The organism is Empedobacter sp. ULE_I140 (genome assembly GCF_053482575.1).
The window spans coordinates 3,114,257-3,229,599 of sequence record NZ_JBQMTX010000001.1 but is presented as its reverse complement, the minus strand read 5'-3'; the positions used below and the strand labels follow the sequence as shown (position 1 = coordinate 3,229,599).

Sequence of the window (115,343 nt, the reverse complement as noted above, 5' to 3'; positions counted from 1 at the left end):
TATAACTTTGTTTGAATTCTTCTGTTTCGTACTTCGATATGTCAGATTCTGCAATCTGAATGTGATAATTTTTGTCATTAAAAGGTAAAGTTCCATTTACATATCCAACTGATTTTATGGTGTCAAAAAGATTTTCAACATTGTAAAAGGCTACAGTTGCACTTGAATATTTGCTTTGAGCTTTAACGTTTAACGTTAAGAATAAATTAAAAATTATTAATAAAGTTAAAGATTTATTAATTTTAAACATATGTTATTAATTATGAATTTACTAAATTTGTTGTCCTATTTTTTTCGATGAAGGAAATAGAGAGCTAATTTATAAATAAAAATTCGTTTGAATGAACAAATTATTGTTAAGTCTTTCAGTCTTTGCTGCAACTGTCGCTATGGCGCAGGCGCAAACAAAGGTTACTGGGGTAGCAAAAAATGCTGCTACAGGTGAAGAGGTTTATAACCTCACTGTACGTTTGGACGGAGGAGCAGTAAGCGATGCTGCTATCACCGATCGTATAGGATATTTTCAGTTTGTAGATATTCCGGATGGAACGTACAAATTACAAGTTTATGGCGTGGGCTATGACCCATATGAAAAAGAAATCACTGTAGCAGGGCAAAAAGAGCTTGACTTAGGTGATATTAAATTAACATTTAATCCAAATACAGCAGAAGTTGGAATTATTACATTAACAGATGATGAATTATCTGATGATGAAAGTTCGACAGCTTCAAATTCAGGACTTTTACAATCTTCACGCGATGTTTTTGCTCGCGTTTCTGCGTACGAATTAGGTTCGTATTGGTTTAAACCAAGAGGTTTAGACAACAAATATAATGACGTATTATTTAATGGGGTTCGTATGAACAAAATGGATAATGGTCGTGCAACTTTTAATAACTGGGGAGGTTTGAATGATGTAACTCGTCGTCCAGATGAGTTAACATACGGAATCGAACCTTCTAATTATGCTTTTGGAGATTTAGGAGGAGTTACAAATTTTGATACTCGACCTTCAACAATGCGTAAAGGAGTAAGTTTGGCTTATTCTAATACAAATCGTTCATACAGAAATCGTGTAATGGCAACATACAATACAGGATTAATGGATAACGGTTGGGCATTTATGGTTTCAGGAAGTAGACGTTGGGCAGATGAAGGTATTATAGAAGGTACTTTTTATGATGCGTATGCTTACTACTTAGGTGTTGAGAAAAAGTTTAATGAAAAACATACTTTAAACTTAACTAGTTTCGGTGCTCCAACTCGTCGTTCTACTGGTTCACCTAATACACAAGAAGTTGTGGATTTGAAAGGTATTTACTATAATTCTTATTGGGGATGGCAAGATGGTGAAAAACGTAATGAACGTGTAAAGAAAACTTTTGAGCCTATTAATATGTTGACGCATCATTGGAATATTAATAATAAATCAAAATTAACGACAACTATTTCGTATCAATTTGGAAAAGAAAGTGGATCTCGTTTAGATTGGTTTAAAGCAAATAATCCTTCACCAACATATTACCGTAATATGCCGAGTTACTTAGCTTTTAATGGAGCGTCTGCTGATGCAATCGCAGAAAGAGAGCAATTATGGAGAAGTGGTCAAATCTCTCAGTTAGATTGGGCAAGTATGTATCGTGCGAATGAAAATAGTACGACAGGAAGAGCGGCTTATTGGTTAACTGCAGATGTTAATGAAGATAAAACAGCTACGGCTTATACTAATTTTCAAACAGAATTAACTTCAAATATAGATTTAACAATTGCAGCATCTTATCAAAATACAAAATCTAAATTGTATCGTGAGATTCAAGATTTATTAGGTGCACAATATGTATTAAATGTAGATGATTTTAATGTGACGACAAATTTACCTGTTAATCATTTTTATAATTTCAACTTATTGGATCCTGATTATGTTGCTAAGAAAGGAGATAAACAAGAGTATTACTACGAAATTAATCGTGATTATGCAGATTTATTCGCGCAGTCTAAAATTAAATCTAAATACTTAGATGTTACTATTGGGATGAAAGCTGCTTTAACGAAGTTTTACCGTGATGGAAAGTTCCAAAATGAAATGTATAAAGACAATTCTTATGGAAAGAGTAAAACATATGATTTTGTAGACTTTGGTGTAAAATCTAACTTTTTAGTAAAATTAGATGGACGTAACTTTATTCAAGCAAATGTAATGTATCAGACAGAAGCACCAACTTCTGATGAGATTTTTCCAAATGCACGTCTTAATGATGTAACTGTTAATGGAATTGAAAGTGCTAAAATATTTTCAAGTGATTTATCTTATATTTTAAGAGCTCCACGTATCAAAGCTCGTGCGACGGCTTTTTATACTAGAACAAAAGATGAGATAGAGAAGGCTTTTGGATATATTGATGGTGTTTCGGATCAAATTTTTGTTTCTGAGGTGATGACAGGTGTTGGAAAAGAATATTTAGGAACTGAGTTGGCTGTAGAAGCGCAAGTTTTACCAGTTCTTACAGTTTCTGCTGTAGCTGCTATTGGACAATATGTATACAAAGACAATTCTGATTATAACCTATATTCTGATGAATTCGGGATTAATGGAATTCCTTACAAAAATTATGGAACTGCTTATTTAGAAAACTATAAACTTGCTTCTGGACCTCAATCAGGATTTACTTTAGGTGCTGAGTATCGTGATCCTAAATTTTGGTGGGTTGGTGTTTCTGGAAACTATTTAATGAACAATTATGCAGACCCTGCTCCTTTTAGAAGAACAATTAATTTTATTACCCAAAACGGGGTTCCAGTTAACGGAGTAACAGAAGAAGGGTTGAAAGAAGTTTTGAAACAAGAGAAGTTTAGTGATGAGTTTATGTTGAATATCAATTTAGGGAAAACGTTCCGTATTGGTAAATATTCAGCAGGGATTTCAGGAACAGTAAATAATGTACTGAATAATAAAAACTATGTTACAGGAGGTTTTGAACAAATGCGTACAGGTAATTATAATAATGCAATTGATAAAAACTACCAACGTATGTTTGGTTCAAAAATGTTCTACGGAATGGGAACAACTTATTTCGCTAACATTTATTTCAGATTTTAATTTTATTAACAACGAACACAATTTAAAATGAATACAATATCAAAATTAACAATAGCTGGTGTTTTAAGCTTAGGTTTATTTACAGCGCAATCTTGTGTGCAAGATGATGATTATGCAACACCTCCAATTGAATGTAATTTACCAAGTCCTAATATTTCTTTGGCTGATTTAGTTTCTAAAGTAACTGCTGGATCTATAAAATTAGATGCTAATAAAGCAATAGCAGAAGATTTAATCGTACAAGCATATGTTATATCTAGTGACGAAACGGGGAATTTTTTCAAAACGATTTCTTTACAAGATAAAGTTGAGAACCCTACAACAGGTATCCAAATAGAAATTGACGGAAGTAATTTATATAATTCTTATCCATTGGGAGCGCAAGTACAAATTAATTTGAAAGGGTTAATAGTTGCGAATGATCGTGGAGTAATGAAAATAGGTTCTGTAGATCCGAAATATACAATTGGGCGTATCCCAAGTACAGTTATGACAAAGTATATGGTTAAAACATGTGAAGCAATCCAAACGATTAAACCAAAAGTTGTTTCTTCATTAACAGATGCTTTAAAACCTGAAAATCTAAATACATTAGTAACGATAGATGGAGTTCAATTCATTGATCCTGATGGAGATAAAACGTATGGGGTTTCAGGTGCAACAGTGAATAGAGTGATTGTGGATAAAAAAGGAAAAGAAACAGATTTACGTAACTCTGGCAACGCAACATGGTATGCAGATGTTTTACCTAAAAAAAGCGGGTCTATTACAGTAGTAGTTTCTCGATACAATTCAACTTATCAAGTATTTATTCGCGATACAAAAGATGTGAAATTTGATCAAGATAGATTTACTATTTTACCAGAAGGTGTAGAAGAAGTTAAAGGAACAAAAGAGGATTTTGAATCTGCTAAGAAGAATAATTATAATGTAGCAGATCTAACTTTAGCTTCAGGTACATGGACTTTTTCAGACGGAGGAGTTTTTGATCCATCAGATAGTGATTTAAAATCGTCAGGAACAAGTTCTGTTCGATTAAGAGGAACTTCTACTACAGTTGCTTTCTTACAATCTAAATTTTTTGTAACGGGACTTAAGACTTTGAAAGTTAAATTCGGAGGGGCTACTTTTAGCGAAGGTGCTGATGCTGATAAAGAAATTAAATTAGAAGTATTAATTTCTACAGATTTTGGAGTGACTTGGAAATCGGTTGGTGAGAAAACTAGCGAAAGAGGAAAGTTAAATTTATTAGAATTTCCAATTAATGCAGCAGCTACTGATCGTGTATCTGTCAAATTGGTAAATAAATCTTTCTTGAGATCTACTGGTAATCAATTAAGAGTAAATGTTGATGATATTGAATTTGTGAAATAATCATAATCATTTTATAATATCTAAGGCAACCAATTGGTTGCCTTTTTTGTTTTTATTAGGTTAATATATTCTTAAATATTCTTCATTTTTTAACGTGATTTCACTTTCTGAAATGTCTAAAATTGTGCTTAAATAATACCATCCCCAACCAATAATTTTAAAATAAGTAAAATCGGTTTGCCACATCTGATGAACAAAATTCGTTTTATCTTTAAATTCATTCGCTGCAGCAATTAAAATATGATTGGGAGCAGAAATTAAATCTCGTTGCTTCAATATCCGATAAACACTCGATTCTGAAATATAAATTCCTAATTCATCAGTCATCTTAAAAGCCAGTTCTCTAGCAGATAATTCAGGATAATCCAACGCTAGTTCAACAATCAAATCCTTCTGAGATTCAGGAATACTATTCCATTTACGATAGGTTGAATGACGTTTTGATTCTAAACCTTCAAATCCATTTTCTAGATAATTTGAATACCATTTATAAAAGGTGCTTCGTGCAATCCCAAACTCCTTTAAAGTTCGTTTAACTCCAATTTCAGAGCGAGTTACAATCTGAATAATTTCGTGTTTTTCACTTGCTGATAATCGCATATATTTCTTGAATTTTGTTTTTAATCCAATGAGTTCAAGGTTTTTTTACGATATCATAGCGAACAACTAAATCGGCTACAATCTCTTTTAAACGCTGGTTTTCTTTACGTAAATCACTGACATTATCACTTGTTGCTTCTCGTGTAATATCTGCGGATAATCGCTTTTTACCTGCTTCTAAAAATTCGTTATTCCACTTATAAAATTGAGATTGTGAAATAGCATATTTGCGACAAAGTTCAGCTACTGAAATCTCAGCACGTAAGGCTTCCATCACAATTATAATCTTTTGTTCCGCTGTAAATATTCGTCTTGTGTTTTGACGAATATCTTTAACAAATTTTTCAGGAGTTTTCTTTTTTGAATTTGCCATAATTAAAATTAATGCTTTTAAAAACACTATCTTAAATTTTAGGTCTAGATGTCTACTTTTTGCTGACGATTTACAATTAACCAAAAACAAATTGTAAAACATTTGATTTACGATATTTTTAAAGCTTTTTAAAGGTCTTCTTGATTTTAATAAGTAAAATAACAATAACAAAGTATAAAGTCTTTTAAAACTCAAAAAAATGACTTCAAAAAGAAGTCGTTTGTCATAGTTTCGCTTTCAAATCAAACGTTAAACATTTAATTGACTGACAAAATTACATTTAAAAATCTAACAATCAACTATTTAATAGATAAAATCTATTGTGTTTTTAAAAAAACGCCCGTCCCCCTGGTGCGCATAAAAAAGTCACGTCAAGTTGTTTTTGTTTTTCACTCCAACGAAAACATTGCATTTTACGCAAGCTCCCAAAAGTGATTTTTCAAAGAAAATCACACCCTTAAAAACTAAAATTTACCATGTTTTTGTATTTAATAAACATAGCTTATATAACATTACTTATCGACGTTCGACAAAAAACGTATATATGTTTGATTATACCCGTTGTGCATTTTGATTACTAAATAATAAAGTTGTTCATTTCATTGAAAATAAGTAAATTAATTTAACTTTAAAATATTTACAATGAACAACTTAGTTGCTAATTATGAAAGAATATTGGTAGTTCTACGAAAATATCCACAGATACACTTTTAATTTATCAACGTAGAAGACCTAAACTTTTTGATTTAGAACTCATAAGTCTTGTTTTAACAGCTGAATTTATAGGTATTGATAGTGAAAATCATTTATTTCGAAATCTTCCTTAAGTGCTAAGTTGTAAAATTGAGCGTAGTATTTACAATCGTAGAAAACGTAGATTATCAGAGTAAATTAATAGTATTCGCCTCAAATTAGCGAAAGAATTTAATGAATTTGAAAATTGTTTTATCGTTGATAGTATGCCCTTGGAGGTGTGTAAAATAGCAAGAATTAATCGCTCTAAAATTTGCAAAGAACATCAGTATAGTGCGCCAAATAGAGGTTTTTGTGCTTGCAAATGTCTTTTTATGGCTATAAACTTCATGCTATTTGTTCTTTAAATGGTGTTTTCCAGAGTATTGATATCAGTCCCGCATCTGTTCATGACATTCATTTTTTGAAAGATGTTAAAACTCAAATGTGTGATTGTTTGCTACTTGGAGATAAAGGGTATTTATCACAAACAATTCAAATTGACTTATTTAATGAAGTTCATATACAATTAGAAACACCGAAAAGATCCAATCAAAAAGAGTATAAACCTCAGTTTTATCCATTTAAAAAGTATCGAAAAAGAATTGAAACCTTATTTTCTCAACTATGCGATCAATTTATGATTAGACGTAATTATGCAAAGACTTTTGAGGGGTTTAAAACCAGAATTCTAGCTAAAATTACTGCACTTACTGTGGTTCAGTACATTAATAAAACATATTTTAATCGAAATATTAACAAGCTAAAAACTCAAATTATTTAAAGTGAAAAACGGTTAAAAAAACCTATGTTTATATTGTGGTTAGAGAAACAGTGTGTTAAAAAGTGTTAAATTCCTGTATCGGTGTATATCGAAAATGACACTTTTCTGTATCGGTTGTGTATCCGCGCTGTATCCATTCTGTATCCATTGTATATCCGTTCCGTATGGTTTGTTCGGTGTTCGTGTATCGAAATGTAAACATTATGTTTCTAGATATGAGTATTGAGAGGGTTGGATATCTCCCTGAATTTTCCAGTATAAATAAAGCTACATATTTTAAAAATTGTAAATTATTATTAAACTCAAAGATCGTATTATAACTGTTATGCATTTGATTGAAAATAATAAAGTTGTTCATTAAATTGAAAATAAGTAAATTAATTTAACTTGATAGTATACCATTGGAGGTGTGTAAAATAGCAAGAATTAAACGCTCGAAAATTTGCAAAGAAAATTAGTTTAGTGCACCAAATAGAGGTTTTTGTGCTTCTCAGTAAATGTCTTCTTAAGGCTATAAACTTTAGGCTGATTGTTCTTTAAGATGTGTTTTCTAGAGTATTGATATTAGTCCTGCATCTGTTCATGATATTTATTTTTTGAAAGATATAATATCTCAACTATCAGATTGAGTGCTACTTGGTGATAGAGATTATTAGTTGCAAACAATTCAAATTTATTTATTTAATGAAGTTTATATATGATTAGAATCACCAAAAAGATCGAATCAAAAAGATTACAAACCTCAGTTTTATTCATTCAAAAAGTATCGAAAAAGAATTGAAACTTTTTTTTCTCAACTATGTGATCAATTTATGATTATACGCAATTATGCAAAGACTTTTGAGAGGTTTAAAACCAGAATTCTAGCTAAAATTACTGCACAAACATTGAATCAGTACATTAATTAATAAAATATACTTAAATCGAAATATTAATAATCTAAAAACTCAAATTATTTAAAATGCACAACGGGTACTGAATATAATAATGTAAAGTTATTTCTTTAAAGATGTTGATAAATAAAAAAATATAGATCACTTTTTGGAAATCTTAAAAAAAAGTTAGAGTTTTGTCTAAAATGTTATAAAATATAAAACTATGAGGAGAAGATTAACATCTTTGGGCTTATTAGCTTTCCTAGGATTAGGGACAATAGCTTTTGCTCAAGTTACGGGTGTAGTTAACGATGGTAACAATTTTCCAGAGTCAGACGTAGAAGTAACTGTAAAAGGTACAGATAAAGTTGCGTATACTGACGAGAACGGAAATTTTAATATTGATGCTAAAGTAGGTGATACATTAGTAATTAATGGAAAAGAATTTAAAGTAACTTCTACTAATTTAGGAGCTTTGAAGTATGCTGAAGATACTAATTTACAAGAAGTTGTTGTAACAAGTATTTTTGAGGCTCCACAAAAAGCAGGGCAAACAATTGTAAAATCTGATCAAATTAAGGATTTTAATCCAAGTTTGTCAGTTGATCAAATGTTAGGAGGTAAGGTTTCGGGATTAGTTTCTCAAGCTCAAAATGGAGCACCAGGAAGTACAGCGAATGTTACAATTCGTGGTGCTTTAGGATTGAATGGAGGGGTGAAATCACCATTATATGTGGTTGATGGAACTTATATGACTGCAGCAGATGTAAACAGTATAAATCCAGGAGACATTGAAGATATTAAGGTATTAAAAGAGGCTTCTCAATTAGCAATTTATGGGGCTCGTGGGGCAAATGGCGTAATCATTGTTAAAACAAAATCTGCTAAGAAAGGAGGTGTGACTATTTCATATGCTGGTAGAATTGGTGCAACTTCTATGATGAAAATGCCAAACATCAAATTGATGGGATCTAATCAGTTATTGAATTATCAAAACGATTTGTATAAATTCAATAATAATATGGGGCTTAAGTGGTCTCCTGATCAAATTTCAGAGTTATCTAAAATCAATACAAATTGGGAAGATGCAATTTATCGTGATGGTATAGTGACATCTAACTATTTTTCAATTGCAAATAATCAAGGTGATTTGAGCCAGAATTTTAGTATTGGATATGACAAAGACAATGGAGCAGTAGAATTTTATAAAGGATTTGAGCGTATAACTTCTGCATATAGTTTCAATGGAAAAGCTGGTGAAAAATTTAGATATGGTGGAAATGTTAATGGAGCATATCAAACATTAGATTCTCCTCGTGATCGTTTTAATGGACAATCTCCATTCAACGTAGCTTTAATGGGAGCTCCGTATACAACAGTTTATGATTTAGACAAAAATGGAAATATTCAGTATGATGTAGACGGTTATCCAATTTATAATCCAGATAATGGGGCTGGTTATCCAGTATTGGATGAAATGCATAAAGCATATAATATTACAAGACAGTTTAAATTATACGGTTCTGGATTCTTAGAGTTAGATATTGTTAAAAATGTTACAGCTCGTACAACTTTTGGAGCAACATATGTACGTTTACAACAAGAAATTTTTAATCGTTCTAATACATATTTAGGACAATTATTAGGTTCTAAGGCTTCAAAAACTGATAATTCAAGAGATAATCTAAATTACAACTGGCGTAATGAGGTAAATTATGTAAACAAATGGGATAGACATAATATACGTGTAACAGCGGCTTCTGAGTACCAAAAAGATAATCGTTATAGAATATTAATGTTTGGTAGCAATTTCCCAAATAACGATTTAATAACGCAAAACTTAGCACAACAAATTGTAGGAGAAGGAAGTTCTTTCACTAATAGACAACAAATTGCGCGTTATGGATATATTGGAGCGTTATCATATGATTACGATCGTCGTTATATGGTAGACGTTTATGTACGCCGTGACGGAACTTCATTAGCAGGTCTAGATAACATGTTTGGAACATTCTGGGGTGCATCTCTTGGTTGGGATATTGCGAGAGAAAATTTCTTGAAAGGAAACAAAATTATTAATAGTTTAGTTTTTAAAGGATCTTACGGAGAAGTAGGAGATGATTCAGCTTTAGATATTTATTCTAATCTTAATTTGATAAGACTAGGTTTCTATAATGGAAACTTTGCAGGGGTACCAAGTAGAACTTATGCAACACCAGTTACAGGTTGGGAAGTAAATAAGAAATTAAATTTAGGAGTTGATTTCGCTTTACTGAAAAATTCATTAACAGGTTCTGCTGCATATTTCCAAGATAAGCGTTCTGACTTTTTATTTGATTTATACTATTCACCAACTGCAGGAGGTTATTCAACAACAATTAATGCAGGAGAATTAACAACAAATGGATTTGAATTTGACTTAAATTATGATGTGATTAAATCGAAAGATTTTGATTTATCTGTATATGGAAACATGACAAATGTTAAATATAAAGTAAATAGCATTAATGAAGGTGATGAATTGTTTCCTAAAGGTAACGGATCAAATACACTAATACATAGAGTAGGAGAAACTCCATACCAGTATTATATGGTACGATATGCAGGTATTGATAAAAAAACTGGAGATTATTTGTATTACGATAAGGATGGTAAAGTGACTAATGTATATAATGCAAGTGATGCAGTGGCTACAGGAAAAACACCATTACCAAAGTTATTTGGAGGTTTTGGATTGAATGCTAAAGTTTACGGATTTGATATCAATGCAGACTTTACATATTCAACTGGAGCGTATTCATATAACAACGTATACCAATGGTTAGTAGATCCTACTTTTAATACACAAAATAGAGATGTTACTGCTGCTGATTACTGGAAAAATCCTGGAGATAATACAAGATTTGGTAAACCAACAGAAGATGGAACAATGGAGTCAACATTATTCTTAGAGAAAAATGATTACATTCTATTTAGAAGTTTATCAGTAGGATATACTTTTGGTGAGAACTTATTAAAGTCAACACCAGTGAAGTCATTCCGTATTTATGGACAAATCCAAAATTTAGCAATGTTTACGAATTATCATGGTAGCCCAGTTCAAGGAACAGGTTCTTCAGAAACATCAGCAGTAACAAGTGCAGGTTTTGTATCAAACTCATTCTCAGGATTTGGATATCCAATGACAAGAACATTCTCTTTAGGTGTCAACGTAACATTTTAATATTTAGAATAATGAAAAAGAAAATATATTTATTATCATTAATTGCAATGTCTATTGCATTTACTGGTACGATAACAAGTTGTAGTGAAGATGATATTCAATTAGATTCACCAAATGATATTAATCAAGATAATTTTTATAAAACTGAGGCAGACTTTCAAACAGCTATTTTAGGTGCTTATAATGACTTTAGAACAAATGGTTTGTTTAGTAATACTGGATACTCTAATGATATTGTAATCTTAGGTGATTTAATGTCAGATAATATTATCAATAATCCATTTGGACGTAGAGGAAACTACAATGCATCTAACTGGGTGTATACAGGTAATTCTGATGTGACATCTTTATATGAAAATGGTTATAAAGCTGTTTCTGATGCAAATAAAGTGTTGTCTAAGATTAATAATTTACCAGATAATAGTACAGTAAAAAATAGAATTAAATCTGAAGCATTAGCTTTAAGAGCAATTGCTCATTTTGAAATTGCAAAAATGTTTGCCCAAATTCCTACTCAAGGATCATCTGCTGTTGATTCTCAAGGAATTGCTTATATAACTGAGCTTAATTTTAAAGATGAACCTAAACGTGAAGCAAATATCGGAATCGTTTATGATAAAATGATCAAAGATTTAGAAGATGCTTTACCTGGATTACCAACAGGATATTCACCAACAGGAAATGGAATATATCGTTTAACTCAAAATTCTGTAAGAGGTATTTTAGCAAAAGTATATCTGTTCAAAGGGAATTATCCTAAAGTTATCGAATATGCAACACCAGTAGTAGCAGCTGTTTCTCCAACAAAAAAAGGAGACCTAGATAATTTTTGGAAAACAATGACAAATGAAGGAGCATTATTTGTATTACCTTTTTCAAAAACTAATGATATAGCAATTGGTGGAAATTATAGTCAAGGTACTGCTAATTCTAACTTTAGAATGGAATATACTGTAGACAAGTCATTTGCAGAATCTTTTAATAAAAATACAGAGCCAGAGCGTTATAATGCAAGTATTATGACTGTGACTCAATTAGCATATGATAAAGCTGGACCTATTTATGCTGTTAAAAAGTATTATGGAAAAAGAGCGGATAATTTTAATTCAGGTGTGAATGATGGTCGCTATTTACGTGTAGAAGATGTGATTTTAATGTTAGCAGAAGCGCAGTATTTATCAGGAGATCAATCTTCAGCATTGACTACTTTAAATAAGTTAAGAGATGCTCGTTATACAACTTATACAGGAGGAGAAACTGGTGATACATTATTTGAAGCTATTATTACAGAACGTCGTAAAGAATTAGCATTCGAAATTGGAGACCGTTTCTTTACTTTGAAACGTTTATTAGGAGTTCCTGGAATTCCTGCTAAATATGCACAAGGTATTCAACGTTCAGGTAATGGACATAGAGCTGATGGTTCTGGAAACCCTTCTGCTGTACAAAAATTAGATCCTACATCTGTTAAATGGCAATTGCCAATTAAACAAACAACTTTAAATATTGATAAAAATATTGGTCAAACTAAAGGATACTAATAAAACATTTTAACTATAAGCCACTCATAAAATGAGTGGCTTTTTTAGATTTTTTCAATTAATCAAAATTAAATAAACTATGAAAAAAGTATTATCATTTATTTTATGTACTATGTCTTTTTTATTTTTTAATCAAGTGAAGGCTCAAGAAAATATTTACTACAATAAAAATTATTATGGGACATTATCAAAAACTGAAAAAGAGGTAAAAGGAAATCCTTATTTAGAAGATGGCTTTGGTTTGTTTAAAATTGAAGGAGCAAAAATTAGTAATGATATTGATATGTTAAGATATAATCATTATACTGATCAAATGGAGTATATGATTAATAATGTAACATATGATTTAGATAAATTACCTAATATGATTATTACCTTTAAAAAAGGTAATAAAAAATATATTTATTTGGAGAATAATGAGAATAAAGGAGGATATTATCAATTATTAAATCAAGGAAAAAATACATTATTATATAAAAGACAAATAGTTGTTATAAATGAATATAGAGATAAAGTAGATTTATTAGATGGAGGTTCAGAAATTATGAAATATGAGATTAAAAAGCCTGAATATTATTTTACGATTGACAATTTAATAATTCCAATACCTAAAAAGAAATCAGATTTTTTAAATATATTTAAAGACCAGAAAGTTAAAGATTATATTAAAAAAGATAAGATAGATCCTTTAAATGAGATAGATTTAGTGAAACTTTCGCAATATATTAACCAATTATAATAATTTAATAAGCAAGGATAATCTTTTTGAATTATCCTTTTATTTTTTTCTATAAACAAACTCCCAAGCTCTAATTTCTGCCCAAGAGTGTTTATTGTTTTCTAACGGAAAGCCACAATGTCCGCCATATTTTGGCATTTCAAATGTGCAGAATTTATGGTTTTTGAAACGTTCTGTAGGATAACAATCTTTCCCTAAAAAAGGATCATTTGCAGCATTAACAATCAAACAAGGTGTTTTGATATGATCTAAAACAGTTGCAGGCGAAGCTTTGTGATAATAATCTTCTTTGCTGCTATAACCATGTAAAGCTGCTGTAAAATATTCGTCTACTTCATCAAAAGTTTTGATTTTATCAATCATTTCTTCATTCAAAATACCTGGAAATTGTTTAGCTTTTACTTTAAATTTTGGAACTAAAGTGCGTTTGAAATTTTTAAAATAAATTGTATTCGGAAATATTTTCAATGTGTCAGCACATGATTTTAGAGAAATTGGTGCAGAAAAAACAACAGCAGATTTTATCTTGTTCGAAACTTCATAACCTCCAAGATAATTCAAAACCAAAGCACCACCCATCGAATAGCCAATCAAATAAACTTCTTGATAATTTTCTTTCAACGCTTTTTCTACAACTCTGTGTACATCATCAATTGATCCATGATGATACAAACGACAAGTGTCATTCATTTCACCTCCACAAGAGCGATGATTCCAAGCCAGAATATTAAATCCTTTATCATAAAAATAATCTGAACACGAATTAAGATACGTTCGTTTCGAATCGCCTTCTAATCCGTGAAAAAGTATAACTAATTTGTCTTTATTTTCTTGAAATCGCCAATCCAAATTCAGAAAATCACCATCATCGGTTTCCATTTTTTCTCTTGTGTAATCTGGAACAGGATATTTCTTGAATTTCGCTGGAATAATGGTAGAAAGATGCGCATTTCGATTGATGAAATTAGGTGTAGGGTAAGTAGAATGTTCGATGTAAGGCATTTAAAATATTTTTACGTCAACTAAAAAATCCTTTTTAATTTCTTCATTTATATTAGCTAGAATCTTTGATTTTCCCATCAATAATTCTTGTCTCATTGCAGGAGAATTAATTTTTACATACAAAACTCTTTGTCTTACTTCAACTCGGTCCGTATATTTCTCGAAAAACTTTCCCATCACCGTTTGCCAGGCCTCTTCTGCTTTCACTTCCCAAATCAATTCTTCTTTTCCACTTTGTTTAATGAAATGCTCCAAAGCTTGACCAAGCGTTTGCTGATTACTTCTTTTTTCGTACTTTTTCATAAACGGAAAACTTTACTTTCAGAATTAATTTGTTTAATGATTTGCTCTGTTCTTTCGGGATGTGTATCGGTAATAAAGATTTGTCCAAAACGTTCTTCGTTCACTAATTTTATCAATTGTGTCACACGATGTTCATCCAATTTGTCAAAAATATCGTCCAATAATAATAATGGAGTGATGTTTAATGAAGATTTGATAACTTCTAATTGGGCTAATTTCAATGCAATCAAATACGATTTTTGTTGACCTTGCGAACCAAATTTCTTGATTGGATAATTGGTAATCGTAAACAATAAATCATCTTTATGTATTCCGGCTGTCGAATATTGCGTCGAACGATCTTTGTACAAAGCTTTTTTCAGAACCGTTTCAAAAGGTGCATCATTTAATTGCGAAACATATTCGATGTTCACTTTTTCTCGACCTTCTGAAATTTCATTGTAATATTTTAGGAAAGCTTCCAAAAAAGTTTGAATAAATTCTTTTCTAACTTCATGAATTTTTTTTCCTAAATGAATCAATTCTTCATCATAAATTTCCAAAGAAGTTGAATCAAATGTATTATTTGCAGCAAAGTATTTTAGTAATGCATTTCGTTGGACTAAAACTTTATTGTATCTCATCAAATCAGCTAAATATTGCTTATTCGATTGCGAAATAATATTGTCCAAAAATTTACGTCTTACTTCGCTTCCTTCTTTGATTAAGTCGTTATCATAAGGCGAAATCATCACTAGAGGATATTGTCCAATATGATCAGAAATACGATCATAAGATTTCGAATTTCGCTTTAATTGTTTAGGCTGACCAGAACGAACCAAGCAAAAAATCACATCATCAGATTCATTTCGATCAAAAGTTCCTTCTAAGGTAAAAAAATCACAATCAAACTGAATATTCATAGCATCCGAATGATTCAGGTACGATTTACTTAAAGCCAAATAGTGAATAGCATCCAAAACATTGGTTTTGCCTTTCCCATTTTGTCCTACAAATGCATTAATTTTTGGTGAAAATTCGAAATTATTTTCATCAAAATTCTTGAATTGTCGCGCTTTAAGTTCTTTCAAATACATAAAAGCAAAATTACGATATTAATTAAGATTTATAAGATTGATTTGTGTAGTGATTGTCAAGCTGAATTTATTTCAGCTTCTCATCCTCTTTTTAATTTTGTATAGAATTATCATTCAGAGCTTGTTTTAGAATCTTTCTGTAGCATAATTTATTTTTTAATTACGTGATGTGAACCTGAAACGAGTTCAGGTTGACTTTATGAATTTTAATTAAATTCTTTCTAAAACAATGATTTTGAAACAAAATGTCGAGTTAAAAATCAAAATGATGTATTTTTGCATCTTTAAAAGAAAGATTTAGAAAAATGGCAATTCAAAAACCATCGATTCCAAAAGGTACAAGAGATTTCTCGCCTTTAGAAGTGAATCGTCGTCAATATATTATCAACACGATTAAAAAACAATTCGTGTTATTCGGATTTTCTCCAATCGAAACTCCATCATTCGAGAATTTATCAACTTTAACAGGTAAATATGGAGAAGAAGGAGATCGATTAATTTTCAAGATTTTGAATTCTGGAGATTATTTAGCAAAAGTTGATGAGCAATTGTTAACAGATAAAAATAGTCAAAAAGTAATTTCGCAAATTTCTGAAAAAGCGTTGCGCTATGATTTAACCGTGCCTTTTGCACGTTATGTGGTACAACATCAGAATGAAATTACATTTCCTTTCAAACGTTACCAAATTCAACCAGTTTGGCGTGCTGATCGTCCTCAAAAAGGTCGTTTCCGTGAGTTTTTTCAATGTGATGCAGATGTTGTAGGTTCGGATTCGTTGTTACAAGAAGTTGATTTTGTACAATTGTATGATTCGGTTTTTACAGAATTAAAAACGCCAGTTGAAATTCATATCAACAACCGTAAAATTTTATCAGGTTTAGCAGAAGTAGCTGATATTTCGGTTCAATTGATTGATTTTACTGTGGCTTTAGATAAGTTGGATAAAATTGGTGAAGAAGCGGTGAAAGAAGAAATGCGTGGAAAAGGAATTTCTGATTCTGCGATTGAAATTTTATCACCTTTATTCTCAATGAATGGAGATTATAAAACACAATTTGCTCAATTAAAAGAAATTTTAAAATCTTCGGAAACTGGATTAAAAGGAATTGAAGAATTAGAATTTGTTTTTGAAAATACAACAAATATTGGTTTACAATCGGCTGAATTAGTTTTGAACTTGACATTAGCACGTGGTTTAGATTATTATACTGGAGCTATTTTCGAAGTGAAAGCGAAAATCGGAGAATTCTCTTCATCTATTGGTGGAGGAGGTCGCTACGATGATTTGACAGGAATTTTTGGATTGAAAGATATTTCTGGAGTAGGAATTTCTTTTGGATTAGATCGTACATATTTAGTTTTAGAAGAAAATAATTTATTCCCAGCTTTAGAAGATTCAACAAATATCCAAGCATTGTTCATTAATTTCGGAACGAAAGAAGCTGCTGAGGCAATGAAATTGGTAAAACAATTACGTCAAAGTGGAATTAATACAGAGGTTTATCCTGATGATGCAAAAATGAAAAAGCAAATGGGATATGCTGATAAAAAAAGAATTAAGAAAGTAATTCTTTTGGGTGAAAAAGAAATTGCTGAGCAAAAAGCGACAGTAAAAGATATGATTTCGGGAGAACAAACCGAAGTTGCTTTTGCTGATTTGGCTAACGCATTGTCTTAATATGTCTTAATTCAAATCTATTCAATATATTTGCAAACTATTTAATCAAGAATATAAAATGAGTTTATTAACAGTTGGTACAGTTGCCTTTGATAAATTAGAATCTCCTTTCGGGAAAACAGATAAAATCTTAGGTGGTGCCGCTACATATATCGGTATGGCGTCTTCTTTATTGGGCGTGGATACTGCAATCGTTTCAGTTGTTGGTGGAGATTTTCCACAAGAATACATCGATTTATTAATTTCAAAAGGAATTAATTTAGATGGAATGGAAATCGTAAAAGAAGGAAAAACATTCTTTTGGGAAGGTAAATACCATAATGATTTGAACACACGTGATACGTTAGCAACAGAATTGAATGTTTTAGAAACGTTTAATCCAATTGTTCCTCAAGATCGCAAATCTCCAGACGTTTTGATGTTAGGAAACTTACATCCATTGGTACAAAAAGGAGTGTTGACACAATTAGATAATCGTCCAGGTTTGGTTGTTTTAGATACAATGAACTTTTGGATGGATTGTGCTTGGAATGAGTTGATGGATGTGATCAAAGATGTTGATGTAATTTCTATTAATGACGAAGAAGCGCGTCAAATGTCAGGTGAATATAGTTTAGTGAAAGCTGCTAAAAAAATCATGACATTCGGACCAAAAACAGTTATCATCAAAAAAGGTGAACATGGAGCTTTATTATTCCAAGAAGAACAAGTTTTCTTTGCACCAGCTTTACCATTAGAAGATGTTTTCGATCCAACAGGAGCAGGAGATACATTTGCAGGAGGTTTCTCCGGATACTTAGCAAAAACAAACGATTTTTCTTTCGATAACATGAAACGTGCAATTGTTTACGGATCTGCATTAGCATCTGTAACATGTGAAAAATTCGGTACTGAATCATTAGGAGATTTAACACGTGATGGTTTAGCTGAACGTTTGAAAGAATTCAAAAAATTAATGGATTTCTCAATTAATTTATAAGAGAATTATTCATCAAAATATTTAAAGCCTTGCATTTGCAAGGCTTTTTTGTTTTATATTAGATTGTAAATTATTTATATGCAGATTATTCTTGAAATAATTTTTATTGCGATTAGTGAACTTATAATAGAAATTTTTGGAATACGAGTTCGATATATTATTTTAAAACTATTTAATCCAAAGTTAAATTTTGAGGAATTTTCTCAAAATGAATCAGGTTGGCATAAATTTTATAATGCAGTAGTAGGTTTGTTAATTCTAATTGGATTAATATTTGGTGTTGCTTTCTTATATTTTAATTAAAATGAAAAACAAAATTATACATCTTCTCATATTGGCATTTTCCTCTTTACTTTCTGGAATAATGATTTCGAAAATGTCATTCATCGGTAAAATAGGAATCACAATTATTTACAACGAATATACGATCCTGAAATCGTGGTGGAAAACAGCCTTGTTATTATTCGCTATACAAGCTGTTATTTTTATCGTATTATCCATTTGGAATGAGAAAACAACGAAACGTTTTAAACGTTTGTTATTGCCTCTCATTTTCCTTTTTATGGGAATTATTGGATTAATTTATTGCTATTACGATTTTACTGAAACCTCACATCGTTTATTGAAAAAGACTTTCCATTTCGGATTTTATATTTTTTGGTTTACGTGGTTTGGGAATTGTATATTTTTTATGACAAAAAAATCTCAAAAAGTAGAAGAAATTCCGCAAGAAACAGAAGTGTATTAAAATAAAAAGCTCATCAAATTTTGATGAGCTTTTGCTTTTGTGACCGAGACAGGATTCAAACCTGTAACCTCTTGAGCCGTAATCAAGTGCGCTATTCAGTTGCGCCACTCGGCCATTCCGGATAAGAAACTATTGTTCTTATTTTGGACTGCAAATATAAAGACTATTTTTGAATCTGCAAATATTTTTTTAAATAAAATTATCCTCGATCTCTATCGCTTATGAGCATCATCATAAAACTCAAAACAAAAAGTGTATCATTTTCGGATGATTGATATTGATTTAATTTAAATTTTCGTCCAAAGAATGAAGGTTCTTTTGATACTTCCATCATTTCTCTTCCTTGTAAATCAGTTAAAACATATTTTGGATTGAAAATATAACCTGAGAAAAATCCTACAACGGGAATTTCTCCAACCATTCCGTCCATCATACGCGTAAAACCACTACGTTCGTTGATTGTAAATAAATGATTATCATTTGCGTCGTAAATATGAAAAGTCGCTTTCCAAAAGGATTTGAAAGTTTTTCGTTTTGCTTTACCAACAACATTTCCGTTCGCATCTGTAATGGTAAAAGTTTGTTGAAAATCGATGATTTTATTCGAACGAAGTTGAAAAAGTTCTTCTTTTTTCGATGAATCACGGTAGATTTTAATCACATCTCGCCACGAAAGAATTTTTTCGCGTACATAAAACACAGGTTGATTATTAGCATCTGTTACAGAAAAATCATTGGAAAAAGTTGCAATATGAAACTTTATATCAAGCGGAAATTTTAGGTTGTTTAAATTCATAAGTATTGAGTAATTTTTATCAAAAATAGATTTTTTTCTGACATAAAAAAAGGTTCAGAATTTCTGAACCTTAAGTTTATAAATAATTTCTTACTTCATCTAAATGTGTAATTGTAGGAACATCATCCATCGAAAAATTATCATCTAATCGATCAAAGAAAATCGCTGACATTCCGAAAGCTTTTGCGCCAACAGCATCCGCAATCCAATCGTCACCAATGTAAATTGATTCATCTTTTTTAGCACCAGATTTTTCCATTGCCAAAGAAAAAATACGAGGATCAGGTTTCAAGATTTTGATTTCGTCTGCATAAGTCACCGTATCAAAAAAACCATTTAATTCTGATGTTTCAATTTTACGTTTCGAAACTTCGATAAATCCATTTGTGATAATGTGTAATTGATATTTTGGTTTCAAATAATCCAACAATTCCATTGCTCCATCCACCACTTCATTGTAATTGGTAATCGTTTCCATGTATTCATCTTCAAAAATCTTTGCTAGAGCATCATTATCAATCCCAAGATTATCAAAAGCTTCTTTGAAACGACGAGCACGTAATTCTTCTTTTGTAATTTTTTTGTCACGAATCAAAGCCCAAAGACCTTCGTTGCTATCGTGATAAAATGGATGAAATTCCTCGAATGTAAAACCATATCTATTTTCTACATCATACTTTTTGTAAAGCTCATCTAGCGCGAATTTTGCATTTTTTCTGAAATCCCAAAGTGTGTTATCAAGATCGAAAAAAACGTGTTTTATTGTGTTCATAAATGCAAAGCTAAGGATTTTATGTAGATTTGCTGATGAAGAAAATATCAATTGAAAGCGAAGTTAGAAAAATTTAAAACGAAGAATGCCAAAGGTGTTTTGTCTTTGTTGGCAGGTAACACAATTGCGCAAGTGATTATGTTTATTGGCGGAATTATTTTGGCTCGAATTTATGGTCCAGAAGCATCGGGAACTTACAATGCTTTTTTGAGTTTTGTGGCCATTCTTTCTATTTTGACAACATTTCGTTTAGAGAATATTTTCGTGATTTCGAAATCATCGAAAGCGATTAGAAATTTGTTTACAACCTTATTATTAGTGAGTAGTATTGTAACGATTTTATTCTTTTTGGGTTATGCTATTTTAGAAAAAATTTTCACATTCAAAACCTCCTTATTTATTGTTTTCTTAAGTTGTGTTGCAGGGGTATTTACAGCTTGGAACAATGTACAAAATACGTTGTTTACAAAGTATAAATTATTCAAAAGTATTTCGACTGGATTTGTGATTAATGCGTTGTTTTCGGTTTTTTTTCAGTTCATTTTTTATTGGATAGGCTACAAAGAAACAGGATTGATTTATGGAACAATTTTCGGAACTATTTTGTCTTGTGCATATTATTTTTCAATTACAAAAGGACGATTTTCTTCCATTGACTTTGGGTTGGCTAAACGAACAATTTCTAAGAACAAAGAAATCATAAAATATACATTACCCTCAGAATCGTTGAATGCAATTGCTAACAATTTATTGCCAATTATGATCGCGATTTATTTCTTGAAAGAAGATGTAGCTTTTGTGGGAAATTCAGCTAAAGTTTTGGTTGTTCCTTTGACGTTGCTTTCCAATTCGATGTCTAAAGTTTTCTTTCAGAAATCTGCTGCAATGATTGATCATCGTTCACATCAATTATATGATTTATCGAAAAAAGTGGTGCTGTACAATGTTGGAGCAATTGCTGTTTTTCTTTTGTTGATGAATTGTATCGGAATTTTTATTCTCGAGTGGATGCTTGGACCAGAATGGCGAGGTCTGCATATTATGACGTGGATACTTTCATTTTGGATTTTGTGTCGTTCTGCAATGAATCCTATTCAGCAAATAGTTGTGGTTATCAAGAAAAATCATTACGCACTATACTTCAATATTTATTTGGTTTTCGTCACATTGATTACTTGTGTGATTGGCGGACTAAATAAAAACATACTTTTGACGTTATCTCTATATTCTTTCTTTGCAGGAATGGGCTATTTGGTTCAACTTTACTTTGTAATGAAAGAACTGAAACGTTATAAAAAGTTAGGTGAATAATTCGAGAAAAAATATTTTAGCTTTAGCATCTTGGTATCCGAGTAGAATTTTTTTAGATAATGGAGATTTTATTCAGCGCCATTTACGTTCTATCTCTACTTTAAATAATGTGACGCTTGTTCATGCAGTAAAAGATGAAAATTTAAAATCTAATTTTGAAATAGATGATTCTATCAACCAAAATGTAAGGGAAATAATTGTTTATTTTAAACCATCTTTTTTTCGTCCGTTTAATTTAATCAAACAATTTATAGCTTTTCTGAAAGGAGTTTCTTTGGTTAATAATTTTGATATAATTCATCTCAATGTTGTTTATCCAGCTGGTTTAGTTGCTTTGTTTTTGAAAAATAAATACAAAAAACCAATAGTTTTAACAGAGCATTGGACAGGATTTTCTCCAGAACGTTTTATTTCATTTCCATTTTACAAGAAGTTTTTAATTAAAAAAATACTTAGAAAGGTAGATGTTTTAACGCCTGTTTCAAATGATTTAGCACAGAAAATACTTAAAATTTATCCTATAACAATTGTAAAAATTATTCCAAATGTTGTGGATGTAGAATTGTTTTCGGTAAAAGAAGATTGTAAAATAAAAAGAATAACTTTTTTACATCTTTCGCATTTAGAAAATGAACATAAAAATATTTTAGGAATGTTGAATGTTGTTAAAAAGTTAGTTGATAATGGCTATGATTTTGAATTTCAGATTGGAGGAAATGGAGATTTAACTTTGATTAATAATTTTGTTGAAGAAAATAATTTGTCTGCTTTTGTAAAATCTTTTGGGCGATTACAACATTTTGAAGTGAATCAAAAGATGAAAAATGTGAATTGTTTTGTACTTTTTAGTAATTATGAAAATCAACCTTGTGTACAAATAGAAGCTTTTGCTTCGGGAATTCCTGTTATCGCAAGTGATGTTGGTGGAATTAAAGAATTTATGCCAAATAATTTTGGATTTATTGTGAATAAAAATGATGAATCAGCACTTTATAAAGCAATGGTTGAGGTGATAGAAGGTTATGAATTTGCAACACCAAAGGAATTAAATAATTATGTTTTGAATAATTTTTCTAAGGAAGAAATTGCTCAACAATTTGATGATGTCTACACGAAAGTTTTAGAATGAAAGATTTAATCAAATTCATACAATCCTTTTTACAAAACAATGGTTTTTACGTTTTTTTATCTTTTGTGGTAGAAAAATTAGTGATGTTGATTAATACCATTTTCATTGTAAAAATGATTCCTCAAGATGAATTTGGTCGTATAACACTTATCGCATCTATCATTGGGTTTGTTACGCCATGGAATGGATTAGGTTCATTACAGGTTTTGATGAAATTTGGTGCTGGTGAAGAAAATGAACAAACACGTAAAGACCTAAGTCGAAAATTATTTAGAAATGGTGTTATTAATCAGCTTATTTTATGTAGTCTTTTTATTGTAATTGCTAATTTTTATGCCATAAAATTTGATCATTTATTGTGGATTATTCTCTTGTTTTCTGTTCGTCTTTTGGGCTTATTTTTCCAATCACATCTTACAATTGATTATCGTATAAATGGTTTTAATAAAAAGTTTGCTTCATTAAATATATTGATTAACTGTTTGGGACTGATTTTTACATTTTTCTTAACCATCAACTTTGGAGCAATTGGTTATATGATTTCGCTGGCGATTACACCTTTTATTAGTTTATTTTTCTATTCTAAAACAATTTTACAACAATCAATAAGTGGTTTAAGTGAAATGAATTGGAAAATGATGTGGAAATATGGAAGAATGGAATCTTTGGCTTATTTCGCTTCAGAGTTATTGTTTTCGATTGATATTGGAATGATTGCGATTTTTATGACAGATAAAGATATTGCTTTGTATAAAGTTGCGATTCTTTTGCCTATGAATTTATTATTTATTCCGACTATATTATTTCAAACCGATTTTCCTCGAATTATTAAAAATAGTCAGAACAAGGATTTTCTGAAATTTTATATAAAAAATTATTATAAGCTATTCATTCCTATAGGAATTAGTATTCTTTTAGGAAGTTATTTTCTTAGAGATTTTATAATCGAGTTATTTTTCAATAAAAGTTATTTAACTGGTGGTACAGTTTTTTTTATTGCAACAATAGCAGTTGTTTTAGCAATGTTGTTTAGAGTATTATACATTAACTTGAATAGTACAATAGGAAGATCAGATTGGAATGTAAGAGTATCAATCCTCTCAATTGTTTGTTTAGTTATTTTTGATGCGCTATTAATTCCTTTTTATGGAATAGAAGGAGCAGCTTTAGGTATGTTAATAACTTTCTTAATTTCTGGATTATACGCATATTATTTGTTTAATAAGTATTTAAAAAATATTTAAAAATGTCATTATCAAAAAAAATATCAAAATTTATAAATGGATTTTTTCAAATTTGTAAGAATCCTTGGTTATTAAATATTATCATTGACCAAAATGAAAATTGGGAAAAGAAAACGCCAAATCATTATAAGAAAGGACTAAATCAAGTTTCTTTAGATCAATTATTTCCAAATTTTGACGGAAAATTAGATACAGTTGCTTTTTTAGATGGCGGTTCTTTGATTACAGATTTATTACTGCTGAAAAATGCGTGTAAAGAATTTGAACAATGTAAATATTTCGAAATTGGAACTTGGAGAGGAGAAAGTATTGTTAATTTGATTGATGTTGCTGATGATTTGAATACGTTAGATTTAGATACAAAGGATTATAAAACGTATAACTTTTCACAAGATTATGAAAATGCACATGGTTTTTTTATAAAAGATAAATCTAAAATAAAACAACATTTAGGAGACTCGACTAAATTTGATTTTTCAGGATTGAATAAAAAATTTGATGTAATTTTTATCGATGGAAATCATCGTTTTGATTTTGTAGTTTCGGATACAAAAAATGTTTTTGAACATCTGATTCATGAAAACTCTATCGTTATTTGGCATGATTATGCATTCTCGCCAGAAAAGATACGTTTTGAAATATTGAATGCAATTATAAAAGGAGTTCCTAAACAATTTCATAAAAATCTATATCATGTAGAAAATACAATGTGTGCTATTTATACACCAAAGAATTATGAAGGAAATATTCTTAAACTTTACGATAATCCAAAGAGAATTTTTTCTATAGATTTAAAAATTAATTAATGAGAAACAACATGCTTCTGTAGTAGTTTCTGAATATAAAATTTATAACGATTCTTTTTTATAAAAATTGCTGGGTTAGAAATACAATTATCCATCGGAAGTCGCTGAATATTTGTTGAAATCTCATTGTTTTTTATTCCTGCCGTACCAAATGTAAAATCGGATTTTATAGTATTAAAAAAGTTTATAGAAACTCCATCATCTGTAAAAGGAAAAGAAAAAACTCGATAATCCAAATTAAACTTTTGTTGGATAAAATCTAAACTTTCATTTGTCTCTATAAGTTGTTGTTCAAAAGAAATATCGCGATAATAAGGATGATTCATTGAATGTGCGCCAATTGTAAAGCCTTGATGAATTAATGCTTTAATTTCATTTTCATTCAAATAAATTTCAACATCATTTAGTTTTATTTCTTGTTTTAAAATTAATGAATTAATTTTTTTAAGATCATGAATAGAATAATTTAAAAGTTCTTTTTTAAGGTTATTGTCTGTAATGTTTTCTAAAATGAAAGCAACTTTATACCGATAAAAAACTTCTTGATTGTCAATAAAATTTGGATTGATAAAAAAAGTTGCATCTAAATTTCGTTCTTTTAATATTGGAGCAATTATAGAGTAACATTGTTTCAAACCATCATCAAAACTAAGATGAAAGTAATTTTCTTGAGGAATAGAACCATTTTTTTCGTATAAATCAATTAATTCAATCATAGAAATATTGACATAATTTTTCTGAAAAAAATCTAATTCACGTTGAAATTGATCAATAGATTTTAATGGATATAATTGATCGATATGAATTAATCTTTTATCTGAAACTGTATGGTAAAAAGGAAATATATTTTTTTTGAATAAATTTAATATCATAAAATAGCAGTCTTAACGTTTGTAAGTAATGAATGCAATTAAAACATTTTATAAAAAAATATTTTCCGAAAAGATAAGAATTAATAATAGAAAAAATTTAAAGAAATTGAATGGATTATTTCTGAAAGGAAATAATTTTTATTGTAATTGTTGCGAACAATCTTTTTCTAAGTTTTTGGATAAATCAAACGGTATAGATAACCGAGAAAATGCTGAATGTCCAAATTGTGGTTCATTAGAAAGGACAAGAGTTTTGTTAGAGTTTATAAAAAATGAAACAGATTTATTGGTTAAACCGAATAAATTATTGCATATTGCTCCAGAAGACGCATTGAAAAATATTTTTAAACAGACCGATAATTTACGTTATATCAATGCTGATATTAACATTAATCTTGCTGATGAAGAAATGGATATTACTTCAATAAATTATCCTGATAACACATTTGATTATATAATTTGTTGTCATGTTTTAGGGCATATTCCAAACGAAAAAAAGGCAATTGATGAATTGTTTCGCGTTCTAAAAAAAGGAGGAAAAGCTTTGATTCAAACTCCTATTCATCCAATAAATAATACGTTTGAAAATGCTGAATTTAAGACAGAAGAAGAACGATTAAAAAATTATGGCGAAAAAGATTTATTGAGATTGCATGGACAGGACTTTCAAGAAAGATTAAAACGTGAAAATATAATTGTCGAAAAAATAGATTATCGAAATAAAATTGATCATAATTTAGCAAAGAAACTTTCTGTTGGAAATGGCTATCGTGAATTAATTTTTCTTTGTCAAAAAGTCTAAATTAGAATAGTTTGTATAATGATTTTTTATAGCACCAAAACCTTGCATAAATTTAGCTATAGAAGGAATCATAGAACCTTCGAAATCAAGTGTTAATTCTGAATTAGAAAAGTTTTTGATAATGTAATCTATTATGTAAGCTGATCCAAAATTACTTTTTGAATTCTTATTTCTTGCAAAAGCAAAATTATAAACTCGATTTTTAGAAATCATGATTAGTTGACAACCAATTAAATTTTCTTCTTGATCAAAAATTTCATAAATATTAATAATTTTTTGATTAAATAAACTTTGAATTTTTTCTTGCGAATAGTTTATTAAATTATTTGCGATCAAATATTCATAAGATGAATTTATTTTGAAAAATCGATTTAATTGAGTAACTTTTTCAATGTTATAATTGGATTTTTCTACTTTACGAATTTCATTTTTTCTATTTCTACTGTAATTTGAAAATAAAATTTCATAATCTTGATTCAAATCTAAAATATAATTAACCTTTTTCTGTCCCTTCGGTTCAAACATCTCTGTATTTTCCTCATTAAAAGCATAAGCTCTCACTAAATTTCGATGTAGTTTTTTCTCAAAAAGTTGAAAAGTTTCTTTTGAGAAATTTTCTTGATGAAAAACTCCTAATTGTTGACAATAAATTGGTTGTGTAATAAATTTTATACCAATTTTTTTTGTATATGGCAAAGGCATTATGGCTTCATAATCGTTCAAAACATAACAATCCCAATTGTTTTCAACTAAAGCATCCAAATAAAAAACTTCGGCATAAATGCGGTAATTCACCGATTTGTTGAGACATTCGGTATATTTATTAACATCTAATTTTTTTCGAGAAACTCTTTTTATCATTTAAAAATACTTTCGTAAACTTTTCGCCATTCAGTCCAATCTTCGTTCAAGTTTGATTGGTGGAATAATGTTATAAACGTTCCGTTTGTGGCTTTAATTGTTTGTTTCAATCGTTTTATTTCCTCTAAAGCTTGTTGCGGTGTTAATTTTAAATAATTTTTCAATGTAACATCCATTGCGACAAAAGGATATATTTTTAACAATGTTTGTTGATTTCTTGATAAGTCAAACCATTTGAATGGAGTAGATGTTCCAGCTCTAAAGCCTAATTGATGTGGGAATCCCATGGTGTAATCTTCCAAAATTTCATTTATTAACAATTGTTGATAAGTGTAAGGGAAATTCAATTTAATGAAATGTTGACGTGATTTTTTTATCGGTTGATTGCTAATTTTTTCTAATCGATTAATTTCAATTGTTAATTTATTTTCATCAAAATTAGATTGATAAGAAGGGTGAATTCCAATTTTTGCCCAAGTTGAAATGTTATTTATTAAATTTTTTTGAGCATTATTTTTCCAATGATGATTTTTATCGAAAGTAGAATAATCGCCCAATAACCAAAAGAAAACTGTTTCGATTTGATGTTTTTCAGCTAAAACTTTCAAATAATCAAATGTATCGTAAGGATCTTTTTTTTGCTGATTTAAAATTTTGATTTGATTCTGAAATTCTTTGAAATCACCTTTTAAAATTTTCTTTGAAAGTGAACCAAATTTTATTTTAGGAGAATGATGAAGATATTTCCATGCATAATCTACGTCATGAGTATTAATCTGTTTGAAAACTCTCTGTTTAAAATAAATTTCAGGAAATTTAGACTTTATCTTTTTTTGAATTTCAATACAAATTTCATCTACAATTGGTTTCGAATAATCTAAATCCGAACCTAAAAAACGATTGTGTTTATCAAATTTTTCTGGTTTTGCAATGTATTCTTCATAACGAGAAAGCCAATAAAAACATTTCCCAAATTCGTTTAAAATTGAATAATCAACATTTTCTTGAATGGTAGTTTCCAATAAAATATCATCAACTTTATAATTGATTTCATTTTCTAAAAATTGATTTGAAAAGTTGATTTTTGGTAAAATTGATTGTGAAAACTCATCAAAATCTGTAGTCGTTTTGTAGTCAATTCCAGAAAAATTATGAAAAATAAAATCGAAAATATATTCAATTCGATTCGTTATTTTTTCTGTAAATATGATGATTTTTTGACTCAAAATAGTTTTCAATAAAGCTTAAAGATATCAAATTAGACCATCATCCGCAAATGAATAAAAATCTTTTTGAGAAACAATAATGTGATCTAAAACTTGAATATCTAAAAGAGTGGCACCTTCTTTTATTTTTCGAGTAATGTGTATATCAGACTGACTTGGAGTAAGATTTCCAGAAGGATGATTGTGAGAAAGTATCATTCCAGTTGCCATTAACTCTAAGGCACGTTTAAAAATTACTCGAATATCGACAGCGGTTTGATTAATTCCACCTCGTGAAATTTGCTCAGTTTTAATGATTCGATTTCCTTGATTGAGAAACATTACCCAAAATTCTTCGTTTGGTAAATCACCAATTTGTTGTTGTAAAATTATGGCTGCGTCTTTGCTTGAAGTAATTTTGTCGCGTTCTAAAATCTCTTGCGAATTTCGTCTTCTTCCAATTTCCATTGCTGTGATTATCGAAATTGCTTTTGCTTCTCCAACTCCTTTGAATTTGCATAAATCTACAATTGAATATTTTGCTAATTCATTCCAATTATTGTTTGCAGAATTTAAGATTCGTTTTGCTAACTCTACAGCGGATTCATCACGATTTCCACTTCCCATGATAATCGCTAACAATTCGGTATCAGAAAGTGACGAACGCCCTTTTAAAGCTAATTTTTCGCGAGGACGATCATCTTCATTCCAGTTTTTTATCGAATTTTTATTCTCTAAGTAATCCATTTATATAAGGGATTGATTTTGTATTTTACAATATAATAAAAAAAGCTCGAACAAATTAGTTCGAGCTTGATATTTAATGAAATAGTTTTTTTTATTTATTGACTTTTGCCCAAGTATCTTTAAGGGTAACTGTTCTATTGAAAATTAACTTTTCTGTAGAAGAATCACGATCTAAAGCAAAATATCCAATACGTTGAAACTGGAATTTATCCTCCACTTTGGCTTCTTTCAAAGCAGGCTCAGCAAAACCTTCTTTTACAGTTAAAGAATTTGGATTGACAAATTGTAAAAAGTCAACATCTTTCTCTGCATCTGGAGATTCAACTGTAAATAAACGATCATATTCTCGAACTTCGATCGGAATATTCTCTGTTGCAGAAACCCAATGCAACGTACCTTTTACTTTACGTTTAGAAGCTTCAGTTCCACTTCCAGACTTCGTTTCAGGATCGTAAGTTGCATAGATTGTTGTGATATTTCCTTCAGCATCTTTTTCTACTCTTTCAGCTTTAATGAAATATGCACCTTTCAAACGAACTTCGTTTCCTAATGATAAACGGAAGAATTTTTTAGGCGCTTCTTCCATAAAATCTTCACGTTCGATGTAGATTTCTCTTGTGAAAGGAACGATACGAGTTCCAGCTGTTTCATCTTCCGGATTATTCTCAATTTCTAATTCCTCCACTTGTCCTTCTGGATAATTTTCGATTACCACTTTCACTGGATCAATAACAGCAAAAACACGAGGAGCAATTTTATTTAAATGATCACGAACAGAGAATTCTAATAACGAAATATCCAATACATTATCACGTTTTGCAACACCGGCTGTATTCCAAAAATTCTTAATCGATTCTGGCGTATAACCGCGACGACGCAAACCTGAAATAGTAGGCATACGTGGATCGTCCCAACCTGTTACAACTTCTTCTTGAACCAATTTCATCAACTTACGTTTACTTGTAATCATGTACGAAACATTACCACGAGCAAATTCGCGTTGTTTTGGTTTTTGAGGTTGATTTGGTAGTTCCACATTGTTCGCGTACCATTCGTATAAATCGCGATGATTTTTGAATTCTAATGAACATAATGAGTGTGAAATTCCTTCGATATAATCAGATTCTCCATGCGTCCAATCGTACATTGGGTACATTTTCCAAGTGTCTCCAGTACGGTGATGAGGACGTTTCAAAATACGATACATAACAGGGTCGCGCATGTTCATATTAGGAGAAGTCATGTCTATTTTTGCACGTAAAACATGTGTTCCTTCTTCAAATTCTCCCGCTTTCATTCGTTCGAAAAGATCTAAATTTTCTTCAACAGAACGATTTCTATAAGGAGATTCAATTCCTGGTTCAAAAGGTGTTTTACGTTGTTCATTAATCACTTCTGAAGACTGGTCGTCGATGTACGCTTTTCCTTCTTTAATTAATTGAACAGCCCAATCGTAAAGCTGCTGGAAATAATCAGAAGCATAGCGTTCTTCAGCCCACTCGAAACCTAACCATTTCACATCTTCGCGGATAGAATCTACGAATTCTTGCTCTTCTTTGTCAGGATTAGTGTCATCAAAACGTAAGTTTACAGGCGCATTGTAACGCTGTCCTAAACCGAAGTTTAAGCAGATTGCTTTTGCATGCCCGATATGCAAATAACCATTTGGTTCTGGTGGGAAACGAAAACGTAAATTTTCTTTCGGCATCCCGTTGGCTAAATCATCTTCGATGATTTGCTCAATAAAATTCAATGATTTTTTTTCTTCTTCCATTTTTTAATTACGATTGAGTTTGCAAAGGTACGAAATTGACAATAAATATAATGTCGAAAATTCCGGATTTTACAATTAGAAAAATTCAATCAAAAAATAGAAGTAAATAAATGATTTATAATGGATAAGTTACCCCAAATAAATTTCCAATAATCCGTTTGGAATTTGGATAAGCATTGCTTTTTCGTTACGATTAACTTCTAAGATCCACTCATCAATCATCGGGATTAAGATTTCTTTTCTGTTTGCATCTACTTCAAAATAAGCTTGTGCAGCAGAATCGTTAACAGATTTTATCGTTCCAACTTCTGTATTTGTTTGATCATAAATCGTGAAACCAACAATTTCGTGGTAATAAAAATCTGTTCCAGAAAGTTCTGGTAATGATTTTAGAGGTAAATAAAGTTCGCGATTGATTAATTTGTCGACATCTTCGTCTTCAACATCTTCAAATTTTACTAATAATTTTGTGCCTTGATAAGGCTGAGAAGTTTCGAAAAAAAATGGAACCAGTGTACCATCTTGCTCGATGAACACTGCTTCCAAAGTATCGTATAATTCTGGTTCGTCTGTATCCAAGTGAATGATTAAATTACCTTTGAAACCATGTCTCTTTGTAACTTTACCTAAATAGTAGCAATCATTTTTTGTCATTTGGAACGTCTCTGAACTTAAAAATTATTCTTCTGTAGCAACTTCTTCAGTTGTACCTTCTGCTTCTTCAGCAGGAGTTTCTTCAACTTGTGCAGCAGCTTCAGCTTCCTGAGCAGCTTTTACACGAGCTTCATTAACAGCTTTTTCAGCTTCTAATGCAGCAGCTTTAGCAGCAGCAGCACCTGAAGTTAAACCGTCTTTTTTAGCTTGAACTTTTTCACCTTTAGCTTCTAACCAAGCGTCGAAACGTTTGTCAGCTTCTTCTTGAGAAAACGCACCTTTAGCAACACCACCTAATAAGTGTTTTTTCATAAAAGCACCTTTGTAAGATAATAAAGCTTTAGCAGTATTAGTTGGCTCAGCACCAGTTTGTAACCATTTTACAGCAGAATCAACATTTAATTCTACAGTTGCAGGGTTAGTAATTGGGTTGTAAGTACCTAATTTTTCGATGAAACGACCATCACGTTTTGCTCTTGAGTCAGCAACTACGATGTGAAAGAATGGTTTTCCTTTACGACCATGTCTTTGTAATCTAATTCTTGTAGCCATAGTATAACTAATTATTTTGGGAACTCGTCCCGTTTTACAAATTTGAGGTGCAAATATACAAAAAAATAATAATATGAATTAGAATTAGTATTCAGATATTAATTCTAATTTTATATAAATCAATTTCATGAAATATTTAACATTAATGATACTTACATTATTATTGTCATGTAAGACCAATTCTACTGAGCTTAATAAGAAAAATGATATAGACTCGGTGATTATTAATGATGACCATATTAAAATTAATGATACACTAATTATAAGAGATTCAACAATAACTCCTTCAATAATTAGTGAATAAAATTACATAAATAAACATAGTATGAAGAAAACATTTATTTTATTATTTACATTATTTGGATTGTCAGCTTCTTTTGCGCAGGATAATAATGCGATTTTTTATAAAAAACTGGAAGAGCAGCAATTAAAGAATGAACAGAAGTTTAATAGTCTACAGAATAAGAATGCTAAATCTGTAATTGTAGATCAATCAAAAGGAATTTCTAATCTCGCAGGTTTTATAGAAGATTCACCTTTTTTTTACCAAACTGATGATATTAGAGCAAATACAGGAGCGGGTATTACTGAGTTACAAAATGAAGGTATTAATGGTTTTGTTTTGAATGGGAAAGATGTTAGTGTACTAGTAATGGACGGAGGGGCAGCGCTAGGAACACATATTGAGTTTAGAGATCTTGATTATGGAAATTCAAGCAGATTATTTGATACCGAAAATGGAGCAACTGCAATATCTGATCATGCAACTTCTGTATCAGGTTTTATTGCAGCCGAAGGTAGAGCTTCATTTAATGGATACCCACAATATGCAGCTAAAGGAGTATTAACAAAAGCTAAAATAAAAAATAGCAGTTTTAATACAACAACAAATGGAAACAATATACAGAAGCTTTTAAATGCAAAAGAAAATTTATCTAATCATTCTTATGGTGTAAATTTAGGATGGGATAATTATTATTCTAAGACAGATAAATTAGGTCCTGGATGGTATTTTAATATGACAAATTATCAAGATTTAGTTAAGGACGCCAGTGCTACTTTGAGTGGATCTTATTATAGTTCTGATGCTGATTTTGACAAGACGGTTTATAATAATCCAAATTATATTGTTGTTAAATCAGCAGGTAATTATTATGGTTCGGGACCAGATGCCTCTGATACTAATCCAAAATTCCAATACAAAGATGGGATTTGGACACCTTTTACTGCATCGGAAGTAATACCTTCAAAAAATTGTATTAATGATGCATATTGTATTGGTTGGGGGTCATTGGCTAAAAATATCATTGTTGTAGGAGCGGTTAAATTACCGAATACTACTGATTATAAATTTACGACATTAACAAAAGATAATAGAGCAACATTTTCAAGTGTTGGACCTCGTAAAGATGGAGCAATTAAACCAGATATTTCTACTTATGGAGATTCTTTGATTGCTCCTTCATATGACTCATCAAATCCTACACAAAATAATGTATTTATTATAGGAAGTGGTACATCTTTTTCTGCACCAATTGTGACGGGGGCAATGGGAATGTTGACTCAGTTACAAAGATTAGTAAATAATAATTCTACATTTACTTTTTTTGGAGATGAAGCTAAAACACTACTTTTACATACTGCTGATGAGGCTGGAGATAATGATGGACCAGATATTTATTTTGGTTGGGGATTATTAAATACTAAAAAAGCAGCAGAGGTTTTATTAGATGATACAAAATTGTTTGAAAGAAAATCAAAAGTTTCAGGTACAGATATAGTGTATGAAATAACTTCCGATGGAACACCTTTGAAAGCAAGTATTTCCTGGATAGACCCAGAAGCAGCTTATTTTAAAAATATAAATGATTTATTTTATAATCAGTCTTCAAGATTGATTAATGATTTTGATTTAAGAGTAGTAGAAAGTTCTACAAATGTTACTTATTTTCCATGGAAATTAGATTTAAATAATGTTACTGGTCCTGCAATCAAAGGAGATAATACAGTAGATAATTATGAACAAGTTCTTATAAAGACTCCAACAAAAGGAGCAAAATATAAAGTTATTATTTCAAATAAAGGAAATTTAATAGATAACGCAGGAGTTAAAAAGAATCAGGATGTTACTGTATTGATAACAGGTAGAACAACTGGAGCTCTTAATACAGATGAGTTAGCTGTTGATAAATCGATTTCTGTTTATCCAACATTAGCAAAAGATATTGTAAATGTACAGACAACTGAAAAAATAACAGTTGTAGATATTTTTGATATGACCGGAAAAAAAGTTTCGTCTTCGGATAAGAAACAAATTAATATTTCAAATTTACCGACAGGTGTTTATATTATTAATATCAAAACAGATAAACAATCGGTTTCTAAGAAAATTGTAAAACAATAGAACAGTATTTTTTCTATTAATTTAAAACTTCAATAACATTGTTATTGAAGTTTTTTATTTTAGCGTGAAATAGATTATTAAAAAATGAACAAACAAGAAATACTTATTCAGACACAAGCTTATATCAAAAAAACTTTTTTAGATGAAGGAACAGGACACGATTATTTTCACATAGAACGTGTGGTGACAAATGCGAAGAAGATTTTAGAAACTGAAAATGCAGATTCTTTTTTGGTTGAATTAGCAGCTTGGACACATGATATCGGTGATTATAAATTGCATAATGGAGTTGATAAATCGGAGGAATTAATTAGAAAATTTTTAGAATCAATTCATGTAGAGGAAGAATCAATTCAGAAAGTATTGGAAATAGTCTCGCAAGTTTCATTTAGTAAAGGAAATAAACCAACAACTATCGAGGCTGAAATTGTGCAAGATGCTGATCGTTTAGATGCAATTGGAGCGGTTGGTATTGCGCGTTGTTTTGCATATGGCGGAAGTGTAGGTAGTATTTTATATAATCCGTACGATAATTCGAAAGACGCTTCTAGCGTGCAACATTTTTATGATAAATTATTTAAATTAAAAGAGTTGATGAATACCAAAACAGCAAAAGAAATTGCTTTAAAACGTCATCAGTATATGGAAAATTTTATCGAAGAATTTTATCAAGAAGTGAAATAATATTGTAACTTATTATTCATTTAATTATCCTTAATGCAACTAAAATTTACTCTAATTTATTTGTCACTTTTATTGATATGCAGTTGTGCTTCTGTCGAGAAATATAATGCAGATATTGATAAAGAGATTCCTGCGAATAAATTGAAAAAAGATGTAGATTTTGTTTATAAAAAACTAAAAAGATATCATCCAAAATTAGATTTATATACTTCTCAAGAACAAATTGATTATAAATTTGATAGTCTTAAAAAGTCAATTGATAAACCATTGAAACCAAATGATTTTTATGTCAAGTTTTTTCCGATTTTCGAAAGTTTAGAACATGGTCATACAGATATTTATCCGATATATAAACGATTAGAAAAGAGCAAGGAAAAAAAATACAAAGAATCTAAATCTGCTTTTAGTGATTATAGTTTTTTTTGGCAAAATGATTCAGTTTTTTTAGTGACAGATTACAGTAAAATCAATCCGATTAATCAAGGTTCAGTTTTGCTTTATATAGATAGTGTTTCTACAAAGTATTTATACGATAAATATAAAAAAAGTATTTATGGAGATGGTGAAAATCAAACTTTTTCGGATAATGTCTTTAACCGAACTTTTCTCAATTATTTTACTTTAGAAAATGGAATTAAAGATTCGGTTGAATTAACTTTTAAAATGGGGAATTCAATCATCCGAAAAAAAACATTTCGTACCTATCCAAAACCTAAAAATGATAAGATTTCAGAACTACCAAAAATTACAAAAGAGCAGAAAGAAGTTGAGCGAAAAGTTAGGATAAAACAAAAGAAATACGGCTATTCTAAAAGTTCCAAAACCTATTCCAAAGATTTGACTTTTCCTACGAACGACAGTACGATTGCGGTGTTAAAAGTAACTGATTTCAGGAAAGGAAAAATACGCGAACTATATAAAGAGGTTTTTACGGATATCAAGAATCATAAAGTTCAAAATTTAGTTCTTGATCTTCGCAACAATGGTGGTGGTTACCTAAAAGATTCGCACTATTTATACGCTTATTTGGTCGATGATTCCAAGGCATTTTTAGGTGAAAAAATCGTCGCGAACAAAACCTCTTTTGGCAAGTCGTTGTACAATCTTTTTCCCGTTTATTCCTATCCGTTGCTTTGGTTGGGATCGGGTTATACTTATTTTTCGACGTCAAAAAATGCTAAAAATGAATACGAATTGCACATGCCTTTTTCGCATGTCAAAATAGATAAAGAGCTCGTGTATCACCACAATTTGTATGTCATTATAAATGGTGGTTCTTACTCTGCTTCGGCGTTGATTTCGGCTAATCTTCAACTAAAAAATCGAGCATTTTTTGTAGGTGAAGAAACGGGAGGAGATTTTAATGGAACGGTTGCTGGGTTGATGCCAAAATTTACGTTGCCCAATTCCAAACTCAAAATTTCGGTTGGTACAGTTTATCTTTCTCCTATTGAAAAGCGAGATGAACAGGCGCATGGTGTTTATCCAAACCAAGTTATTCAACCTAATTTGCAAGATAAAATTAAGCGTACGGATGCTGAACTGAAATGGATTTTAAATGATATTAAAAAAGGAAATATCGAATACAATAAAGCTTTAAAAATATAAAATCATCTCCTGAATTAAGGAGATGATTTTTATATTTTTAGCGTTTGAGCGGGCTATTCGTTACAATCTTTTTTGTAGACACCGCGTCTACAAAAAAGGATTTCCACTACTATCCCTAACGCATTTTATTTTTTGTTGAAACTACAAAAAATAAAGTTCTGAATCGTATCAAATGGCGTTTTATGATCAATTGTAAAACATTCTATTTTCTCAAAATTAGCTTCAAAAGTTGAGGTTAACGACGTTTCATCATTTTGTTTTATTTCCAAACCACTACATTTTAATGGTCCATTTGTCGAAAAAGTTCCAATAACCATTTTTCCTTTTACAGCTTTCGAGACCAAATTTTGGTACTTTTTGATGTCATTTTCTTCTATTAAAAAATGAAAAACTGCTTTATCGTGCCAAATATCGTATTGTTCTGTAGGTTCAAATTCGGTGATATCAGCAACAATCCAAGTTACTTTTTCTGCATTATTTCCTAAACGCTTTTTTGCTCTTTCCAACGCATTTGCAGAAATATCCAAAACAGAAATATTTTCATATCCTTCTTCCAATAAAAAATCGACCAACTTACTATCTCCACCACCAATATCAATAATTTTAGCTGTTTTATCAGCTCCAAAAGAATGAATAAAATTTAAAGAAGTTTCTGGTTTTTCTTGTGTTCAACTCACTTCTTCTGGAGTTTTTACTTCATATATATGTTCCCAATGAGATTTTTTATTGTCGTTCATAGCTTTTGTATTTTGTTTAGGTGCAATTTCGACTTTTTATTTAAAATGAAGCATAACAAAAATTACAGAACTGAGTCTATTTTTTCTATAAAAAACACCTTTTACTAAATATAATGGTTATTATACACCTAAATAATTTAGGCTAAATTATTGATATTTTGAGAGTGTTGTTTTGTATAAATGTTTTTGTAGTTAGGAATGCTTAGTAAGGCGCATTTTTACGTTGAAACTGCATATCCAAATACCATTTTTAAGTGTTATTACCCAAGTTTTCGTTTAATTTTTTTGTAGTTTTTTGAACGAATAATCTTCCCTTTATCTGTAATAAAAAGAGCAGCGTAATCTTTTTGTTGATTGATTAAATTCAATCCTTTTTCTTTTCCTAAAACCATGATAGAAGTGCTAAAACCATTACACATTTCAGCATCCGGACCAATAACTGTAACCCCTGTTAATCCTGTTGAAGGAATTCCAGTTTTGGGATTAATAATGTGTGAATAGCGAACTTCATCAATCAAAATAAATTTTTCGTAATCACCAGAAGTCGTAACAGCAGCATTTTTCATTGAGAGAATATCCAACATTTTATGTCGATTAAATGGATTTGTAATTCCAATTTTCCAAGGTTCTCCATTTGATTGATTTCCCCAAGTTGTCATATCTCCAGAAGCATCAATTATACCCGCTTGTATTCCTAAGTCTTGCATGAAAGTTCGTGCTTTTTGTGCTGCATAACCTTTTCCTGTTGAACCAAAACCGATTTTCATTCCAATTTTTTTTAAGAATATTGTTGAATTTTCTTCATCTAAAATAATGTTTTGATAACCGATTTTTTCGATGGCTTTTGAAATTTCTTCCTGCGTTGGAATCTTTTCCATTGAACCATCAAATTTCCATATTTTGTCCATTGCCGCAAAGCTAATGTCAAAAGCACCATCGGTTAGTTGCGAAAAATAAATCGCACGCTTTGTTAAGTCAAAAACTTCTCGATCTACTTTTATCGCTTTTATTCCCGCATTTTGATTGACAAGAGAAACTTGCGAAGTTGGTTTCCAATCAGAAATCAAATTCTCAATTCTAATCATTTCATCAATTGCTTTATTGATGTTTTTTTCAACGGAAATAGAATCGGAATCAACCAATGTAATTTTGAATTTACTTCCCATTAAAATTGTATCTCTAACTCCAACCGTTTGAGCATTCATCGGAGTTAGAACATACAATAGTATAAAAGTGAATATATTTTTTAGAATGAATTGCATGATGTTTTATTCATTTGTTATTGTGAGTAAATTTTCGTCTAAGTTCTCGATACAATTTTCTTATTCTGTTGAAACGAAAATCATTCGAACTGACGAAAAATTTAGTTTAATCCGTCATTTCGAGTGTTTGAGAAATTTCGTTCAATTTTTCACTATTTATTTATAATTTCAGATTATTTTCATCAAAGTTCTCGATTCGATTTTCTTATTCTATCGAAATGAAAATCATTCGAACTGACGAAAATAATGTAATCCGTCACTTCGAGTGTTTGAAAATTTATTGAAATTTTCAAATGTATCGAGAAATTAGACGGAATAAATTTTAATAACAATCCGTCAAAAATTGTCCATTTGTTTTGAATTCTTCGAATGATTTCTTCAAATGTTGTTGACAGATTTGTTCCAAGACTTTTTCCACATCATGTTGCATTGTGAGAGCGCCACAAATCATAAAAATTCCACCATTTTGAAATGTTTCAGCAAAGAATTTAGCATCACGATTGACTAAATCCATCACATATTGTTTATTTTCTTCACGAGAAAATGCAATGTGAAATTGACTCAAATGATTGGTAGAAATTTGTTTCGTAGCAAATTCTTGATAAGATTTTGTTGTTTCATTATCATGTCTGAAACCACAGTATAAATGCGTTTCAATATTTTTTGAATTCTCATCAATCATCCCAAGAAAAGGCGCAATTCCTGTTCCGTTTGCAATCATCACAACTTTTGAAGCTTTTGGAAATCTAAAGGCTTTATTTTTTACAATTCGAGCTTTAATCGTAGAATTTTGAACTAAATTATATAAATATTGAGAACCTAATCCAAACTCATGCAATTTAACAATTAACTGTAATTTATTATCAACTTTTCCAACTGAATATAAGCGTTCTTTGTGATCACTTTCGGGGTAAATTGCTAATAAATCTCCAGATTTGAATTTTTCTTTTACATCTAAAATAACTTTAAATGTTGCATCTTCTTGTGTGATTTTAGTGGTAGAAATAACCTTAACATTTTTCAGTTTTGGTGCTTTTCCAACATACATCGCAGGCGTTGTTGCTAACGGAATATCTGTCGTTTCCTTGTATGCAATGACCCAATTTGTGAATTCTTCTGGCGATTTATCATTTACAGTTTTCAAATCCAATAATTGAGTAGCCCATTTTTGGTCATTCAACCATTTGTCAACTTTAACTGCATAGCCACAATAATCTGAATAGGCTCTTGATCCAAATCCTACAACAGAAAATTCGATGGATTGGTTTTGTGGAAATTGTGTGATTAATTGTTCAAATTTCTTAGCATTCGCAGGCGCATCACCAATTCCATAAGTTGAGGTAAAAATGATGAGTTGTTTTGCTTTTGGATAAATTCCATATTGATTCATCTGAGCGATAAATGATTTTTTTCCGTTTGCTATAAATTGCTCTTGAATTTTTGAAGCAAATCCAACAGTTGCACCATTTTCTGAACCAACTAAAAGGATAATTTCAGCTTCGTTGGCTTTATATTTATTTTTGCCAATTTTCGTTTTTGTACGTTTGAACGTAATTACAAATCCTGACCAAATAAAGAATAAAATGTTAAGCGAAGCAATTCCTAAAATCGCAGCCCAAATAACATTAGTGCGACCTGTATGTAAATCGATATTGAATTTTTCTACAATTGCTGAATAAGGATTCAACGATTCTGAAATAATCGCTCCATTTACTTGATTCACCGAAACCGATTTTTTTCTTAAATGAACGATAAATGGTTCTGCTTCATCATCTGGAATAAAAGGAAATTCAATCTTTTCAACACTACTTAATTTCGTGTTTTTGAAGAATTCAATGTCTTTTAAATCTTTTGGTTGTAAATTTTCTTTAGCTTGATGCTCAATTTCTTTTGGTTGACCAACTAAAGGTTCTAATCGCGCTAAGAAAATCAATGTTCCTGTTAATGCAATGATTAAAACGGGAATTAATAACCAACGTCCAGTTACAACATGAAAATATTGTGAAAAGGAGTCTTTGTTAACTTTGGTAAAGAAATTTAGAATTCCTTGTTGACGTTTTACGATTAAGATTAATCCACTTATTGAAATTAACATTAATAAAAAAGATACGACACCAACAATTGCTCGTCCTGTTTCTTTTAGAAATAATGAACGGTGCAAGGCTGTGACCCAATTGATGAAATCACTTTTTGGAACAATCTCACCAATCTTTTTTCCTGTTGTAGGATCAATGTAAGATTTGATCGAATTTCCATCTTCGTCCATCGCATCAATTGTCACAAAATCATTGTGATCAACTTTTACTTCTATTATTTCAAAATAATGCTCGCGCAAAGTTGGTAAAACTTGCGCGAGTGTTATGTTATCGAAATTTTCTACTTTGTATGCGGGCGATTTTTCGTTTATTGCATCAACAGCCAAAATTACTCCTGTGATAGATAGAATAACTAAAAATGCTGAAGATAAAATTGCAAGACTCAAATGCGCATATCTCCAAATAGATAATGTCATTTTATTGAACTTTTATAAAACGTACGGCTTTAATATAAACTGAACCTTTGATACCTGCTTTGTTGTCTAAATCCGAAGAATTTAATGCAACTTCAGCATCTTTTGCGACGTATTTTTGAGTTTCTACAGCAGATTCAAAACGTAATTTGTATCCTTTATTCAATTTTGCAGTATCAAACTCGATGACACGTGTCGCTCTCGCTCCTCCAGCAACTGAAGCACCTGTGATTCCGTTTAATTTTTCTTTCTTTTTACTATTGAATTTGTGCCATTCTTTTAACGTGTTATACCACTCGTTATCTGTTCCCAAAACACCTAAAGTTTTTTCGTATTGTCCTTTTGGATTGATTAATGAAATCACTACATAGGCTTCTTTTCCCGTGTAATTATTCATCTGAATCATTGTTTTGTATTTTGTTGTTTGTGCAAAAGTGGCAGTTGCCATTAAGATTACAACTAATCCAACTAATTTTTTGATTAAGTTAAATTTCATCTCCTTCATTATTTTAAAAAGTCAATAGACACATTATTTTTCTTTAAGAATTCGTTTTCTCCAGCCAAATCATAAGCTGTTTCGTCAAATTCTGTTTTAATATCTTTTTTCGCTCCAGCAGCAACCAAAGTTTTTAAGGTTGCATCATCTTTTGCAATCAAAGCTGCTTTGTGTAAAGCTGTATTTCCGTCTTCATCTTGTGTATTAAGATTCACACCTAATTCAATCGCTTTTTTCACCAAATTTACATTTCCTTTATCAACAGCAATGTGTAACAAAGTTGCACCTTTACTTTGAGTAGCTTTAAAATCAACTTTTGCATTTGTTAATAAAGCTTGTTTTTCTGCGAATGATTCATCATTTGGTTTGAAAGAATTGAACCAATAATAAGCCAAATTATTTCCATCTTTATCTACAATATCAGCTTTAGCGCCTTTTTCTAACAATAAAGAAACGATTTGAGATGTTCCAGAAGCAACAGCTTTTGTTAAAGCTGACTCACCATTTTTATTAACCGCATTTACATTGTTTGCTTTTGATAAAAATGTATTGATTAAATCTGTATTTTTTCCTCCAGCAGCAACCATTAATGCAGTGTTTCCTTCTTTATCAGCAATTTTAGCATCAACACCTTTTGATAAGATAAAGTTGATTGTTTCTGAGTTTCCTTTGCGAGATAAAGCGTGTAATAATGTTTGTCCGTCTGGATTTAACGCTTTCGGATTTAATTTATATTTTGTAATTAATTCTTGGAAAACTTCTACGCCATTTTCTTTTGTTCTCGAACCTTGTGTGGCAAAAAATAAAGCTTGATCAGTAGGTTTAATTCCTTTCGCGATTAATTTATCTATGATTGATAAGTTTCCTAATTTTGCAGCATAATCTGCTACAGTACGTCCATTAGCGTCTTTATCACTTAATGATAAACCTTTTGAAATAAAATATTCTGTAACTTTTAAATCATCATCATTCGCAATCGCTTGCATGATTAAGTTTGAACCATCTTCTCCTTTAACTTTTGGATTGGCACCAGCTTTAATCAACGCATCGTAAACTGCGATATTCTGATTTCCAGCACTTGCTGCATATGTAATCACATCGTAACCATGGCTATCTTTGTAATGAACATCAGAACCTTTGGCTAATAAATAATTTACTAATTCTAAATTCCCCGCAGCAGCAGCCCATTGAAGATAAATTCTTGAGTGATGCGTTTTTTTATCAACAGAATTTCCTTCTTGTTCAATTAAAAATTTAGTCACATTAAAATCTGCTTTGTTATTAATCGCTATCACAACAGGATCAAAGAAGCCTCCATTTTGAAAAGAAGGACTATTTCCTTTCGAAATTTCAGTTTTTACAGTTTCTATTGTTGGATTATTTTTCCAAAAACCAGCGTCCATCAACGTGTTCGTCTGAGCTTGAATAAATGAAGCGACAAGGATAGCAGCAGAAATGAATAATTTTTTCATATGAATAGAATATATTGTAATAATTATTTAGACTAATTTTAATTTGATTTCAAAAGTATTATTTTTATTTATATTAATTCTAATTAAATCAAATAAATTTGGCTAATTCTGCTAAACATCAGTTTTTTGAAAACAAAAAAGATTGCTAATCTGCAATCTTTTATATTTCTAAACTACTTTATTCAGCTCGTCTTGGACCATTTTCTCTCGATTTCAAAATGTTTTCAACATCTTCCAATTTGAAACCTTTGGCTTTCAATAAAATTAAATAGTGATACAACAAATCCGCCGCTTCATTAATAAATAAATCATCGTTGTTGTCTTTGGATTCAATCACCAATTCAACTGCTTCTTCACCTACTTTTTGTGCAACTTTATTGATTCCTCTTTTGAATAATTTATTGGTATACGAATCTGGATCATTGTCTAAATCAATTCTATCGTTAATGGTTTGTTCCAATTCATATACAAATCCATGATTTGTTTCTTCTTTAAAACAAGTCGTAGAACCCGTATGACAAGTTGGTCCAAAAGGTTTTGCTTTGATTAAAACTGTATCGTTGTCGCAATCAACTGCGATAGATTTTACTTCCAAAAAGTTGCCTGATTCTTCACCTTTTGTCCATAATCTATTTTTTGAACGAGAATAAAAGGTCACTTTTCCAATTTCTTGGGTTTTGTTAAAAGCTTCTTCGTTCATATAACCTAACATCAAAACCTTGTTGTTAAGATAATTTTGAATAATAACGGGAACTAATCCGTCGTTACTTTTATTGAAATCGATGTTCATCGTATCGGAATATTTTGTTCTTTTAAATAACTTTTAAGTGTTGGAATTGGAATTTCACCAAAGTGAAAAATACTTGCAGCCAATCCACCACTTGCTTTGGTTTGGGTAAAAATTTCTGTAAAATGCTCCATTTTTCCTGCTCCACCAGAAGCAATTACTGGAAGATTTACAGCATCAGCAACCGCTTTTGTAATATCAATTTTGAAACCAGCTTTTGTTCCATCGCCATCCATAGACGTTAACAGAATCTCGCCAGCGCCTAATTCTTCTACTTTTTTGACCCAATCTAACGTTTCCCATTCGGTTTCAATTTTTCCACCGCTTACGAAAACTTTTTGTGTTCCATTTACATCGCGAGTATCTACTGCAACGACTACACATTGCGATCCAAATCGAGCTGCTAAATCTGCAATTAATTGAGGATTTTTGACAGCCGAAGAATTAACGGAAACTTTATCTGCACCAGCTTTGATGACCGCCGAAGCATCTTCCACAGAATTAATTCCGCCACCAACTGTAAACGGAATATTAATAGCTGAAGCAATTTTTTCAACCATTTCAGCTAAGGTTTTACGTTTTTCTAAAGTCGCTGTGATATCCAAAAAGACTAATTCATCAGCACCTTCTTCTACATATTTTTTTGCTAATTCCACTGGATCTCCCGCATCGCGTAAGCCCACGAAATTAACACCTTTTACCGTTCGTCCATCTTTGATGTCGAGACATGGTATGATTCTTTTCTTCAGCATATTAGTATAATTGTTTTAAGTCTTTCAATTGAATTCTCCCTTCGTAAATCGCTTTTCCAAGAATTACTCCTTCGCAGCCTAATTCTTTTATTTTGATTAGATCATCGATTGAAGAAACGCCACCAGAAGCAATTAATTTGACCTCCGAAGTAGCTAAAATTTCTGCATATAATTCGTTTGAAGCTCCTTCTAACATTCCGTCTTTCGCGATGTCTGTACAAATCACATAATCAATACCTTTGGTTTTATATTCTTGAATAAAATCTATCACATCTAATTCTGACGTTTCTAACCAACCATGTGTTGCTATTTTTCGATCTTTAGCATCTGCACCTAAAATGATTTTATCGCTTCCATACTGTGAAATCCATTCTTGAAATAATGTTGGATTTTGAACCGCAATACTTCCTCCAGTAATTTGGTTTGCGCCACATTCAAAAGCAATTCTAATATCATCATTAGCCTTAATTCCACCTCCAAAATCCACTTTTAAATTGGTTTTAGAAGCAATAAATTCTAACGTTTTATAATTAATGATTTGTTTTGATTTAGCTCCATCTAAATCTACTAAGTGCAAATATTCGATACCATAATCCTCGAACTCTTTTGCTACTTCCAAAGGGTTTTCGTTGTATATTTTTTTTGTATCGTAATTGCCTTGTGACAATCGAACGCATTTTCCGTCGATAATATCTATAGCTGGTATGATTCTCATAATTGTTATGTTAAATTTACGATTTTGGAATTACGAATTACGATTAAGAAAGAATCGTAATTCGTAAATTAACCTTCGTAAATTATTTTAATTCTTTCATGACCTCTTGGATTGCACGTTCCAATTGTGGATCTTTATTTTCTAATCGATCTAAGAACGTATTTTTAATATAAATGTCAGGTTTAACTCCAGTTTTTTCTAAATTTTGTCCGTCCAAAGTATAAGTTCCCCAACTTGGTAAACGATAAAATGAGCCATCAACTAATCCTTTTCCAGAAGTAAAAATGATCCAACGATAGGTTTCTTGACCAATGATTTTTCCTAATTTCAAGGCTTTGAATCCTGCAGCTGTCATTTCTGCATCGCTCAATGAGTATTCGTTAATTAATAAAACAATTGGTTTTCCTGAAGGTGCAAAATTCGGTTGAACAGTTATTTGTCCTTCACGATATTTCCATTTCAAATAAGGTCTTTGCGATAAAAAGTTCAAAACTTTATCATGTACATTTCCACCTGTATTGAAACGCAAATCTAAAATGACACCATCTTTTCTATTCTCTTGCTCTACCATGTCCAATAAAAACACATCCAATTCAGAAGTAGACATATTTTTCATGTACGAATAAGCAATTCTATCGTTGCTTAATTTTTTTACACGCTGACGATTTTCATAAATCCATTCATCATATAAAAGTGATTTCAATTCGTTATTTGAAATTGGATGAATCTTCGTAGAAATTGTTTTTCCTTTTCGGTCAAATTCAAGAGTTAATTCTTCTAATTTTTTAGGCGTTGTAAAATAAGTTTCACGATTTTGGTTTGGATCGATTTTTTGTCCATTCACACTTACTAAAATATCACCTTCTTGAACATCAACATTTTTAAGGAAAGCAGGAGATTTTCGTAAGATTTTTTCAACTGCAAAAGGTTGATCTTTTTTGAAAATAATTCCTGTTTCGTTGGTGAAATAATTCAATCTTCTACTTTCTTCTTTTCCGAAAGATGAAAAACCTAAATGCGAAGAATTTAATTCACCTAGCATATCATTTAGCAAAATTCTTAAATCATTTCGATTGTTTACATAAGGTAAAAACGTTGCGTATTGTTCTTTTTTTGCTTTCCAATCAATTCCGTGAAAATTCTCATCATAGAAATTTTCTTCTACTCCAGCCCAAGCTTCTTCGTACATTTGATTGAATTCTGAAGCCAAGTTTTTATTGAAATTATATTTAATACTAACTTTTTCAGGATTTGTAGAATTAATACCAAATTTGTAAACAGAATTATCGATTAAAGCGTAAAGATTTTTCTCATTTTTCAAGATAAAATCAGCGCCTTTGTTGAATATTTTGTCTGTTTTATCTTCTTCAAAATCAGCGGTCGTTTTTCTGTATAACTGAAATTTACCATTTTCTTGGTTAGTATTATAGAATAAAAATTGCTTTTTATCATCCGCAAAAACAAAAGGATTTGTCTGATATCCAAAACGGTCTGTTACCAATTCAATTCTTTCTAAGAATCCTTCTGGATTAATAGTTAATGCTTTAAAATCGTTCTTTTCTTCTTTTTTCTCTTTCTTCTCAACCTTTTTTTCTTCTACAAATAAATTATCAAATTTTTCTGATTTATAAGCTTGATCAAACCAATCTAAAGAAGCACGATAAATACTCGATTCTTGCATTCCCAAAGGATAGGAAGGATTTTTTCTGTCGCTTGAAAAATAAATGTATTTTCCGTCTGGTGACCAAGTAGGGTCAGCTTCTGAAACACCAGTATTTGTTAAATTAACCGTTGTATTTTTCTTGATGTTGTGAATAAAAATATCTAACTCGAAATTACGTTTTGCAGAGAATAACACATATTCATCATTTGGAGAAAAAGATGGTTTCGAATTTTGGAAAGCCCAAATTTCATCTTTAACAATTGTTGATGATTTAAGTGATTTCAAATCTAATAATCTTACTTCATCGCGTCCGCTTAAATAAACAGCTTGTGATAAATCGTTGTTGAATGTAATGTCTCGATTATTTCTTAAATCAGAAGTTAATTGTTCAACTTTTCCTTTTCCGTCAGCCGAAATTTTAAACCAATTTTGGTAACCTTTATACGTTTGGTTGAAGATTAAATTTTTGTTGTCTTTTAACCATTTTACTTCTAAAACACGCTCTTTTCCATCAGAAATTTGATTGACAAACTTTCCTTCATTATCCGAAACAAAAATAATTCCTCTGCTTACAAAGGCCATTTTCTTTCCATCAGGAGAAATGTCAAAATAATCGATGTTATTATCAACTTCAAAATTTTGCTCTTTTTCTAAAGATTTATTCGAATTAACATTAATTGTAAGAGGTTTCGACGTTTTAGTTTTTACATCGTAAACAAATAATTGATAATCTTTTTCGAAAACAACTTTTGAACCATCAGCTGAAACAAAAGGTTTTTTAATCGAAGTTTCAAATTTTGTTAACGCTTCTTTTTTACCATTTGCTAATTGATATAAGTTGTATTCGCCATTATTTTCGTCCGAAATAAAATAAATAATTCCGTTTTTATCAACCGTAGGATTAAAATCTTTTCCGTTATAATCGGTATATTGTTTATAACTTTTTGTGGTTGGATTATATCCTAATAAATCTGGATTATTTTCGCCTTTGTATCTTTTTCGTGTAACTTGACTTGCACTTTCAGACGAGTTAGTGAAAATATATTCGCCTTGAGGAGTTTCTACTAAACCATTTGTTGTATTAAAATAATTTGTAAAAAGCGCTTCTGGTGTTTTTCCATCTAAATCAATTTTAAAACTTCCAAATCCATTATTTTGATTTGATGTAAAATAGATCGATTTACTGTCCCAACTCCAACTCTCGACTTCATCTTTGGCTTGATGAAAAGTCAATTGCTTAATTTGTCCACCATTTATAGGCATTATATAAATATCGTAATTTCCATATTGATTAGAGCTGAATGCCAGCCATTTTCCGTCTGGTGAAACACGAGGATTGATTTCTTCTCCTTCTAAAGCTGTTATTCTTGCAGCATTCCCGCCATTTATATCGGTTGACCAGATGTCGCCATCGTAACTAAAATAAACCGTTTTAGCATCAGGACTTAAAGAAGGAGTAGAAGTGAAGTACACTTTTTCTTGAGCAGAAACCTGCGAAATTGCAAAAGCACTAAGTATAGTAAAAACTATTTTTTTCATGTGTGTGAATTTATAATTACTATAAACTTAGAAAGTTTTTTAGTATTTGTTCTCCTATTCTTGCAGATTTCTCTGGGTGAAATTGAGTTGCGTAAAAATTATCTTTATGTAAAGCTGCTGAATATTCTAAAATATAGTCTGTTTTCGCGATCGTATATTCTGAATTTTCGCAATAAAAACTATGTACATAATAAAAGTCGGAGTTCTCTTCTACTTCGTTAAACAAAGGTGTTTTTAAGTCATAAATCGTATTCCAGCCCATGTGAGGAACGATTTCGGTTGATGGAAATAACTTGACTTGAATAGGGAAAATTCCTAAACAATCGGTATTTCCTTCTTCCGAATAAGCGCACATTAATTGTTGTCCCAAGCAAATGCCTAAGGTTGGTTGTTTTAAGTTTTTAATGACTTTATCTAATCCTTTTACTTTTAAATAAGTCATTGCGGAACTTGCTTCTCCAACTCCTGGAAAAATTACTTTGTCAGCATTTTGCAAAGTTTCAAAATCGTCTGTAATTATAGCTTCGAACCCCAAACGAGTTACTGCATTATATACCGATTTTACATTTCCTGCATTGTATTTTACTATTGCTACCATATTCTTTGATTTACGACTTTTGATTTACGATTGATATTAATCTTAAATCTTCATTCGTCAATTATAAAAGTCCTTTTGTTGAGGGTAAAATCATTTTTTCAGGATCGCGTTTTACAGCTACTTTAATGGTTTTTGCAAACGCTTTGAAAATAGCTTCGATTTTGTGGTGCTCGTTTGTTCCTTCCGCTTTGATATTTAAGTTTGCTTTTGCTCCGTCTGTAAATGATTTGAAAAAGTGATAAAACATCTCAGTTGGCATTTGACCAATCATTTCGCGTTTAAAATCAGCTTCCCAAACTAACCAGTTTCTTCCGCCAAAATCAATTGCTGCTTGTGCTAAGCAATCGTCCATCGGTAAAGTAAATCCGTAACGTTCGATACCTAATTTATTTCCTAATGCTTGCGCAAAAACTTCACCTAAAGCAATTGCTGTATCTTCAATCGTGTGGTGTTCGTCCACTTCTAGATCTCCATCCACTTTTATCACTAAATCCATTTGTCCATGACGAGCGATTTGATCTAACATATGATCGAAAAAGTGAATTCCTGTCGAAATATCCGATTTTCCTGTTCCGTCAAGATTTAAATCAATTTTAATCTTTGTTTCATTCGTATTACGAACAATTGAAGCAGTGCGATTTTGAAGTTTTAAGAACTCGTAAATCTCTTTCCATGAAGTTGTTTTTAAAGCAATCGCATCATTTAATCCTTTGTTATCATTGATTTCGTCTGCGCCTAAAGCTTCATCATTCGCGATAAAAATTCCTTTTCCACCAAGATTTTGAGCTAATTTAACATCCGTTATTCGATCACCGATTACAAACGAATTTGTTAAATCATATTCAGGGTTATTGATATACTCTGTTAATAAAGCCGTTCCAGGTTTACGCGTTGGCGCATTTTCATGAGCAAAAGTTTTATCAATGTAAATATCCTCGAATTTCACGCCTTCATTTTCGAATGCTTTCACTACGAAATTTTGTATTGGCCAAAATAATTCCTCAGGATTAGAAGGCGTTCCTAAACCATCTTGGTTGGTCACCATAACTAATTCGTAGTCCAATTCTTTTGCAATTTTACCTAAATAAGTAAAGGCTTCTGGATAGAATTCTAATTTGGAAAAGCTGTCAACTTGGTAGTCAGCTGGCTCTAAAATCATTGTTCCATCACGATCTATGAATAGTATTTTTTTCATTTTAGTTGTTTTTGATGTCATTCCGATGTTAGGAGGAATCTCAGAGATTTCTCATTTCACTGTCGTTTCATTCGAAATGACAAATTATATTATTTTAAGTGTTTGTATTAATTTCTGATTTTCAACTTCCGTTCCAACTGTAATACGTAAACAATTTTCGCATAAATCGTCGTTGTTTCTGTTACGAATTACAATTCCTTTTTCGACCAATTGATTGTAACGTTCGTTTGCATTATCAACTTTAATCAAAATGAAATTCGAATCGCTTGGATAGATTTTTTCTACAAATGAGATATCAGTTAAAGCATTTTCTAGAACTTCTTTTTGTTGAATAATCGTATTTGTAATAGCTATCACTTTATCGTAATCGCTTAAAATTTCAATCGCTTTTAATTGTGTTAATTGATTGATGTTATAAGGTGGTTTTATTTTATTTAAAACATCCACAATTTCTTGTGAAGCATACAAAATTCCTAAACGAATTCCTGCTAAACCAACCGCTTTCGACAAAGTTTGGGTAACAATTACGTTTGGATAATTTTTGATTTCTTCTATCCAAGACTGTTCTGTGGCGAAATCGATATAAGCTTCGTCGATAATTATTAAGCCATTGAAACGATTCACAATTTCTAAAATAGTTTCTCTTTTGATGATTTCTCCTGTTGGATTATTAGGAGAGCATAAAAAAATCATTTTTGTATTTTCATCTACTTTTGAGAAAATATCTTCGATGTTTGGTTGAAAATCTTCTTTGTTTAATAACGATTTTCGGTATTCAATAGCATTTAAATTCGCTAAAACACCATACATTCCATAGGAAGGTGAAATCGCAATAACATTATCTTGATTCGGTTCGCAAAATGCTCGGAAAATTAAATCTAACACTTCGTCACTTCCATTTCCTAATAGAATCTGATTTGCAGGAAAGTTTTTGATTTCACTTAAAATCGATTTTACATTACGTTGTAAAGGATCAGGATAACGATTCAATCCATTATTGAAAGGATTTTCGTTCGCATCCAAGAAAACGAAATCGTTATTTATTTCTTGAAATTCGTCACGAGCTGATGAATAAGCTTTCAGCGTTTTTACGTTAGGACGAATGATGTTATTTATGTTGAATGAATTCATGTACGATTTTTGATTTACGATTTTAGATCATTTAGTCTTAAGGTTACTGCATTTTTGTGCGCAAATAACTCTTCGGCTTCAGCCATTAATTCGATTGCTGGACCAATGTTTTGAATTCCTTCTGCTGATAATTTCTGAAACGTGATTTTCTTGATAAAACTATCAAACGAAACTCCTGAATAATTTTTTGCATAACCATTAGTTGGCAAAGTGTGATTGGTTCCTGAAGCATAATCACCAGCCGATTCACACGAATAATTTCCTAAGAAAACTGAACCTACATTAATAATTTTATCGATATAATTTTCAGCCATTTCGCAAGCGAAAATTAAATGTTCAGGTGCATAAATATTTGAAAAAGTTACACATTCTTCGATAGAATTTAAAACAATTCCTTTTGAATTTTCTAACGCTTTAGTCGCTAATTCTTTTCTTGGCAGAACTTCTAATTGAGCATTGATTTCTTCAATCGTTTCATTTAATATTTGTTCGTTTGTTGTTAATAAAATCACTTGTGAATCGATTCCGTGTTCGGCTTGTGATAATAAATCGGCAGCCACATATTTAGGAACCGAAGTTTCATCTGCAATCACTAAAACTTCGCTTGGACCAGCAGGCATGTCGATGGCTACACCAAAGTTTTGAGCAACTTGTTTTGCTGCAGTTACATATTGGTTTCCTGGACCGAAAATTTTATCCACTTTTTGAATCGTTTCTGTTCCAAAAGTTAACGTTCCAATCGCTTGAATTCCGCCAACTTTGTAGATTTTTTCAATTCCGATTAAGTTCGCAGTATATAAAATTGCAGGGTGAATTTTTCCTTCTTTATTTGGAGGTGTACATAAAATAATATTTTGGCAACCAGCTAATTTAGCAGGAATTCCTAACATTAAAGTTGTAGAAAATAACGGAGCTGTTCCACCTGGAATATAAATTCCAACATTTTCGATACCGCGAGATTCTCTCCAACAATTTACTCCTTTTGTGGTTTCAATAACTTTTACTTCTTCACGTTGTTCAGTGTGAAACTTCTCAATATTAGAAGCTGCTAATTGAATTGCTCCTTTTAATTCTTCAGAAATTAAAGTTTTTGCTTCTTCAATTTCTTGAGTAGAAACTTCTAAAGAAGTTAGCTTAACTTGATCAAATTTTTCTGTAAAATCAATTAAAGCTTGATCTTTCTCGGTTTGAATTTTTCCAAAAATATCTAAAACTATTTCTTGTAAATCTTGTGCTTCTTTCGTTGGTCGAGCTGTTAACGTAGACCAATCTGAAAGTTGAGGTTTGATATATGTTTGCATTTTGTTACGAATTACGATTTTAGAATTACGAATTACGATTCAATCGTAAATTGTAAATCGTCAATCAAAAATTATAAAATCATTTTTTCAATTTCTAGTACTAAAATTCCTTCCGCACCCAAAGCTTTCAATTGCTCGATGATGTCCCAAAAAGTATCTTCTTTAATTACAGTGTGGATTGATGACCAACCTTTTTCGGCAAGTGGTAAAACTGTTGGAGATTTCATTCCGGGTAACAAAGCAATGATTTCTTCTAACTTTTCGTTGGGCGCGTTTAATAAAATATATTTGTTCTCAGAAGATTGTTTTACCGCTTCAGTTCTAAATAAAAGACGATCTACAATTGCTTGTTTTTCATTGTCGAGATTTTTGTTAGAAATTAAAACTGCTTGTGATTCAACCACTGTTTCCACTTGTTTCAAACCATTTGTTAATAATGTTGAACCTGTAGAAACGATGTCAAAAATAGCATTTGCCAAACCGATACTTGGAGCAATTTCTACGCTTCCACCAATTTCTTCAATCTTAACGTTGATACCTTTTTCTTGGAAAAATTTTTGTAAAATACGTGGATAAGAAGTGGCAATTTTTTTGTCTTGAAAATAACTTAAATCTGTATAAGCTTCATCTTTCGGAATAGCTAAACAAAGTTTACAACCTGCGAATCCTAATTGACGAATTTGAGTGACATTTTTATCTTTTTCCCAAACTTCATTTTCTCCTAAAATACCGATGTCAGCAACGCCTTGTTCTACATATTGTGAAATATCGTCGTCTCGTAAGAATAAAACTTCGATAGGGAAATTTGGAGATTCGGTTCTTAATTTTCGATTACTTGTAGAAATTTTAATTCCGCAATCTTTCAATAATTCGAGTGATTTTTCACTTAATCGACCACTTTTCTGAATGGCTATTTTTAATTTACTCATTTTTAATGTTTTATATTTTTTAAGTTTGAGTAAATCGATGATTAAATCTTGAAGTAACAAAAAATCCCGTTCGATTTACTCAAACGGGATTTAGATATTGTGATAAAATCATTACATACCACTATCTGCTCGCTTGAGTGCAAGTATGATGGTGATGATGATGTAATTTATTTTTGTACATTTTTACTTTTTTGTCGGAACAAATGTAGAAAGGAAATTTTAATTGACAATAGATTTTTTGAAAATTAGTAAATAAACTTGTTATTAATTATGAAAACCTTATTTTTTTCTATTTTTATCCAAAAGAACTCAAATATTTATTGAGTTTTATTGATTTGATTAATTCTCAATATTTTATAGAAAGTTCGGTTACATCCAAAACTTTCTTTTATTTTTGCAGTAATATATGTTAGAAAAACAAGAAGCACAATACGAAAAAGTAGTTTTAGTTGGATTGATTACACGTGAACAATCCGAAGAAAAACTGACGGAATATATGGACGAATTGGAGTTCTTAGCTTATACAGCTGGAGCGACAGTTGGAGAACGTTTTACACAAAGAATGGACAAACCTGATTCTAAATTCTTTGTAGGAAGCGGGAAATTAGATGAAATCACGGCTTTTGTCGAAGAATATGATATTGATACAGTTATTTTTGATGATGAATTAACGCCTTCTCAGTTGAAAAATATTGAGAAAGTTGTCAACAAAAAAATCATCGACCGTACACAATTGATTTTAGATATTTTTGCTCAACGAGCGCAAACTTCATATGCACGTACGCAGGTAGAATTGGCTCAATACCAATATTTATTACCACGATTAACACGAATGTGGACACACTTAGAGCGTCAACGTGGAGGAATTGGTATGCGTGGTCCTGGTGAAACGGAAATTGAAACGGATAGACGTATTATTCGTGATCGAATTACGTTATTGAAAGAGAAATTGAAAGGAATCGATAAGCAAATGGCGACTCAACGTAAAAATCGAGGAGCATTGGTACGCGTTGCGTTGGTTGGGTACACAAATGTTGGGAAATCAACGTTGATGAATGTCTTATCGAAGTCCGAAGTTTTTGCCGAAAATAAATTATTTGCAACATTAGATACAACGGTTCGAAAAGTGGTAATTGGTAATTTACCTTTCTTATTAACGGATACGGTTGGGTTTATTCGCAAGTTGCCAACACAATTGGTAGAATCGTTTAAATCTACATTAGATGAGGTTCGTGAAGCGGATTTGTTGGTCCATGTTGTGGATATTTCGCATGCGAGTTTTGAGGATCATGTGAATTCTGTGAATCAAATTTTAGCTGAAATAGAGTCGAAAGAAAAACCAACGATTATGGTTTTCAATAAAATTGATAATTTTTCTTATATTAAACAAGATGAAGATGATTTGTCTGAAAAGAAATTTGAAAATTATTCGTTAGAAGATTGGAAACGTACGTGGATGGCGAAAACAGATTATCCGACTTTGTTTATTTCGGCAACGGAAAAAGATAATTTAGAAGATTTGCGAAAAACGGTTTATGAAGAAGTGAAAGAAATTCACATGAAACGTTTTCCTTATAATAATTTCCTTTTTCAATATTACGATGAGGAAGAAAATGATTCGGAAGAATAATAGTTTTAATTTTTAGATTTTTTAAGATTAAAAATTAGAATTAATATAACCATAAATAATAATCCAATTTGAATATAAAGACCCATTGAATTTTCACGAAAATTATTTACAACTTTATAAGACCATTGATTATTATAATCAGGAAGAATAATAATATTAGAGGCTTGTGTTTGAAATTCATAAATGTAAGTTTGTATTAAAGTTAGGAAATTTATATTTAATATTTTAAAATAAATAAGAGTTCAGTTTTTGGACTCTTTTTTTGTTAACATCAACATCTAATTGATAAAATATGATAGAGCAATTAAAATCAACTTTACAAGATTTAGCGGACGATGATAAAGCGAAGATTATGATGCGTTTTTTCAAAACTGGAAAAGGAGAATATGGCGAAGGAGATATTTTTCTCGGGATTTCTGTTCCGAATCAGCGTTTGATTGCGAAATAATTTTATCAACAAGTTTCGTTAAATGACATCGAAAATCTATTGAATTTTAATATTCACGAATACAGATTAACTGCTTTGTTGATGTTGGTTTCGAAGTACGAAAAATCAAAAGATGAAAAAGTGAGAAAAGATATCATCGATTTTTATCTTGCTCAAACTTCTCAAATCAACAATTGGATTTGGTTGACATAAGTTGTTATAAAATTTTGGGCCATTATTGTTTTCATCAAAAGCGAGAAGAATTACTTTTTGAATTGGCGGATTCAGAAGATTTGTGGGAAAAACGAATCGCAATTGTATCAACGATATATTTTATCAAACAAAAATCATTTTCAATTGTTCCAGAAATTATGTTGAAAAATCTTCATCATTCGCACGATTTAATGCACAAAGCAAATGGTTGGATGTTGCGTGAAATGGGAAAAATGGACGAAGAAAAGTTGATTGAGTTTTTGGACGAATATACGTTGCAAATGCCAAGAACAACGTTGAGATATGCGCTCGAAAAAATTGATCCAATTCTCAAAAATTATTATATGAAATTGAAATAATTTGCATAAAAAAAGTCGCTCTGTGAGCGACTTTTGATTTTATATCAAGAATAAATTCTTACAAAATAACATGACCTAATTTTGTCAATTTTTGATGATCTAAAACTTTGATTTTTCGTCCTTCAACTTCGATTAATTCATCAGTTTTGAATTCAGAAATCAAACGAATTGCAGATTCTGTTGCTGTTCCAATCAAATTAGCCATTTCTTCGCGTGTCAACGAAATGTTGATAAATCCGTCTTTGTCTGTTCCTAATTTTCCTTCTAATAAAATTAAAACTTCAGCCAAACGTTCGCGAACTGTTTTTTGTGCTAAATAAGTGATTGTTCTGGCGTATTCTCCCAAATCTTTTGCAATTCTTTGTAAAATATTGAAAGCTAATTTTGGATTAACTTCTAATAATTTTAAGAAGAATTTTTCTGGAATATAATATATTTCAACTGGCGTCATTGCAGTTGCAGATGCACCAAAAACTTCTTGACTTAAAATTGAGCGATAACCGATAATGTCACCTTCGTTGATAAAACGTAGAATTTGCTCTTTTCCATTAAAGCCAATTTTGAACAACTTAGCAGTTCCTTTCATTACGCAATATATACCTTTTGGTGTGTGACCTTCCTGTATAATTTCGTCTCCTTTTTTTAGGTTGATGATTTTCTTTTCTTGCTCAAACTCCAATAATTCTTCCTTACTAAAAACCCCGAAAGACTCTGGGTTATCAAACATCGCTTTAATCGATACTACATTCTCATTAAACTCTGACATATCTTGTTGTTATGACTTAATTCATACAAAGTTAACGTTAATTCTGATAAAAGGAAAGTAATTTTGTAAAATAGTATGGAAGAGAATTGTTTTCACTGTGGTCAACGAATTGAAGAAGAGGTTATTCAGTTCGATGAAAAGGATTTTTGTTGTCAGGGTTGTAAAACGGTTTACGAGATTTTAAACGTAAATAATCTAAAAGATTATTACGACCTTAATCGTAATGCAGGTTTGCGTCCTGATGAAAAAAGTAATCATCAATTTGATTTCTTAAACACAAAAGAAATCTTTGATAAAGTTGTCGATTTTTCAGATGACGGCGTTACAGTTGTGTCCTTTTATGTACCTGTAATGCACTGTACTTCGTGTGTTTGGTTGTTAGAAAGTTTGGATACGATTAACCCAAATATTATATCTTCTAATGTCAATTTTACACAAAAAACTGTTCAGATTACGTATCGTGATGCGGATTTGAAATTAGGTGATTTGGCAAGATTTATTACAAATTTAGGCTACAAACCTTCGATTAATCTAAAAACATTAGACAAAAAGAAAAAAAGCAAAGTCGATCGTTCTTTGGTGAGCAAATTGGTAATAGCAGGATTCTGTTTTGGGAATATTATGCTTTTATCTTTTCCAGAATATGTCGAAGTTTTTGGTAATGTAAAAGAACAATGGTTAGATCAAAACAAAGGATATTTCCGTTGGACAATGTTCGCGTTATCGTTGCCTGTTTTCTTTTATTCATCTACCGATTATTTTGTTTCGGCTTGGCAAGGTCTGAAAAATAAATATATCAATATCGATGTGCCAATTGCGTTAGGAATTATTGTGATTATGTTTAAATCGACTTATGATATCATTTTTGATATTTCGCCAGGTTACTTTGATACATTAGCGATGCTTTTATTTTTGATGTTGACAGGTAAATGGTTTCAGCAACAAACAATGCAAGCGTTGGCATTTGATCGAGATTACAAATCGTTTTATCCAATTGCAGTTGCGAAATTAGAAAATGGTTATGAACAACCAATTTTGTTGGCTGATTTGAAAAAAGGTGATCGAATTTTAATTAGAAATGAAGAAATTATTCCAGCCGATGCCATTTTGATGAAAGGTGAAGCGATGATTGATAACTCGTTTGTAACGGGAGAATCTCGCTTGATTCAGAAAAAAGCTGGAGATAAAATATTTGCGGGTGGAAAACAATCTGGTCATGCAATTGAGCTGGAAATTATTTCGGATGTTAATCAAAGTTATTTAACCCAATTATGGAACAATGATGCTTTCCAGAAAGAAGAATCTGAGTTGAATGCTTTGACGAATAAAATCAGTCATTATTTCACATTAATCATCCTTATTATTACAGCAATTTCTGCTGTTTATTGGTATTTCCACGATTCTTCAAAAATATTAGAAGTTGTTACATCAATCTTAATTATCGCTTGTCCTTGTGCGTTAGGTTTATCGTCTCCGTTTATTTTGGGACACATGATGCGTATTTTCGGGAATAAGAAATTCTATGTAAAAAATACATCAACAGTCGAAAGAATGGAGAAAATTACAGATGTAGTTTTTGATAAAACGGGTACAATTACGGAAAGTGATGAAGCGCAAGTGCAATACGAGGGGAAAGAACTTTCTGAGTATCAAAAGCAATTGGTGAAAGCATTGATTAGAAACTCTAATCACCCTTTAAGCCGTACATTATATAAGAAGTTGACGGTTGATGATCATTTGCCAATTTCTAATTACGAAGAAATTGTAGGAAAAGGTCAGCAAGCTGATGTAGATGGACATCAAGTAAAAGTTGGTTCGAGAAGTTTCACGAATGCAATTTTTAATGAAAATAGATTAAATCAATCTCAAGTTTTTATAGCAATTGATGGAGAAGTTTTTGGTAAATTTGTGTATACCAATCGATATCGAAAAGGTTTAGATCGTTTATTGAAAGAGTTGGGTACATATCAGTTACACGTTTTGTCTGGGGATAATGATTCTGAAAAAGAATATTTAGAAACTATTTTTCCAGCCAATGCAAAATTGATTTTTAATCAATCGCCAACTGATAAGTTAGAATATATCAAACAATTGGAACAAGAAGGGAAGAAGGTGATGATGCTTGGAGATGGATTGAATGACGCTGGAGCTTTGAAACAAAGTACAGTAGGGATTTCTATTTCTGAGGATATTAACAGTTTTTCGCCTTCGTGTGATGGAATTTTGGATGCAAAAAGTTTTTCGGCAATTCCAAATTTCTTGAAGTTATCGAAGACCACGATGAAATTTATAAAAATTGCTTTTTTCATCAGTTTCTTGTATAATATTGTTGGACTTAGTTTTGCTGTTTCTGGTTATTTACAGCCAGTTGTAGCGGCTATATTGATGCCAATAAGTTCTATTTCAGTGTTAATTTTTGCAACGGCAAGTACCCGAATTGCAGATAAATTAACAAAATGGAATTTAGATTGATTTTAAATTAGAGTTATACATACTGCTCTGACCAAAATCATTGTGATAAGAACTTAGGGCTTTGTAATTTTGTGGAGCTATGGGGATATTATTATTAATGATATTAGTTAGTGTCTCTTTGGGGGCAATTTTCCTTCTTTTATTCTTTTTAGGGTATAAGAAAGGACAATTTGATGAGGATGAATCCCCAGCAGTGAGAATGTTAAAAGATGATAAAAAAACACAAGATAAAATCGACTCATAATGCAAATGCAGACTTTTAGTTACGACAATAAGATCGTAAAGTATTTCCTTTATGCCACATTGTTTTGGGCAGTTATGGCATTTTTCTTTGGAGTATTGGTTGCAACTTTGTTGTTTTTTCCAACGTTACCAGAATACATCTTCGGATCGGATGATGGTACAATCGGAGGGAACATCCAAGGCTTAATCAATTCGCAAGGAAAACTTGGTTTTGGTAGATTAAGAATGATTCACACAACATTTGCGGTATTCGCCTTTGTTGGAAACTCGTTCTTTACTGGAGCTTATTATTCAATGCAAAGGTTGTTGAAAACCAGAATGTACAGCGATGTTTTAAGCTGGATCGTTTTCTGGGGATGGCAATTATTTATTGTATTATCATTTGTAACATTTATCTTAGGATACAACACTTCTAAAGAGTATGCTGAGCATGAATGGCCAATTGATATTTTAATCGCGTTAGTTTGGGTATTGTTTGGAGCACAAATGTTCTTAACGATTGCTAAGCGTCGTGTACGTCACTTGTACGTTGCAATTTGGTTCTATATCGGAACTTGGGCAGCAATTACAATGTTACACGTGTTTAACAATTTAGAAATCCCTGTAACATTTAGCTTAACGGCTCCGAAATCATATTCATTGTATTCTGGAGTTCAAGATGCGTTAGTACAATGGTGGTACGGACACAATGCGGTAGCATTCTTCTTAACGACACCTATCTTAGGATTAATGTATTACTTTGTACCAAAAGCAGCTAATAGACCTGTATTCTCATACAAATTATCTATTATCCACTTTTGGTCATTAATCTTTATTTATATTTGGGCTGGTCCTCACCACTTGCTTTATACAGCATTACCAGGTTGGGCACAAGCTTTAGGAACAGGTTTCTCTATCATGTTAATCGCTCCATCTTGGGGAGGTATGTTAAATGGTTTATTAACATTACGTGGTGCATGGGATAAAGTACGAGAAAATCCTATTTTGAAATTCTTCGTAGTTGCCTTAACTTGTTATGGTATGGCTACTTTCGAAGGTCCAATGTTAGCAACAAAAACATTAAATAAAATTGGTCACTTTACAGACTGGGTTCCTGCTCACGTACACGTAGGTACTTTAGGATGGAATGGATTTATCGCTTTTGGTATGATCTATTACTTAGCCCCAAAATTATTCAACACAAAATTAGCATCTGTAAAGATGGCTAACGCTCACTTCTGGATTGGTACTTTCGGTATCTTATTCTGGGTAATTCCTATGTATGTTGCAGGATGGACACAAGGTTTAATGTGGAAACAATTCGCAGCAGACGGAACATTAGAATATGGTAACTTCTTACAAACAGTTACAATTCTTAAACAATGGTTATATCCATTACGTGCATTCGGTGGAACATTATACTTAATAGGAGCAATCTTAATGATTATCAATGTTTGGAGAACTGTAAAATCTGGACACTTTGTTGCAAATGAAGAAGCAGAGGCACCAGCATTAGCACCAAAAGCTTCTACACGTGCACAAGGAGAAGGTGTTCACTCTTGGATTGAGAGAACTCCATTGGTAATGACAATTGGAGCAGTATTAACTTTAGCAGTTGGTGGTTTAGTAGAGATTGTTCCTACAATCGTAGTAAAATCAAACGTACCTACAATCGCAAGTATCAAACCTTATACTCCGTTAGAATTAGAAGGACGTGATTTATATATTCGTGAAGGATGTAATGCTTGTCATACGCAAATGGTTCGTCCATTCCGTGACGAAGTAAAACGTTATGGTGAATACTCTAAAGCAGGAGAATTTGTTTACGATCACCCATTCTTATGGGGGTCTAAAAGAACTGGTCCAGACTTACACCGCGAAGGAGGTAAAAACCCAGATGCTTGGCATTACAAACACATGTGGAATCCACGTTCTACATCAGATGGTTCTATCATGCCTCGTTACCCTTGGTTAATTGATAATAAATTAGACCGTGAGTTGACGCGTGATAAAATGAAATCAATGGTTGCATTAGGTGTTCCTTATCAACAAGAAGATTTTGACAGTATGCAAGTTTCTATGAACAAACAAGCTTTAGCAATTGAGCAAACTATCTTTAAAGATGCATCTGACTTGAAAGAGTTATATGCGAAAAAAGAAGCAGAAGCTAAACAACAAGGTAAAGAGTTTGTTCCGTTAAGAGATCGTGAGATTACAGCGTTAATCGCATATTTACAACGTTTAGGAACAGATATAAAAGCTGAACAAGTAGAGACAGCAAGTAACTAATGTTAAAATATTATAAAGAATTCCTTTCTCAGTATGAGTATGCATCTTTGTTGCAGACATTAATCCTAATAGGATTTATAGCAGTCTTTGTGACGATTTTTGTTAAGGTTATGAAAAAACCAAAAGAGTATTACAAAGACAACGAGTCAGCAGCTTTAGATTTAGAACCAGAAGAGAACGAAAAAAATAATACAAAATGAGACAACGTACCCCGGCTTATATATTTATCCCATTAACGCTATTAGCAGTAATCTTAGCGTTTACAATGGTGACGCCAGTAGATGTGGTGCCAGAACCAGGTTTTCAAGGAATGATTCACAATTTATTGGAGCACTTGAAACATGTGTTTGCGCAAGGAATTTTCTGGGCAGTATTAGCAGTTGCAATCGTGATGCTTTTAATCATCAATGCTTTAAACAAAGTTGTTGAAGCAGAGAAATTTAAAAGATTATCTGAAGAAGAACAAGCTAAATATTTAGAAGATGGTAAAATAGGTTACTTCAAAAGATTGTTCAGTAGTGCTGGTAAAAAACAATCAGACGAAGAAGAAGAATCTATTATCTTAGATCACGGTTTTGACGGAATCAAAGAGTTAGACAATGCTTTACCACAATGGTGGTTATCATTATTCTACTTTGGTGTAGTATTTATGGTAGTTTACGTAATGGCATATAGCTTCACAGACTTTGCTCACATGGACAAAGAATACGAAGAAGAAATGGTTTACAAAGATGCGCAAGATAGTATTTGGGCAGTTGCAAATGATATTGATATCACAGGAGCTGTAAACAAATCTAACGATCCTGCAATCGTAGAACAAGGTAAAAAAATCTTTGAGCAAAATTGTACACAATGTCACATGGAAGGTGGTAAAGGAGGTATTGGACCAAACTTAACGGATGATTACTGGGTGAATCATGTAGAAGATAGTTTATTCAAAAATATTTATCACATTGTTTACAATGGATCTCCTCACAATCCTCAAATGCGTGCATTTGGACAACGTAAAGAGTTATCTGGATTAGCAATTGAGAAAGTAGCTTCTTACGTATATTACATCAACCAAAAAGAACCTACGAAAACAGTTGCAGAAGGTGCAGCTGCTCCTCAAGGTGACTTAATGGAAGCATGGAAACAAAAGTAATTGATTGAATAATTACAACAAATATCATATTGAAAGAGAGCTTATTTATAAGCTCTCTTTTCTTTTTTAGTCGTAAATTTGTATATATTTAAAATTCACTATAATGAGTGTTCAAAATTCTGACCCAAAAGATGAATTTAATTTAGACGATTATTTGGATGAAAACAGCCAAATGAACGAAGATGTTCGTAGTTCCATTGGAACCATGGAGCGAACCGGAGAACGTAAATGGGTTTATCCTAAAAAACCAAAAGGTAAGTTTACAAACTATAGGACGTATGTAAGTTATGTATTGTTAGCAATATTAATCTTAGCGCCTTTCTTTAAATTACCTAATGGAAATCCATTGTTCAAATTTGATGTTTTGCACAGCCAATTCATTTTATTTGGTTTTCCATTTTTTACATCAGACTTCTTCCTTTTAGCTTTAGGAATGATCACGACAATTATTTTCATCGTATTATTTACCATGGCTTATGGTCGTTTGTTCTGCGGATGGGTATGTCCGCAAACAATTTTCTTGGAAATGGTTTTTCGAAAAATAGAATACGCCATAGAAGGAGATAGAGCAAAACAAATTAGATTAGATAAACAAGATTGGGACGAAGAAAAAATTCGTAAAAAATTATTGAAATGGACCATCTTCGCTATCATTTCATTTATTATTGCTAATGTTTTCTTAGCGTATATTATTGGAGCTGATGCTTTATACGCAGTTATAAAAGAAGGGCCAGCCGAAAATGTAGGAACATTGGTTGGATTAGTTTTCTTCTCAGCAATGTTTTATTTCGTATTCGCATGGTTCCGCGAACAAGCGTGTACATTGGTTTGTCCTTACGGACGTTTCCAAGGTGTATTAATTGATTCGCATACAATCAATGTAACATACGATTTTAAACGTGGTGAAGGAACAGCTGGTCGAGCAAAATTCAAAAAGAACGAAGATCGTAAAGCAAAAGGAAAAGGGGATTGTATTGACTGTGGTCAATGTGTTGTTGTTTGTCCTACTGGAATTGATATTCGTAACGGAATCCAATTAGAATGTGTTAACTGTACAGCTTGTATTGATGCATGCGACGAAGTAATGGAAAAAGTCGGTTTACCAACAGGATTGATTCGTTATGCTTCGGAAGATGATATCAAACGTGGCGAAAAATTCAAATTCACAAAACGATTAGCTGCTTATACATTTGCTTTATTATTATTAATTGGAGCAATGACAGCTTTCTTGTTCTCTCGGTCTGATGTAGAATCTAAATACCTTAAAGTTCCTGGAACAGATTACAAGGTAGAAGGTAAATATTACGTTAATCAATTCGAGTATACATTGTACAATAAAACAAATGCAGACCAAATTGTAACAGTTCAATTGCTATCACACAAAAACTCAAAAGTAGAAATGTACGAAGGCGAGAATAAATTGAACATGGAAAAAGGTCAAATCATCCAAGGAAAATTCTTCTTGAAAATTCCAATGGATGAAGTTAAATCGTACAAAGAAAAAGTAGTGATTGGATTAGTCAATCAAAAAGGAAAAGTAATCGATAAATACGAAACGAGCTTCTCAGCTCCATTCAAATATTAATCATATGAAGTTAAATTGGGGACATTATGTAGCAATTGCTTTGGGATGTTTTATGATATTCATTCTATCGTTGTTATATTTTGCAGGAGATACAGGCGGAATGGTAACCGAGGATTATTACGAAAAAGAAATTCATTTTCAGGATGAAATAAATGCAGAAAAACGAGCAAATGCTTTGACCGAGAAACCAGAAGTTATTGTACAAGCAAATGGATTTTTATTTAAATTTCCAGCAACTACTGCTTCCGATTTTAAAGGAGATATTTTTTTGATGCGTAATGATGACGAAACAAAAGATGTCAAAATGCCGATTAAATTATCTGATAAAAAGAATTTTTTAGTACCATCTGTTAAGTTAATTGATGGAGAATACGAATTAACTTTAAGCTGGAAAGAAAATAATCAAACTTATTTGATTAAAAAGTCCATTCGATGGATTTCACAATAGTTATCATAGCATTATCCATAGGTCTTACATCGTCCCTGCATTGCGTGGGGATGTGCGGACCTATTGCTTTATCTTTGGGATTAGAATCTCAAAACAAACTAAAATTTACACTTCGTAATTTGACTTATCAATTAGGACGTGTAACCACTTATACAATTTTAGGTGCAATTTTAGGATTGATTGGCGAATCATTTTCATTTGTTGGATTACAAAATTATCTAAGTATTTTGATTGGAGTTTTGATGATTATTATGGTCATGATTCCAAAATTTTACGAAAATGGTGCTACGCAACTTCGTCCTGTAAACGCCTTGATGGTAAAAGTAAAACTCTCTCTTGGTAAATTCTTAATCAAGAAAGATTCTTCCTCTCTTTATATAGTTGGTCTATTAAACGGACTTTTACCTTGCGGAATGGTTTACGCTTCACTTACAGCAGCCATTGGTTTAGGATCAGTTTACAAAAGTGCACTATTCATGTTCTTCTTCGGACTTGGAACCTTGCCTTTAATGTTTGCCACCGTTTTATTTGGTAATTTTTTATCAGTGAAACAACGTCAAACTATCTTAAAAATCTTACCAATTATCACACTTATTTTGGGTGTATTATTTATCCTTCGCGGATTAGAATTAAACATTCCTTTTATTTCACCAGCCAAAGAAGCACTTCAGCTAAATGGAATGGATGAGTATTGTATGTAAATTTATTTGTAATTAATTGAATTTTTGAATTTGAAAAATTCAAAAATTATTATTTTATCCTTATTAATTTCAATAATAATATTATTTATAGTTCAACATTTTGGAAAAGTATTTGAACAAAGTCCATTAGAATCTGACGGATTATATCCTTGTGAAAAAAATTATGAGGGTTATTTTGAACCATTACCTTATTCATTTGATAAAAATTATGATGATAAATTAAGATGTTCTAGTCTTAAAACGAGAGTAACGTTTAATAATCCTATTAGTGAGTGATAAAGGGTATTCAAATGATTATTTTAAAACTGTATTTACATTTCCTCCGTTTAGTACTGACGGTTATATTTCAAACCAACAACAATATGAAAAACTAAAAATTGATTTCTCAAAATATTTAATTCAAATCAATTGAAGCCCTGTCAAGATTTAAATCTTGACAAGGCTTTCATTAAAATCAATACTTTCATCCTTACAAAATAAATTGTATTTTTGACGTTATCACTATATGTAGTGTAACTAAATAAACATCAAAATGATAACACAATTAAGAGGTAAATTAATCGAGATTTATCCAACAAATGCTGTAATAGATTGTAATGGGGTCGGATATTGGGTCAATATTTCACTAAATACATATTCTACTTTAGAACACGAAGAATTGGTTACAATTTTTACACATTTGATTGTTCGCGAAGATGCACATATACTTTATGGATTTGCAACAAAACTAGAACGAGAAATTTTTCAGAAATTAATTAGTGTTAACGGTGTTGGTCCAGCTTCTGGAATGATGATTATTTCGACACTTTCTTCCAAAGAAATTGCAACTGCAATCGCTCAAGAAGATGCTAGATTATTGCAAAGTGTAAAAGGAATTGGTGCTAAAACAGCGCAAAGAATCATCATTGATTTGAAAGATAAATTGGATCAAAATTTAATATTAGATGTTAATTCTACTTCGGTTAAAAATAAATCTAAGAATGAAGCGTTATCTGCTTTAGAAGTTTTAGGAATTCCTAAAAAATCTGCAGAGAAAATCATGGACAAAATCCTACAAGATCAGCCAGATGCAGACGTGGAATTCTTAGTAAAAGAAACATTGAAGAAAATTTAATGAAGATTCATAACGAACCAAAAACTATTCGTAAAGGCTCTACTATAGCAGCTTTGTGTTTCCTTTTTGCAATGGGAACTATGAGCGATGTTATGGCTCAGGAAAGTGATACGCTTAAGTTTCCTATCCGAGATCAAAAAGGTGGATTGTTTTTAGATAATCAAATAAAATACGATGTACAATATGATGCGATAAAGCGTCAGTATATTTTATATCCTCAAATTGGAACAAGTTTAGTTTCCGAACCTATCTATTTGACACGTCAAGAATACCTGACTTTGGTTCAGAATCAAGACATGAAAAATTATTTCCGAGTAAAATCTCAAACCAACGATCAATTTTATCGTGAAGAACGTTTTGGAGATAAGGAAGGAAAAAAAGAAGGAAGTATTTTACCAAGTTTTAAGGTGAAATCTAAAGCTTTCGAAACTATTTTTGGTGGATCAGAAATTTCATTGATTCCGCAAGGTTATGCAAATTTAGAATTGGGTGTTTTCTTGCAAAAGATAGATAATCCAATGTTGTTGCCACAAAACCGTCAAACGCTTACAATGGATCTTAATCAACGTATGCAATTGAGTATTTTGGGTAAAGTCGGAGAAAATCTTCAGATGAAAGTGAATTATGACACGCAAGCTGGTTTTGGCTTCGAAAATCAAATGAAACTTCAGTGGAGAAAGGCTTTGGGGAATAAATTGGATCCATTTGGAGGAGAAGATGATATCCTACAAAATATAGAGGTTGGTAATATTTCGATGCCGCTTAGTACTTCGTTGATTACAGGTGCACAGTCACTTTTTGGAGTTAGAACAGATCTTAAATTCGGTCGTACAAATGTATCGGCTGTCTTTTCAGAACAACGTTCGGAATCTAAAAATATTGTGGTTCAAGGTGGTGGTGTGATGACTGATTTTAAAGTCGCTGCCGAAAAATATGAATACAATAGACACTTTTTCTTAGGTCAATTTTTTAGAAATAGTTACGATAGAGCGTTAGCAAATTATCCTGCAGTTAACAGTAATATCAATATCAGTAATATTGAGGTTTGGAAAGTTGATAAATCTGGAGGGAATCAACAGAATAGACGTTCTATTATCGCTTTGCGAGATATTGCAGAAGGTGGTACAGCGCCTCAAAATAGTAGTAATGCCTTATTTAATGAGATTAATTCTCAAGGTTTTACCAAGATTAGTGATGCAAGAAGTTATTTGAACGGATATTCTTTCAATGGTGAACAATTTCAGGATGGAGAAAACTTTATCGTCAACGAAAATGTTCGTAAACTTGATGCTTCCGAATTCACTTTTTATCCAAAATTAGGATACATTTCCTTGAATACGCCTTTGGTTGATGGTGAAGATTTATTAGCGGTTTCGTTTCAATATTCGTTAAGCTCTGATCCGACAAAATTATACAAAGTTGGACAAATGTCGAGCGAGACAGATAAACCAATTATTGCGAAATTAATCAAACCAAATTCTGCAGTTAATGTGGCTTCGCCAATGTGGGATTTGATGATGAAAAATATTTATTCGTTAAATGCTTATGGTGTTTCGAGTGAAGATTTTTTGATGAATATTAATTTCAAGGATAATGGAGAACAATCTTCTGGAAAATTAAATTACTTACCAAATTCTGCTGTTTCAGAGCAATCGTTAATTCAAGTTCTGAACATGGATAGATTAAATTCGAACGGACAATTACAACAAAATCCTGACGGAAGTAAAGGTGATGGTTTATTTGATTTTCAACCAGGGTTAACAATTGATACAGAAAGAGGAAATATTATTTTCACTTCTGTTGAACCTTTTGGTAAATATTTGAGCAATAAATTAAAAGGTCAAAATGAAGAATATGTTTTTAATCAAATTTATCGTCAATTACCAAATACACTTTCTGGCGAAAAATTAGCTAATCGTTATACGTTAGAAGGTCGTTACAAAGGAACGGTGACAGATGGTATTCCGTTGGGCGCTTTCAATGTGCCGCAAGGTTCTGTTAAAGTAACTTCTGGTGGAGCAACGTTGACGGAAGGCGTAGATTATACGGTAGATTATCAGTTGGGGCGTGTAAAAATCATTAATGAACAATTGAAAAATTCTGGAGCACCAATTAATGTTTCTTTAGAAAATCAATCTACATTTAATTTACAGAAAAAACGTTTCATGGGAATTAATGTCGAGCATAAATTTAGTGATAAGTTTATGTTAGGCGGAACTTTAATTAATTACCAAGAACGTCCAGTTACGCAAAAAACACAATTTGGTTCAGAACCTGTGAATAACACAATTGTTGGACTTAATACACAATATAACTCAGAAGCTGAGTGGTTAACTCGTTTAACAAATAAAATTCCGGGAATCAAAACGGACCAAATGTCGAACATTAGTGTTCAGGCAGAGGCGGCTTATTTGATGCCAGGAATGAACAAAGTGACAGGAGGTTATTCTTATATAGACGATTTCGAAGATGCACAATCGCGCATTAGTTTATTAGATGTTGGTTCATGGAAATTTGGATCAACACCAGGAAAACCTGCTGGATATTCTGCTTCTGGTTACCACCCGTTCTTCCCAAATGGAATGAAAAATGACGATTTATCATTCAACAATGGTCGTCGTATGTTATCATGGTATTCTATTGATCCGCGTTTTTATGGAATGGGAGGAAGCTCGCCTTTAACAGATCAACAAATGTCAACGCATATGGCGCGTCGCATTAAGCTGAAAGAGCTTTTCGATCAACGTGATGTAATGGCTGGTACAAATTCATACATCAGCACATTAGATATGACATTCTATCCGCAAGAACGTGGACCTTATAATGTTAATCCAAATGCAGTAGATACGAAAAACTGGGGAGCAATTATGCGTCCTATTTCAGTTTCTAACTTCAAAGATTCGAATGTGGAATACATCGAGTTTTGGATGATGGATCCTTATGCAGATGGAAAAGGTGGAGAAGGAGAGCTATTGGTACATTTAGGAAATGTTTCGGAAGATGTCTTAAAAGACGGCGAAATGATGTACGAAAATGGATTGCCTCATTCTGGAAATGGTGCGGCGACTGTTGCTTCTAAATGGGGATTAACACCTCAGTTAAATCCAATTTTATATGCTTTTGATACGGAAGGAGCTGCCCGAAAACAACAAGATTTGGGTTATAATGGATTAACAGATGAGGAAGAAGCGCAACGTTATGGAATTACGAGTAATAATTTAGTGACAGGAGAATTAGATCCTGCAAATGATAATTATTTATTCTTCTTAGATGATCGCTTTAGAGGTGCATCAATCGGGAATACGGTTCAAGATCGTTACCGTTATTTCAGAAATCCGCAAGGAAACAATTCAACTGATAATCCTTTACATGCATCATCTTTAACGCCAGATACAGAAGATATTAATGGCGATTTCAATTTAGATCAGACAGAAAACTATAATCAGTATACGTTAAAAATTAACCGTCAAACGTTAGAAGATCCAAACAATAAATTTATTGTTGCAAGAAAAACGGTTCAGGGAGAATTTCCTGACAAAACGAAACATGATGTAAAATGGTATCAAGTTCGTATTCCTGTTGATAACTTTGATTTAGATCTTGACGGAGATGGAGTAGAAGAGTTAAACAATGACGCGTCTATTGCACAAGCAGAAAGTGTGTTAACAGCTGCTCGTTTTATGCGTATGGTGATGCGAGGTTTCGAGGAAGAAACAACTCTTCGTTTTGGTACTTTTGATTTAGTTCGTTCTGAATGGCGTCGTTATACCAAAAACATTTATCCTTATATTATTAGTAATCAAGAGGGTTACGAAGAGGATAAGAATATTGATGATTTAGAAGTTGGTGAGGTTAGTATCGAACGAAATGGTACTGATCGCCCTCGTTATATGATTCCTCCTGGAGTTTATCGTGAACAAACACAAGGAACAACGGGACATCAATCTCAGAACGAAGCTTCGATGACATTGAAAGCGAAGTTTAAACCAGGAAGTACTTCAAAAGCTATTTTTAAGAATACAAATTTAGATTTGCGTCGATACAAAAAATTACAAATGTTTGTATCTGCTCAAAACTTATTAGATAGAGCTTCAAATGCGATTGATAATGGTACAAAATTATTTATTCGTGTAGGTAGTGATTATACAGATAATTACTATGAATATGAAATGCCGTTGAAATATACGCCACAAAGTTCTGCAACAGAAAGCACAGTTTGGCCAGATGAAAACTTTATCGATCTGAATACAGATTTGTTTACAGATGCTAAAAAACAAAGGGATGCTGATGGTTTCAGTACATTGCAACGTTTCAATTTTGCTTTTGATCAAGAGAATCCAAACAAAACGGTTTATGTAAAAGGACGTCCAACATTGGGGAATGTATCTTCGATTATGATTGGGGTTCGTAATACTTCTGGACCATCTGATAAAGAAGTTTTACTTTGGGTAAATGAACTTCGTCTGAGCGAAATCGATAACCAAGGAGGTTATGCAGCTTCCGCAAATGTGCAGTTCAATTTAGGTGACTTCGCAAATGTACAAGTCTCAGGAAGCACAAGTTCTGTAGGTTTTGGTGCGATAGACCAAGGTCCTGCAAATCGTAATCAGGACGAATCATTACAATACGCGTTGAATGCACAAGTAAAATTAGATAAATTCTTACCAAAGAAATGGGGAATGGAAATTCCGTTCGATTTTACAATTCAGGAAAGTTTTGTCGATCCAAAATATAATCCGTTAGACAATGATATTATTTTTGATGAAGCGCCTAATAAAGTCGAATTAGAAAAAGTTGTTCGTACTTATACGCAGTTCAAAAGTTTTGCTTTTAATAATATTCGAAAAGTTAGATCAACAAATAACAACAATCCTGTTCGTTTTTACGATCCTTCTAACTTTTCAGTTTCGATGATGTATTCGGATAATTATTACCGTGATATTTATACGCAATACAATGTAAATCAGCAATTAAGAGCGTCGATTAATTATAATTTCGGATTTAGAGGAAAATCGTACGAGCCTTTCAAAAAATGGCGTGCGGTTCAACCAAAAGAGGAATCAGGAAAATATTTACAATTTATTCGTGAATTTAATGTGAATCCTTTGCCAACACGTTTCTCTTTCCGTACAGAGATTGCGCGTACATATAGCGAAAGACAATATCGAGATATCAGTCAATATTTAGGAGGAGGAAGTTCTTCGAGCTTAATGCGTCCGACATATAGTAACAATTTCTTGTTCAATTGGCAATATAATTTAGGTTTTGATTTGACAAAATCGTTGCGTTTAGATTTAACATCTTCGACAATGACGTTGAATGATGGAACAACTTTCCAGCGTGCAGATCAAGATATGATTTGGCAAAATATGTTTACAATTGGACGTCCAGTTCAGTATGATCAACAATTTCAGGTGAATTATAAATTACCTTTAAAATTCTTCCCATATCTAAATTGGATGAATGTTGAAGCTAGATTTACTTCGAATTATAACTGGATTGCAACTTCTACTGCTTACAGAAATTTTGAGACAGAAGTTACAAATCCTGATGGTTCTACATCAACACGAATTGCGAATTTAGGTAGAGGTACAGCTCAAAACTCGAATTCGATCAACTTGATGGGAGATTTAGATTTTGCAAAATTTTATCCGGAATTTAAAGGATACAAACGTTACGATTCGATCTTAAAAGGACGTCGAGCAGAGATTGATTCGTTGAATACAGTTTACACAAATTTATTTGCTAAAAAACGTCGTACAAACAAGAAATCAGCTTATAAATTCAAACATAAATTTACAGCAAAAGATTATGGTTGGATGGTTTTATCATCGTTAAAACGAGCTAATTTTACATTTAATCAAACAAATGGAGCTGTAATTCCAGGATTATTATACGAGCCAGGTTTCTTTGGTGTTGATGGTAAAAATGGACCAAGTTTAGGTTTCGTTTATGGAACACAATTCGATATTAAACGACAATTAGTTGAAAGAGGATTGATTGTTGGCGATGAATTGATGACGGATGCGTATCAAATTACAAAAGGTTCTGATTTTAATGGAACTGCTTTGATTGAGCCAATTCCAGATTTACGAATTGATTTGAGTGCAAAACGTACAAAAGATCGTCGTATTTATCATTCAGGATTCAATTTAGCAGTCGAAAATCCTTACATTGATGAATTAGCAAATCTTAATATTTCGACCGTAAATATCAAAACAGCTTTCAAAGATGGAGATGCAATTTTTGAGCAATTCCTAACAAATACTAAAACTATTTCTGGACGTTTAGCACAAAAAAGAGGTAGCGGAAATGTAGATGGACTTGGTTATTACGAAGGATTTAATGCAAGAAGTTCTGATGTACTTATACCAGCATTTTTAGCGGCGGTGCAAGGAAAAGATGCAGGTTCGTCTAAATTAGGATACAATCGTTCTATTCCGGTTCCGAACTGGCGCGTAACGTACACAGGATTGAAATCTGTTCCAATTATCAATAAATATTTTGATAATGTTGAGGTTTCGAGTTCATATAATTCGACTTACACAACAACAGGAATTCAGTCTAATCCAAACTTCATGTTAGATACAGGAATTATGGGTGGTGGACAAGTGACTGGTAAAGATGAAAATGGAAACTTCTATACGCAGAATTTATATGGAGCCGTTACGATGATCGAATCATTTTCACCATTATTGGGAGTGGATTTAACATTCCGTAACAGTATGCAATTACGTGCGCAATATAACAGAGATCGTTTATTATCATTAAGCACAACAAATTATACGTATACAGAAGATTATGGATCTGAATATATTGTTGGATTTGGATATATTTTCAAAGATTTCAAAATGAAAATTCGTTACCAAGGAAATCAGAAAACAATCAAAGGTGACTTAAATATTCGTGGAGATTTCTCATTAAGAGATAATCAAACAACAATTCGAAAAGTAATTTATAACTTTGATGACGTACAAAATCCAAACGTACCAACAAGTATTTATGGAGATTCGCAAATTACAGGTGGACAGCGAATTATGACGTTTAAGATAACGGCAGATTATAACGTAAGTAAGAATTTGAACTTGAGATTCTATTGGGATCAGATGATGAGTAAATATAAAATTTCAACAGCTTTTCCAATTTCTCAAATTCGTGCCGGATTTAGTGCTACCTTTACATTCGGAAATTAAAAAAACAATAAAACAAACATTATGAGCATTCCAAACAATTTAAAGTACAGTAAAGATCACGAGTGGATTTCTGTAGAAGGAGATGTAGCAACAATCGGTATTACAGCTTTCGCACAAGGAGAGTTAGGAGATATTGTTTATGTTGACGTAGAAACAGAAGGAGAAACTTTAGGTCAAGAAGAAGTATTTGGAACAGTAGAAGCAGTAAAAACAGTTTCTGACTTATTTATGCCAATTAGCGGTGAAGTTGTAGAATTTAACACTGAATTAGAAGGTGAGCCAGAATTAATCAACACTGATCCTTACGGAAAAGGGTGGATTATCAAAGTAAAAATTGAAGATGCTTCTCAATTAGATGCTTTATTAGACGCAGCTGCTTACGGAGAATTAATTGGTGCATAAGACAAAAAAAATAATATTCTTTGCATATGTAGCGTTGGTGTTTTATCTGACGCTACTTCCACAAGAAAATTTCTCGAAATTAAGCACAATCAAAGAATTAGAAATCTTTTTGGAGATTGATAATTTAGATAAAATTGTACATTGTGGAATGTTTGGGATGATGACGATTTTGTTATTTGTCGCATACAAAATAACAACTCTGCGCTTGATGATAATTCCGTTTTTGGTAAGTTTTCTTATCGAAATTTTGCAAGGTATTTTAACATCACTTCATCGTAGTTTTGATTTTGTCGATTTAATGGCAAACTTATCCGGAATCTCCCTCGCATATATCGCAATAGCATATTATTTACAACATAAAAAAACTCAGTAGTATTACTGAGTTTTTTGTTTTTCTTATCTTTTTGACTTATTCAAGTGTAAACTAAGAAAATGTCATTCCGACGTTAGGAGGAATCTTCGATTCTTCATTCTACTAACGTTTTATTCAGAATGACATTTATACGTAAGTCATATTGAACTCGTTTCAACATCACATCAAAATAAAAAAAAGCAACCTTTCGCTTGCTTTTATATTGAAAAAATTAATTGTGCTTACCGCTTAGTTCATCAACTCCTCAGGAATATCACATATCGGAATTGGAACCATTTTATGTTGGTTAATACGATTTAATCTGGAATAAATCTCGAATACTTCTTTTTCTCTACCTTCAAATTCATTTGCAGTTTTTCCAGCTTCTTTCGCTTTCATTGCCCATTCTAATTCATCGTAATTTGCACCTAATTGATCTTCATCCGAACGATCATCACCAAACAAACCATCTGTTGGTTTTGCTTTTTGAATATCTGTATTAACTCCTAAAAACTCAGCAATTTTATACACTTCCGATTTCATCAAATCAGCAATTGGACTAAGATCTACACCGCCATCACCATATTTCGTATAAAAACCAACGCCAAAATCTTCGACTTTATTTCCTGTTCCTGCAACCAAATAATTGTGTAAACCAGCAAAATAATAAAGTGTTGTCATACGCAAACGAGAGCGTGTATTGGCCAAGGCTAAATTCACTTTATCCGTTGTTTCCGTTTCTGGTAAAGCCAAAACCATTGCATCAAAAGTTGAGGTTAAATCAACTTCTATCGAATCGATTGGCGACGAAAACTTATTTTTTAACCATTCAATATGACGTTTTGCTCTATCCGCTTGATTTTTTTCTTGATGAATTGGCATTTCCAAATTAAGTAAAGGGGAGCCTGTCATCGCACAAAGTGTTGAGGTTACAGCCGAATCAATTCCGCCCGAAATTCCAATCACAAAGCCTTTTTGGTGCGCTGTTTCCAAATAATCTTTCAACCAAGAAACAATATATTCTACAACTTTTTCAGTTTGCATAGTTTAATAATTTATTTCAAAGATAGCAGATTATGAAAAAAATTAGGGTTGAAAATACTACAGATTATTTTACTATTTTTGTTAGCTAAATAACCAAGCAATGAAATTTGTATATGGCTTAGCTTTTGCGAGTTTAATTTTATTTACTGCGTGCAAAAAAGAAAAATCGTGGGAAGTGGATGTCAAAGAACAAAATGTTCAGTTGAATATTCATGATATCAGCCAAGATTTTTTTAACGATTCGATTCCTTTAGCGACTTTACGAAAAGATTATCCTTTCTTTTTTGATGCAAAAACTGCGGATGATGTATGGGAAAGTCAACGTCGTAATAAAGAAGAATTGAGTATTTATGGACAATCTCGAAAGGTTTTTGGAGATTTTAAAAACTTAAATGAATCGTTAACTCCGATGTTTCAACGTTACCAATTTTATTTTCCAGAATATAAAATTCCGACGGTTTATACCTATTCATCAGGTTTACAAAATATAGATTATCCTGTGATGTTTAGTCAGCAATCTGGCTTGATGTTTATTGCGATGGATGCGTATTTGGGGTCAAAGAATAAATTATATGATAGCATTGGCGTAGAACGTTATTTACGCACAAATTTAGATTTTAATCGTTTGCCTTCTCAAGCTGTTGATGCAATTGCGAATGATGTGGTAACATTTAGCCCAAGAAATCAATTATTTATTGATAAAATGATTTATGAAGGGAAGAAATTGATTTTGCAAGATGCATTGTTAACAGATACACCAGACGAATATAAAGTTGGTTACACGCCAGAACAAATTCAGTGGTGTATTGAGAACGAAGGTCAAATTTGGAACTTTTTTGTGGAGCAAAATTATGTATTCAGTTCAGATGCTTCTTTGGATAAACGCTTTTTAGCAGTTAGTCCATTTTCAAAATTTAATAATGAAATAGAACAAGATTCTCCAGGAAGAATTGCGGCTTGGATTGGTTTGCAAATTATTCGCCAATACATGAAAGAGAATCCGAAGGTAGAATTGAAAGCTTTGTTAGATGATATGGATGGTCAAAAAATCTTCAAAGATTCTAAATATAAGCCAGCTTTAGAAAGTAATAATTCAACAAATTATACAACAAAAACAATTGATGGTAAAGTTTACCATTTTGTGAAATAAACTAATAATTAGAAGTTATGAGAACAACAAATATTACGGTAGAGATTGAATTGGACGAAAATCACGTACCAGAAAAAATGACTTGGAATGCACCAGACGGTGGGATTAGTCACGAAGAAACAAAAGCAATGTTACTTTCTGTTTGGGATGATAAAGCAAAAGAGGCTTTGCGTATCGATTTGTGGACAAAAGAAATGACACAAGATGATATGAAACGTTTCTTTCACCAAATTTTAATTTCAATGTCTAGTTCTTACGAAAGAGCAACAGAGGAAAAAGAAGTTGCAGAAAGAATCGCTGCTTTTGCAGAAGAATTCGCAATTGCTTCAAAAATTAAAGGTTAAGATTTTAACCAAATAAAAACTTTAAGTCGAATTTCGTAACATTTTGGTTAGAAATTCGACTTATTTTATATCTTTAATTTTCTGACAAGAATAGTCTATGAAACAATTATTTTTTACTTTACTATTTATTACTTCTCTTCCTTCGTTTGCCCAAGAAGAATGGACAATTGAAAAGTGTATTGAATATGCTTCGAAAAATAATTTGACTGTTCAACAGAATACGATCAACCAAGAGATTTTTAATAAAAATTTAGAGTTAACTTATAACGCTTGGTTGCCAACGGTTTCGGGTTATGTAGATACTAACTTTACAATCGGAACTTATAATCCAACAATAGAAAAGGGATATTATCAATTTGCGCATTCATTTGGCGTACAATCTAGCATCAATATTTACAATGGTGGAGTTGTTCAATTGAATAAAGACAAGGCTACTTTGGAATTAGAAGCATCAAAAGTACAAACTGCGATGACGATAAATGATATTTCGTTACAAGTTGCAAATTATTATTTGGCGGTTTTATTGAACAAAGAATTGAAACAAGTTGCAGTAGGAAATCTAACTATTTCGAAACAATTATTGGATCAAAATCAAAAGAAATTCAAAGCTGGTTCAGTAGCTCAATCTGTTGTTGCTCAATCTGAATCTGAAGTCGCGACAAATACACGTGAAGTGGTAAATGCACAAATCGAAATAGAGCGTGCATTGTTCAATTTAGCGATGTTGTTGCAATTAAATGATTACCGAAATTTTGCTGTAACTGATGTCAAAATTCCAGATAATGTAACGTCTCAATTGTATAATTTGGATGATGTGGTAGAAACGGCTTATCAAAATCAGCCTTCTGTAAAACATGCCGAATTGCAAATTGATGTTGCTGCGAAAGAAACTCAAATCGCGCGAACTTCATTATTTCCAAAAGTGACAGGAAGTTTCAATTTCGGAACGAATTATCTACAATATTTCAATAAAAGATTACGTCAAGATGCATTATTAGAGCAATTAGGACATAATGTAACAGGCGTTTTTGGAGTTGGTGTGAGTATTCCAATTTGGAATCAATATTCCTATAAAATTAATATTCAGAAAGCATTAATCAACGAGGATTTAGCAAAAGTTGACCTTCTACAATCGAAACAAGATGTGCTGAAAAATGTTCAATCTGCGTATTTCGAAGTAAATAGTTCTTATGCGTCATACGACTCGTCGAAAGAAGCGGTAAAATATGCGAAAATTTCATACGATTTTGCACAAAAATCTTACAATGCTGGAGTCATTAATCAATACGATTTTAACCGTTCGCGTAATGATATGATGGTTGCAGAATCGCAAATGTTGCAAGCGAAATACAATTACATTTTCAAACAAAAAGTATTAGATTTCTATGCTGGCGTTCCAATAACGTTGGAAGGAAAATAGAGGTTAAATGAAGTAAATAGAGAAAATATTAATCAAATTATTGAAAATTATTTTCATAAAAGAGTTTCAGAGTGTAATAAATATTTCTAAATCTATTCTAAAATCATAAATTCAAACTTTATACATCAATTTTCCTTGTGTATCTTTGCAACATGGCAACAATCTTAAATTTAGAAACTTCAACAAAAAATTGTTCGGTTTCGATTGCTAAAGATGGCGTTCAACTATGTTTGGTTGAAGAAAGTGATGAAAATTATGCACATGGTGAAAAACTGAATCAGTTTGTGGATTGGTGCGTGGAAGGCGCGCAAATAAATTGGAAAGATATAGAGGCGGTTTGTGTTTCAAAAGGCCCAGGTTCTTACACAGGTTTGCGTATTGGCGTTTCGTCTGCCAAAGGTTTTGCATATGGATCTGATATTCCACTTATGGCAATTAATTCGTTGCAAATTTTGGCGGAATCACAATTGAATCAAGAGGTCGATTATATCATTCCGATGATTGATGCAAGACGAATGGAAGTCTATACAGCTTTGTTTGATAAGCAAGGAAATCAGTTAACAGAAACAGAAGCTAAAGTAATCGATGAAACTTCTTTTGAAGAATTGAAAGGAAAGAAAATTATTTTTGTGGGTGATGGAGCAGAAAAATGTCAAGAAGTTTTAGCGCATTTAGATGCTACGTTTATACAAACTTTTCCATCGGCAAAAGATATGATTCGTGTTGCGGAAGAAAAATTTAACCAAAAATCATTTGAAGATGTTGCGTATTTCGAGCCATATTATCTGAAAGATTTTGTTGCCGGAAAAAAGAAATCTGAATAAAATAAAAAGAGATAATTTATGAAAAATCTTGTGTTGACAATTGCTTCATTATACGGAATGACGGCGGTTATATTAGGCGCTTTCGGAGCTCATGCGTTCAAGAAAATTTTACCAGCCGAAAAATTAGCAAGTTTTGAAGTCGGAGTACGTTATCAAATGTATCACGCAATTGTTTTGTTAGCTGTTGGAATGTATTTTCAATTTAATAACGGATTAGAACGTTCTGCAGCTTGGTGTTTAATTGCCGGAACATTTGTTTTTTCTGTAAGTATCTATTTGTTGTCATTCGCAGAACATTGGAACGCAAATCTTAAATTTTTAGGGCCAATTACGCCACTTGGAGGTCTATTTATGATTATCGGTTGGGGTTTATTGGCTTGGATTTTTATGAAAGGAAAATAATTTTCTTTAAATTTATATAATTGTTAATCAGTTATATGGATTTGTGGAATAAACTATTGGTTGGATTATTATTTTTACTTGCAATTAATACAAAAGCGCAAGATAAATTAGTATTGACGACTCCTTTAATCTTTAAACATAGCAACTTTGAATTGAAATTGTTTAATAATCAACAATTCAAATACAAGTCGGTTTTTTATAACTGTATTGTAGAGTTAGATAAAAACGGTAAAGAAATCAATAATGCTAATTATGATTTTGCTGAAGGAACTTATCAAGTAATGGATAATAAATTAATCTTAACTGTAAAATCATCAAGCAGCTATTATTCCTTAGAAAAAGAATATTACTTTTTGATTCTTGATAAAAAGACTTTTTTGATTTCTAACAAAGATCGAAAAAATCTCAAAGAAGCAAGAATGCAAAGACCAAATAAATCTTTTCCGAATTATATTATAGATACGGATAATCGTAGAGAATATACATTTTATAGTACTGATCAAAAAGTAACTATCGAAGGTTACGAAAAAGATAAAATATATCAAATGTTTAAATAAAAAAGACACTTTATAAAGTGTCTTTTTCAATTTTTAATCTTTACCATTTATCATTTTAGAAACAATTCCAGAATTTTTATTGACTTCATCGATAATAACTCCAATGAGATGAATAAGAAAAAAGATAGGAAACCAATAAATTGCAGTTTTATGCAGTTCTTCCATTGGGTCTTTGTAAGTTCCATTTCCCCACATTAAATAAAATCCTGTCACAATATTAATTAGCATTAATAAATAGAAAATCATATAAATTATTCCCTGAAACTTTTCGGATGTTGAATGACTTTTCAAGGGATTAGGAAATCGGATTCCCTTTATCAGCATATAAACAATTCGGGCAGCAAAAAGACCTAAAGCGATATAAGCAAATATTTCGTGCCATTGCCACATTGGTTCTAAAGAACTTCTTCCAATTGTTTTTAAAGTAGCGTCAGAAATGTTTAAACCTTCTTTTGAAACTTCATTGGTAATTAAAGCAGAAAGATTTTTCTTGCTCATCCATTCCATTCTCAAAAAGCCAGTTAAGAAAAGCATTATCATCGATATTCCGATTGTCCAATGTAATAATCGATGAGTTAAAGTAAACTTTTTCATAATTTATAGTGATTAAAAAAACCTCTCTAAATTGAGAGGTTTTTGTTGTATTTTTTTTATTCAAAATCGTCTTCCGTGAATTCGAATTCTTCAAATGTACATTCTATTTCGAAAGGAATATCTTTTTCAGATTCTTCTACAAAATCTTGCACTTCACCTTTCCAATTCAAGGTCAAAATTCCTTTGTCGTTTACACTAAAAGTTAATTCGTTGTTTACCGTTTCGTAATCTTCTTCCGAAACATTCAACGTTGTATAATATACTTCCACAGTTTCACCTTCTTCGTCTTCTTCCTCGGCAAAACCGTAAGGAATAGAAACTTTTTTACCGTTTAATTCTTCTACAGATTCTACATCCAAAGGAAAATCATCAATAAATAAAGAAAGTTGAGGAAAATCGTTTTGTAACGAATCGCCTTCTACGTGTTCTAAGTCATCAGTCGAATGTATTTCGACCAACAAACATTTTTTATTTCCTTGAAAAACGACTTTGCATAACGATTTTTCAATATTATAATTAAATGTTTCATCCGGATGGAAGAACTTAATTGTTTTCATTGTTTTGTTAATGTATGTTATTAATTATGAGTACGAATATAATTAAGTTCAATTAATTATCACAAAAAAAATGAGAGAAATTATATTTTTTCGCCTCTAAAACAAAAAAGCCATCTATCTAAGATAAATGGCTTCTATTATTTTATGAATATTCAATTCGATTATTTTGCAGCTTCTTCAGTTGCAGCAGCTGGTTTAGCTGATAAATCTACTTGTAATAAAACTTCGTCTTTTATGATAGAACCTCCAGCACCTACGAATGCAATTCCGAAATCTTTACGGTTAATTCCGAATTCTTCAGATTTGATTGTTACACCATTCGCATCAACAGTTACATTAGCTTTGAAAGTAACATTTTTAGGAACTCCACGGAAATCTAAGTTTCCAGAAATTTCTGAATTGTAATCTCCACCTTCTAAAGCTTTAACTCCTGTAATTTCGAAAGTTGCAGTTGGGAATTTTTCAACGTCTAAGAAATCAGCAGATTTTAAGTGTCCATCTAATTTTCCTTTGCTTTCTGCATCAGCATCTAAATCTTTAGATTCGAAAGAAGCAAAATCAGCAACAAATTTTCCTGATTCTAAAACTCCGTCGTGTACTTTTACAGAACCTTCTTTTAATTTTACAACTCCGTAGTGACCTTCTTCTGGTTTGTTAATATCGTCAAAAGTTTTTCCACCTTTCCAATTTACAACAGATGCAGTTGTATCAACAGCATATTCTGCAGCTCCTTCAGTTGATGTTGCTCCTTCTTGAGCTTCAGTTGCAGCTTTAGTTTCAGTTTTTCCTCCACAAGAAGTTAATGCAACAGCAGAAACAACAGCCAATCCTAAGAATAATTTTTTCATATTGCTTTTTTTAATTTTTTCTTTTACAAAACTATAATATAAATTAATAGTTGATATTGATTTATATCAATAAATGAAATAATTAAACAATTATTTCATATTGAATAAATCTAATACCTTAGCCAAACATAAGAAAAATTATTCAATCGTGCTAAACGTAAAACAACTCAGTTATAATTATCCAGATTTCGAAGAAAAAGTACTCGATAACATCAATTTTGCAGTTAACAAAGGCGAAGTGGTAAGTATTATCGGAGAAAGTGGAAGTGGAAAATCAACTTTACTGAAATTGATTTATGGATTGTTGGATTTTAAAGAAGGAGAAATTTACTATCATACCAAAAAATTACGCGGACCTGCTTATAACTTGATTCCAGGTCATAAGATGATGAAATACGTAGCGCAAGATTATGATTTGTTAGATTTTGTAACGGTTGGTGAGAATGTCGGGAAATTTTTAAGTAATTTTGATTTAGAGCTTAAACAACAACAAATTGACGAAGCGTTAACGGTTGTTGAAATGTTAGAGTATAAACATATTTTTCCGAATAAGTTGAGTGGTGGTCAGCGACAGCGTGTGTCTATTGCACGAGCTTTGGCACAACAACCCGAAATTTTGTTGTTGGATGAACCTTTTTCTAATTTAGATCAAATATTAAAATTAACCATTCGAGAAAAAATTATGGATTGGTGTAAAGCGCATCAAATTACAGTGATTTTTACAACGCATGATTTGAATGATGCTTTTTATACTTCGGATAAAATTTTAGTTTTGCAAAACGGAAAAATGATTCAGTTTGATGAGGTCGAGAATGTGCGAAATTCTCCTGCAACAGCTTATGTGGCCAAACTTTTTGGTTATGTAAATGTGTTGGATGATTCGCAAGATTTAGGAATTGATTCGTCTAAAATTGTGATTTATCCAGAAGAAATTACAATTTCTGAAAATGGAAAATTTGAAGGAAAAGTAATTTCATCAAAATTTCAGGGAAGAGATTATTTGGTAAGATTTACATTCAAAAACATTGAATTGTTGATTTATTCTTCTCAAAAATTAATGAAAGATGAGTTGATACATTTTGAAGTTATAAAATTTCATCAATTATGCATTTAGAAAGTTTACAAGTAACGGAATTGTGTAGCGAACGATTAATTTTGATGCCGTTCACGATTTCCATTTGCGAAAATATATTACAGAATAATTATACCGAATTAGAGCAATTAAATTTAGTTAGAGGAAAAGGTTGGCCAGATGCAGATGTAATAGAAACATTGCCTCGAATTATTGTAAACTTGTCTAAAGTTGACGCACCAACAGGTTTCGAATCGTGGATGATTATCAAGAAATCAACACGAGAAATAATTGGTGACATTGGTTTTAAAGGTTATAATTTTGTTGGAAGAAGTTGTGATATTGGTTATGGAATTATCGAAGCAGAAAGAAAACAAGGTTTTGCCGCTGAAGCAGCTGCGGAATTGATAAATTGGGCATTTACAAAAGAAACTTTAGAAGAAGTAACCGCTTGTTGTTTGATAGAAAATATTGGTTCAACGAAACTTTTGACAAAACTAAATTTCTCTGAATTGAGTCGAGATTCAACTATGATTTATTGGTCGTTGTTGAGAGAAAATAAATTGAGTTAAAAATAGATTCTTCGACAAGACCGGAATGACAATCAGATATAAAAAAAAGCGAGGTTCAAATTTTGAGCCTCGCTTTTTTAAATTATTTATTCAACAAAAAGTTCAAAACCTCTGCTGTAAAATCTTTCGGATTTTCAGCATGTAACCAATGTCCTGCATTTGCAATTTTCTTGATTTCCGCATTTGGAAAACGTTCCTTGATAATCATTTCATCTTCTGGCATAATGTAATTTGAATTTGCACCACCCAAAAATAAAGTTGGACCATCAAATTTGCCTTTTAACAATTCAGAACCAACCATTTCTTGGTAAAATTTATCTAAAACATCTAAATTGAATCGAAAAGCATATTTTCCATTATCGGCGTGGTAAACGTTTTTCAACAAAAATTGTCGCACACCAATTTCAGGAATATATTGTTCCAAAGTCGTTTCTACATCTTTTCGAGTTTCAACTTGATCAAAATTAACAGATTTCAACGCTTTGAAAATCGCATTATGATGAGGTTGATACGCTTTTGGTGCCATATCCACAACAATCAAATGATCTAATCTATTTTGATGAATCATCGCAAAATCAATCACAATTCTTCCGCCAAGCGAATGTCCCAACAAATGTGCTTTTTCAATAGAATTTGCATCCATATAATTCACGATATCTTGTGCCATCGCTGCTAAAGAAGAATCTTCGCTATGAAAACTACGTCCATGATTGCGTAAATCAATCAAATGTGTTGTAAAATATTCGCCAAAATGTTTTCCTAATGTGCTCCAATTATCCAATTGTCCAAACAATCCATGAAAAACCAATAAATGTTTTTCACCAGAGCCGACAATTTTGCTATGTAAGATTTCTGCCATTTTCTACAAATTTGCTAATTCAATTTTACGTAAATACGCTTGTATCGTATTTTCTAAACCTAAATATAGAGCTTCAGAAATTAACGCGTGACCAATAGAAACTTCTGCAATTGTTGGAATTTCGCGAATAAAATATTCAATATTATCTAAACTCAAATCGTGTCCAGCATTTACAGCCAATCCATTTTCGATTGCTAATTTTGCCGTTTCTTTATAAGGAAGAATTGCGTCAAGATTTCCTAAACCGTATTGCGTCGCAAATTCTTCTGTGTACAACTCGATTCGATTAGCACCAGTTTTCGCAGCACTTTCAATTAAAGCAGGATTTGGATCTAAGAAAATAGAAGTTCTGATTCCAGCATCTTTAAACGTTTTAATCACATCTGTTAAATAATCAAAATGTTTGATTGTATCCCAACCAGCGTTTGATGTAATCGCATCTTCTGCATCAGGAACCAAGGTAACTTGTTCTGGTTTTGAGTTTAAAACCAATTCCATAAAACTATCAATCGGTTTTCCTTCAATATTAAATTCAGTTGTTACAACAGGTTTCAAATCGTAGACATCTTGGTAACGAATATGACGTTCGTCTGGACGCGGATGAATCGTAATTCCTTGTCCTCCGAATTCCTGAATTTTGATTGCCGCTTCTACAAGATTTGGCGTATTTCCACCACGCGCATTACGAATTGTAGCAATTTTATTTATATTAACACTTAATTTAGTCATGATTTTATATTATAATTTTTTTATATCAGAAAGCGAAATGCTTTGCATAATTTCTAAGTCAAATTTACGACAAGCTGTTAACAAATGATCGAAAATATCAGACTGAATTCTTTCAAATTCCAAATTGCTTGCCGAAGTTGTAAAACAACCAATTTCTAACGGCATTCCAAGCGGCGAAACAGGTAATTGTTTTACGATAATTGGATCATTTTGCGAAACTGTTTTTAAACTTTTTAAATAATGTTCAACATAAATTCTAAAAATACCAATATTGGTTAAGTTTTTACCATTAATATCTAAATCAGAATTTTCAATGTTTTGATTATAGATAGAGATTTCGTGACGTTTTTGTTGAATATAATGATGAATTAAAGTAATATTTTCGAAACGATTTAACATTTCTTCGTTACAAAACTGAAACGAATTTACATTAAACGAAACAGAACGTTTTATTTGACGTGTTTCAGTTGCCAACATCGCCATATGATTGGTTACCTGAGACGATACCAAATCTACAGTAGGAACCGTTGCAATAGATTTATCAAACTTCTCAATTTTCACCAAATTGATGTTAATTTCTTTTACTATTCCTTCAATATCGCCTTTGGAAACGGTAATCCAATCGCCAACTTTTACAATTTTAGAATAGGAGATTTGCAAACCAGAAACAAATCCGAAAATTGCATCACGAAAAATCAATAAAACAGCTGCGGTTAAAGCTCCGAGAACGGTAATAATTGTATTTTTATCAACCGTAAACAAAATCATTATTCCAGAAATAATCGCAAAAAATGTGATAATAAACTTCAACATTTGCCCAAAAGTTCGCACTCCAACTGTTGTATAACTATTTTCTTCGTTGTACACATCAATAATTGTATTGATAACTCGGAAAATAAGTTGCGTAAAAACGATTAATGAAATAAGTTGTGTAATGCGTTGAACAACATGAAAAATATTTCCTTCATTCTTGAACAAAATAACATTCATGCTTAATGCAAAACTGATTGGAACAAGATGAATAGCTGAAAGAAAGACTTTGTTTTTGTACAAAAACTTCAACCAATCGTTTTCGGTGAAATTCTTTAATTTTTTTAGAAGCGGAAGAATAATAACTCTTAGCACAAAATCTATCACAAAAAGAATAGCTATCCAAGTAACAATTTCTAAAAAGGTAAAAAGATTTTCGGATAAATCAATTTTGAAATATTGATTGAAAAAAAATTTTACACCATCAGAAAATTCTTCATAAAAAGATTTATCTTGCATAAGCTGTTAATTGAGTTTAAATAGATTTGTTTGTGCAAAGTTACAGTTTTAAAAATACTAAAATAATGGATAACGATAGTATACTAAATCTTATTAGTGGAATTTTATTGGTTGTTGGTTTGGTCGGAACTGTTTTGCCAGCTTTACCAGGAGCACCTTTGGCATTGGTCGGATTATTGGTTTTTAAATTCAGTAGTGATTGTAGTTACAATTGGGGAACGATAATTATTGCAGGACTTTTTGTGTTATTAGGTGCGCTTTTAGATTATTTATTACCAGCTTACATGACCAAGAAATTAGGTGGAACCAAATACGGGATTTGGGGATCTATTGTAGGATTAATCATCGGATTATTTTTTCCACCAATCGGGTTTATCGTAGGTCCTTTTCTGGGAGCATTATTAGGCGAATTGGTTTTTACTGCGGCTTCGCCTAAAGTTGCATTAAAATCTGCTTTCGGATCTTTTGTAGGATTTATTTTAACAACAGGTTACGACATTATATTAACGTTAATCTTTATCGGAATATTTGTATATCAACTGATGAATTAATCAGATTAAATGGTTGAAATTAGGTCAATAAAAAAAAATGATGTATATTTGCAAAGAATTTAAAGGAATAAATGGAGGAGGGCTGGTTATAGCTCTCTTTTTCGTTGTATATGGATTCAAATAAAGTAAAACAGCTGATAGACGAAGCAATAGCGGAAAATCCGTCATTGTTTCTTATCGATTGGAAAATCACTCCAGATGATAAAATTGTAATTTTAGCAGATGGAGACGAAGGTCTTTCAGTCGAAGAAATTGTAAGAATAAGCCGATATGTAGAGCACAATCTTGATAGAGAAGAATGTGATTTTGCATTAGAGGTTTCCTCTCCTGGTGTAGGAAGTAACCTAACCATGTCACGCCAATTTGTCAAAAATGTAGGAAGAACTTTAGAAGCTACATTAAGCGACAAAGTGATGGAAGGCGAAATTGTAGAAGCCGATGAAGAAGGTGTTACAATTTTTTGGGAAGCGCGCGAACCAAAACCTGTTGGAAAAGGAAAAATTACAGTAGAACATAAAGAAAAAATAAATTACGCTGACATCAAGAAAGCGATTATAAAAGTCACCTTTTAAAAAAATTAAAGTTTAATGGACAATCTTGCATTAATTGAATCTTTTGGAGATTTTAAAGACGATAAGAACATCGACCGTATTACGCTTATGGCAATCTTAGAAGATACCCTGAAAAGTGTTTTGAAAAAGAAATATGGTACAGATGATAACTTTGATATTATTGTAAATCCTGATAAAGGAGACTTAGAGATTTGGCACAACCGTATCGTTGTAGAAGACGGTTTTTCAGAAGACGACGCAACAGATATCGAATTATCTGAAGCACGTAAAATTGAGCCAGATTTTGAAGTAGGTGAAGAAGTATCGGAAAAAATTCCGATCGAAGCATTAGGTCGTCGTGCAATTTTAACTTTACGCCAAACATTGGTGTCTAAAGTAATGGAGCATGATAATTCTAATTTATACGAAAAATTTAAAGGTTTAATCGGAGAAGTAGTTACGGGAGAAATCCATTATGTACGTCACAAACAAGTGATTATAATGGATGACGAACAAAACGAAATGATTTTACCAAAAGAAAATCAAATACCATCAGATTTTTTCAGAAAAGGAGATACATTACGTGCTGTTGTAGATGACGTAAAATTGAGAGGAGCAAAACCTCAAATTATTTTATCTAGAACATCACCAAAATTTTTAGAGAAATTATTTGAACAAGAAATTCCAGAGATTTTAGACGGATTAATTACAATCAAAAATGTAGTTCGTATCCCTGGAGATAAAGCAAAAGTAGCAGTAGAATCTTACGACGATCGTATCGATCCAGTAGGAGCTTGTGTTGGAATGAAAGGATCTCGTATCCATTCAATTGTACGCGAATTACGTAACGAGAATATCGATGTAATCAACTACACAAACAACATGAGTTTGTTTATTCAACGCGCTTTAAGCCCAGCTAAAATTTCGAATATCGAAATTAATGAAGAAGAAAACAAAGCCTTAGTTTACGTAAATGCAGACGAAGTTTCGAAAGCAATTGGTAAAGGAGGTTACAATGTTCGTTTAGCTTCTAAATTAGTTGGAATGGAAATTGATATTTTCAGAGAAGGCGCCCAAGACGAAGACGTAGAATTATCAGAATTCTCAGATGAAATCGATGCATGGGTAATCGAAGCATTCAGTGCTATCGGGCTAGATACTGCCAAAAGTATTTTAGAACAAGATGTTGATGACTTAATCAAGCGTACGGATTTAGAAGAAGAGACAATCTTAGACGTTATCCGTGTCTTAAAAGAAGAGTTTGAAGATTAATTCATACTCAAGTCATAAACAATTCATACATTTGCAAACATTAAAATAAGAGATTAGCTTCATATGTCGGAAACAATAAGATTAAGTAAAGTATTAAAAGAATTAAATATATCAATAGATAGAGCTGTTGACTTTTTAGAAGGGAAAGGTAAAACTGTAGAGAAAAATCCGAACTCTAAAATCGATGTGCCAACTTACGATATTTTAGTTAATGAGTTCCGATCTGATGCTAAACAAAAGCAAGCTTCCGGTGAAGTAGTCATTAACAAAATTTCAGATATCAAAGCCGCTGAGAAAAAAGAAGCTGAAGCAAAAGCTGCAACTGAAAAACCAGTAGAAAAGAAACCTGAAATCATTGAAACGACGAAAGTTGAATTGGAAGGACCAAAGACTGTTGGAAAAATAGACTTAGATGCTTTGAAACCTAAAGCCAAAGTAGAAAAAACTGCGGTAAAAGAAGAGGTGAAGAAAGAAGAAATCAAGAAAGAGGAAGCACCAAAAGCTGAACCTAAAACTGAATCAAAAGAGGAACCGAAAGGACCGAAAGTGATAAAAGTTATTGATCTTGATAAAATAAATAATACAGGTAAACCTAAAAAGCAAGATTCTCCAGCTCCTAAAAAAGAGCAAGCAGAACCTAAAAAGGCGGAAGCACCTAAGGCGGAAGTTAAAAAAGAGGTGAAGAAAGAAGAACCTAAAAAGGTGGAAGAGGTTAAAAAGCCTGAAATAAAAACGGAAGCGAAGCCTGAAGTGAAGAAAGAAGAAATTGAAGAAGTAGCAGCAGTTGAACCTCAAAAAATTGAAACTGTCTACACAAAATTAGATGGACCTAATTTTACAGGTGCAAAGATTGACTTATCTAAATTTGATAAGAAAAAAACTGACGATAAAAAAGGGAATCAAAAAGGTGCTAATAACGCTGCTGACAAGAAAAAGCGCAAACGTATCCAGAAAAACGTTAAACCAGAAGATGTAGCAAAAGCTGGAGAAAACGGAGGAAACAATAACAATCGTCAAGGTGGTAACAACAACCACGGAGGAGGAAATAATAATAACCGCCAAGGTGGTAATAACAACCACGGAGGAGGAAATAATAACAACCGTCAAGGAGGTCAAGGACAAGGAGGTAATCGCCCAGGTGGACAAGGTGGTAATCGTCAAGGTGGTGGAAACTTTAGAGGTGGAAACAACCGTGGACCAAGAGTTCCTCAAGTAGAACTTTCTGACGAAGATGTTAAAAAACAAATTAAAGACACTTTAGATAAACTTACTAATAAAGGAAAAGGATCTAAAGGGGCTAAACACAGAAGAGACAAACGTAAAGAGCGTCGTGAGTTTGCTGAGCAAGAGCAAGAAGCAATAGACATGGACAAAACTTTACATGTAACAGAATTTGTAACGGTTAACGAATTAGCTTCTTTAATGGATGTTTCTGTTACAGAAGTTATCTCTGCATGTATGTCATTGGGAATCATGGTTACCATGAACCAACGTCTAGAAGCGGATACAATTCAATTAGTTGCAGATGATTTCGGATTCGAAGCAGTATTTGCTAATGCTGAAGAAGAAATCTCAACTGAAGAAGAAGAAATCGATAACGAAGAAGATTTAGTAACTCGTGCGCCAATCGTAACTGTAATGGGACACGTGGACCATGGTAAAACATCTTTATTAGATTATATTCGTAAAGCAAACGTAATTGCTGGTGAGTCTGGAGGTATTACACAACACATTGGTGCGTATAACGTAACATTGCCAAGTGGTAAGCGTGTAGCGTTCTTAGATACACCAGGTCACGAGGCCTTTACAGCGATGCGTGCTCGTGGTGCTCAAGTAACGGATATTGCAATTATTGTAATTGCGGCCGATGATCAAATCATGCCACAAACACGTGAAGCAATTTCTCATGCTCAAGCAGCTGGAGTACCAATGGTATTCGCTATCAATAAAGTTGATAAACCAGCAGCTAACCCAGAAAAAGTAAAAGAGCAATTAGCTCAAATGAACTTATTAGTTGAAGACTGGGGTGGTACTTACCAATCTCAAGAAATCTCGGCTAAATCTGGTTTAGGAGTAGAAGATTTATTAGAAAAAGTATTATTAGAAGCTGAGGTATTAGACCTTAAAGCGAATCCAAAACGTAAAGCATCTGGTACAGTTGTAGAAGCTGCATTAGACAAAGGACGTGGATATGTTTCGACAATTATCGTACAAACAGGTACATTACACATCGGAGATTATGTATTAGCAGGATCTCACCATGGTAAAGTTCGTGCAATGTTAGATGAGCGTGGGAACAATATCAAAGTTGCTGGACCATCAACACCAGTTACAATATTAGGATTAGCGGGTGCGCCAACAGCAGGTGATAAGTTCAAAGTTTACGAAGATGAACGCGAAGCGAAACAAATTGCAACTCGTAGAGATCAATTACAACGTGAGCAAACTATTCGTACACAAAAACATATTACGCTTGATGAGATTGGACGTCGTATTGCTTTAGGAGACTTCAAAGAGTTGAATATTATCTTGAAAGGGGACGTGGATGGTTCTGTAGAAGCATTGACAGACTCTTTACAAAAACTTTCGACAGAAGAAATTATTGTTAACATCTTACACAAAGGAGTTGGACAAATTACAGAATCTGACGTATTATTAGCTTCTGCTTCAGATGCGATTATTATCGGATTTAATGTTCGTCCTGGTGGATCTGCTCGTGATATTGCAGAAAAAGAAGAAGTTGAAATTAGAACTTACTCAATTATCTATGCTGCGATCGAAGAGATCAAAGAAGCGATGGAAGGTATGTTATCTCCAGAGTTGAAAGAGCAAGTAACAGGTAATATTGAGGTACGTGAAACATTCAAAGTAACGAAAGTTGGTACTATTGCTGGATGTATGGTGTTAGACGGTAAAGTTTACAGAAACTCTAGTATTCGTATCATTCGTGACGGAGTTGTGATCCACGATGGTGAATTAGCTTCATTGAAACGTTTCAAAGATGACGTGAAAGAAGTTAGTAAAGGTTACGAATGTGGTCTTAACATCAAAAACTTCAACGATATTCAAGTAGGTGACATTATCGAAGCTTACGAAACTGTAGAGGTTAAAAAGAAATTGAAATAATTATTTCTCAACAAATATTTTAAAAGGAGCTCACTTTGAGCTCTTTTTTTATGAAATTTTATTTAATAAAAATCAATACTCTACTTGTTATATAGAATTATATTCTATTATTAATCTTATTTTTAGAATAGAATCTCTATTTAATATTAATTTAAAGTTTTCTTTTATTTTATTTAAAAACGAGTTGTTTTATATTCTATAAAGTCTATAAATTTGCTAGACTTTTAAAATTGTAAATATGAACAAGAAATTATACTCACTCAAAAAAATATTTTTTCTAACTGCTCTTTTCGGTGGAACATTTTTATTCGCTCAAACTAAAGTCACAGGTACGGTTGAAGATGTAAATGGACCAATCGATCAAGCAACGGTTAATGTAAAAGGAACAAATATCACGACGATAACAGATGCAGATGGTTTATATCAACTAACGTTAGAACCAGGGAAGTATGAAATTATTGTTTCAAAAATAGGTGAGCCAACTACGACGCAAACGATTAATGTGCTTGATGAAAATGAAGTTTCTTTAGATTTCTTTTTACAATCAATCAATTCAGAGACTGATCTTAGCGAAGTTGTTTTAATTGGTTCGCGCGCAGTGGGACGTACACAATTAGACTCTTCAACCCCAGTTGATGTGATAGATATAAAAGAGGTTACAAAAGATGTAGGACAAGTTTCGTTGAATCAAATCTTAAATTATGTTGCGCCATCTTTTAGTTCGAATACGCAAGTTATTTCTGACGGAACAGATCATATAGATCCTGCTTCTTTGCGTGGTTTAGGACCAGATCAAGTATTAGTTTTAATTAACGGAAAGCGTCGTCATACAACATCATTGGTTAATATTAATGGGTCGTTTGGTAAAGGTTCTGTTGGTACAGATTTGAATGCAATTCCTACTTCTGCGATTAAACGAATTGAAATTCTTCGAGATGGAGCCGCGGCTCAATATGGTTCTGATGCGATTGCAGGTGTGATTAATATTGTCTTGGAAGATTCGACAGATAAACTACGCGCGTCAATTTCGTATGGAGGAAATCTTTCGAAAAATGCAGAAGATAATTTTGATGGCGAAACTTTTCAAGCGAATGTGAATTATGGTGTAAAAGTTGGAGAAAAAGGAGGATTTGTAAATGTTGCAGGTTCTTACGACAAGCGTCAACCATTCAATCGTCAAAAAGAATTTACAGGAACAATTTTTTCAGATTATAATCGACCAGATTTATATCCAAATCCAACTGGAAAAGATATTACAGAGGAGGAATTAGCCCGCCGTGGAGAAACGCGTGCTGATTATGTTTCGCGTATTGGACAATCAAAAAATGAAGGAGGTGCGATTTTTATTAATTCACTTTTCCCAGTTTCAGATAAAACCGAAATTTATGCATTTGGAGGATTAAATTATCGTTTAGGAGAATCAGCAGCCTTTCGTCGTCAGCCTGCTCAGTTGCATCAAACTGTTGCGTCAATTTATCCAAATGGATTTTTACCATTGATTCAAACCAATAATTACGATCGCTCTTTAGCAGCGGGAATTCGTAGTGAAATTAACGGTTGGAAAGTTGATTTTTCGAACACATACGGAAATAATACCATCGATTTTGGAGTAAAAAATACAGTTAACGCATCGATGAAAGAATCTTCACCAACATCTTTTGAAGCTGGTGGATATCGTTTTACGCAGAATACAACCAACCTAGATTTTACGCGTTTTTTTGATGATGTTTTAGCTGGAATTAATGTCGCTTTTGGTGCAGAATTTCGTTATGAAAATTATCAAATTGTAGGAGGTGAAGAGTCATCTTATGCGAATTATGGTAAAGTTCGTCAAATTGGTGTAGACGGAAATGGAAAGCCAATTTATGTACAAGATTTTAATGGAAATATCAATACATTATTCGCTGTAAATGGTACTGCTTTAGCAGGTGGAGCGCAAGCTTTTCCAGGATTTTTACCAGCGAATGAAGTCAATGCAAATCGTCATTCTGTTGCGGCGTATTTAGATACTGAATTTAATTTTACGAAAGATTTCTTAGTGGCTGCTGCGTTACGTTATGAAGATTATTCAGATTTTGGTTCAACATTAAATGGAAAAATTTCGACTCGATACAAATTAGGAAACTATGTGTTGAGAGCCGCAGCAAGTACAGGATTTAGAGCGCCATCTTTACATCAATTATATTTTAGTGCAACATCAAGTTTATTCTTAGATGGAGCAATTTCTAATTCAGGAACTTTTACAAATGATAGTCGTGCTGCAAAATTATTAGGAATTCCACAATTGAACGAAGAAAAATCGAAATCAGTTTCGGCTGGAGCTACGGCAAATTGGGGAAAATTCAAATTGAGTGTTGACGGATATTTCATTAGAATTGATGACCGAATCATTTACACAGGATCTTTCACAGGAAGTAATGCAGCAAATGCATCAGCTCAAGACAAAGAGATTTACGAATTATTGCAACAAGCAAATGCAACTTCGGCTCGTTTCTTCGCAAATGCAATTGATACCGAAACGAAAGGAATAGATGTTGTTTTGACGTATCAAGATCGTTTGGGAGCAGGAAAATTACGTGGAGATTTATCGGCGACTTTTAGCAAGACAAATGTTGTAGGCGATGTACATGCTTCCGATTTATTGAAAGGAAAAGAGTCTACTTATTTTGATCGTTCAAGTCGTATTTATTTAGAATCGGCTATACCTCGTACAAAAATTAATTTATCCTTGAATTATTCATTGGATAAATGGAATGTTTACTTAAGAAACGTGTATTTTGGAGAAGTTGATGCAGCGACAAATACGGTGGCAGATTCGCAAACATTTAGCGGAAAAGTTGTAACAGATTTGAGTTTTGGTTATGCTTTCAACAAAAATATTTCGTTAACAATTGGTGCAAATAATTTGTTTGATATCTATCCTGATGAAACGAAAATTGGAGGAAATAGAGGAGCAGGATATTTCGTGTATTCACGTACTGGACAACAATTCGGAACTGGAGGACGTTTTGCTTTCGCTCGTTTATCATTAAGTTTATAATTTAAATAGTTTATATGTTTTACCAAATCTTTGTCGTAATTGATGAAGGTTTGGTATTTTGTTTAAATCGATTTTATGAAAAAAATATCATTTATTATAGTTTCATTCTTCGCGATTATTCAGTTGAATGCGCAAGAATCTTACAAAAATGGAGCTGTTGTAACAGCTCATCCCGAAGCTTCAAAAGTTGGAGTTGAAATTCTGAAAAAAGGTGGAAATGCGATTGATGCTGCTATTGCAGTTCAGTTTGCGTTGGCGGTTGTTTATCCAAATGCAGGAAATATTGGTGGCGGTGGATTTTTGGTTTATCGTGATGCAAAAGGAAAAACAGATGCGTTAGATTATCGTGAAAAAGCACCTTTAAAAGCAAGTGAAGATATGTATTGGGACAAAAATGGCAATGCAATTACTGATCTTAGTTTGTATGGACAATTTGCTGCAGGAGTACCTGGAACTGTAGATGGAATGGTGAAAGCGCACGAAAAATATGGGAAATTAAATTGGAAAGAATTAGTTCAGCCGGCTATTAGTTTAGCTCAAAAAGGATTTAAAATAACAAAACAACAAGCGAGCGAACTGACAAATAAGCATAATGATTTTGTAAAATATAATTCAAAAACGAATGCTTTAACGTCTAAATCATCTTGGAAAGAAGGAGATTTGTTGGTTCAAAAAGAATTAGCAAATACATTAAAATTAATTCAACAAAAAGGTCGTGCTGGTTTTTATGAAGGAAAAACGGCTGATTTAATAGTGAAAGAAATGAAACGCGGAAACGGAATTATTTCGCACGAAGATTTAAAACAATATCAATCGGTTTGGAGAACGCCAGTTTCGGGAAATTATAAAGGTCTTAAAGTAATTTCGATGCCGCCGCCTTCAAGTGGAGGAATTGCATTGGTTTCGTTATTTCAATCAATCGAAGATTATCCAATCAACAAATGGGGATTTCAAGCAGATTCTACAATTCAAGTGATGGTAGAAGCAGAGCGTCGCGTTTATGCTGATCGCGCAGAGCATTTAGGTGATCCAGATTTTATAAAAGTTCCGCAAAAACAATTGTTGGATAAAAGTTATAATGTAAATCGAATGAAAGATTTTTCGTTTGATAAAGCAACACCAAGTTCAGCAATTAAAGCGGGAGAAATAATTGGTAAAGAGTCAATGGAAACAACGCATTATGTAATTGTTGACAAAGATGGAAATGCGGCTTCTGTAACGACTACTTTGAATAATTCCTATGGATCTTTGGTTGTAGTAGAAGGTGCAGGATTTTTGTTGAATGATGAAATGGATGATTTTTCTGTAAAACCAGGTACACCAAATTTATATGGTTTAGTTGGAGGAAAAGCTAATGCGATTGAACCTTCGAAAAGAATGTTAAGTTCGATGACGCCTTCTATTTTAGAGAAAGATGGTAAATTGTTTATGGTTGTGGGAACGCCAGGTGGCTCTACAATTATAACGTCAGTTTTTCAAGCCATCTTGAATGTTGTTGATTTCGGAATGACGATGCAAGAAGCTGTTGCAGCACCAAGATTTCATCATCAATGGTTGCCAGACCAAATCGATTATGAGCCAAATGCAATTTCAGAAAACGTTCGTGAATCGTTAAAACAAAAAGGTTATACATTGAAAGAACGTAAACCTTACGGGCGTGTGGAAGGAATTTTGGTCAACACTAACGGAACATATCAAGCTGGTGCAGATCCAAGAGGAGATGACAAAGCAGTGGGATATTAAGAAATACAAAAGGAACTCGATTCGAGTTCCTTTTGTATTTTTAAGAGAAAACTTTATGATAAAACGTCTTTAATTTCTGGATTTTTATCAAACTGCGCTTTTGCGAAAGGACATAAAGGAATTACTTTTATATTATTATTTCTTGTCCATTCAACCAAGGCTAATAAAGCTTTTTTTCCTAAACCTTGTCCGCCATAAGCTTCGTCAACTTCTGTATGATCGATAATAATTTTATCATCACCAGCCCAAACATATGTCATTTCTCCAGCTTTTTTATCGCCATCTAAAACGACAAAAGCTCCATTTTTTTTATCATCAATTTGTTTAATTTCCATCAGTTTTATTTTTGAAGTTGTTTATTAATCTTCTAAAGTACCAAATTTTCCGTTATTAAAATCCTCAAAAGCTTCGCGAATTTGCTCTTGTGTATTCATCACAAAAGGACCATAAGAAGCGATTGGTTCATTTAGAGGTTCTCCACTCAAAATTAGTACAATGCTATTTTCAGTTGCTTCGATTGTAAAATCTTCTCCTTCGTTAGTAAATAATAATAAATGATCTGTTGGAACAATTTCTTGTTCATTTACTTTCACCTCACCTTCAATAACCAATAAAACGGTATTGTAATTTGCAGGAAAACTAAAATTCGCTTTTCCGCCTTCATTCAATTTTGCATTCAGCATATTAACAGGAGAAAAGGTAGATGCAGCACCTTTTGTTTGGTTGTATTCCCCAGCAATAACTTCGATAAAACCATTTTCAACTTCTACAGTAGGAATATCTTTATGTTCGATCGCCTGATATTTTGGAGTGCTCATTTTATCCTTTGCAGGAAGGTTTACCCATAATTGAACCATTTGAAAAATTCCACCTTGTTTATAAAATTCTTCTGCATGATATTCTTTGTGTAAAACACCAGAAGCTGCTGTCATCCATTGTACATCTCCTTGATGAATTGTTCCTCCTCCACCAGAACTATCATGATGAGAAACGCTTCCTTGATAAGCAATAGTAACCGTTTCGAAACCACGGTGTGGATGCACACCAACACCTTTTGGTTTGTCTGTTGCTGGAAAATGAAATTTTGAATTGTAATCTAACATAATAAATGGATCCATTCTTCTCATATCTAAATGATATCCACTTGGAATGAAGTTATGAACTCTAAAACCGTCTCCTACAAAATGTGGCTCTCTTGGCGCAATTACTGCTTCTATTTTTTTTGTATTCATAATGATTTTTTTATATGTTTTTATTTTTGTTATACAAATTTACGAAGCTAAATAGTTGATTATATTGATGTAGGTTAAGAAGTTGGTAACGTATTAATTAACATAGATTAATAATGTTTTGTAAATTTTTATTATTGATTGAATGTTAAATTTATATTTAAAACTTTAATACATAGTTGTGATTTTGTTATAAGAGTTAAATACTTATTATTTATATAATTGTTTGGAAATTAATAGTAATATGAGAAAACATTTATTCATCATTCTTTTTGGAATTAGTTTTTATTTATTTGGACAAGAAAATACGTATCGTTTTTTGTATGATATCCACCAAGAAACAATTTTCAATGATGAAATGAAGAAAAATACACCAAAAGACTTTTTGCCAGAAATAGTAAACGCGTTTAATGAATCTTATGAGTTTGAAGTGTTAGCTTCTAAAAATTATTCTTTTGTCAAATTAATAGAGAAAGTAAAGAACTCTCAGAATGATGCGGTTCGAATTTATCCAGAACCAAATTGGTTACTAAACGATTTTGAACATAATAAATCATATGAGTTTGCTGAATATGGTGATACGTATGTGGTGGATTCTATTAAGATAGAAGGTTTGAAACCTACAAAGGAAATGAAAGAAATTTTAGGTTTACAAGCTAAGAAATTTATCTTCGAAAATGATGAGTTTTACTACGAAATCTGGTTAGCAAAAATGAATGGAATTACGGTAAGCCCTTATTATTTTCAGTTCAAAAACTTTGTTGTAGTAGAATTATTTAAGAAGTTTAAAAAAGTTGAAGAGGGTGGTGGAAAGATGGAAAAAAGATATTTTTTGAAAGAGATTAGTCAAGAGAAAAAGTCTACAGATTTTATTAAATTAATTCCTAAAAAAGTACTTACTCCAAAAGAACTTCAAGAGAAAATTGATAAAATTAATCAGATGAGTCAAAATAATGAAGTAGAGAAATAATAATTAAAAAAGCATCTCAATTGAGATGCTTTTTTAATTTGATATATTATTTACAATAATTCTTCATCCACTATATTTGGTAATGTAACCTTTAACAAAGGTTCATCTTCCATTGCACGTTTTATAGCAAAAATAGCTTCTTCGTTTCTTGCCCAAGATCTACGAGCAATTCCGTTGTTCACATCCCAATGTAACATTGATTTTAAACGATTTTCAGCATCGGAAGATCCATCTAATAACATTCCGAATCCACCGTTAATAACTTCTCCCCAACCAACGCCGCCACCGTTGTGAATAGAAACCCAAGTTGCGCCACGGAAACTATCTCCAATAACATTGTGAATCGCCATATCTGCTGTGAATTTTGAACCATCGTAAATATTAGAAGTTTCGCGGAATGGAGAATCTGTTCCAGAAACATCATGATGATCACGACCTAAAACAACTGGTCCGATTTCACCTTTCGCAATTGCATCGTTAAACGCTTTCGCAATTTTAATTCGTCCTTCTGCATCTGCATATAAAATACGAGCTTGCGAACCTACAACTAATTTGTTTTCTTGTGCACCTTTTATCCATGTGATATTATCTTGCATTTGTTGCTGAATTTCCTTTGGAGAATGTTGCATGATTTCTTCTAAAACTTGACAAGCAATTTCATCTGTTGTTTGTAAATCTTCTGGTTTTCCTGAAGTACAAACCCAACGGAAAGGTCCAAATCCAAAATCGAAACACATTGGTCCCATAATATCTTGTACATAAGATGGATATTTGAAATCAATTTCGTTTTCTGCCATTACATCTGCACCAGCTCGAGAAGCTTCTAATAAAAAGGCATTTCCATAATCGAAGAAATACGTTCCTTTTGCTGTGTGTTTATTTACAGAATCTGCATGACGACGCAGCGATTCTTGAACTTTTTCTTTGAATAATTCAGGATTGTTTGCCATCATATCGTTGGCTTCATCAAATGATAATCCAACAGGATAATAACCGCCAGCCCATGGATTATGCAAAGAGGTTTGATCTGATCCTAAGTCAACGTAAACATTTTCTTGATCAAATTTTTCCCAAACATCCACTACATTTCCATCATAAGCAATGGAAACAACTTCTTTATTTTCTTTGGCTTCGCGAACACGAGCAACCAATTTATCTAAATCTGTAATTACTTCGTCCACCCAACCTTGTTCATGACGTTTGTATGTCGCAGCAGGATTCACTTCGGCAGTAACAGAAACAACACCTGCTATATTTCCCGCTTTTGGTTGCGCACCTGACATTCCGCCTAAACCAGCCGTAACAAATAATTTTCCTGCTGTTCCGTTATCATCTATTTTACGAGATCCGTTTAAAACTGTGATAGTAGTTCCATGTACAATTCCTTGCGGACCAATGTACATATAACTTCCAGCTGTCATTTGTCCGTATTGAGAAACGCCTAAAGCATTCATTTTTTCCCAATCATCTGGTTTCGAATAATTCGGAATTACCATTCCATTCGTTACAACAACACGTGGAGCGTTTTTGTGAGAAGGAAATAAACCCATCGGATGACCAGAATACATCACCAATGTTTGTTCGTCTGTCATTTCAGACAAATATTTCATTGTTAATAAATATTGCGCCCAGTTCTGGAAAACTGCGCCATTTCCTCCGTAAGTAATCAACTCTTCAGGATGTTGTGCAACTGCGTGATCCAAGTTATTTTGAATCATTAACTGAATTGCTTTTGCTTGTTCTGAATTTCCTGGGTAATCTGTAATTGGTCGAGCGAAAATTTTATAATCAGGCATCAAACGATACATGTAAATACGTCCAAAATTTTCCAATTCTTGTTTAAATTCTGGAATTAATTCAGCATGATCTTTTGGCTCGAAATAACGCAATGCATTTTTCAATGCTAACTTTTTTTCGTCTTCCGATAATATTTCTTTACGTTTTGGTGCGTGACTTACGTTAGGATCTCTGTCTTTTTTTTGAGGCAAAACAGAAGGAATACCTTGTTTTATTTGTTCTTGAAAAGTCATTTTTTTGTGTTTTATGTTTTAGGTTAAACGTTATAAGTTTTACGATTTTTTGTTGTCATACTGATTTCTATGACAAAACCAAGTTATTTTTATAAATATTTTGATTTTTAATTAGTGCATAAATTCTGTGAATTATTTTATTTCTGACTGCGTTTAAGACCGACATTTTATTTTTCCCTTCTTCTACCTTTCGATGATAATAAATAGCCAAGTCATTATCTAAACGAATAGCACTCATTGCAGCTAAATGCAATAGTTTCTTCAAATCTTTATCAGCCATTGATGAAACTTTCGGTTTTCGCCTTATGGAAGTTCCAGATTGAAAATCAAATGGAGCTATTCCAGCATAGCAAGCCATTTGTCTAGGTGTATTTATGGTTGTAAAACCATCTGTTTTAATCAACATATTAAATGCTAAAACTTTTCCTACACCAGGAATTGATTGTATTCTTTTATAATGATTATGAAGCTGTTCATCTTCGTTAATTAATTGATAGATTCTTTCTTCTATTTCATTAATTTGTTTCGTTAAGACATCAATAAGCTTAGTGTTTAAGCGTAATACAGCTTTATCCATAGTTGATTTTAAGAATTGTTCATCTTTTGCTTGAGCTAGTAATCCTGCTCTTATTTTAACGCGATGTTTTCTTTCAGCATTCAATAATTTTATCTTTTCAATGACTTTCGAATTAGGCTTCCACTGTTGAAGATCCATATAATTTTTAAGTAAAAATACAGCAATACGTTCGCTGTCAATTTTATCATTTTTACCTCTAACTAATCCCATACTTTTTTTCAAATGCAAAGGATTGATGACATAAACAGCAAAAGAATGTTGAATTAATACGTTGTAAAGAAGGATGTTAAATCTCCCTGTATTCTCCATTCCAATTAGAATATTTTGTCTCTTAACAAATTGTTTCAAAAAAGATTTGATAGCTTTTTCAGTATTAGCAATAGTATCAAAACGATTCACTCCATTTTCTTGAATGCAGATGTCTAAAGTTAATTTACTCACATCAATACCAATAACAATTTTTTCCATAAATTTGAATTTAATGAGAAGAGAAACTTATCAATAACTCGATTCCTTACTAATGGGTTTTTAACCCGAATTTCTATTTGAGAATTTGATAAGAAAGAGTTGAGTCTTAATCAGAATATGAGATTATATAGCTCTGAACTCGTTATAGTGTACTCAAACTCTTTTCTCTTCTTTTTATACTACAATTTAAGATTTTCAAATCTAAAGGAGCTTGTTGAGAAATCTCGTTCAAATTACATTTTTTTTCTTCAAATCTTTATCAATAAAAAATAATAGAACAAATCCGATGAAATAACATAGTAAATCAATCCACGAAAATGATGTTCCGATAATTATTCGAGCTGCTTTGTTATATCCTAGACCAATCATTTCTACAAAATTAAAATATTGTAAAATTTCAACTACAAAAGAAAAAATCAACGTAAAAATGGCAATGTTAATTGCTTCTGTGTTGATAAATGCTTTGATAAAATAGTAAATAAAAATCACGACTAAAATATCACCAACAAAAGGACGAATGATTTTTTATCGAATTTTAGCATATTACATTTTAATTTGATGCGAAGTTGAAATGAATTCAACTTGACTAATCGTTAAGTCATCCTGAACTTGTTTCAGGAACACATTATATTTTTTTAAATTCCTCCATTTATTTGGAATGATATTTACTTGATTGTCGTTGTTGTAATTGTCATTCTGAGCCTGTCGAAGAGTCTTCTATATATAGTAGTTTTCTATATTATTAATAGTTTATCCTTCGACAAATTCTGGATGAAAAGGATAATTTAAAAACTTAATATTAATTTTTTGAAATCATCTGTTTGCAACAAATCAATAATATTGTTGATGTCATCTCCAATCAAACGATCGTCTTCTAATTTAGGACATACCGAACGAACTTTTGCGAAAACTTCTTCTAAGAATGCACTTGTTTTACGTGGTCTTCTAAATTCTAAACCTTGGCAAGCGTACATTAATTCGATTGCTAAAATACGTTCTACGTTGTCTAAGACTTGGTTGAATTTTCGTCCAGAAATACTTCCCATCGAAACATGATCTTCTTGTCCCAAAGAAGTCGGAATACTATCTGCAGATGCAGGGAAACACAAAGTTTTGTTTTCTGTACAAAGTGCAGCAGATGTATATTGAGGAATCATGAAACCAGAATTTAATCCTGAACTTTCTGTTAATAATTTTGGTAAACCATATTTTCCTTCGATTAATAAATATTGACGACGATCCGAAATATTTCCTAATTCTGAAGCCGCAATTGTTGCATAATCTAATACCATTGCTAATGGTTGTCCGTGGAAATTCCCACCTGAAATAGCTTCTTCGTCTGAGACAACGATTGGATTATCAGTAACAGAATTTAATTCGATTTCTGCTAATTCTTGCAAATGGAAAAAAGCATTTCGTGATGCGCCGTGAACTTGAGGCATACAGCGTAACGAATATGGATCTTGGACACGACCACAATCAGCGTGAGAGAAAGCAATTTCAGAACCTTTCAATAAATTTCGCATACGTTCTGCAACCAACAATGTTCCTTTGAATGGACGAACTTGATGCAATTCTTCTTCGAATGGACGAGGAGAACCTTCGTAAGCTTCTAATGATAAAGCTCCTGCAACATCAGCTAAATTCAATAAATATTCGAATTTTTCTAAACCATTTAAAGCATGAGATAAAATGAATTGTGTTCCGTTGATTAATCCTAAACCTTCTTTTGCAGAAAGATGTAAAGGTTGTAAATTGTGTTTGGCTAAAGCTTCTTTTGTCGAAACAATTGTATCGCCATCCCAAACTTTTCCTTCACCAATTAATGGTAAAAATAAATGAGATAATGGTGCTAAATCTCCAGATGCTCCAACAGATCCTTTTTCTGGAACGACTGGAATAATATCTTTTTCAATCATTAATAAAATTCGTTCCACAACATCTAAAGTCACACCTGAATATCCTTTTGACAAAGCATGTGCTTTTGCAATTAACATGGTTTTAGAAATTTCTTTCTTGATTGGATTTCCAACACCAACCGCATGACTGATCAATAAATTATGTTGAAGTTGACGTGTTTCTTCTTCAGAAATTTTAGTATCGCAAAGTGGTCCAAAACCAGTATTAATTCCATAAACTGTTTGTCCAGAAGCAACTATTTTAGCAACGTTCTGTTGAGATTTTAAGATTTGTTCTTTACTTGCTTCATTAAGCTTAATTTCGATGTTTCCTTCTTTGATTCCTTTGTAATCCTCGAACGAAAGAAAATCGATGCCGTAAGTTTTCTTGATCATTTTTTCGAATTTGTGATACTTCAAAGATAATCTTTTCATTGATTTGATAAAAGATAGAAATCATTTCAGATGTAATAAATTGAGATTTGATAAGGTTTTATAACACTATCTTTTATAAATTTGCTAAAATTTTTATGTAATGTGTGATAAACATCTTCATGACGAAATGGGGGACGACCATATTTCAGCAAACTTAGAAACGCCTTTGAGAGCTGATGCCTTTGAGTTGTCTGCTGAAGAAAAAGTGGAAAAGATAGAAGCGGATTTCCGTAACATCATGGAAACTTTAGGCTTAGATTTAACAGATGATAGTTTGAAAGGAACGCCAAAACGTGTTGCGAAAATGTTCGTAAAAGAGATTTTTGGTGGTTTATTGCCAGAGCGTAAGCCTGGAATGTCAACTTTCGAAAATAAATATAACTACAATCAAATGTTGGTTGAAAAGGATATCGTGGTTTATTCAACTTGCGAGCATCACTTTTTACCAATCGTTGGACGTGCACATGTTGGTTACATCTCGAAAGGGAAAGTAATCGGATTGTCTAAAATGAATCGTATTGTAGAATATTATGCAAAACGTCCGCAAGTACAAGAGCGTTTGACAATGCAAATTGTGAAAGCAATGCAAGAAGCGTTAGGTACAGACGATGTAGCATGTATTATTGATGCGAAACACTTGTGTGTGAATTCGCGCGGAATCAAAGATATCGAATCAAGTACAGTAACTGCCGAATATGGTGGAGCATTTAAAGATAATGAGCAATTAAGAAAAGAGTTTATTTCGTACATCGGAATGAAAACTACTTTCAATGTTTAAAATATAAATCCTATAAAATGGTAAAAGAAAATCAATTAAAATTACATAATTCCTTAACGGGACAGAAAGAAACGTTCGAACCAATTAATCAAGATAATGTTGGAATGTATGTTTGTGGGCCTACCGTTTACAGTAATGTACATCTTGGGAATGTGCGTACGTTTATGTCGTTTGATATGATTTATCGTTACCTAAAATTTTTGGGTTACAAAGTTCGTTACGTTCGTAATATTACTGATGCTGGGCATTTAACAGATGATGGAAATGTAGAAAATGATCGTTTTGTAAAACAATCTAAATTAGAGAAATTAGAACCAATGGAAATCGTACAGAAGTATACAGTTGATTTTCATAAAGTTTTAGAAAAATTTAATTTACTCCCTCCAACAATCGAGCCTACAGCAACGGGGCATATTTTAGAACAAATTGCTTTAGCGGAAAAATTAATTGATTTAGGATTTGCTTATGAAGTAAATGGATCAGTTTATTTTGATGTGGAAGCTTACAACAAAAAAGGACTTGATTATGGTGAATTGAGTAATCGTAACATCGAAGAATTAATCAATAATACAAGAGATTTAGACGGGCAAGGAGAGAAAAAAAATCCTGTGGATTTTGCACTTTGGAAAAATGCTTCGCCTGCTCATATTATGCGTTGGGCTTCACCTTGGGGAGATGGTTTTCCTGGTTGGCACTTAGAATGTACAGTGATGAGTACAAAATATCTTGGAGATTATTTCGATATTCATGGAGGTGGAATGGATCTTAAATTCCCTCACCACGAATGTGAAATTGCGCAAGCAAAAGGTTCTAATGGACACGAGCCAGTAAAATATTGGATGCATGCAAATATGTTGACGATGAATGGTCAGCGTATGAGTAAATCGACAGGGAATTACATTTTGCCAATGCAATTAGTGAATGGTGAAAATGATTTCTTCGAAAAACCATTTCATCCTGCTGTTGTACGTTTTTGTTTCTTACAAGCGCATTATCGCAGTGTTTTAGATATTTCAAATGATGCAATGTTAGCTTCAGAAAAAGGATATAATCGTTTGGTTGAAGCATTGAAAACATTAGAAATAATTACACCAAAGAAAACTTCTACTGTTAATATTAATGAATTAGAAGCGAAATTATACACCGCTATGGATGATGATTTCAATACGCCGATATTAATCGCACATTTATTTGATGCAGTGAAAATGATTAACTCAATCAAAGATAGTTTCGAGAATATTACAGCAGAAGATTTAGAACGTTTAAAAGCAATTATGAATGGTTTTGTTCATGATGTTTTAGGTTTAGATACAGAAGCTGCAAACGAAAGTTCTGACAAATTAGATGGTGTAGTAAAAATGCTAATAGAAATGCGTAATCAGGCACGTGTGGATAAAAATTGGGCTTTATCTGATCAGATTCGTGATGAATTAAGTGTATTAGGTATCCAACTAAAAGATGGCGCTGACGGTACTACTTTCACTTTTTAAGAAAGATTTATAAAATATTTAACCCACTTAGAAATAAGTGGGTTTTTTTGTATCTCTCAATTTTAGATTACTTTTGTAAGGATTTATTCAACAGGATGAAAAAAACAATCATTGGTTTATTTTTATTAGGAGCTGTTGTAGCGCAAGCTCAGGAGGATTCAATAAAAGTTTTAAAACCATTAAAAGGATCATCAACAAATGATTCGGTTACATATTATAAAACCAAAATAGACGATTATAAGTTTTGGACAAATGGCAGAAAACCAGAGGTTTTGGATACGACATTAAGTATCAAAAACTATTATAATCAAAATTTTATTCGCAATGATGCGTTCGGAAAATTATTTTTTCCGAATGTTGGTGGTGTAGTGGTGGATTTGGAGTATCAAAATACGCCATTCAATCCGTCGATGTTACCAACTGGTAAAAAATACAATTATTATTATGCAAATGATATCAAATATTATGATGTCAAAACGCCATATACCGAGTTTATTTACGAGAATGGTGTTAAAGAAGGTAACTTTTTGTCTTCAACATTTTCGCATAATTTCAACAAGCAATTCAATTATACGTTTCATTATCGTGGATTAATTTCCGAAGGTCGTTATCGTCATGAAAAAGCGCAGAATAATACGTTTGTTTTTTCGTCAAACTATAAAACAAAATCAGAGCGTTTCAAATTGTGGTGGAATTATGCAGCGCAAAATCTGAAAAATAATGAAAACGGAGGAATAGAAGATATCAACGATTTTATTTTGCAAGATGAGCGCAGAATGACGAATGTTCGTAATATTCCGGTGAATTCCCAAACAGCAAAATCTGAGTTTGATGCACGTCGAATAGAATTGAATGCTTCGTACGGAATCTTAAAAAAGATGAATGAAAAAGATTCGACTTTTTATAATCCAATCGAATTGAAGAATAAATTTTCGTACGAAAAACAAAAGTATCGCTACGAGGATACGTCACCAAACGGAACTTTATATTCTACGCCGATTATTACTGGAACGGATTATAGAAGTAAAAAGAGTTTTACAGATTTATCCAATACGACAACAGCTGGTTTTCAGTGGACAGATCGTGTGAAGATAGAGGCTGGTGTTAAATTCCAGAATTTACGCGTTTTTGCTGATCAAGCCATGACGATTGTTGCAGTTCCAAAGCAAATAGAGGAAAATCTTTTTGGAGTTGTTGGAAAAGTGGATTTTGATTGGAATGAAAAATTGAAACTTTATGGTAATGTTGAATATTTGCAATCTGATAATTACAAAAGTGTTTATAATGTAGATGCAGTTTTAGATGTGACGCCGATAGAAGGTTATACATTGAGCGCAGGAGCGGTTATTCAGTCAAAACTTCCTTCGTTGAATGCGGTTTACAATCAAAGTTTCTTTAATAATTTTAACTACGTTAATAAATTTGAAACCGAAAATGTTCAAAATCTTTTTGCAAAATTAAAGTTAGATAAAGTCAACACGACTTTAGAAGCCTCAATTTATAATATTGACAATAAAGTATTTTTGAATGAAATTTTGAATTATGAGCAATTGGCGGATAATATCAATTATTTCAAGATAAAAGGTGAAAATCATTTACGTTTCGGAAAGATTAATTTAGTTTCGACAGCGCAATATCAAAAAGTAACGAAAAACGAAGAATATATGCCTTTGCCAGATTTCTTGATTCGTGAAACATTGTATTGGCAAGGAGAATTATTCAACAAGAATGCTCAATTGCAAGCTGGTATAAATGCAACTTATTTTACAAAATACAATGGTTTGCGTTACATCCCGATTCTTAATGAATTTGCGTTGCAAGATCCAGCAAGTATACAAGAGATTGGAGGTTATCCTATTTTGGATGTTTTTATCAATTTCAAGGTTCGTAATATGCGTTTTTACATTCGTGGTGAGCATATCAATGCATCGTTTACAAAACAACCTGATTATTTTGCAGCGCCAAATGTTCCGTATCGAGATTTCAAATTTCAACTTGGCTTGAAATGGAATATTTTTAGTTAATTAATTAAAAATTATATAGAAAAAAAGCGACTTCTTGATGAGGTCGTTTTTCTGTCCAAAATCATTTGTATAGAATAATTCTAAATAACTATTTTTAGGAAAATTTTATACATGAAAAAATTCCTACTTTTATTTTGTTTGATTTTCTCTCAAATCGGTTTTTCGCAAGAAAAATTATCAATTGCTGAAATCCAAAAAATAAATTCTAAAATCTTAAGTACTGAACGAGAAATTTGGGTGAATCTTCCTGAATCGTATTCTAATAATAAACTTCAAAAAGTAAATTATCCTGTGATTTATGTGTTAGATGCCGAATCTAATTTTACGTTTTTAACAGGCGTAGTTTCTAAGTTTCAATCGGGTTTTTATCCAGAAATGCCCGAATCGATCATTGTCGGAATTACAAATAAAAATGGTGATCGAACAAAAGATTTTACACATGTAAACGATGTTAATTTCCTCAATTTTATTCAAACTGAATTGTTCCCTTTTATGCAGAAAAATTATCGTGTGAATGATTTTCGTTTGTTAATTGGACATTCTTTAGGTGGGTATTTTGCGTTGAAAACATTGTACAACCATCCCAAAACTTTCAATGGATATGTTGCGCACGATCCAAGTATTTGGTTTAATGACAAAGAATTATTGAATCTTTATCAGAATTTAGAAAATCATTCTTTTGAGAATCGATTTTTGATGATAACACAAGTTGGTGAAAGTCAAAATGCAGATCATTTACGTGACCATTATCAAAGTATAAAAAAGGTGGACGAACGTTTGAAATCTTCGATGAATAAATCGTTGAATTATCATTATAAACAATATGTTGACGAAGAACATGGTTCGGTTCCGATGATTGGCTCGATTGATTATTTGCGTTGGCAGTTTGATGGTTATCGTGTGAATATTAAAGAGATTCCGAATCAACCAAATTTAGTGAAAGAATCGTTTGAAACGTTCTCAAAAAAGCTAAATTATACGTTTCAACCAACGGAAACGTATATTAACAATGTTGCAAATTATTTGGTAAAACAAAAGAAAAATGATTTAGCAAAGCAGTTTTTTGAGCAAAATGTGAAAAATTTTCCTGAAAGTTTACAAGCAAAAGAAGAATTGAAAAAATTCTTGTACTCGAATAAAAATTAGTAATTTGGTAAAAACATTTGATGAAAAAATTACTCTATTTAACAACTTTATTGACGACGACTGCTTTTTCCCAAGAATTACACTTAGATCAAGCCAAAAAAATATTTGATTTACCAACGCATTGTATCAAGACTGAGTATCCTAATAAACTAGGAAATGTTTTGGGAAGTGATCAGGATTTGAAAACGCCAAAGCAATTGCGTCCAATTTTTTATGGTTGTTTTGATTGGCATTCGTCTGTACATGGATTTTGGTCGATTGTGAAATTGATGAAAGATTTTCCTGAATTGGATCAAAATAATCAGGTTAGAAATGAGTTAAATCAATTGATTACAGCAGAAAATGTTGCGGTTGAAATGACCTTTTTCAATGATAAAAATAACAAGAATTTCGAACGTACTTATGGTTGGGCATGGTTGTTACAATTGCAAATGGAATTGAATAATTGGCAAGATAAAGATGCACAAGTTTGGGCAAAAAATCTGAAACCTTTGAGTGATTTGATTATTGTTCGATACAAAGAATATTTGCCGAAATTGGTTTATCCAATTCGTACAGGAACGCATGACAATACGGCGTTTGGTTTGAGTTTAGCGATAGATTATGCACGTTCTGTGAATGATAAAACATTCGAAAAAGTGATTATTGATAATGCTAATCGTCTTTATTTAAAAGATAAAAGTTGCAATATTGCTTTCGAACCAAGTGGGTCAGATTTTCTTTCGGCTTGTTTGGAAGAAGCGTTAATTATGTCTAAAATTCAACAAAATGATGAGTATAAAAAATGGTTAAAAGGATTTTTGCCTCAGTTACAAAAAAAGAATTTTGACTTGAAACCTGGTGTAGTTTCGGATCGTACGGATGGGCAATTGGTTCATTTGGATGGTTTGAATTTTAGTCGTGCAACGGCTTTGTATCAAATTTCTGCAAAATTACCAGAGTTAAATTATTTGAATGATTGGGCAAATCATCATTTCAATTACTCGTTCAATAATATTTCGAACGATGATTATATGGGGAGTCATTGGTTGGGAACTTTTGCACTTTATGCACTGAAAACCAAACACGAAACTAAAAATTAGCTAATAATAGGGATTTTATAACGATAGAATTGAATCTAAATTTGTTTCAAACAAAACTAATACGAAACATTAAATTTTAATTCTATGAAAAAATATTTTTATATCGTCATTGCAGTTTTAGGTCTTGCAGCATTCGGATTTAGTCAATATTCGAAAAGTCAATTAGAAGATCAATTGGCTAAAACAGGGAAATGTGTAGAAGGTATTGTTGTGGAAACTAGCGGAACATTTAAACGTCCGAAAGCAACTATACAATATCCTGTGAATGATGAAGTTTATGAAGTTAATTTACGATCTAGAGCAGACGTGGACGAAGTTGTATTGATGAAATATGATACGCTGAATCCAGAAGAAGTGTTGCTTGTAGATAATTGTAATTAATTATAGTCTCAAGTTTAAATGAAAAATCCACCAAGTTTTTTGGTGGATTTTTTTATAGTGATGAATTATTTCTAACGATTAAATTTCTTCTAATGTTGGAATAAATTCTTCTTCAATTTCTTTGAAAGTAGCTTCCAAATCAACCAAATTATCTTGTGTGACTAATTTTGTACGATAAGGTTTGAAATTAGGAATTCCTTTGAAATAATTGGTATAATGCATACGTGTTTCCAAAATTCCAGTTCGTTCTCCTTTCCAATCAATCGCCCAATTTAAGTGGTTTTTAGCCGCTTCCATTCGTTCTACAATTGTTGGTTCTGGTAACAATTCTCCTGTTTCTCGATAATGTTTAATTTGCTCGAAAATCCAAGGGTAACCAATCGCCGCACGACCAATCATCACACCATCAACACCGTATTTTTCTTTGTATTCTATTGCTTTTTGAGGCGAATCGATATCTCCGTTTCCAAAAATTGGAATTTCTATATTTGGATTAGCTTTTACTTTTGCAATCGGTTCCCAGTCTGCATTTCCTTTATACATTTGTGTACGTGTTCGACCGTGAATTGACAAGGCTTTGATACCTGTTTCTTGCAAACGTTCTGCAACTTCATAAATGTTAATCGAGTCAGAATCCCAACCCAAACGCGTTTTTACAGTAACTGGTAAATGTGTACTTTCAACAACAGATTTTGTTAAACGTACCATCAAATCTATATCTTTTAATACACCAGCTCCAGCGCCTTTACAAACCACTTTTTTTACAGGACATCCAAAGTTAATATCAACAATATCAGGCTGAACAGTCTCGACAATTTTAGCTGACATAGCCATGGCTTCTTCATCTCCACCAAAAATCTGAATACCAATAGGACGTTCGTAATCAAAAATATCTAATTTTTGACGACTTTTTATTGCATCACGAATCAATCCTTCAGATGAAATAAACTCTGTATACATCAAGTCTGCACCATGCATTTTGCATAGGCGACGAAATGGCGGGTCACTCACATCTTCCATTGGTGCAAGCAATAAAGGGAAGTCTGGTAATTCTATGTTTCCTATCTTTACCACGAAATAATTTTTTGCAAAATTACATAAAACTTATGAAAGAAGAACGAAAGTCCGAAGGTGTAAATCAATATTTAAAATTTTCTGCGATGGGAATACAGATGGCGGTAACGATTGCGTTATTTGCTTGGTTAGGAACATTTTTGGATAAAAAAATGGAAACAGAGAAGCCATTATGGACGGCTGGCTTATCTTTGCTGGGAGTTTTTGCAGGATTATATTTGATGTTGAAGCAATTACCAAAAAAGTAATTTTAATGATTAAGAAATTTATTCTTTTAGCACTTTCTTTTATTGCAATGGTTGCAATTTTTTGTGGTATTCATTACGCAATTGTTGAGCATTATAATTTTAGCGAAAATCCGCTAATTGTTCCAAAAATGTATTTAATAATTGGATTAATTACATTAATGATTTTGCAAGTTGGTTGTTTTGTGAAGATAAAATTTCCAGAATATGTTGGTTTTGCCTTTATGGGAGGGATGATTGCGAAGATGGCAATTGTATTAGCATTGATTGTTGTGAATGAACAAATTAAATTAAATGTTGTGCAATTAATTATAAGTTATTTTGTAATTTTGCTAGCCGAAGTTTTAGTGTTTATTCGCTTAATTAATTTAAAGTTAAAAAAAGTTTAATGATTTTTAGCATTTGACTTTGGTAAGTGGTTAATTTACTATAATTTTGCACGCAATTTAGAAACAAAGGAATTATACATGAAATTTTCAGCGTTATTAGCGTTTTTATTACTTTTCAATTTCGGATTTGCCTCTACAGCGGTTCCGCACGAAAGTCTTCCAAAAACGTTTGAGGAGTTAATTAAAAGTGAGCAAGTAAAAAGTCAAGAGGAAGCTGCTAAAGTGAAATCTGGCGAATCTACATTTAACCCAGTGCCAGGTATCATGCATCACATTGCAGATGCACACGATTGGCATTTATGGGGAGAAGGAGAAAAAAGTGTAGGAGTTGCATTACCTGTTATTTTATGGGATAATGGTTTACAAGTTTTTATGTCTTCTAAATTTCACCACAACGAAGCGGTTGTTGAGAGTAACGGAAATTACTACATCAACTACCACGAAAAAATCTACAAAACAGATGCGCAAGGTACAATCAAACCTCACGTAGATGAAAAAGGAGCTATTCATTTAGAAAATGAAAAACCATTAGATTTTTCTATTACGAAAAACGTAACATCAATGTTAATCTCTTTCGTTATTTTAATCTTAGTTTTCTCTGCAGTTGCATCAAACTACAAAAAAGGAAATATGGTACCAAAAGGTATCGCAGGATTTATCGAGCCAATTATTCTTTTTGTTCGTGATGAAGTAGCGATTCCAAATATTGGTGAGAAAAAATACGCGAAATTTATGCCTTATTTATTAACGTTATTTTTCTTCATTTGGATCAATAATTTATTAGGATTGTTACCAGGTGCAGCTAACGTTACAGGTAATATCGCAGTTACATTTGTATTAGCATTAATCGCAT

Annotated in this window: 96 protein-coding genes, 1 tRNA gene and 4 pseudogenes (2 of these 101 running past the window's edge); 56 read left to right on the top strand and 45 right to left on the bottom strand. The window is 32.0% G+C overall.

The annotated features are described in order from the left end of the window. On the bottom strand, positions 1-250 hold the beginning of the coding sequence (locus ACTS9J_RS15540; protein ID WP_291047845.1) for an endonuclease/exonuclease/phosphatase family protein. Its footprint begins 956 nt before the window's first position; only the first 250 of its 1,206 coding nucleotides appear in the window; the start codon lies at positions 248-250; its stop codon lies off the left edge, out of view. 91 nt (positions 251-341) lie between these two features. Here ACTS9J_RS15540 and ACTS9J_RS15535 point away from each other — a divergent pair, with 91 nt between their 5' ends. Together ACTS9J_RS15535 and ACTS9J_RS15530 are read left to right on the top strand one after the other, a co-directional pair. After that, complete coding sequence (locus ACTS9J_RS15535) at positions 342-3,098, top strand: carboxypeptidase regulatory-like domain-containing protein (protein ID WP_448353441.1); 2,757 nt, start codon at positions 342-344, stop codon at positions 3,096-3,098. A 27-nt stretch (positions 3,099-3,125) separates the two neighbouring features. Continuing rightward, positions 3,126-4,472 carry a DUF5689 domain-containing protein gene (locus tag ACTS9J_RS15530; protein ID WP_416426633.1) on the top strand — a complete coding sequence of 449 codons (1,347 nt, stop codon included), beginning with the start codon at positions 3,126-3,128 and terminating at the stop codon, positions 4,470-4,472. A 60-nt stretch (positions 4,473-4,532) separates the two neighbouring features. On the opposite strand, the gene ACTS9J_RS15525 is transcribed toward ACTS9J_RS15530, so the two are convergent. Together ACTS9J_RS15525 and ACTS9J_RS15520 are read right to left on the bottom strand one after the other, a co-directional pair. After that, a complete protein-coding gene (locus ACTS9J_RS15525) occupies positions 4,533-5,072 on the bottom strand; it encodes a helix-turn-helix domain-containing protein (RefSeq protein WP_416426631.1) in 540 nt (179 codons plus the stop codon). Positions 5,073-5,106: 34 nt separating this feature from the next. Further along, positions 5,107-5,445: a transposase gene (locus tag ACTS9J_RS15520; RefSeq protein ID WP_448353440.1), complete on the bottom strand. Its 339-nt coding sequence runs from the start codon at positions 5,443-5,445 to the stop codon at positions 5,107-5,109. A 642-nt stretch (positions 5,446-6,087) separates the two neighbouring features. On the opposite strand from ACTS9J_RS15520, the pseudogene ACTS9J_RS15515 reads away from it, so the two are divergent. The 5 genes and pseudogenes from ACTS9J_RS15515 to ACTS9J_RS15495 all read left to right on the top strand — a co-directional run bounded on the left by ACTS9J_RS15515 (position 6,088) and on the right by ACTS9J_RS15495 (position 13,339). Continuing rightward, positions 6,088-6,961, top strand: a pseudogene (locus ACTS9J_RS15515) (IS982 family transposase). Between the two features lie 386 nt (positions 6,962-7,347). Continuing rightward, positions 7,348-7,921: pseudogene (locus tag ACTS9J_RS15510) on the top strand (IS982 family transposase); the annotation flags it as partial. Positions 7,922-8,059: 138 nt separating this feature from the next. Then, positions 8,060-11,059, top strand: coding sequence for a SusC/RagA family TonB-linked outer membrane protein (locus ACTS9J_RS15505; RefSeq protein WP_448353439.1), 3,000 nt, complete (start codon positions 8,060-8,062; stop codon positions 11,057-11,059). A gap of 11 nt (positions 11,060-11,070) precedes the next feature. Next, positions 11,071-12,600: a RagB/SusD family nutrient uptake outer membrane protein gene (locus tag ACTS9J_RS15500; protein WP_448353438.1), complete on the top strand. Its 1,530-nt coding sequence runs from the start codon at positions 11,071-11,073 to the stop codon at positions 12,598-12,600. A gap of 79 nt (positions 12,601-12,679) precedes the next feature. Beyond that, positions 12,680-13,339 carry a hypothetical protein gene (locus ACTS9J_RS15495; protein ID WP_448353437.1) on the top strand — a complete coding sequence of 220 codons (660 nt, stop codon included), beginning with the start codon at positions 12,680-12,682 and terminating at the stop codon, positions 13,337-13,339. Between the two features lie 39 nt (positions 13,340-13,378). On the opposite strand, the gene ACTS9J_RS15490 is transcribed toward ACTS9J_RS15495, so the two are convergent. The 3 genes from ACTS9J_RS15490 to recF are packed head-to-tail and all read right to left on the bottom strand — an operon-like array spanning position 13,379 to position 15,720. Then, a complete protein-coding gene (locus tag ACTS9J_RS15490) occupies positions 13,379-14,341 on the bottom strand; it encodes a YheT family hydrolase (protein ID WP_448353436.1) in 963 nt (320 codons plus the stop codon). Next, on the bottom strand, positions 14,342-14,644 hold the full coding sequence (locus ACTS9J_RS15485) for a DUF721 domain-containing protein (RefSeq protein ID WP_180905351.1): 303 nt from the start codon (positions 14,642-14,644) through the stop codon (positions 14,342-14,344). After that, on the bottom strand, positions 14,641-15,720 hold the full coding sequence (gene recF / locus ACTS9J_RS15480) for a DNA replication/repair protein RecF (protein ID WP_448353435.1): 1,080 nt from the start codon (positions 15,718-15,720) through the stop codon (positions 14,641-14,643). The genes ACTS9J_RS15485 and recF overlap by 4 nt, the downstream gene beginning before the upstream one ends. Positions 15,721-16,025: 305 nt before the next feature. On the opposite strand from recF, the gene hisS reads away from it, so the two are divergent. The 4 genes from hisS to ACTS9J_RS15460 all read left to right on the top strand — a co-directional run bounded on the left by hisS (position 16,026) and on the right by ACTS9J_RS15460 (position 19,126). Next, complete coding sequence (hisS, locus tag ACTS9J_RS15475) at positions 16,026-17,399, top strand: histidine--tRNA ligase (RefSeq protein ID WP_448353434.1); 1,374 nt, start codon at positions 16,026-16,028, stop codon at positions 17,397-17,399. A gap of 58 nt (positions 17,400-17,457) precedes the next feature. After that, positions 17,458-18,378, top strand: a complete 921-nt coding sequence (locus ACTS9J_RS15470; protein WP_180905348.1) for a PfkB family carbohydrate kinase — start codon at positions 17,458-17,460, stop codon at positions 18,376-18,378. A gap of 78 nt (positions 18,379-18,456) precedes the next feature. Then, positions 18,457-18,681: a hypothetical protein gene (locus ACTS9J_RS15465; RefSeq protein WP_219033884.1), complete on the top strand. Its 225-nt coding sequence runs from the start codon at positions 18,457-18,459 to the stop codon at positions 18,679-18,681. Between the two features lies 1 nt (position 18,682). Further along, entirely contained in the window at positions 18,683-19,126 is a 444-nt protein-coding gene (locus ACTS9J_RS15460) for a hypothetical protein (protein ID WP_257468033.1), read from the top strand. Positions 19,127-19,166: 40 nt separating this feature from the next. On the opposite strand, the gene ACTS9J_RS15455 is transcribed toward ACTS9J_RS15460, so the two are convergent. The 3 genes and pseudogenes from ACTS9J_RS15455 to ACTS9J_RS15445 all read right to left on the bottom strand — a co-directional run bounded on the left by ACTS9J_RS15455 (position 19,167) and on the right by ACTS9J_RS15445 (position 20,694). Further along, positions 19,167-19,240 (bottom strand) — tRNA-Arg (locus tag ACTS9J_RS15455). Between the two features lie 85 nt (positions 19,241-19,325). Continuing rightward, positions 19,326-19,952: pseudogene (locus ACTS9J_RS15450) on the bottom strand (LURP-one-related family protein); the annotation flags it as partial. A gap of 46 nt (positions 19,953-19,998) precedes the next feature. Beyond that, positions 19,999-20,694 carry a YjjG family noncanonical pyrimidine nucleotidase gene (locus tag ACTS9J_RS15445; RefSeq protein ID WP_286495339.1) on the bottom strand — a complete coding sequence of 232 codons (696 nt, stop codon included), beginning with the start codon at positions 20,692-20,694 and terminating at the stop codon, positions 19,999-20,001. A gap of 51 nt (positions 20,695-20,745) precedes the next feature. Between ACTS9J_RS15445 and ACTS9J_RS15440 the strand changes: the two genes are divergently transcribed. Genes ACTS9J_RS15440 through ACTS9J_RS15425 form a run of 4 tightly spaced genes read left to right on the top strand, consistent with a single transcriptional unit; the run spans position 20,746 to position 25,184 of the window. Further along, the gene (locus tag ACTS9J_RS15440; protein WP_280049012.1) at positions 20,746-22,005 is read left to right on the top strand and encodes a lipopolysaccharide biosynthesis protein; all 1,260 of its coding nucleotides are present in this window, start codon (positions 20,746-20,748) and stop codon (positions 22,003-22,005) included. Continuing rightward, on the top strand, positions 21,998-23,134 hold the full coding sequence (locus ACTS9J_RS15435; RefSeq protein ID WP_291053423.1) for a glycosyltransferase family 4 protein: 1,137 nt from the start codon (positions 21,998-22,000) through the stop codon (positions 23,132-23,134). Before ACTS9J_RS15440 ends, ACTS9J_RS15435 begins: the two co-directional genes overlap by 8 nt. Next, positions 23,131-24,378, top strand: coding sequence for a polysaccharide biosynthesis C-terminal domain-containing protein (locus ACTS9J_RS15430; RefSeq protein WP_280049013.1), 1,248 nt, complete (start codon positions 23,131-23,133; stop codon positions 24,376-24,378). The genes ACTS9J_RS15435 and ACTS9J_RS15430 overlap by 4 nt, the downstream gene beginning before the upstream one ends. A 2-nt stretch (positions 24,379-24,380) precedes the next feature. Further along, positions 24,381-25,184: a class I SAM-dependent methyltransferase gene (locus tag ACTS9J_RS15425; protein ID WP_125349542.1), complete on the top strand. Its 804-nt coding sequence runs from the start codon at positions 24,381-24,383 to the stop codon at positions 25,182-25,184. On the opposite strand, the gene ACTS9J_RS15420 is transcribed toward ACTS9J_RS15425, so the two are convergent. Next, positions 25,181-26,056: a polysaccharide deacetylase family protein gene (locus ACTS9J_RS15420; protein ID WP_448353433.1), complete on the bottom strand. Its 876-nt coding sequence runs from the start codon at positions 26,054-26,056 to the stop codon at positions 25,181-25,183. The genes ACTS9J_RS15425 and ACTS9J_RS15420 overlap by 4 nt on opposite strands. Before the next feature lie 28 nt (positions 26,057-26,084). Between ACTS9J_RS15420 and ACTS9J_RS15415 the strand changes: the two genes are divergently transcribed. Continuing rightward, a complete protein-coding gene (locus ACTS9J_RS15415) occupies positions 26,085-26,858 on the top strand; it encodes a class I SAM-dependent methyltransferase (protein WP_125349540.1) in 774 nt (257 codons plus the stop codon). Here ACTS9J_RS15415 and ACTS9J_RS15410 read toward each other — a convergent pair. The 6 genes from ACTS9J_RS15410 to ACTS9J_RS15385 form a co-directional block, all read right to left on the bottom strand. After that, positions 26,832-27,719, bottom strand: coding sequence for a hypothetical protein (locus tag ACTS9J_RS15410; protein WP_219033877.1), 888 nt, complete (start codon positions 27,717-27,719; stop codon positions 26,832-26,834). The genes ACTS9J_RS15415 and ACTS9J_RS15410 overlap by 27 nt on opposite strands. Continuing rightward, positions 27,716-28,945: a polysaccharide deacetylase family protein gene (locus tag ACTS9J_RS15405; RefSeq protein ID WP_125349538.1), complete on the bottom strand. Its 1,230-nt coding sequence runs from the start codon at positions 28,943-28,945 to the stop codon at positions 27,716-27,718. Before ACTS9J_RS15405 ends, ACTS9J_RS15410 begins: the two co-directional genes overlap by 4 nt. 27 nt (positions 28,946-28,972) lie before the next feature. After that, complete coding sequence (radC, locus tag ACTS9J_RS15400) at positions 28,973-29,671, bottom strand: RadC family protein (protein WP_125349537.1); 699 nt, start codon at positions 29,669-29,671, stop codon at positions 28,973-28,975. Between the two features lie 91 nt (positions 29,672-29,762). Next, entirely contained in the window at positions 29,763-31,445 is a 1,683-nt protein-coding gene (locus ACTS9J_RS15395) for a glutamine--tRNA ligase/YqeY domain fusion protein (protein ID WP_125349536.1), read from the bottom strand. Positions 31,446-31,574: 129 nt separating this feature from the next. Beyond that, positions 31,575-32,099: a ribosome maturation factor RimM gene (rimM, locus tag ACTS9J_RS15390; RefSeq protein ID WP_416410271.1), complete on the bottom strand. Its 525-nt coding sequence runs from the start codon at positions 32,097-32,099 to the stop codon at positions 31,575-31,577. A gap of 24 nt (positions 32,100-32,123) precedes the next feature. Continuing rightward, a complete protein-coding gene (locus tag ACTS9J_RS15385) occupies positions 32,124-32,651 on the bottom strand; it encodes a 30S ribosomal protein S16 (protein WP_180905332.1) in 528 nt (175 codons plus the stop codon). Between the two features lie 325 nt (positions 32,652-32,976). Between ACTS9J_RS15385 and ACTS9J_RS15380 the strand changes: the two genes are divergently transcribed. The 3 genes from ACTS9J_RS15380 to ACTS9J_RS15370 all read left to right on the top strand — a co-directional run bounded on the left by ACTS9J_RS15380 (position 32,977) and on the right by ACTS9J_RS15370 (position 37,347). Further along, positions 32,977-35,055: a S8/S53 family peptidase gene (locus ACTS9J_RS15380; protein WP_286495331.1), complete on the top strand. Its 2,079-nt coding sequence runs from the start codon at positions 32,977-32,979 to the stop codon at positions 35,053-35,055. A gap of 84 nt (positions 35,056-35,139) precedes the next feature. Continuing rightward, positions 35,140-35,739: an HD domain-containing protein gene (locus tag ACTS9J_RS15375; protein WP_219033870.1), complete on the top strand. Its 600-nt coding sequence runs from the start codon at positions 35,140-35,142 to the stop codon at positions 35,737-35,739. Positions 35,740-35,772: 33 nt separating this feature from the next. Next, entirely contained in the window at positions 35,773-37,347 is a 1,575-nt protein-coding gene (locus ACTS9J_RS15370) for a S41 family peptidase (protein WP_221854295.1), read from the top strand. Positions 37,348-37,472: 125 nt separating this feature from the next. Here ACTS9J_RS15370 and ACTS9J_RS15365 read toward each other — a convergent pair whose 3' ends face one another. The 14 genes from ACTS9J_RS15365 to hisG all read right to left on the bottom strand — a co-directional run bounded on the left by ACTS9J_RS15365 (position 37,473) and on the right by hisG (position 54,433). Beyond that, on the bottom strand, positions 37,473-37,982 hold the full coding sequence (locus tag ACTS9J_RS15365) for a class I SAM-dependent methyltransferase (RefSeq protein WP_448353476.1): 510 nt from the start codon (positions 37,980-37,982) through the stop codon (positions 37,473-37,475). Between the two features lie 362 nt (positions 37,983-38,344). Then, positions 38,345-39,289 (bottom strand): FAD:protein FMN transferase, encoded by a 945-nt coding sequence (locus ACTS9J_RS15360; RefSeq protein WP_416410274.1) that lies wholly within the window; start codon positions 39,287-39,289, stop codon positions 38,345-38,347. Positions 39,290-39,668: 379 nt separating this feature from the next. Continuing rightward, positions 39,669-41,858: a PepSY domain-containing protein gene (locus ACTS9J_RS15355; RefSeq protein ID WP_448353432.1), complete on the bottom strand. Its 2,190-nt coding sequence runs from the start codon at positions 41,856-41,858 to the stop codon at positions 39,669-39,671. 1 nt (position 41,859) lies between these two features. Beyond that, positions 41,860-42,351, bottom strand: coding sequence for a DUF2271 domain-containing protein (locus ACTS9J_RS15350; protein ID WP_125349871.1), 492 nt, complete (start codon positions 42,349-42,351; stop codon positions 41,860-41,862). A gap of 8 nt (positions 42,352-42,359) precedes the next feature. Continuing rightward, positions 42,360-43,823: an ankyrin repeat domain-containing protein gene (locus tag ACTS9J_RS15345; protein ID WP_286495326.1), complete on the bottom strand. Its 1,464-nt coding sequence runs from the start codon at positions 43,821-43,823 to the stop codon at positions 42,360-42,362. Between the two features lie 178 nt (positions 43,824-44,001). Then, positions 44,002-44,613, bottom strand: a complete 612-nt coding sequence (gene hisIE, locus ACTS9J_RS15340; RefSeq protein ID WP_416410279.1) for a bifunctional phosphoribosyl-AMP cyclohydrolase/phosphoribosyl-ATP diphosphatase HisIE — start codon at positions 44,611-44,613, stop codon at positions 44,002-44,004. Then, a complete protein-coding gene (gene hisF / locus ACTS9J_RS15335) occupies positions 44,610-45,362 on the bottom strand; it encodes an imidazole glycerol phosphate synthase subunit HisF (protein WP_125349874.1) in 753 nt (250 codons plus the stop codon). The genes hisIE and hisF overlap by 4 nt, the downstream gene beginning before the upstream one ends. A gap of 1 nt (position 45,363) precedes the next feature. Beyond that, positions 45,364-46,077, bottom strand: coding sequence for a 1-(5-phosphoribosyl)-5-[(5-phosphoribosylamino)methylideneamino]imidazole-4-carboxamide isomerase (gene hisA, locus ACTS9J_RS15330; RefSeq protein WP_416410280.1), 714 nt, complete (start codon positions 46,075-46,077; stop codon positions 45,364-45,366). 82 nt (positions 46,078-46,159) lie between these two features. Next, positions 46,160-49,279 (bottom strand): S41 family peptidase, encoded by a 3,120-nt coding sequence (locus ACTS9J_RS15325; RefSeq protein ID WP_416410282.1) that lies wholly within the window; start codon positions 49,277-49,279, stop codon positions 46,160-46,162. 19 nt (positions 49,280-49,298) lie between these two features. Then, complete coding sequence (gene hisH, locus ACTS9J_RS15320) at positions 49,299-49,877, bottom strand: imidazole glycerol phosphate synthase subunit HisH (RefSeq protein ID WP_286495322.1); 579 nt, start codon at positions 49,875-49,877, stop codon at positions 49,299-49,301. A 61-nt stretch (positions 49,878-49,938) separates the two neighbouring features. Beyond that, entirely contained in the window at positions 49,939-51,072 is a 1,134-nt protein-coding gene (gene hisB / locus ACTS9J_RS15315; protein WP_286495321.1) for a bifunctional histidinol-phosphatase/imidazoleglycerol-phosphate dehydratase HisB, read from the bottom strand. Between the two features lie 84 nt (positions 51,073-51,156). After that, positions 51,157-52,203, bottom strand: coding sequence for a histidinol-phosphate transaminase (hisC, locus tag ACTS9J_RS15310; RefSeq protein WP_219033862.1), 1,047 nt, complete (start codon positions 52,201-52,203; stop codon positions 51,157-51,159). 14 nt (positions 52,204-52,217) lie between these two features. Then, positions 52,218-53,504 (bottom strand): histidinol dehydrogenase, encoded by a 1,287-nt coding sequence (hisD, locus tag ACTS9J_RS15305; RefSeq protein WP_219033861.1) that lies wholly within the window; start codon positions 53,502-53,504, stop codon positions 52,218-52,220. Positions 53,505-53,575: 71 nt separating this feature from the next. Next, positions 53,576-54,433 (bottom strand): ATP phosphoribosyltransferase, encoded by an 858-nt coding sequence (gene hisG / locus ACTS9J_RS15300; protein ID WP_416410284.1) that lies wholly within the window; start codon positions 54,431-54,433, stop codon positions 53,576-53,578. A 406-nt stretch (positions 54,434-54,839) separates the two neighbouring features. On the opposite strand from hisG, the gene hflX reads away from it, so the two are divergent. Both hflX and ACTS9J_RS15290 read left to right on the top strand, forming a co-directional pair. Continuing rightward, positions 54,840-56,063, top strand: coding sequence for a GTPase HflX (gene hflX / locus ACTS9J_RS15295; protein WP_221854272.1), 1,224 nt, complete (start codon positions 54,840-54,842; stop codon positions 56,061-56,063). Positions 56,064-56,355: 292 nt separating this feature from the next. Continuing rightward, positions 56,356-57,062 (top strand): annotated as a pseudogene (locus ACTS9J_RS15290) (DNA alkylation repair protein). A 58-nt stretch (positions 57,063-57,120) separates the two neighbouring features. On the opposite strand, the gene ACTS9J_RS15285 reads toward ACTS9J_RS15290, so the two are convergent. Beyond that, on the bottom strand, positions 57,121-57,828 hold the full coding sequence (locus ACTS9J_RS15285; protein ID WP_125349884.1) for a Crp/Fnr family transcriptional regulator: 708 nt from the start codon (positions 57,826-57,828) through the stop codon (positions 57,121-57,123). A 75-nt stretch (positions 57,829-57,903) separates the two neighbouring features. Here ACTS9J_RS15285 and ACTS9J_RS15280 point away from each other — a divergent pair, with 75 nt between their 5' ends. From ACTS9J_RS15280 to ACTS9J_RS15230, 11 genes are all read left to right on the top strand, one after another. Beyond that, positions 57,904-60,300, top strand: a complete 2,397-nt coding sequence (locus ACTS9J_RS15280; RefSeq protein WP_416410285.1) for a heavy metal translocating P-type ATPase — start codon at positions 57,904-57,906, stop codon at positions 60,298-60,300. A gap of 79 nt (positions 60,301-60,379) precedes the next feature. Continuing rightward, positions 60,380-60,544, top strand: coding sequence for a cbb3-type cytochrome oxidase assembly protein CcoS (gene ccoS, locus ACTS9J_RS15275; RefSeq protein WP_019974626.1), 165 nt, complete (start codon positions 60,380-60,382; stop codon positions 60,542-60,544). Beyond that, positions 60,544-62,811 (top strand): cytochrome-c oxidase, cbb3-type subunit II, encoded by a 2,268-nt coding sequence (ccoO, locus tag ACTS9J_RS15270; protein ID WP_448353431.1) that lies wholly within the window; start codon positions 60,544-60,546, stop codon positions 62,809-62,811. The genes ccoS and ccoO overlap by 1 nt, the downstream gene beginning before the upstream one ends. Positions 62,812-63,007: 196 nt before the next feature. Continuing rightward, complete coding sequence (locus ACTS9J_RS15265; protein WP_114997968.1) at positions 63,008-63,955, top strand: cbb3-type cytochrome c oxidase N-terminal domain-containing protein; 948 nt, start codon at positions 63,008-63,010, stop codon at positions 63,953-63,955. A gap of 103 nt (positions 63,956-64,058) precedes the next feature. Further along, the gene (gene ccoG, locus ACTS9J_RS15260) at positions 64,059-65,540 is read left to right on the top strand and encodes a cytochrome c oxidase accessory protein CcoG (protein WP_221854265.1); all 1,482 of its coding nucleotides are present in this window, start codon (positions 64,059-64,061) and stop codon (positions 65,538-65,540) included. Between the two features lie 4 nt (positions 65,541-65,544). Further along, positions 65,545-65,988, top strand: a complete 444-nt coding sequence (locus ACTS9J_RS15255; RefSeq protein WP_286495315.1) for a FixH family protein — start codon at positions 65,545-65,547, stop codon at positions 65,986-65,988. Beyond that, positions 65,973-66,689 carry a sulfite exporter TauE/SafE family protein gene (locus ACTS9J_RS15250; RefSeq protein WP_448353430.1) on the top strand — a complete coding sequence of 239 codons (717 nt, stop codon included), beginning with the start codon at positions 65,973-65,975 and terminating at the stop codon, positions 66,687-66,689. Before ACTS9J_RS15255 ends, ACTS9J_RS15250 begins: the two co-directional genes overlap by 16 nt. A gap of 532 nt (positions 66,690-67,221) precedes the next feature. Continuing rightward, positions 67,222-67,803 carry a Holliday junction branch migration protein RuvA gene (gene ruvA / locus ACTS9J_RS15245; protein ID WP_219033851.1) on the top strand — a complete coding sequence of 194 codons (582 nt, stop codon included), beginning with the start codon at positions 67,222-67,224 and terminating at the stop codon, positions 67,801-67,803. Beyond that, positions 67,803-74,996: a T9SS outer membrane translocon Sov/SprA gene (gene sov / locus ACTS9J_RS15240; protein WP_448353429.1), complete on the top strand. Its 7,194-nt coding sequence runs from the start codon at positions 67,803-67,805 to the stop codon at positions 74,994-74,996. Before ruvA ends, sov begins: the two co-directional genes overlap by 1 nt. 21 nt (positions 74,997-75,017) lie before the next feature. Then, positions 75,018-75,398, top strand: coding sequence for a glycine cleavage system protein GcvH (gene gcvH, locus ACTS9J_RS15235; protein WP_038335019.1), 381 nt, complete (start codon positions 75,018-75,020; stop codon positions 75,396-75,398). Then, positions 75,391-75,771 carry a VanZ family protein gene (locus tag ACTS9J_RS15230; RefSeq protein ID WP_221854263.1) on the top strand — a complete coding sequence of 127 codons (381 nt, stop codon included), beginning with the start codon at positions 75,391-75,393 and terminating at the stop codon, positions 75,769-75,771. Before gcvH ends, ACTS9J_RS15230 begins: the two co-directional genes overlap by 8 nt. Before the next feature lie 228 nt (positions 75,772-75,999). On the opposite strand, the gene nadE is transcribed toward ACTS9J_RS15230, so the two are convergent. Continuing rightward, positions 76,000-76,794, bottom strand: a complete 795-nt coding sequence (nadE, locus tag ACTS9J_RS15225) for an NAD(+) synthase (protein ID WP_286495309.1) — start codon at positions 76,792-76,794, stop codon at positions 76,000-76,002. Between the two features lie 100 nt (positions 76,795-76,894). Here nadE and gldB point away from each other — a divergent pair, with 100 nt between their 5' ends. The 6 genes from gldB to ACTS9J_RS15195 all read left to right on the top strand — a co-directional run bounded on the left by gldB (position 76,895) and on the right by ACTS9J_RS15195 (position 81,491). After that, complete coding sequence (gene gldB / locus ACTS9J_RS15220) at positions 76,895-77,944, top strand: gliding motility lipoprotein GldB (RefSeq protein WP_219033845.1); 1,050 nt, start codon at positions 76,895-76,897, stop codon at positions 77,942-77,944. A 17-nt stretch (positions 77,945-77,961) separates the two neighbouring features. After that, complete coding sequence (gene gldC, locus ACTS9J_RS15215; protein ID WP_038335027.1) at positions 77,962-78,288, top strand: gliding motility protein GldC; 327 nt, start codon at positions 77,962-77,964, stop codon at positions 78,286-78,288. Positions 78,289-78,385: 97 nt separating this feature from the next. Then, positions 78,386-79,708 (top strand): TolC family protein, encoded by a 1,323-nt coding sequence (locus ACTS9J_RS15210; protein ID WP_416410291.1) that lies wholly within the window; start codon positions 78,386-78,388, stop codon positions 79,706-79,708. 152 nt (positions 79,709-79,860) lie between these two features. After that, positions 79,861-80,532, top strand: coding sequence for a tRNA (adenosine(37)-N6)-threonylcarbamoyltransferase complex dimerization subunit type 1 TsaB (gene tsaB / locus ACTS9J_RS15205; protein ID WP_038335034.1), 672 nt, complete (start codon positions 79,861-79,863; stop codon positions 80,530-80,532). Between the two features lie 18 nt (positions 80,533-80,550). Then, entirely contained in the window at positions 80,551-80,934 is a 384-nt protein-coding gene (locus ACTS9J_RS15200; protein WP_280049058.1) for a DUF423 domain-containing protein, read from the top strand. Positions 80,935-80,969: 35 nt separating this feature from the next. Next, positions 80,970-81,491, top strand: coding sequence for a hypothetical protein (locus ACTS9J_RS15195; protein WP_416410293.1), 522 nt, complete (start codon positions 80,970-80,972; stop codon positions 81,489-81,491). Positions 81,492-81,524: 33 nt separating this feature from the next. On the opposite strand, the gene ACTS9J_RS15190 is transcribed toward ACTS9J_RS15195, so the two are convergent. The 3 genes from ACTS9J_RS15190 to ACTS9J_RS15180 all read right to left on the bottom strand — a co-directional run bounded on the left by ACTS9J_RS15190 (position 81,525) and on the right by ACTS9J_RS15180 (position 83,490). Then, entirely contained in the window at positions 81,525-82,085 is a 561-nt protein-coding gene (locus tag ACTS9J_RS15190) for a cytochrome b/b6 domain-containing protein (RefSeq protein WP_221854255.1), read from the bottom strand. A gap of 56 nt (positions 82,086-82,141) precedes the next feature. Further along, entirely contained in the window at positions 82,142-82,642 is a 501-nt protein-coding gene (locus tag ACTS9J_RS15185; protein ID WP_038335039.1) for a hypothetical protein, read from the bottom strand. Between the two features lie 161 nt (positions 82,643-82,803). Continuing rightward, on the bottom strand, positions 82,804-83,490 hold the full coding sequence (locus ACTS9J_RS15180; protein ID WP_221854254.1) for a YceI family protein: 687 nt from the start codon (positions 83,488-83,490) through the stop codon (positions 82,804-82,806). Between the two features lie 100 nt (positions 83,491-83,590). Between ACTS9J_RS15180 and ACTS9J_RS15175 the strand changes: the two genes are divergently transcribed. Together ACTS9J_RS15175 and ACTS9J_RS15170 are read left to right on the top strand one after the other, a co-directional pair. Continuing rightward, positions 83,591-84,604, top strand: a complete 1,014-nt coding sequence (locus ACTS9J_RS15175; protein ID WP_291096074.1) for an ABC transporter ATP-binding protein — start codon at positions 83,591-83,593, stop codon at positions 84,602-84,604. Then, positions 84,595-85,134 (top strand): GNAT family N-acetyltransferase, encoded by a 540-nt coding sequence (locus tag ACTS9J_RS15170; protein ID WP_286495302.1) that lies wholly within the window; start codon positions 84,595-84,597, stop codon positions 85,132-85,134. The genes ACTS9J_RS15175 and ACTS9J_RS15170 overlap by 10 nt, the downstream gene beginning before the upstream one ends. Positions 85,135-85,216: 82 nt before the next feature. Here the strand turns inward: ACTS9J_RS15170 and ACTS9J_RS15165 are convergent, their stop codons facing one another. From ACTS9J_RS15165 to ACTS9J_RS15155, 3 genes are read right to left on the bottom strand one after another with little or no spacing between them, the layout of a single operon-like run. Continuing rightward, complete coding sequence (locus ACTS9J_RS15165; protein ID WP_291051625.1) at positions 85,217-85,993, bottom strand: alpha/beta fold hydrolase; 777 nt, start codon at positions 85,991-85,993, stop codon at positions 85,217-85,219. A gap of 3 nt (positions 85,994-85,996) precedes the next feature. Continuing rightward, a complete protein-coding gene (locus ACTS9J_RS15160) occupies positions 85,997-86,722 on the bottom strand; it encodes a pyridoxine 5'-phosphate synthase (RefSeq protein ID WP_291049654.1) in 726 nt (241 codons plus the stop codon). A gap of 9 nt (positions 86,723-86,731) precedes the next feature. Further along, the gene (locus ACTS9J_RS15155; RefSeq protein WP_448353428.1) at positions 86,732-87,991 is read right to left on the bottom strand and encodes a mechanosensitive ion channel family protein; all 1,260 of its coding nucleotides are present in this window, start codon (positions 87,989-87,991) and stop codon (positions 86,732-86,734) included. 65 nt (positions 87,992-88,056) lie between these two features. Here ACTS9J_RS15155 and ACTS9J_RS15150 point away from each other — a divergent pair, with 65 nt between their 5' ends. The 6 genes from ACTS9J_RS15150 to ggt all read left to right on the top strand — a co-directional run bounded on the left by ACTS9J_RS15150 (position 88,057) and on the right by ggt (position 98,274). Then, a complete protein-coding gene (locus ACTS9J_RS15150) occupies positions 88,057-88,542 on the top strand; it encodes a DUF456 domain-containing protein (protein ID WP_291078241.1) in 486 nt (161 codons plus the stop codon). 110 nt (positions 88,543-88,652) lie between these two features. Further along, entirely contained in the window at positions 88,653-89,114 is a 462-nt protein-coding gene (gene rimP, locus ACTS9J_RS15145) for a ribosome assembly cofactor RimP (protein ID WP_291096070.1), read from the top strand. Positions 89,115-89,129: 15 nt separating this feature from the next. Next, positions 89,130-90,365 (top strand): transcription termination factor NusA, encoded by a 1,236-nt coding sequence (gene nusA, locus ACTS9J_RS15140; protein WP_114997920.1) that lies wholly within the window; start codon positions 89,130-89,132, stop codon positions 90,363-90,365. A gap of 63 nt (positions 90,366-90,428) precedes the next feature. Next, positions 90,429-93,491 carry a translation initiation factor IF-2 gene (infB, locus tag ACTS9J_RS15135; protein ID WP_286495297.1) on the top strand — a complete coding sequence of 1,021 codons (3,063 nt, stop codon included), beginning with the start codon at positions 90,429-90,431 and terminating at the stop codon, positions 93,489-93,491. 238 nt (positions 93,492-93,729) lie between these two features. Beyond that, the gene (locus tag ACTS9J_RS15130; protein ID WP_286495296.1) at positions 93,730-96,531 is read left to right on the top strand and encodes a TonB-dependent receptor; all 2,802 of its coding nucleotides are present in this window, start codon (positions 93,730-93,732) and stop codon (positions 96,529-96,531) included. A gap of 75 nt (positions 96,532-96,606) precedes the next feature. Then, on the top strand, positions 96,607-98,274 hold the full coding sequence (ggt, locus tag ACTS9J_RS15125) for a gamma-glutamyltransferase (RefSeq protein ID WP_286495295.1): 1,668 nt from the start codon (positions 96,607-96,609) through the stop codon (positions 98,272-98,274). A gap of 53 nt (positions 98,275-98,327) precedes the next feature. Here ggt and ACTS9J_RS15120 read toward each other — a convergent pair whose 3' ends face one another. Next, on the bottom strand, positions 98,328-98,609 hold the full coding sequence (locus ACTS9J_RS15120) for a GNAT family N-acetyltransferase (protein WP_286495294.1): 282 nt from the start codon (positions 98,607-98,609) through the stop codon (positions 98,328-98,330). 24 nt (positions 98,610-98,633) lie between these two features. Next, positions 98,634-99,506, bottom strand: coding sequence for a pirin family protein (locus ACTS9J_RS15115; RefSeq protein ID WP_291049637.1), 873 nt, complete (start codon positions 99,504-99,506; stop codon positions 98,634-98,636). Positions 99,507-99,747: 241 nt separating this feature from the next. Between ACTS9J_RS15115 and ACTS9J_RS15110 the strand changes: the two genes are divergently transcribed. Further along, complete coding sequence (locus ACTS9J_RS15110) at positions 99,748-100,473, top strand: hypothetical protein (protein WP_219033831.1); 726 nt, start codon at positions 99,748-99,750, stop codon at positions 100,471-100,473. Between the two features lie 50 nt (positions 100,474-100,523). Here ACTS9J_RS15110 and ACTS9J_RS15105 read toward each other — a convergent pair whose 3' ends face one another. From ACTS9J_RS15105 to hutH, 4 genes are all read right to left on the bottom strand, one after another. Then, positions 100,524-102,503, bottom strand: coding sequence for a urocanate hydratase (locus tag ACTS9J_RS15105; protein WP_291049617.1), 1,980 nt, complete (start codon positions 102,501-102,503; stop codon positions 100,524-100,526). 67 nt (positions 102,504-102,570) lie between these two features. Further along, positions 102,571-103,548, bottom strand: coding sequence for an IS110 family transposase (locus tag ACTS9J_RS15100; RefSeq protein WP_038337380.1), 978 nt, complete (start codon positions 103,546-103,548; stop codon positions 102,571-102,573). 228 nt (positions 103,549-103,776) lie between these two features. Further along, positions 103,777-104,067: a ribosomal maturation YjgA family protein gene (locus ACTS9J_RS15095; protein ID WP_291096360.1), complete on the bottom strand. Its 291-nt coding sequence runs from the start codon at positions 104,065-104,067 to the stop codon at positions 103,777-103,779. A 266-nt stretch (positions 104,068-104,333) separates the two neighbouring features. After that, positions 104,334-105,842 (bottom strand): histidine ammonia-lyase, encoded by a 1,509-nt coding sequence (gene hutH / locus ACTS9J_RS15090; RefSeq protein ID WP_291096359.1) that lies wholly within the window; start codon positions 105,840-105,842, stop codon positions 104,334-104,336. A 139-nt stretch (positions 105,843-105,981) separates the two neighbouring features. Between hutH and folE the strand changes: the two genes are divergently transcribed. The 6 genes from folE to ACTS9J_RS15060 all read left to right on the top strand — a co-directional run bounded on the left by folE (position 105,982) and on the right by ACTS9J_RS15060 (position 112,782). Next, entirely contained in the window at positions 105,982-106,659 is a 678-nt protein-coding gene (folE, locus tag ACTS9J_RS15085) for a GTP cyclohydrolase I FolE (RefSeq protein WP_114997904.1), read from the top strand. A 17-nt stretch (positions 106,660-106,676) separates the two neighbouring features. After that, positions 106,677-108,149, top strand: coding sequence for a cysteine--tRNA ligase (gene cysS, locus ACTS9J_RS15080; RefSeq protein WP_291096358.1), 1,473 nt, complete (start codon positions 106,677-106,679; stop codon positions 108,147-108,149). 95 nt (positions 108,150-108,244) lie between these two features. Then, positions 108,245-110,173, top strand: coding sequence for a putative porin (locus ACTS9J_RS15075; RefSeq protein WP_291096357.1), 1,929 nt, complete (start codon positions 108,245-108,247; stop codon positions 110,171-110,173). A 111-nt stretch (positions 110,174-110,284) separates the two neighbouring features. Beyond that, positions 110,285-111,319: an alpha/beta hydrolase gene (locus tag ACTS9J_RS15070; protein WP_448344430.1), complete on the top strand. Its 1,035-nt coding sequence runs from the start codon at positions 110,285-110,287 to the stop codon at positions 111,317-111,319. A gap of 20 nt (positions 111,320-111,339) precedes the next feature. Next, positions 111,340-112,401: a DUF2891 domain-containing protein gene (locus tag ACTS9J_RS15065; RefSeq protein WP_448353427.1), complete on the top strand. Its 1,062-nt coding sequence runs from the start codon at positions 111,340-111,342 to the stop codon at positions 112,399-112,401. A gap of 84 nt (positions 112,402-112,485) precedes the next feature. Continuing rightward, the gene (locus ACTS9J_RS15060) at positions 112,486-112,782 is read left to right on the top strand and encodes a hypothetical protein (RefSeq protein WP_448353426.1); all 297 of its coding nucleotides are present in this window, start codon (positions 112,486-112,488) and stop codon (positions 112,780-112,782) included. Between the two features lie 78 nt (positions 112,783-112,860). Here ACTS9J_RS15060 and dusB read toward each other — a convergent pair whose 3' ends face one another. Continuing rightward, positions 112,861-113,856 carry a tRNA dihydrouridine synthase DusB gene (dusB, locus tag ACTS9J_RS15055; RefSeq protein WP_291091476.1) on the bottom strand — a complete coding sequence of 332 codons (996 nt, stop codon included), beginning with the start codon at positions 113,854-113,856 and terminating at the stop codon, positions 112,861-112,863. 32 nt (positions 113,857-113,888) lie between these two features. Here dusB and ACTS9J_RS15050 point away from each other — a divergent pair, with 32 nt between their 5' ends. The 3 genes from ACTS9J_RS15050 to atpB all read left to right on the top strand — a co-directional run. Next, entirely contained in the window at positions 113,889-114,104 is a 216-nt protein-coding gene (locus tag ACTS9J_RS15050; RefSeq protein ID WP_286496233.1) for an AtpZ/AtpI family protein, read from the top strand. 5 nt (positions 114,105-114,109) lie between these two features. After that, on the top strand, positions 114,110-114,490 hold the full coding sequence (locus ACTS9J_RS15045; RefSeq protein WP_291061157.1) for a hypothetical protein: 381 nt from the start codon (positions 114,110-114,112) through the stop codon (positions 114,488-114,490). A gap of 78 nt (positions 114,491-114,568) precedes the next feature. After that, positions 114,569-115,343 carry the 5' portion of a F0F1 ATP synthase subunit A gene (atpB, locus tag ACTS9J_RS15040; protein ID WP_291065329.1) on the top strand. 359 nt of this gene lie beyond the right edge of the window, so only the first 775 of its 1,134 coding nucleotides appear in the window; its start codon is at positions 114,569-114,571; its stop codon lies beyond the right edge, outside the window.

Excerpts from the sequence above, each read along its gene's own strand:
- ACTS9J_RS15535 (WP_448353441.1), top strand. The coding sequence starts at position 342 with ATGAACAAATTATTGTTAAGTCTTTCAGTCTTTGCTGCAACTGTCGCT.
- ACTS9J_RS15530 (WP_416426633.1), top strand. The coding sequence starts at position 3,126 with ATGAATACAATATCAAAATTAACAATAGCTGGTGTTTTAAGCTTAGGT.
- ACTS9J_RS15525 (WP_416426631.1), bottom strand. The coding sequence starts at position 5,072 with ATGCGATTATCAGCAAGTGAAAAACACGAAATTATTCAGATTGTAACT.
- ACTS9J_RS15520 (WP_448353440.1), bottom strand. The coding sequence starts at position 5,445 with ATGGCAAATTCAAAAAAGAAAACTCCTGAAAAATTTGTTAAAGATATT.
- ACTS9J_RS15505 (WP_448353439.1), top strand. The coding sequence starts at position 8,060 with ATGAGGAGAAGATTAACATCTTTGGGCTTATTAGCTTTCCTAGGATTA.
- ACTS9J_RS15500 (WP_448353438.1), top strand. The coding sequence starts at position 11,071 with ATGAAAAAGAAAATATATTTATTATCATTAATTGCAATGTCTATTGCA.
- ACTS9J_RS15495 (WP_448353437.1), top strand. The coding sequence starts at position 12,680 with ATGAAAAAAGTATTATCATTTATTTTATGTACTATGTCTTTTTTATTT.
- ACTS9J_RS15490 (WP_448353436.1), bottom strand. The coding sequence starts at position 14,341 with ATGCCTTACATCGAACATTCTACTTACCCTACACCTAATTTCATCAAT.
- ACTS9J_RS15485 (WP_180905351.1), bottom strand. The coding sequence starts at position 14,644 with ATGAAAAAGTACGAAAAAAGAAGTAATCAGCAAACGCTTGGTCAAGCT.
- recF (WP_448353435.1), bottom strand. The coding sequence starts at position 15,720 with ATGTATTTGAAAGAACTTAAAGCGCGACAATTCAAGAATTTTGATGAA.
- hisS (WP_448353434.1), top strand. The coding sequence starts at position 16,026 with ATGGCAATTCAAAAACCATCGATTCCAAAAGGTACAAGAGATTTCTCG.
- ACTS9J_RS15470 (WP_180905348.1), top strand. The coding sequence starts at position 17,458 with ATGAGTTTATTAACAGTTGGTACAGTTGCCTTTGATAAATTAGAATCT.
- ACTS9J_RS15465 (WP_219033884.1), top strand. The coding sequence starts at position 18,457 with ATGCAGATTATTCTTGAAATAATTTTTATTGCGATTAGTGAACTTATA.
- ACTS9J_RS15460 (WP_257468033.1), top strand. The coding sequence starts at position 18,683 with ATGAAAAACAAAATTATACATCTTCTCATATTGGCATTTTCCTCTTTA.
- ACTS9J_RS15445 (WP_286495339.1), bottom strand. The coding sequence starts at position 20,694 with ATGAACACAATAAAACACGTTTTTTTCGATCTTGATAACACACTTTGG.
- ACTS9J_RS15430 (WP_280049013.1), top strand. The coding sequence starts at position 23,131 with ATGAAAGATTTAATCAAATTCATACAATCCTTTTTACAAAACAATGGT.
- ACTS9J_RS15425 (WP_125349542.1), top strand. The coding sequence starts at position 24,381 with ATGTCATTATCAAAAAAAATATCAAAATTTATAAATGGATTTTTTCAA.
- ACTS9J_RS15420 (WP_448353433.1), bottom strand. The coding sequence starts at position 26,056 with ATGATATTAAATTTATTCAAAAAAAATATATTTCCTTTTTACCATACA.
- ACTS9J_RS15415 (WP_125349540.1), top strand. The coding sequence starts at position 26,085 with ATGAATGCAATTAAAACATTTTATAAAAAAATATTTTCCGAAAAGATA.
- ACTS9J_RS15410 (WP_219033877.1), bottom strand. The coding sequence starts at position 27,719 with ATGATAAAAAGAGTTTCTCGAAAAAAATTAGATGTTAATAAATATACC.
- radC (WP_125349537.1), bottom strand. The coding sequence starts at position 29,671 with ATGGATTACTTAGAGAATAAAAATTCGATAAAAAACTGGAATGAAGAT.
- ACTS9J_RS15395 (WP_125349536.1), bottom strand. The coding sequence starts at position 31,445 with ATGGAAGAAGAAAAAAAATCATTGAATTTTATTGAGCAAATCATCGAA.
- rimM (WP_416410271.1), bottom strand. The coding sequence starts at position 32,099 with ATGACAAAAAATGATTGCTACTATTTAGGTAAAGTTACAAAGAGACAT.
- ACTS9J_RS15385 (WP_180905332.1), bottom strand. The coding sequence starts at position 32,651 with ATGGCTACAAGAATTAGATTACAAAGACATGGTCGTAAAGGAAAACCA.
- ACTS9J_RS15380 (WP_286495331.1), top strand. The coding sequence starts at position 32,977 with ATGAAGAAAACATTTATTTTATTATTTACATTATTTGGATTGTCAGCT.
- ACTS9J_RS15375 (WP_219033870.1), top strand. The coding sequence starts at position 35,140 with ATGAACAAACAAGAAATACTTATTCAGACACAAGCTTATATCAAAAAA.
- ACTS9J_RS15370 (WP_221854295.1), top strand. The coding sequence starts at position 35,773 with ATGCAACTAAAATTTACTCTAATTTATTTGTCACTTTTATTGATATGC.
- ACTS9J_RS15360 (WP_416410274.1), bottom strand. The coding sequence starts at position 39,289 with ATGAATGCTCAAACGGTTGGAGTTAGAGATACAATTTTAATGGGAAGT.
- ACTS9J_RS15355 (WP_448353432.1), bottom strand. The coding sequence starts at position 41,858 with ATGACATTATCTATTTGGAGATATGCGCATTTGAGTCTTGCAATTTTA.
- ACTS9J_RS15350 (WP_125349871.1), bottom strand. The coding sequence starts at position 42,351 with ATGAAATTTAACTTAATCAAAAAATTAGTTGGATTAGTTGTAATCTTA.
- ACTS9J_RS15345 (WP_286495326.1), bottom strand. The coding sequence starts at position 43,823 with ATGAAAAAATTATTCATTTCTGCTGCTATCCTTGTCGCTTCATTTATT.
- hisIE (WP_416410279.1), bottom strand. The coding sequence starts at position 44,613 with ATGAACATCGATTTCAATAAAAGTAACGACGGATTAGTTCCCGTTATT.
- hisF (WP_125349874.1), bottom strand. The coding sequence starts at position 45,362 with ATGCTGAAGAAAAGAATCATACCATGTCTCGACATCAAAGATGGACGA.
- hisA (WP_416410280.1), bottom strand. The coding sequence starts at position 46,077 with ATGAGAATCATACCAGCTATAGATATTATCGACGGAAAATGCGTTCGA.
- ACTS9J_RS15325 (WP_416410282.1), bottom strand. The coding sequence starts at position 49,279 with ATGAAAAAAATAGTTTTTACTATACTTAGTGCTTTTGCAATTTCGCAG.
- hisH (WP_286495322.1), bottom strand. The coding sequence starts at position 49,877 with ATGGTAGCAATAGTAAAATACAATGCAGGAAATGTAAAATCGGTATAT.
- hisB (WP_286495321.1), bottom strand. The coding sequence starts at position 51,072 with ATGAAAAAAATACTATTCATAGATCGTGATGGAACAATGATTTTAGAG.
- hisC (WP_219033862.1), bottom strand. The coding sequence starts at position 52,203 with ATGAATTCATTCAACATAAATAACATCATTCGTCCTAACGTAAAAACG.
- hisD (WP_219033861.1), bottom strand. The coding sequence starts at position 53,504 with ATGCAAACATATATCAAACCTCAACTTTCAGATTGGTCTACGTTAACA.
- hisG (WP_416410284.1), bottom strand. The coding sequence starts at position 54,433 with ATGAGTAAATTAAAAATAGCCATTCAGAAAAGTGGTCGATTAAGTGAA.
- hflX (WP_221854272.1), top strand. The coding sequence starts at position 54,840 with ATGTTAGAAAAACAAGAAGCACAATACGAAAAAGTAGTTTTAGTTGGA.
- ACTS9J_RS15285 (WP_125349884.1), bottom strand. The coding sequence starts at position 57,828 with ATGTCAGAGTTTAATGAGAATGTAGTATCGATTAAAGCGATGTTTGAT.
- ACTS9J_RS15280 (WP_416410285.1), top strand. The coding sequence starts at position 57,904 with ATGGAAGAGAATTGTTTTCACTGTGGTCAACGAATTGAAGAAGAGGTT.
- ccoS (WP_019974626.1), top strand. The coding sequence starts at position 60,380 with ATGGGGATATTATTATTAATGATATTAGTTAGTGTCTCTTTGGGGGCA.
- ccoO (WP_448353431.1), top strand. The coding sequence starts at position 60,544 with ATGCAAATGCAGACTTTTAGTTACGACAATAAGATCGTAAAGTATTTC.
- ACTS9J_RS15265 (WP_114997968.1), top strand. The coding sequence starts at position 63,008 with ATGAGACAACGTACCCCGGCTTATATATTTATCCCATTAACGCTATTA.
- ccoG (WP_221854265.1), top strand. The coding sequence starts at position 64,059 with ATGAGTGTTCAAAATTCTGACCCAAAAGATGAATTTAATTTAGACGAT.
- ACTS9J_RS15255 (WP_286495315.1), top strand. The coding sequence starts at position 65,545 with ATGAAGTTAAATTGGGGACATTATGTAGCAATTGCTTTGGGATGTTTT.
- ACTS9J_RS15250 (WP_448353430.1), top strand. The coding sequence starts at position 65,973 with ATGGATTTCACAATAGTTATCATAGCATTATCCATAGGTCTTACATCG.
- ruvA (WP_219033851.1), top strand. The coding sequence starts at position 67,222 with ATGATAACACAATTAAGAGGTAAATTAATCGAGATTTATCCAACAAAT.
- sov (WP_448353429.1), top strand. The coding sequence starts at position 67,803 with ATGAAGATTCATAACGAACCAAAAACTATTCGTAAAGGCTCTACTATA.
- gcvH (WP_038335019.1), top strand. The coding sequence starts at position 75,018 with ATGAGCATTCCAAACAATTTAAAGTACAGTAAAGATCACGAGTGGATT.
- nadE (WP_286495309.1), bottom strand. The coding sequence starts at position 76,794 with ATGCAAACTGAAAAAGTTGTAGAATATATTGTTTCTTGGTTGAAAGAT.
- gldB (WP_219033845.1), top strand. The coding sequence starts at position 76,895 with ATGAAATTTGTATATGGCTTAGCTTTTGCGAGTTTAATTTTATTTACT.
- gldC (WP_038335027.1), top strand. The coding sequence starts at position 77,962 with ATGAGAACAACAAATATTACGGTAGAGATTGAATTGGACGAAAATCAC.
- ACTS9J_RS15210 (WP_416410291.1), top strand. The coding sequence starts at position 78,386 with ATGAAACAATTATTTTTTACTTTACTATTTATTACTTCTCTTCCTTCG.
- tsaB (WP_038335034.1), top strand. The coding sequence starts at position 79,861 with ATGGCAACAATCTTAAATTTAGAAACTTCAACAAAAAATTGTTCGGTT.
- ACTS9J_RS15200 (WP_280049058.1), top strand. The coding sequence starts at position 80,551 with ATGAAAAATCTTGTGTTGACAATTGCTTCATTATACGGAATGACGGCG.
- ACTS9J_RS15195 (WP_416410293.1), top strand. The coding sequence starts at position 80,970 with ATGGATTTGTGGAATAAACTATTGGTTGGATTATTATTTTTACTTGCA.
- ACTS9J_RS15190 (WP_221854255.1), bottom strand. The coding sequence starts at position 82,085 with ATGAAAAAGTTTACTTTAACTCATCGATTATTACATTGGACAATCGGA.
- ACTS9J_RS15185 (WP_038335039.1), bottom strand. The coding sequence starts at position 82,642 with ATGAAAACAATTAAGTTCTTCCATCCGGATGAAACATTTAATTATAAT.
- ACTS9J_RS15180 (WP_221854254.1), bottom strand. The coding sequence starts at position 83,490 with ATGAAAAAATTATTCTTAGGATTGGCTGTTGTTTCTGCTGTTGCATTA.
- ACTS9J_RS15170 (WP_286495302.1), top strand. The coding sequence starts at position 84,595 with ATGCATTTAGAAAGTTTACAAGTAACGGAATTGTGTAGCGAACGATTA.
- ACTS9J_RS15165 (WP_291051625.1), bottom strand. The coding sequence starts at position 85,993 with ATGGCAGAAATCTTACATAGCAAAATTGTCGGCTCTGGTGAAAAACAT.
- ACTS9J_RS15160 (WP_291049654.1), bottom strand. The coding sequence starts at position 86,722 with ATGACTAAATTAAGTGTTAATATAAATAAAATTGCTACAATTCGTAAT.
- ACTS9J_RS15155 (WP_448353428.1), bottom strand. The coding sequence starts at position 87,991 with ATGCAAGATAAATCTTTTTATGAAGAATTTTCTGATGGTGTAAAATTT.
- ACTS9J_RS15150 (WP_291078241.1), top strand. The coding sequence starts at position 88,057 with ATGGATAACGATAGTATACTAAATCTTATTAGTGGAATTTTATTGGTT.
- rimP (WP_291096070.1), top strand. The coding sequence starts at position 88,653 with ATGGATTCAAATAAAGTAAAACAGCTGATAGACGAAGCAATAGCGGAA.
- nusA (WP_114997920.1), top strand. The coding sequence starts at position 89,130 with ATGGACAATCTTGCATTAATTGAATCTTTTGGAGATTTTAAAGACGAT.
- infB (WP_286495297.1), top strand. The coding sequence starts at position 90,429 with ATGTCGGAAACAATAAGATTAAGTAAAGTATTAAAAGAATTAAATATA.
- ACTS9J_RS15130 (WP_286495296.1), top strand. The coding sequence starts at position 93,730 with ATGAACAAGAAATTATACTCACTCAAAAAAATATTTTTTCTAACTGCT.
- ggt (WP_286495295.1), top strand. The coding sequence starts at position 96,607 with ATGAAAAAAATATCATTTATTATAGTTTCATTCTTCGCGATTATTCAG.
- ACTS9J_RS15120 (WP_286495294.1), bottom strand. The coding sequence starts at position 98,609 with ATGGAAATTAAACAAATTGATGATAAAAAAAATGGAGCTTTTGTCGTT.
- ACTS9J_RS15115 (WP_291049637.1), bottom strand. The coding sequence starts at position 99,506 with ATGAATACAAAAAAAATAGAAGCAGTAATTGCGCCAAGAGAGCCACAT.
- ACTS9J_RS15110 (WP_219033831.1), top strand. The coding sequence starts at position 99,748 with ATGAGAAAACATTTATTCATCATTCTTTTTGGAATTAGTTTTTATTTA.
- ACTS9J_RS15105 (WP_291049617.1), bottom strand. The coding sequence starts at position 102,503 with ATGACTTTTCAAGAACAAATAAAACAAGGTATTCCTTCTGTTTTGCCT.
- ACTS9J_RS15100 (WP_038337380.1), bottom strand. The coding sequence starts at position 103,548 with ATGGAAAAAATTGTTATTGGTATTGATGTGAGTAAATTAACTTTAGAC.
- hutH (WP_291096359.1), bottom strand. The coding sequence starts at position 105,842 with ATGATCAAGAAAACTTACGGCATCGATTTTCTTTCGTTCGAGGATTAC.
- folE (WP_114997904.1), top strand. The coding sequence starts at position 105,982 with ATGTGTGATAAACATCTTCATGACGAAATGGGGGACGACCATATTTCA.
- cysS (WP_291096358.1), top strand. The coding sequence starts at position 106,677 with ATGGTAAAAGAAAATCAATTAAAATTACATAATTCCTTAACGGGACAG.
- ACTS9J_RS15075 (WP_291096357.1), top strand. The coding sequence starts at position 108,245 with ATGAAAAAAACAATCATTGGTTTATTTTTATTAGGAGCTGTTGTAGCG.
- ACTS9J_RS15070 (WP_448344430.1), top strand. The coding sequence starts at position 110,285 with ATGAAAAAATTCCTACTTTTATTTTGTTTGATTTTCTCTCAAATCGGT.
- ACTS9J_RS15065 (WP_448353427.1), top strand. The coding sequence starts at position 111,340 with ATGAAAAAATTACTCTATTTAACAACTTTATTGACGACGACTGCTTTT.
- ACTS9J_RS15060 (WP_448353426.1), top strand. The coding sequence starts at position 112,486 with ATGAAAAAATATTTTTATATCGTCATTGCAGTTTTAGGTCTTGCAGCA.
- ACTS9J_RS15050 (WP_286496233.1), top strand. The coding sequence starts at position 113,889 with ATGAAAGAAGAACGAAAGTCCGAAGGTGTAAATCAATATTTAAAATTT.
- ACTS9J_RS15045 (WP_291061157.1), top strand. The coding sequence starts at position 114,110 with ATGATTAAGAAATTTATTCTTTTAGCACTTTCTTTTATTGCAATGGTT.